Origin of the sequence: Streptomyces cadmiisoli, assembly GCF_003261055.1 — a bacterium.
Lineage (GTDB): Bacteria > Actinomycetota > Actinomycetes > Streptomycetales > Streptomycetaceae > Streptomyces > Streptomyces cadmiisoli.
Genome location: NZ_CP030073.1, coordinates 1,782,701 through 1,898,043 on the forward strand (window position 1 = coordinate 1,782,701; position 115,343 = coordinate 1,898,043).

The following is a 115,343-nucleotide window of genomic DNA, read 5'->3' on the forward strand; positions in this document are numbered from 1 at the left end:
CCCGCAGAGCACGACATGTGGGCCGTCCACCACCTCGCCACCTGGCAGGAGCTGATGGCGCCGCGCGCCTTCGCCCGGCTCGACGCCATTGAACGAGCCCGGCGCGGCGAGGGCCCCGCCTACCTGATCACGCACACCTGATCCTCAACTCCCCCACCCAGGAGGCAACCGTGCCCGCCGAGGACACCAACACCCGGGCCTGGCAGATCTACGGCCAGCGCCAACTGGCCCGCTCCTACACCCCGCCCATCCCCGACCAGCTCGGCTGGACGCCTTGGGAAGGGATCGGACCGGGTGCAGAAGTCCTCGGTGACGTCGCCGGCCGCCGGGTCCTGGACATCGGGTCCGGAGCCGGCCACCACGCCGTCCACCTCGTCCAGGCTCACGGCCCGCGTCACCGGCATCGAGCTGTCCCCGACCCAGCATGAACGCGCCGTCTCCGCCCACGCCGACGTCGACGGTGTGGAGTTCGTCCAAGCAGACGTGACCGAGTACCTGGCCGGAGCCGAGCCGTTCGACGCCGCGTACGCGATCGGGACGCTCGCCTTCATAGACCCGCACCGCTCGCTGCCGGCACTGCGCGACGGCCTGCGTCCGGGCGCCCCCTTGATCCTCTCGCTCCTGCACACCGACCTGCACGGTCGCGGTCCGTCCACGGAAGTGGCGCCGCGCGAGCAGATGATCCTGCTGCGCGACGACCCACCCCTGCCGACGCAGATGTGGGTCCTGGCACCGCAACTGTGGGAGGACCTGCTTACCGAGTACGGCTTCCGCGTCGAGGCCATCGACCTGCTACCGCACCCCGACAACAGCGCCACCGTCATCCAGCAGCTCATCCGCGCCCGGCGCGTCCCCGACCGGCCGGCGCGCGTCTCCAGCCGACCCCGCAGCACCAGAGCGCCGAAAGCGCACGCGGCCGTCGGCGTCGGAGCGATCCTGCTCAGTGAAGAGGGCATCTTGTTGGGCCTGCACCGCCGCGGCACCCTCGAACTGCCTGGCGGCAACGTGGCGGCCGGGGAATCATTCGAGGACGCGGTGAACCGCGAACCCACCGAGGAGACCGGTCTGGTCGCTCGCGCCAAGGACGTGGGGCTCCTGGGCACGCTCGTCGATCACGTCGCTGGTGTCCTGCGGGTCACCGTCGGCGCGCTCGTCCACGACGCCGGCGTGGCTGCGTGCCGACCGCAAGTCGCTCAAGCTGGACTTCACGACATTGCCGACGGCGTTCGTCCCCACCGCCAAGCGCCTGTTCTACGCCCAGCTCACCCTGGACACCCCGCCCGGGGAGCAGCCGATCACCATCGCCAGCATCCGCACTCACTTCAGCTGCGTACGCCACTTACTGCTGTGGGCCGACGCCCGCGGACGCACGCTCGCCCAGATGAGTGGCGCGGAGTTGAACGACTACCACCGTGAGCTGGTCGGCCTGCGTCTGTGCCTTACTTCCACCTACCGCTACCGGCGTGCGGTGCGGCTTCTGTGGGCCTACCGCAGCCGTCTGCCGAATCCCTCGGAGCCGATCCGCTGCGGCGGCCGTCCTGGCAGGCGTGGGCCCGCGCGAACCGGCCCTTGCCGCCGACCTGCCCGCCGCAATTCTTGCCGACCTCCTCGGCCTCCACGTCAACAAGGCCGTCCGCTGGGTCACCTACGGCCGCCGAGACTGGGCCGACTACCTCGCCGCCCGCCTTACACAAGACCACGAGCAGAGTTCAGGCCGGTAACACATGCTCGGCGGCATGAGAGTGCATCGACTTGTCCGCAGAGAGACCAGCGTGTACCTCATCAGGGTGCACTCTCGATACCAGGAGTTTCGAGGTCGTCCTCGACGAAGCGGAGTGCTTCTTCCGCGCGTTCGATCAGATCCAAGTAGGTGAGTACCTGAACTCGGCTCTGGTCCGTGTTGAAGGAACGGATGGTACGGGCGACCATCTGCTGAGTTACTCCAGGTACCTCCACTTGATCAGGATTCCCGATCACAACGGTCCCCCGTGTACGAAGGTAATCGTAGTCAAGGTCAAGTGTGTTGCGGTGGATCGTTTCCAGTGTCGGTCCCGCGTCATCCATTCTCTGAACATAGTTCCTGCATTGACTCACCGCCTCGTGCACCTCGTTCGACATGATCAGGCCGTTGCGGTGCCACCTGACAAGTGCGGCGCCGGGCTTCTTGAGTTCGACGACGTGAACGCTGCGGTCAGCGCGCACGAGAAGAATGTCGTGCTGGTCGAGGGGCAACAGGTCACGTCGTTCCGAGGCTTCCGTGTACTCACCCCCGAAGATCCAGTGATTGCGTCCGATTATCCGTTGAACTGCGGCTTCCGGCGCACTCCTGTCGCTGACGACCTTCCGAAGCTCCTGCAGGAGTTCGCGGCGTTGCCTGATGACCTTTAGCTCGGCCGATCGGTGGTCCTTCTCGGTCGAGTCCAATGCGGGAACAACGCTGCCGTCTTTCCGGTACGTGACGACCTGAATCCGCACATGTTCGTCGGCGCCCGAATCAGGGGGCCCGGATTCTTCGTCGGGTCTCGCCGCCGCAATTACGTCATAGTGACCGCCGCCTGTCCAGTTCACTTCATGTGTGATGCCGCCTGAGTCGTTACCGCTGATCACTTTGTCCAGACGGTCGCGGACGACGTGCGACTCGCTGTCGACAGCGAGCCAGTGGCGGCCAGTTTTGTGCGCGACCGCAGCGGCCGTGCCTGAGTCGCCGAAGTAGTCGAACACGAGGTCACCGGGGTTGGTCGCGATCGTGAGAATCTGTTGCAGCAGTTGTTCCGGCGGCGGAGCCGGCTGGTGCATGTCATCGAGCAGTCCGCGCAGGTGCTGGCGCGCTTGGAAACTTGTCCCCACGTCGGCCGCACTCCATACCGTGGAGGGCGGCTTGTCAGGGGCCTCCGATAGATAGAGCTTCAGCGTCGGACGGCCGCTGGGCGACCATGCGATACGTCCGTCGCGATCGAGTTCCTCGAAACGCTGCTGGGTGAATCGCCAAGAACGGCGGGCAGGTGGCTGTACGGCCGTGCCGAACGGACCTACCACTTCGTAGCGCAGGTTCTCACGAAGAACGGGGGAGGAAAGGTCGGCTGCTCGCCACGGCCCGCGGGGATCGTTGTCAGGGTTGCGGAAACTCGACTCTGATTCGGCTGTACGAGGGAGAGGGTTCGGCTGCCATGTCGAGGCGTCTTTCGCGAAGACAAGTAGGTAGTCGTGGCTGACCGTGAAGTGACGGGAGTTATTCCGTGCAGGCTTTGGAACGACGACTGTAGATACGAAGTTCGATCGGCCGTAGACCTTGTTCATGAGCACATGGCAGTCAGCGAACTGCCGGTCGTCGACGTGCACCCACGCAGAGCCGTCAGGGGCGAGCAGGTCGCGCACCAGACGCAGATGCACCTGCATCATGCCGAGCCAGGACGCGCGGCCGGGAGCTTCGTTGTGCTCGAACCCCCATTGCGTGTCCCACGGCGGTCGCAGATACGCCGACTTGACCCTGCCTCGATACTGGCCGGTGTCCTTCAGGGTGCGAAGTGCGTTCTCGTTGCCGCCATGGATGAGCAGGTTGTCCGCCATCTGATCAGCTTAGGGCTATGGTCCGGTGCGGGGCCGGGGAGCCGAGGCCGTGCACGTACTTCGGCACCATAAGGTTACGCTCGCTCATCGGCACGAGCGGACGTTCGGGGTGGCGTGAGCCCACGGTCTCGACTAGCGCGCTGACACATCCGCCTTGGGCGAGGATTGCGCATGGTCGGAATAACACCCCTGCACCAGTAGTCAAGCACCTGCAACGCGGCTGCTTGAGCGTCCAACGCGATCCGGACGGCCGCGTCTACCGCCACCGGCTGCGTAGTCTCGCTTTCAAGGGCGAAGACGCCCATGGAGTTCCGGCCAGCTGGATCATTACCGCCCCGGTCGCCCGGGCTGTCGCCGTCCTCGAACGCTTCCAACCAGCCGAGCAGCTCGCCGTCCAGAGTGGTGGCATCCGGCAGTTGCACAGCCCCAGCCCCCATCTCCGGGAACGCCGGAAGTATCTCGGTGCCGCGCCTGGAGCGCAGCACCACCCGGCCCATCGCCTCATGAAGGCGTCGGGGGCACGTCGCGGTGGCCGAGACGTGGACAACGGACAGCAACAAATCCTGTCCATATCCCGAAGCCTTGGACGACTTCTTCGCTCGGTTCGAACCGCCTACCGCCGATGAAGACGCAGTCACCTACAACGGTGACGTAGAGGTCATCCGCTCCGTGGTGCGATGACGCCCTCGGCCGTTCCTCCGAGCAGGGGCGCCAGGTGCTCGGCCATCACGAGCAGGGTCCGGTCCGAATAGGCCGGTCCTACGAGCTGCACACCGATCGGGAGGCCATCGGCGCCGTGCGCAATCGGCATGACCAGGCTGGGCAGCCCGACGTGGCTGGTGAGGTTCGCCCAGCCGGTCTGGTCGAAGAAGCTCCGTTCGGCGCCGTCGACCGTGAGGGAACGGCTCCCGGCCGGGATCGCCGCGGTGGGAGCGGCGGGCGTAATGAGGACGTCGTACTGACCGTCGGCGAAGAACAGGTGCCACGTCTGCTGGAGCCGGAGGCGCTCCTCGTTGGCGCGGAGCCAGACGCGGTGTGTCTGCGTGCGGTGGCGGAGGATGGCGGCCCGTGGGCTCGCGTCGTCCGGATGCAGGTCACGGGCGGCGGCGAGTTCGGCCGCGCCTGCGGCGTCGTCGGTGGCGGCCGTCGTGGTGGCGTGGAGAAGCTGCTCGAAGAGGCGGAGGGATTCGGCGAAGCCGACCGGCCCCGCAGTGCGGTGAACACTGGCGCCGGCGGAGGCGAGTGTCCGTTCGAGGGCGGCGACAGCGTCGGCGGTGTTGCGGTCGACAGGGCAGCTCGTGTCGTCGGCCCACACGGCCACGCGGAGCTGGCCGATCGGGCGCTGCGCCGTGGGCAGCGTGACGCTCCAAGGGTTGTTCTCGTCGGGTGACGGTGTCGTCAGTGCGGCGAGGAGCAGGTCAAGGTCTCGGGGGTGGCGGGCCAGGGGGCCAGGGGTGACCATGTCGCTGCTTGTGATCCACCCCGGCGGTCGGGGGATGTGGCCGCGGGCTGGAACGAGTCCGTGGGTGGGGCGCAGGCCGTAGACGCCGCAGTAGTGGGCGGGGAGCCGCAGGGAGCCGGCGAGGTCGCTGCCGAGATCGGCGGGGGTCAGGTGTGCGGCGACTGCTGCGGCGGGGCCGCCGGAGGAGCCGCCGGTGGTGCGCTTGAGGTCGTGCGGGTTGAGCGTGGGGCCGAACAGGGCGTTGTCGGTGTGCAGGTCCTGGCAGTACGCCGGAGTGTTGGTCTTGCCCATGATGACGGCACCTTGGTGGCGGAGCCGGGCGACCGCGTCGGCGTCGCGGGCGGGGACGTGATCGGCGAGGTCTTCGGCACCGCTGGTGGTGCGCAGGCCGGCCGTCTCGAAGCTGTCCTTGATCGTGAGGGGAAGGCCGTCGAGGATGCCCGCGCTCTCGTTGCGAGCGCGGCGTTCGTCGGCCGCGTGCGCGGCGGCTCGGGCCGCGCTGTCGTCGCGGGTGATGACGGCGTTGATCTGGCTGGCGTCTATCTGGGCGAGGTGCAGGTCGAGCAGTTCGCGGCTGGAGATCTCGCCGCGGTCCAGAGCCTGGAGCTGGACGTGGGCGGGCTGTTGGGTGAGGTCGTTCGTCATGCGGAGACTCGCTCAAGGTGGGGGGCTCGTGCGGGCTGGCGGGGCAGGTGGCGCGCGACGTCGAGGAGAGCGTCGATGTCGTCCATGGGCCCGGTGGTCTGGCGTTCGAAGTCGGCGAACTCGGTGAGCTGGTCGGGCTCCGGGCGGGCGCCGGCGGCCCTGGCGGCGATTCCGGCGAGGATCTGATCCGCCGTGACGGCCGCGGACAGATTCTTTCCGTGAAGCCCTCGGGCCCGGTGACGGGCTTCGCTGGCCTCGCGGACGGCGGCGTCGAGGTACTGGCGGATCACGAACCGGCCGTCCCGGATCTCGACGGCTCGGCGGTAGAGCCGGATCGAGATGCGACGGAAGCGGCGCCGCTGGGCCGGGTCGACCCTGTCGATCGGCAGTTCGATCTCGGGTGCCTCGCTGTAGAAGGCCAGCCATAGGGGGCGCAGGCCGTAGTAGCTGCGGTACTGCTTGATCCGGTACCGGACGCTCTGGGCCTGGTCGCTGATCGTGGGCACGAGCCAGCCGATCAGCGTGAGCATGGCGCCGACATCGCCGCAGGTCCAGGCAAAGCTTTCCCATTCCGCGAGGGAGGTGTCGAAGGCGCCGGCGATCACGTTGCCGATGCGGACGGCGCTGTATCCGAGGGTGACGGTCGCGCCGAGGGCGACGATGCGCAGGCCGACGCGGACGGACCCGCGAGTGCTGCGGCGGGCCAGGCGCCAGCAGGCGCGGGCGAGGAAGACTTCGCCGATGGTGTAGGCCGTGACGTACAGGGTGAGGTACGCGGCGTACCAGTCGTCGTGCGCGTAGTAGAGCGTGAAGTCGATCGGGTGCGGCGCGTTGGGCGTCAGCAGGGCGAACAGCACCAGCAGCCCGGCGATCACCGCGAAGCCGGCCCAGAGCCAGCGGCGACTAAGCAGGCTGGCTACCTTGGGCGGGGATCCCCAGTAGGTGAGGACCACCTGTTGGCAGGCCAGGAGCGCGACCACGCAGCCCTGCGCGAGGGGAGCGGATATGTTGACGGTGCCGAGCACGCGGTCGAGGTAGTTCCACATCGGCGTGATGGAGAACAGGAACGAGAGCCCTGACAGCAGGAAGACAGCGGCCAGCGCGGCGGAGGCGGGGTCGCGGCGCCGGGTGGGCACGTCCCGCAGGAGGCAGAGGAAGCCGAGCATCGCGACGACGAGGCTGATCGGGTGGAGCAGGTCCTTCACGGCCGGGCCTCCCGTCGGCGCAGCAGCGTGTGCGTCACCCGATCCTGCACTTCGTCCCCGGAGGGCTCGTCGCTGCGCAACCACCGGTCGATGATCCGGCGCTGGAGCAGCGATGCTAGGAGTTCGGTGTCTCGCTCCTCGTCCTCGTCGTACTTGGTGCGCCCCAACATCATCTGCACGGTGGCCGGGTCCACGCTGGTGATGAAGGCCGGAGCCAGCGCGGAGACCGGTCGGTTCTCGTGGTGGCCGAGCAATAGGTGGCTGAACTCGTGGGCGATGATGTGATCCTGGTGCAGGACACTGGTCCACGGGTCGTAGAAAACGTGGACGGCACTCTCTGTAACGGCACATGCCCCGCACACCGAGGGCGCCTGCTCCCGGGGCTCTAGGACCACCGTCCGTCCCGTGCGGCGAGAGACCTCGTCGCTGAGGTCGCGGATGTTGGTGACGTGCGGGAGCTTCAGCTCGGCCAAGAGGTCAGGCCGGCGCAGCCTACGTGCAGACCACATTGCTTTCCTTGATCATTACTGAACTGCGGACGTTTACGCGCCAGTTGAGGGCGGCAGCCCCTCGGATTTTCGCACGCTCTCAACGATCCCCAGGACGGCATCCTTTCCGTCTGCGGAGACGTCGGATAGGCGAAGAAGAACGTTCTTGATCTTCGCGTCGCGAAGCAGCGCGAGCAACTCAAGTTCCTGAACGGTCTTTTCGGCGACGGCATCGTCGAACCAATAGGCGGGATCCACGCCGAAGAACCCTGCGAGCGCTTCGAGGTGACGCTTCGTCGGGTTATCGCGCTGCCCGGTCCGCAAGAGCCACAGGTACTGCCCCGACAGCTTGCCCAGCCCTCGCTTCTCCATCAGTTCGGCCACTTCAGCGTTGCTGTAAGGGCCGCGATCGGGCGGGTGCACAGTGTCGAACAGGCGGTTTAGACGATCCATGAGCCCCTTGGGGCTCACCTGACCTTCGGCCACTCTTTCATGATCCTTTCCAGGACGGGTTCGTCGTAACTTCAGCCACCCTACCCCGCCATAAACACCAGTTTGACGCGCCGATCACACGTGTGGAAAGTTCTTCTTCACCAGCACGTTTCCGTGTGGCACGTACCGCCTGTTTCAGGTCGACCTGTCCGTTTCTACCGACTGGAGTACGCCGGGCGACGTGGCGCAAGCCACATTCGCCCAGCCACATACGTCACGTCTGGCAGGCCGTATTTGATCTTCGATCGGAAAGCGCGGAGGCGACCGTGGAAACTCCTCATCCACATCGCTTTTCCGCTGCCGGGAATACCAGACTCCCGCTCCAACTCGGGCACAATGGCAGGCTCTTGGCGTACAAGGCAACCGCGGCAACGGTGCACTTCGACGCGAGGACGGACCCCGCCAGGCTCTCTGCGGACGGCTGCGGCACACGACCGTTCGGTGACTCTCTGCAACCAGTACAGAGTTTAAGAACCAAGTCTGGATCTTGACACCGGTCCGTGCGTATGTTCGTCGTCCCCGGGCAGCCCGCCTGCGGCGACGAACGTGAGGAGACCGCGAGCACGGACCGGACCGCGAAGGTCCGCAAACAGCGACGGCGCCCGAGAGCGGTAACTCACGGACGCCGAACGCTAAAGCGGCATACCCGCCCCGGCAAGGGCGGAGAGTGCCCACCATCACCACGCTGAGTCCTTCCGAGGGGCGCGTCAGCGTGGCAACACTGCAAAGAGGAGTATCGCATGCCTCCTGCCCTGCCTAAAAGGCCCTTCCGCCTGGCCTGCGCGGCAGCCACTACCGCCTCGGCGCCTCAGCGCCCCGAGCCGGACCGCACCACCCTGGCCCCGGCGACCAGCCGGACCCGCCCGCTCGTCTGGAGCGGCCGATGAGCAGCGAAGCCCGCGAGTGGGTGTGGGAGCACAGCTCCAGCCGAGGAGCCGCGCGCCTGGTCCTGCTGTCGATCGCCGACCGGGTGGCCGACGAGCAGTGCATCTCCTGGGCCTCGCTGTCCAGCCTGGCCAAGCGCACCCGCGCCTCGGTCTCCACGGTGCGCGAAGCCGTCGAGCGCCTGCTCCTGGCCGGCGAGCTGGAACAGCTCGATGACCTCGTGGGTCCGCAGCGCAGCACGGTTTACCGCATGCCTCTCGCCGCCGAAGTGGTCGCCCAGGCCCAGCGAGAGCAGCAGGAGCAGGAAGACAGCGACACAGCAGCAGACGAGCCCGCGGGCCCCGCGAAGCTTCGGCTCTCGGCTCTGCGGCGGTACGGAATCCGCCCGCGTGAGGTGCCGGAATCCCCCGCGAGGGTCCGGAATCCGGCAGTACCGGAAACCGGCAGGTCGAGGCGGAAACCGGCACAGCGACGTACCGGCCACCGGCACAGCGATGTACCGGCTACCGGCACACAGAACCGTAGTGAACCTGATTTGAACCGGAGGTACAGCAGTAGTGGTGCTGCCGTCCTCCCGGCTGCCGAGTGGCAGGTCGACTCCGCTACCCACACTTGGGCCCGCCAGCAGGGACACCTCGATCGCCTCGGCGAGCAGGGCCTGCGGGCCGCCGACGCGAAGTGGCGTGTACACCGGGCGGGCCATGCTCCGAGGGCGGCGGAAGCCTGGGCTGCCGACTGGCGCGCCTGGGTCGCCCGGGAGCACGCTCCCAGCCGACCGAACCTCTACGCCGTGCCCGGCAAGAACACCGCCGTACCGGGGGGCATGACGCGGACGGAGGCCCACACCGCCGCCCTGCTTGCCGCCCTCGACGAGCCGACCGGAACGGAGGGCTGACCGTGGATCGCCGCGAAATCGCAGCCCTGCTGGCCTACATCGGCCGACTCGACCCCCGCACCATCCGCACCGACCAAGGCGAGGCGCGCGACCAGCTCGCCCAGTGGCACGAGCTGCTCGGCGACGTGCCGATGGCCACCCCGCACGGCTGGGACGTCCGCGTCGCCGCCCGCCAGCACATCCGCACCTCGCCGTACCAGATCCTGCCCGCGGACGTGGCCCGCCCCTGGGAGAGCTACCGGCGCGACCGCCTGGCGAGGCACTCCGATCCCACGCCGTCCGTCGACCCGGACGACCAGGCCGCCTGGACCGCAGAGCTGGCCGGCAACCGCCGCGCCGTCGCCGCCGGCACGGCCCAGCCCGCGCAGGCCCGAGCAATCACCAGCGGTCGCGACGGAGTCGACCCGAAGCTGGAGGCGCGGCTGCGGGAGATCGGCTCCTGCATACCGCCCGCCGCCCGAGCAGCCCTCGCGCCCTACCGACCCGCCCGCGCAGCCCGTGAGGCCGCTGTCGCGCAGGGAATGCCCGATGCCCTGAGCGTGCGGTGCGAGTGGTGCCTGGCCCAGCCCGGCGAACCATGCCGCCGCCGAAGGATCGGCCCCGACGGCGGAGCCCGCGGAACCGCCCCGCGCGCCACCCCGCACCCCGGCCGCCTCGACCTCGCCACCGCCCAGCAGGCCCAGCACACCGAGCAGGCCCAGCAGCCCGCCCTGGCCTGACTGGCGCACCCGGCGCGTGCATCCCGTCCGCTGCACCGCCACCCGACACGTCCCACACCGGCTGCGACGCACGCCCCGCGCCGCAGCCGGCACCCGACGCCGCACCCGCCGAGCACCGCCCTAGCCGGCCGCCGCGGCAGCACATCGGAGACCCGCCTTGCGCCACATCACCACCCACGACGCGCCAGCCACCGGCCTGCGCGGCATCGCAGACACCAGCTGGCACACCCGCGCAGCGTGCCACGGCATGGACGTCGAAGACGCCGACGCCGTGTTCTTCCCCGGGCCCCGGGACCACGAGGAGATCGCGGAGGCGAAGGAGCTGTGCGGCTGGTGCCCCGTACGCCGCGAGTGCCTGGACTTCGCCCTGGAGAACGTCCTCAAGGAGGGCGTCTGGGGCGGCCTCACCGAAGCCGAGCGGCGCCCGCTGCACGACGGACTGCACCAGCGCCTGGACTACCGGCGCGTGACCGCCTTCTTCCAGGGACGCGACGTGCACCTGACCGAGGCCGAGCGGCAGGTCGTCATCGACCACGCCTACGTCCGGGGCTGGCAGCCCGACCGGCTCGCCGCCGCCCTGCAGATCAGCCACAAGCACGCCCGAGACCTGCTCCGGCAAGCCGCCAACAAGGTCCTCGACCGCGACCGTAACTACGGCGTGCCCCGCCCCAAGAAGAAGCGGAAGAGGACCTCCAAGACCAAGGGCGCCCCCGCGCCCGCAGCTCCCGGCACGCAGCAGCCGGCAGGCCGCCCGGCAGCGTCGCCCCCGACGCACGCCCCTCTCGGAAAGGCAGCATGACCCACCCCGTCCTCGCCTTCGGTGCTACTTCGGACCTCCCTCTCCTCCTCGCCGCCGTCGTGCCCGCCACCCTCGCGCTCGTGCTGACCGCCTGGACCATCCGGCGCCGGGGATCTCGCTCGCAGAAACGTCTCGGCGGCCCGGCGGTCAAGGTCGCCGCCGTCGCCGCCCTCGGCTGCACCGCCTACAGCGCCGACACCTCGTGGCGGTTCGCCGCCGACTACCTCGACATGGCCGGCGCCGCCGAGCGCGCCGGCATGTTCGCCGCCGCCGAGCTCGCCCTGTTCGCCACCGCGCTGATGGCACGGCAGAACCTCGCCGTCCAGGGCGCCCCCGGCCTGCCGGGCACGCTGGTCTGGGTGATCACCACGGTGCAGGTGATCCCCGCCTACGCAGAGAGCGGCCCCATCGGCGGCACGGTCCGCGCCTTCGTCGGACCAGTCATGGCGGCGATGCTGTGGCACCTGGCCATGGGCATCGAACTGCGCCTGCGCACACCCGGCGCCGCCTCAAAAGGACTGATCGCCGTCCTGGGCCGGGAGGCACGTGAGCGTCTCCTGTCCCGCCTCGGCATCGCCGCGCGAGACCGCGACGCCGCACAGATCACCCGGGACCGGGCCACCGCCCGTGCGGTCGCCCTCGCCGCCCGCCTCGCCGAGCGCACACCCGAGCAGCAGCGGAACCGTCGAGGCCGGCGGCTGACCCGACGCCTGTCGAAGGCGGTCGGCAGGGCTTCGGTCGGCACCGACCCCCTCCAGCGAGCACAGCTGCTCGACCAGCTCGCCGCCCGGCGACACGCGCTCGCGCTCGCCACGGTCCCGCTCCCTTCTCCCTGGTCCCCGGCGCACAGCAGCGCATCGGCGGCCACGGTCCCCGCACAGCCGACATCGAATGTGCCGGTCCCCGTCCCCGGTCCCGACAGTTCCGACGAGCCGGTCCCGGACCGAGGACCGAGGACTCCTCGGGGACCGGTCCCGGAGGAGGCGGACCCTGAAGCCAAGGTCGGCGCGGGGACCAAGGGCGACGAAACGGGAACGACCGCGGGGACCAAGCCCCCTGAAGACGGCGCGGTCCCGGGGACCGGTCCCGCCGATCAAGCCGCAGCCCGGGTCTCAGCGGCCACGAGGACCGACCGCAACGCGCGAGAAGTAGCAGCTCAGGACCCAGATTCTCATCGGGGACCGAGCCTCGCGAAGTCGGGGACCGAGAGCACCGAGGACCGAGGAATGACCGCCACCGAGTCCGGAACCGAGACCACCCAGGACCGAGGACACAAGGTCCCACTCCGTCGGAAGCCGGCCAGGAAGTCCCGGACGAAGAACAAGGACAACCGTGCCCGGTCCCGCTCTCCGCAGACGGAGCGCCCGGCACGCGAGCTGGGCGAGTCCGAGCGCCAGCTTGTCCACGAGGTACGCCCCCATGTTCCCGCCCTGCTCGAACGGGACGGCAACGGAGCGATCACCCGGGTGCAGCTGCGCGAAATCATCCGCCGCCAGGGCCTGACGGGTGTCGGGAACGACCGACTCGGCCTCGTCCTCCAGGAGCTGCGGAACGAGGACATCACGACGACGAGGAGCACCGCCCGATGAAGACCTGCCACCAGTTCGACACCGTCCGCGCGGAGTACGAGCGAGAGATCGGGTTCATGCTCGCTCACTCCGAGCGGCACGCGGGCAGGCCGGCGGCGAAGTCCAGCGCGAAGCAAGCTGCCTCGGCGAAACAGCGGATGGCTCGCGCGCTCAACAGCCACGTCGGGCGCTGCCCCGAGTGCGGCTGAACCGGCAAAGCCCCAGTTCAAAGCCCGTGCCCGCAAAGGTGGCCCGGCTCCGTGCCGGGCCACCGCCCCGCTTAGGAGGTACGCCGTGATTCCGCGTCCCCCTCGTTCTTCCGAGCCCACCGTCGCCGAGGCCGATGCCTGGGCGGACGTCCTGGTCCGCCGGCAACTCCTACACGCCGTCGTCCTCACGCCGACCGGGCAGTGGCTCGTCCAGGACCGCCCCGACGGGCCGGTCCGCGTCCTTGCCAGCCCAGCCGATGTCCTCGCGCTGGCCGCAACCATCCAGCAGCGCACCCGCTCTACGAGGCCCGAATCCTGATGACGAACGCACGCAAGAACGGCACCACCCCGAAACCTGATCCCGACTCCAACTCGGTCTCGGGGCGAGCAAGTTGGGGCGGAAGCGTAGCTTCCGCCGAACCCGCCCCCTCGGGGGCGGGAGAGGACCTGCACCGGGGGGCGCAGGTCCTTGAGGCTTCGACCGGGGGCGGATCGAAGCCAGGGCAGGAGGAGAAGCAGACTGAACCGCGTGTACGCCGACAGCGCGCTCCTCGCGCCCGCCAGCGTCCGCGCCAGTCGCCCGAGAAGAAGCGCCTCCACCAGCCCAACACACGTTTCAATGATGATGAGTTCGCCATGATCAAGTCCGCCGCCGCCCAGTGCAATCTGTCCGTCGCCGGGTTCCTCGCCCGCTCCGCGCTCGCCGCCGCCCGCGACCTCAACCGCACCAGCGCCGAGATCGCCGACGAACGCGAAGTCATCACAGCCCTGTTCGACAGCCGACGTCGGCTCGGCTGGGCCGGCAGTAATCTCAACCAGGCAGTCAAGGCGCTCAACTCCGGTGCAGACGTTCCTCAACTCGAAGCGGCCGTCGCCGCCGTACGGCGTGCCGCCGACACCGCCCACGAAGCCGCCACACGGCTGATCGGGCACCACGGCTCATGATCCCCAGCGTCAACCCGTCCGGGTCGGACACCAGAGGTCTCCTCTACTACCTCTACGAGACCGGCAAGTACGAGGATCACACCGACCCCCATCTCGTCGCCTCCTTCGACGGCATGTCCCCCGACCCCGGACGCCACCCGAGCGCCACCCTCACAGACCTCCAGCAGCTCCTCGACCAGCCCGTGATGGCCCTCGCCAAGCACGCCCGCCCGGCCAAGCACGTGTGGCACACCTCCGTACGCGCCGACCCCGGCGACCGGATCCTGTCCGACGAGGAGTGGGCCGACATCGCCCGCCGCATCGTCGCCGCCACCGGCATCGACCCCGGCGACGGACAGCCCGGCTGCCGTTGGGCCGCCGTACGCCACGCCGACGACCACATCCACATCGTCGCCACCCTCGTCACCGAGGACGGCCACCGCCCCGACGACTTCCGCTCCGGCGCCCGCGCCCAGGCAGAAGCCCGGCTCATCGAGAAGGAACTCGGCCTCCACCAGGTCGCCCCCGGTGACGGCACCGCAGCCCAACGGCCCACCAGCGCCGAACGCCACAAAGCCGAGCGGCAGGGTCGCGAGCGCACCGCCCGCGAGGAACTGCGCGAAACCGTACGACGGGCGGTGGCCGGCGCGAGGAGCGACGAGGAGTTCTTCGACCGGCTCGCCACCGCCGGCCTCCTGATCCGCAAGCGCGCCGCTCCCTCTGGCGACCTCCTCGGGTACAAGGTCGCCCTGCCCGATGACCTGAACAAGGACGGCGAGCCGGTGTTCTACCCCGGCGCGCGCCTGGCCCCCGACCTGTCGCTGCCCCGCATCCGCGAGCGCTGGGCCGGTGACGCGCAGGACGTTCCGGCTGCCCGGCGGGAGGATGCGATCCGTACGGAGCCGGGCAGTCCGGCCGCCGCACGCCGCGGGGCAGCCTCGGCCGTGTGGCAGGCCGTGCTCGTCGTCGAGCACGGCGAGGACGCGGTCGCCGCCGCCCACATCGCAGCGGCCGGCGAGGTCCTGGATGCCCTCGCGAAGACCTCCGCCGCCCACACCCGCCGCGAACTGCGCGACGCTGCAACGGCTTTCGAACGGGCCTCGCGCTCTCACGTCCGCGCCGTGCGCGGGCACGATCGAGCCCTGCGGCAGGCCGCCCGCGACCTCGTCCATAGCGGCCCGGCCCTCGGCCGCGGCGAGGACGGAGCCACCACGGCCATGGCTATCGACATGCTGTTCTTCCTCATCACCGCCGCCGCGCACTGGCACGCCAGGAAGGGGCACGCCCAGCAGGCCGAGGCCGCTACCCGGGCCGCCGCGCACCTGCGCACCGCCTACCAGGCCGCCGCCGCCCAGCCCCTAGGCGTGCTCTACCAGCGCGGCCGACGCCTGAGCCGACCGATGCTCCAGCGGCAGACCGTGCTGCTGCGCGAGGCACTGCCGGAGCTGGCCGAGCAGATCCTCGCCGAACCCGGCTGGTACGCCCTGGCGGCGACCATCGCGGAAGCCGAAGCCGCCGGACACGACGCGGCCGTCCTTCTGTCCGACGTTGCCGGCCGCCGCGAACTCGGCACCGCGGACTCCGTCAGCGACGTGCTCGTGTGGCGGATGCGGCGGACCGCCGATCTGCCCGCCGACGCCTCCCACCTGCCCGAGACCAGCACCGCAGGGCGCCGGTCCGCAACGCGCGGGACGACCACCAGGCCCTCCGCGCCCGGCAGGCAGCGCAGCGGAGAGGACACATCACGTAAGACCCTGTGAGCCCGCCGGGTGCCTGCACGCGGACTCAGTGCATCACCGAGAGGAGGGACAGCGCCACCGCTTCGCCCGCAATACAGAGCATGGTCGTGCGCCACATCGAACCTCGGTGGCGACCAGGTCCGATGTGGGGGCTGTCGGCATCCGTGCACCCGCAGGACGGAGGGCATGGCGCAGGTGGGGCGAGTCGAGCCAGTAGGCGTCGCGAAGTTGAGCGGTCGAGGGAGACGATGGCGTGTGATCGGGCACACCCTGGCATGGCCACCCTGGCGCATGGAGACACGCATCGTGGCCAACTCATCCTCTGGGCAGCCGAGAAGCCGAATACCTCTGCAGACCTGGCCGGAGGTGACTGTGGACTTTGTGAATTGAAACCACCGGGGGCGTGGGGCACGATCATGAAACGCGCAGGACGAGGTGCTGAGGTAGAGGAGGACGCCGAGGTGTTTCACCGGATACGCCGCAGGGCCAAGGAGCCGAGCGAAGCTCAGAGACAGTTCGCCGAGCTGTACGTGCAGCTGCAGGGCCAAGTCCCGCCCGGCTTCGGAGTGCCGGCGCCTGAGCCGGAGTCCGCCGAGCCAGCCGCCATCGTGGACGACTTCCTCCCGCCGGAACTGCGCGTGCCGAGCCACGACCAGGTCGACGGCAAGATGATGCCGTGGAAGCAGCCCCTCGTTCTCGAAGGCGAGATGGCCGCCTGCACCGAGTGCGGCGCATACCGGGACTGGCTCATCCTCTCCACCCGTGGCGAGATCTGGCTGCGCTGCCGGGCAGGCCACCAGCAGCAGGAGACCCGCATCGACACCGCCTGGTACAACCGGCACTCCGGACCGGCGGACGCGACGCACGCCACGTTCGAGGACTGCCTGCGCCACCTCGGGCACTGACCACCACTCCTACGACCCCACCGGGCCTGCAGGCCCGCACTGACCACCCGTCGCCTAGCACCAAGGGGTCAGTTCCGTCATGCGCGTTCGCGTCGCCACCACCGCACTCGGCATCACCGCCACCCTCCTCGCGCTGCCCGCCTGCGCCACCGACACCACCGGGGCCAAGCACCAGACCCCCTCCTTCCGTACGGGAAAGCCGGCCGACGCCGTCCAGAAGCCGACCGCGCTCTCCTCGGCCGCACTCGAGTCCCGCCTGCTCGACCCGCGCGACCTCGGCAACGGCTACCTTCCCAAGCCGGAGCGTCCGGCCCAGCACGACGACGTCAGCGTCATCGGCTGCCCGGCCCTGAGCGAGCTGGGGGGCGACGCGGCGACTGGCGGCACGCTCGCCTTCCCGCACAAGGCGAAGGCGGACTTCACCTATGGCGGCAGCTCCTCGGAGATCGCCGAGGAGCTGTACAGCGACAGCGTGAAGAAGCTCTCCGACGGCATCGACCGGATCTTCGACGCCATGACCGGCTGCCCGACCTATCAAGTCGTCGCGGGCGGCACCCCAGTCGACGTGACCTCGCAGAAGTTGCCCGCACCCCGCGTCGGCGGTGACGAGCAGTGGAGCCAGCTCCTGACGTTCATCGCCGGGGGACGGAGCACTGTGGTCAAGCAGACCGCGATCCGCGACGGCAACCTGCTGCTGGTCGTCTCCGGCTCCCCGGCCCTGGTCGACCGCCACCTCGACAAGGCTCTCGCCAAGGCCACGGCAACGAGCTGACCTGCGTGCTCGTCACGCTGCTGCCTCCGACCACCGCAGGTCGGGGGCAGCAGTGCGTTACTGGCTGACGCGTTGAGCGGCGCGAGCGGCTTGACCTGGTACCCAGGCTCGGACCTGGCCGGGCTGGACGTAGAGCACGTTCGGGTTATGACTGTGCGGCCCATAGCCGCTGGAGGCGTTCACGAGCAGGTACGCGCCTGCGGGAACGTGCCAGTTCCAGAACCAGGCGTCCTGCTGCCGCCCGGTGTCGCACCAGGTCACGACAGCTTTGGAGCCAGGGCGGCCGTGCTGGTAGACCCGCGTCACCTGGAGGAGTTGCCCCTGCCCGGAGCTTCGGTGCTGCTGAAATGCCTACCACTGCGCCGCGATGGCAGCCGTGCGGTTGCGGCGTGAACGGACCGTCAACGCGATCGTCACGGCGACGATGAGAGCGATGACCATTAGGGCGCCGGGGCTGGGGTGCATTGCCGCATCCTGCTTCGTTCCATCAACAGGCGGCAATTCTTCCTGGCATCGAAGACCGAACGGCCACTTCACCCGCGAAGTAAGAAAGTCCGGCACCCCCAACTGGGAGGGTGCCGGACTGCGATCGTCGAGAGTTGTGCGCGGGACGTTAGATGGCCGGCGCGCGCAGGAGGCGCTCCTGGGTGGCCTCGGGCAGTACCCGCCGCAGGACCGGTGCGGTCGAGCTGAGGGAGGCGGCGAAGGCGGCGACGAGATCGTGCGGGACGCTGGCGGCGAACGATGCCGCCCACAGACACGGTGCGCCGAGCGCGGGCTCGGCCCACGCCTGCCATCCGGCCGGTCCCGTCTCGTCGTCCTCGGCGGACAGGGCCTGCGGGTCGGCGTCCTGGATGAGGGGCGGGACGTCGCCGAGGCTGATGTGCGAGGTGAACGTCGGGTCCGTCGCCGCCGCCTGGGGTTGGTCGATGTCGCGGAACCATCCGTGGGTGGCGACTGCGTCAAGGACCAGCTCGGATCCGGCGAGCGGCACGGCAGGCTGGTCGCTTGCGTCGAGCGCGACGAGGAAGTCGACCACCGCCTCGCCGGGGACGTCACGGGTGAAGTAGGCCGACCACTGGGCGAGCGGGCTGCTCGCCTCGGCTCGGGCGGAGATCTGCCAGGCGATCGGTAGCTCGCCCAGGTGGAACGGCTCGTCCGCCAGGCCCCACTGGGCCCAGCGCAAGGCGTCGGGACTGACGTGCAGGACGGTGCTGCGCAGGACCTGGCGGTCCTCCGGTGCCTCGTCCGGCTCGTGCCGTCCGCGGACGATCGTCAGGCTCGTCCAACCCAGGCCGGCGAGCGCGTCGGCGACGACGTCGTAGAGGCATCCATCGTCACCGGCCAGGTGCCGGGGGCCGACCCAGAACGCGGGCTGGCCGCTGTGCGGGGTGGACGAGTCGGGCGGGAAGTCGGGGTACAGGGGCGCCTCCAAGGGCTCGGTGCGGGTCTAGTTGCCGCCGGCGCGGCGACGGGGGCGGCGCGGGGGCGCCTGGACGGGGCCCTGCCAGGTCAGCTCGATGGCGACCTCCGGCGGAAGGTGGCCGAGCTGTGCGTCCTCGTCACGCCCTTCGGCGAGGTAGACGACGGTCCGGCCGGTCTCGTCGACCGACTGCAGGACCTGCGCCAAGCGGTGCGCCATCGGGAAGAACGGGTTCATGGCCTGGCGGACCGGAGCACTCCGGTCGCAGCCGGACAACAGGTCAATGAGATCGCCGACGGTCATCTCCGGGGACGTCACGAACAGCCTCCTGGGGTGCGGGGAAAACAGGGCAGTGGAACGGGACGGGCCGGCCTTCGGTACGGCCAGCGCTCACAGGGCGGGCACTACGTGTCGGTGTCCGCGCTGTCAGAGGCGGCGTGAGGTCTCCAGCACACTCGCTACGGTGGCGGCGACGATGTCGGCCGGCGTCTCGGTATCGAACGACAGGTGGTAGCCGCGGACCTGGGCGGTTCCGGTGACAGCGATCTTCCATCCCTCGCCATCCGTGCCGGGGCGGCCGAGCGGAAACCAGCCGAGGTAGAACCGGCCGTCCTTGGAGCTGACGTGCACGTCCGCGCGATCATCGACGATCAGGTGAAAGTCCTCGGCGGAGAACTGCTCCATGACCAGGGTCGGCTGACCGGGGCCCAGCTGCCACTCCCGCGGTCGCAGGGCTTCGACGGTGGTAGAGAAACCGGGGCCCGCAGGGGCTACGGTCACGGGCAATCACCTCTCTGACCTGGGGTTTCTTGCAAGGTCGTCTACGTTGACATGCCCTCGCGCCCGTTGGCCAGTCTTTCCGCGATCTTTCCTGTCTGCCCCCGGCGAACTTGTCTTTTGTCATCCAATCAAGGCGTTTGACAGCGAACTCAGTTGTTTCGGCTTCTCTGACAGTGAATCCAGTCGTGAGGAGTGAGCACGCTCTACGCGGTCCGTACGTCGGCCGCGTCCACCGAACCGGGCGAGCACCTGCGCCCGTTGTCAGTGCACCATGCGGCCCTCAGCCTCACCCTCGCGCAGCCGGCGCGCCTGTTGAGATGGAGGACGACGTGAGTGACGGCACACGGACCGCCGCACCTTCCCCGGAGGACGCGCTGCGTTCTGCCCGGCTGCTTGTCCGTGCCGAGGCGGCCGTCATGGCGATCTTCGCCACGCGGGCCTACGAACTGGGCTGGACGGTACGGGCAAGCTGAGCGGCATCTTGGATCACGTGACGCTGTCCTGCGACGCGGGCCTCTCCACTCTCCAGTCCGCCGCCGCGATCCCCGCTGGCCTGGCCGTCGCCAAGGGTGCCGTCGGCACCCTTCTCGGCCGTACCGGGACCGCCTCCTGGCTCCCGGCGAGAACCGACCCCGCATCCACGTCCACGCCCAACTGACCGTAGGAGCCGCGCCATGCCCGACGGAGAGGTCGCCCTTGAACTGGCTGTGCTCCGCCGCGCCCTCGAAGTCGGGCCGGCGCGCATCGACAGCCAACTCGCCCTGATCGCACAGCGATCCGACCAGATCGACAAGGCCGTCGAGGAACTCGGCGACAGGGTCACTGCCCTCGAACGCACCCGCTGGCCCCTGCCGACCGTCGGAGTACTGACCAGCCTCGCAGCTCTCGGACTCGCCGCATGGTCGGCGCTCGGCCACTGATCGCACCGGACCACAGAGACACGCGCCCTGGGTACGTGGCCTTCGTGGTCACCTGGTCGGCGTTCGCAGTGTGGTTCCTGGGACATATCGTGACGTAGCGTCGAGTGTCCGCGAGTTGGCCGCCTTCCGACTCGTCAACTCGTCGATGTGGAGAAGGTCGTGACCGTACGGTAGGTGCGCAGGGTCAGTACAGCGCCGAGCGAGCGTCCAGAGATCAAGGCGGAGCCGCAACAGGGAGATTCATTGACGTCGCCGCCACTTCCCCCCATTCCTCCACCACCGGGATCCCGCACAGGTTCCGTGAAGCACATCCACCACGTGATCGAGAACTTGATGGCTGGGCGGCCGGAGGCGTGCCACCTGGCGAAGGCCCTGGCCAAACAGGCTCGTGCCACGCACCGCCGCATGGCGAGAGCACGTGCCGTTGGGTTCGAGGCTTACGAGACGACCCTCACCGACCTGCTTCTAACGGAGCTTGCGCATGTGGACCCGCGATTCTGGCGGGTGGTTAGGTTCAAGCCGCACGAGGAGCGAGGGAACGGCGCCGACTGGGAGTGGTGGATCCAGCGGAGCGACTTGTCGTGGGTGCGTCTCTGGATTCAGGCCAAGCGCCTCTACCACCCCGGCGAACGCTACGAGGAACTCAAGCGCAAGGTCCGGAGAGGATCAGACGGCAGGATTTGGCAGAGTCGGTTGCTGGTTGAGGCCGCGCGACGGGAAGGCCGGAACGGTAGCGTCCTGCCGGTCCCGCTGTACGCCTTCTACAACTGCCTGCAGGGTAAACGGGCTGAGCCATGGCCGTGTAAGAGACTTGAGCCGTGTCAGCAGCAGCCCCTGCTCGGCATCACGATCGCCCCTGCCCAGCAGATCGACGAGCTGATTGTGAAGGGTAAGAACGGCTACCGCGACGTACTGGCCGAAAGTAAGCCGCTGTCGTGCCTGGTGCACTGCCCGACAGTGTGGTCGGGGCATCCTCAGGACTCGTACGCCTCGACGCTGCTGATGGGCATGGAGTGGCTGCACACCAACGACGTCCTCCCTTCGGCTCCGTCTCTGCCTGGCCGCATCGAAGAAGCGCTTGAGACGGACGACGAGGTGGTCGCCGAGGAGTCGGACCCTCGGATCGCTCTCATCACGGGTCACGCGGCGCTCCCCGGTGCCCGCATGGATGAAGTGCCACCAGGGTTGGCCGACCTGCGGGAGCGGTTCGACCTGCGGGCACTGGAGCAGCAGGGGTGGCGGGAAACGACGTGACAGCGCCCCGGGCAGAGTGCGAGTCAGATCCCGGGGCGCTTTTCCACATTGGCAAGAGGCGGAGAGCCTATGACCCGCGCTCAACTTGAGCAAGCACGAGGCATGTCCCACCGGGTATGGGTTCCGTGTTGCCATAGGCCCGTATTACGTAGCAGCACTGTCACCACCGTTCGGGTCGCCGTGTCGATGACGCAGGCGCAATCTCGACGCTGGTGGACGCGCCGGGCACCTGGGTATTTCGGGTCGCCTCCGTAGGTTTGCTCGGGAGATATGACGCACCGCAGCACTTCACTCTCATCGAAACCGAGCTCCTTCGCCCGGGACAGGGCGTGCCGGCTCAGCGTGACGCCTGCATGCGTGCGAAGTCGGGTCAGCGTGCGCTCTCGACGAGCATCACGTCGGGCGTTGCTCATGAGGCGACATCACCGGACACTAGATCCATGACAGCGCTTCTGCCCCAGTCGCCGCTGCGCTTCCGCGTGGGAATCGCTTCCAGCCTGAGGTGACGAGCGATCTCCTCATACGAGTACCCCGCCTGGCTCCGCAGGCGCTTCGCGACGGCCCTCGCGTGATCGATGGACCGGGTGGTCTCGATCACGGTGTGGCTGTCGTGCATCCGAAGGGCAGCGAACGTCTTGATCACCTCCCGCAGAACTCGCTCTTGTCCGGAACCTTCAACGGTCGACTTCACCGACTTGCCCGCCTCCAGAACCTGGACGCCGAAGTGCTCGACCCACCTGTACGCGACCAGCCGGTCCAATTCGCTGGGAAAGAGGGAAGAGTCGGCTACGTAGAGGGTGCGGACAGGCGCGGGTGTGGTCACGAGGTGGAGAAGGTCTGTGAGCCCGAAGTCCGGAGTGCTCGGGGTGAAGGAGAAGGCGAAGAGGTGGTCGTGCGCCGTCGCGATGTTCTGGACGTCCCTCGATCGCGTGAGGTGATCTCGTTCGTCGTCTGGTCCGTAGACGGCCATCACCTCGAACTCCTGGAGAACTTGATGTGACCTCCCGCTGGTACGGATCCGCTCGCCATCGACCGTCCGGGGGGCATCGTCGTCCCAGCACGCGTCTTGGAGGAGCCGGTGAACGACCTGCTTGTTGAAGTCCTGCTCACCCTGCACGCCATCCCACATGTAGCCCGCTTGGTTGAGGAGGTCCGCAGTCTGCGCCAGCGTCAGTTGAAACCCGACGTGCAACTTGTGTGCGAGCCGCACCACTTCGTTCTTGCTCAGGCCGCGGCCGATGTCCAACTGGCCCTGCTTGCCTCGTTGGCGAGGAAGAAGAGCCCGAAGTGCAGCGCAGGTAGCCTGAACCTGGTTGCGAACACCTTGCTCGGTGTTCCGCAGCGGGTGATCAGGTTCGATGACATCACCGGCCACGGTCAGTGTCGCTCGGTGATCCCGGATCTCGTCGCGGACCATCTCCCGGGTGATCGGATCGCCCAGGTCATCCCACCTGGACACGCGGATGCTATCCACGAGATCGGCACGCAGGCAGAACAGAACCTCCTGGAGCGCTGGACGATCGCCCGCCGCTACCCTGCTGCGTGACTCCGCTTCGGTACGCCATAGCGTCCCGTCCTTCGGCGCCTTGTCTCCATGACGCACCACGCGATACCCGATTTCGGACGCCGACATGCTTCCCTCCAAGGCTCTGGCCAGCAACGGAGCGCCACTCTGTCAGCTCCCTGGGTCCCTGCAAGCGAGCAATTAGTCCGGCGATTTCGACGATGCGGACGTTCAGAACGTCGAGGTCCCGGTCGCTGATCTGGGAGCGCAGCATTCGCGCGGACTCCGTGGCCCACTCCAGATACGTCCACAGCCCCTCGAAGGCAGTGAGATACGGCCGCTGTAGGTTCATCGCGGTGGTGTGGACGACGCTGAGACCTGCCGGATGTTCTTCCGTTCTGCGCCGGGGCGAGGAGTGATAAGCATGTGCCGATCCTGTCAGCGCGGCCCCCAGGTGCGCCTTGGGTTTCCATAAGGGGTGACATAGGGCTTCGACCGGCACCCGGCCCCTCCGGCTCGAAGAGCCTCCTGCCCTAGGTCGACCAAGGAAGTTTCTTGCCAACCAAGTTAGTCCGCCCAGGTCACAGACCGACAGCAGACTAACTTCGCTGTCAACGGACAGAACTGTTGTCCGGTGACAGTTGTAGGGTCTCAGATTTCGTGGCCAAATCTCACGGTCGATGGCCAAGCGATGGCAGATCTGACACGAGTTTGAGATTGGCAGGTCAGGCCCTTTACTCATATGGGTGAGCGGGGTCTGATGCCGCCCCGCTACGGAATCTGCGCCGACGACTGGCCGGACCCGGGGAGGCGTTCAAGGCTCACCGGCGGCTCCGCGCGGTCAACGGCGGCAGCGACGACGAACAGGAGGCGTGATGCAGAGCAGTGCGGAGAACATCGATGTTGTGCTCAGGATCGTGGACACCATGGTCGCCTACCGGAAGGCGCACGGCGGCCTACCTGCCGACACGGACGGCCTTGAGAACATGGCCGTGGCGATCGTCGAGGCCCTGGAGCGCGACGACTTCCGCATCGTGGACGTCTTGAGCGGCAGCCGGACCGAGACGCCCACACCCGAACCGGCCTGACGGCACGGCAGCGGGGCGCCAGCCACTCCGGCCGGCGCCCCGCTTGCGTTCTGCACTCCGTCAGCTGGCGGTTAGCCAGCGAGCTGACGGGCCAGCAAGCCAGCCTCCCCGAGGATTCGGACACGATCGTGAGACTGGACGGCTGGCTAAGCCGTGAGACACGACGACAACTACCAGGTCACGGCACCGCCGCTGGCCATAGGCGGCGAGACCCTACAACAGTGATGTGGGATCTCAGATGGTGTGGCCAAATTTCACGGCCATTGGCCACGGATCTGAGATCCCCGAACCACCTTGCTCGCACTTTTGGGTGCAGCGGCCCCCGCCCGGCCGCGCTGTCCGACCTGCGGGCTACGGTCGGGCCATGAGCACACGCGCGTACGAAGGAACGTCCTGGCCGGAGCGCTCCGGGTCTTACGGCGCAGTCCTGCGGAGAGGAACACGAGCCCTCGCGCCCCCCGTAGCCGCCCCGTCGTCCCCGCTCGATGCGAGTGCTCGTCGTACCGGCCATCCTGCTCGTGGCCCTCCTACGGACCCTCGCGAGCGCATCCACCGCGCGGCCCTCGTCCGCCACGCCCCCTGCCGTCCCTGACTGGTCGACCTGCCCCAGCAGCCGCCCGCCGCCGAACTGGCCTGGACCCGCGCTGGCCCCGTACCGAGGACACCCGGCAGACACCCGGCTCCGCACCCCGCCACCAGGTGGCTCCGCCGTCTTGGTGGCGGCGGTCGCCACCGCCGTACCTCTCACGGCGCTCGCACGCGTCTGAAGGGAAACACCACCATGCCGGACCTCCGCGCCGAAGTGCGTGCGAAGACACTCGACCGCATTACTTCGTACCAGGGGGCCAAAGACCGCTGGAACCTGTTCCGCAGCCTCAAGAACCTCATCGAACAGGCCATCCGCGACTACGAGCACCGCGCCCTGGTGGAGCTCCTGCAGAACGCCCACGACGCTCATGACACGGGCGACTTGGGAGGCCGGGTCCTGATCAGGCTCGACCACGACGAGGGGCCGCACGGCGCGGTGTACGTGGCGAACACCGGGCGGCCCGTCAGCCGCAGCAACTTCGACGCGATCACCGACATCGCCCAGTCGGACAAGCGCCCGGAGGAGGGCATCGGTAACAAGGGGATCGGCTTCAAGAGCGTTCTCCAGCTGACCGGAGCACCTCAGGTCTACTCCGTCTCCGAGGAAGGCGGCCGGGTCTTCGACGGCTACCGCTTCAGCTTCGCCGACGAGACCTCGCTCAAGGACCTCCTGGACGGCGACGCCACTCTCGCGGCGGAGGTGGCCGCCGACGTCTTCCACCTCTGCCTGCCCGTGCCCCTGGACAGCGTTCCCGACACCGTGAACGCTTTCGCAGCTGACGGATACGTGACCGTGCTGCGCCTGCCGCTGAAGAGCGAGGAGGCCCGGGCCGAGGCGGCCGAACAGCTGACCATGCTGTCCGCCGGCCCGCCGGTGCTGCTCTTCCTGCGCCGGATCGGCTCGCTCACTGTCGAGGAGCGGCAGGACGGCATGGTCGACCGGCGCACCCTGGCCCGGACCGAGCGGGCGGACGCCGAACTCGACCGGCTCACGGTCAGTACGGTGACCGTCGGCGACGGCGGGGCCTTCGTCCTGCTCGACCGGCAGGTGGCGGCTGAGGCTTTCGGCGACGCGGTCGAACGCAGCGTGCTCGGCGACCACATCAGCGAGGGATGGCGCGACTGGCAGGGAGACGCCCGGGTCACGCTCGCGATTCCCGTCGAGGAAGGGTTGGCCAAAGGACGCCTCTACACTCACCTGCCTATGGGCGAGCAGGCCGTTGCCCCCCTTCCGGCCCATGTGAACGCGCCCTTCTTCGCGAAGCTAGCCCGCGTGGACCTCGAGAAGACGGTCCCACTCAACGACTTCCTCCTGGACGAGCTGGCTCTCCTCGGGGCCGAGACGCTCCTCGCCTGCTCCGCCGGGACCCTGGAGCTCCCACCGACCCTCTGTGCGGACCTGCTGAGCTGGGACGCATCTATGTCCGACCGGCTGTCCCGGGCCTTCAAGCGCCTCGGACACGAGGTCGGCACCGCCCCGATCATCCCCCTGGCCTCGGGCGCGCGGCCGTGGGCCTCCCTCACGGAGGCCCGGCTCTGGGACGACAAGGACCGGACCCTGTTCACGACCGACCGGCTGAGCCGGGACGCGGACGCCGTACTCGTACACCCGTCCGTCACCGGGCAGCGTGCGGCCCGGCTCGAGAAGGCCGTCGCCACGCTCGTCGGCCGCTCACCCCGGCCGTCGGATGAACTACTGGCGAGGTGGGCCGAGAGCCTGGCGCGCAGCCTCGCCGACGCGCCCTTTCAGCCGGAGTTGTGGGCCCGCTTCTACGACGAGCTCGCCGGCTGCGTCGAGCGGCCCCGCGCACTCCAGGGCCGCCGCATCCTCATGGACGACGACGGAAAGCTCCGGCTGTGCAACGCGGCCGACGGCAGGGTCAGGCGTGCCACGGCCTTCTTCTCGCCCAGAGCGGACGGCGAGGAACAGGCAGGATCCACGGAGCAAGGCCCCCGCCTTCCACGGTCGCTGCGCCACCGGGTCTTCTTCGTGTCGCGGGACATCCCGTGGAAGAACCGGCTCGGCAGCATCACGATCAAGCAGCGGGGCCGCCGGATGCTCGAAGACGGCGGTCTGGTCAACGAGTACCGCGCCGACGAACTGCTGGCACTGGTCGCCCGCTCCCTTCAGGACAAGCCCACGCCGGAGCTCGCGGCGGAGGTCCTCGCCTGGGCCTTCCGGCTCTCCAGGAGCGACACGGCACCGTGGCGGGACATCCAGGCCATGGGGCTGCTCGTCCCCGGCGCCGACGGTGTGTGGATACCCGCCTCGAAGGCCCTGCTCTGTGCCGAGTGGGGCGGAGAACGAGCGAAGCTGCTCGGAGAGCTCATCGACCGCGCGCAGGATGTCTCGGAGGAACTCGCGGTGCTCCGGGGCCGCTTGACCGCACCCCCGGAGCACCAGGCATTCCGGGGCGCGGACCGGGCGGAGTGGCGTGCCTTCCTCGGGCGTCTGGGGGTCGGCGCGGGGCTCTGCCCCGAGCCTGTGCCCCGCTCCACCCTGCGGGCGGACGGCCGTCACTTCACGGACGGCAGGCCCCCGACGATGTCCCTGCCGCAGGCCACCGCGGAAGTCTGGCTGCGCCATGTGGAGAGGGAACCTCCCACGGATCGGCGGCCGTACACCGAGTACGTGGGCCAGACTCCTCTGTATCGGCTGCCCGGCCAGGACGACCACCACCATCTGTCCGACGCCGCGAAGCGGGTGTACGCCCGGCTCGTGGCCGCCGGTTGCTCCGAGTGGGCCGCCGATGCCCTACACGTCACCGTGCGGCGCTACAACGACCGGTGGGACTCCTTCAGCCTTCCCACGCCGGTGACCGCCTTCCTCGCCGAGGCCGAGTGGATGCCCGTCGCGTCCCCACGCGAGCGCGCCGACTGGCGCTTCGTACGGCCTGAGGCCGCCTGGACGCACGGGGACGAGGCCGCCCCGTCGTTCGTCCCCCTGCTGCCCTCGGCGCTGCGCCGTGCGTTCCAGGCGAACGACCGTGCGGTCCGTCGCGCAAGAGGCTGGGGACTTGAGCGGTGGGACTCCCCGGAGACCGCCGCGCGTCGGGTCCGCGAGCTCACCGAGCTCTTCCGCGACGGCGCCGTCCCCGAGACGATGACGGCCGCATTCCGCCGGGCGTACGAGGACGCCTGGGCGGAGTGCGCCCAGACGCGCCAGGACCCCTACCCCCAGGGCTCGGAGGCGGCGGTGGTCGTCAGCCGGGGCGGTCGGCTCGAAGCTGTCACACTCGCCGACGACACGGACTCCCCGAACACCGTGGATCACCTGTACGTGGAGGACACCGACGCACGCCAGCTCGTCCAGCTCCTCGAACAGCGCGGTGCCCCGTTGCTCCGCATGCGCAACATGCACGGGGGCGCGGTGGCCGCGCTCGTCGAACAGTGCTTCGGCTCGCGCGTCCGGAGGATCTCCCGAGCACGAGTCGAAGTCCGGGTGGACGGAGAGGCGTTCCACGCCGGGGCCGCGGGCGACCCGCTGATCACGTCCGAGCGCGACTGGCTCCTCACCCTCGTCGCGGCCGTGATCGACCTGCGCGCCAGCCGCTTCCGCCGCCCTACCGCGGAGTCCGTGCGCCGCGGTTGCGCGATCGCCAAGCGCATCCAGATCGTCCACGCCGGGGTCCTGACCTCCGTCGTGGACGAGATCGCCGAGCGGCCCGGCCACGGCGGCAGACGGTGGCTGGCCGTCCCACACCAGGACACCCCGACTCTCCTGCTTGAGGGGCCCAGCCAGGGCGAGGAGGACCTGCTCCAGCGGTCCGCCGCGGGGATCATGGAACTCCTCCACCACCCCGAACTCGCCGACACCCTCCGCATGGCCCTCCTCGACCTGAACACGGCCGGCTGGGGCCCGGGTCAGAGCCCGGACGCCGACGCGATCGCCGACGTCCTGGGCGAGGACCGGGCCCGGGTGCGCGAGATCACCGCAACCCTGCGACAGCCCCTGGACGCCCTCCTGGACATCCTCGTGCCACTGCTCGCGACACTCGACCTCGAAGCGGCCCACGCCCTTCTGTCCAACGACGAGGCCCTCGCCTCAGAGACCGAACTGGACCGCTGGCTCGCCGCCCGGCTGACGCCGACGGACCACCGGACGCTGCGGGCGGCGGCCCGCCACCCCGACCTGGACACCGCCCGTAGGGCCATGTCGCTGTCGCTGCGCGAGCTCAACGCCGTTATCGCCGCCCTCGGTTCGACCTACCGGCCGCTGCGCAACGCCGAGGGCATCGAGCAGGAGTTCCGGCACTTCGTCGCCGGCCGGCGACGAAGCATCCTGGACGCGCTGCGGGTCGGCTTCCTGGACGCGTTCCGGTCCGGAGCCCCCCTGACCTCGTACGCCGAGAACCGGAATTTGACCGGACTCGTGCCGGACACCGCCTGGGCGGACGAACACCTCCATCTGGAGACCGCCCTAATGCAGGCGCACGTCGACCGCTGGCTCACCGGACTCGGGGCCCCGCCGCTCGGTACGGACGCGGGGCTGACGCCCGTGGACGAACTCCGGCTGACCAACCGGCCCCTCCTCCTGGAACGGCTGAAGCGCGCACGGACCCTGATCCACGCGTGGGAGGCCGCGCACGGCGAGTCCGCCTCCGGCCTCCCGGGGGACCCGGAGAACCTCACGACCGAGGCCACCGCCGCCGGGCTGCTCGACTTTTTCCCGCTCGACGACGCCACGACGCTGCGCTGGCTCCGAACCGGAGACCGCTGGCCCGCCGCCGTCCCGCTTACCCTGACACCCGAAGACCTCGGCCTGACGACTCGTCAGCTGGACGACGCCGAACGGCAGGAGAAGAGGGAGCGGCGGCTGCGGCAGGAGGAGCGGCGGCATATCGTGGTGGACCGCACGAGGATGTCGGCGGAGGAGGACAACTACCACGCGATCGTGGAGGCCGTACGGGGCGGCCTCACCCCCGAGTTCCTCGGCTCCGCGGGCGACGCCCCGCTCGTCGCACTGGGCCGGCAGGCACAGCGGCTCCCCGGCGCCGGGCGCCCCGGATTCTCCGCTGGCCGACGGGGCAAGCTCTCCGACACACAGGCGCTCGCGGTCGGACTCGCGGGGGAGGTCGCCGCCCTCGCCTGGCTCATGAACCGGCACGACGCCGTGGACGAGAGCGCGTGGGTGTCGGGCTACCGCAACAAGGTCCTGGGTGACGGCATGGGCGACGACACGCTCGGATACGACCTCATCGTCGAGAGGAAACGGTCGAGCCTGCTCTTCGAGGTGAAGTCCTCGGCCGGAGGCGAGGGGGAGTTCGTCCTCTCGCCCACCGAGATTGCCCGGGCGCGCTCCCTGAAGAAGCGAGAGACGTACCACATCCTGTACGTCTCCCACGCCCTCGACGCCGACCTGCGGAAGATCCACCTCCTACCCAACCCGCTCCACCCCCGGTCGGCCCACTTCTTCCGCTCCGTCGGCGAGGGCCTGCGCTACAGGTTCCAGCTGTCGCGGACGGGGGAGCGCCGGACGGGGACCTGAGCGAAATAAATGCTTGTCAACCCAATCCAGTCGGGCCAAGTGATTTGCATGATCCCCGCACACGTCCCCCGACGAGCCGCCGCTGACCTACGCCGACAGCTTCGACATACCGGTCCTGTTCCGTAGCGCGCCCGCGAAGAAGCCACGGCGGCAGTGGCGGACGGCCAAGCACAAGGCATGGACCGGATCGGACGGAATCCCGGCCGCCGACGGCTGGTACGCGCCAACCACCACGTGGCGGGAGATCATCAAGGCCGCCACCGAAGTCGGCCGCGACGTCACCCCGCACCTGCAGAACCAGCCGCGCTACGCCCACGGGGAACTCGTCGCCCGCGTCTCCCCGCTGTACGCCTAACTCGGCGCACACCCCGTGACGCCCCGGCATCCCGTGCCGGGGGCCAAGGGCCGGCGCCTGACCTGGAATCCGGTGTACGCGCACGGCACCGAGCGCAGCGCGAAGAATGCCGCTGGCTACCGCTGGGCATGACGATGACCGAGTGGGCCTGCCGCTCGCTGCTGGGCCTCGGCCAGACCGAGCACCTCGAACTCGGCGGACCCGTCCCTGCTCTGTATGACACGTTCAAGGATCCGAAGAAGAAGCTGCCCGCTCCACGAGACGGAGGAGCTTTACTGGCTGATCGAGGCCAAGGGCGGCGACGTGGGACTCAGGAGACTCCGCGAGGGGTGGGCGCAGCTGGCGTCCGGCAGCAAGGCCCTCGGCGCGTACGGGCACCGCACCATCCTGGTCGGGGCGTCCGTACGGCCTGACGATGACCTCTTCCTCACGATCGACCACGACCTGCACCCCGGCCAGGCGCCGCTCGCCCCTGCCGGATCCGATACCGACGACGAGGCAGCGGGCCTAGGCAACCTAGAGGATCGCCTCGGCGACAGCGACGACGCGCTCATCGGTGCCGCCCGCGCCCAGATGCTGGCCTATCTGGCACTGAGTTCGGCTCCCGTCTCGCAACTGCGCACCGTACCCGTTGCCGCCGACCGCGCTTCCCGCCGCCGGCGCTCCGGGCTGACCACGCCCCTGGAAGACGACAGCCTTACTCTCGCCCTGCGGGCCGACGCCCGCGGAGCAGCGACCGGCACAGAACAGCACGCCTTGCGCGTCGGAATCCGTTCCATGGGCCTTGACGATTTCCTGAGCTGCCGCATCCCCGGAACTGAGGTCCACCTCGGCATGTCCCGGAAGTTGTTCGCCGCCTGCGAGCGTCTCCACGAGGAGGACCTTGCCATCGCCCGGCGTACCCCAGGACTGCGCGCCGAGGACCAGCCGCCCGCCGACCTGGAACTCAGCGACGAAGCCCAGGAAGAACAGCGACTCACCCAGCGGCGCATCTTCCGCGAACAGCAAGAGGAAGCCCGCCCACGGCTGCGTCCCCTGCTCCGCGACGCCTACGAGCGAGGTGCAGCGAGCGACTGGAGCGACCTTCTCCGTCGTCCCCAGGAGCCGGAACTCGACCTGGAGGGCGACGAGAGCCTCCACGAAGCAGCGACGCCGGAAACCTACGTGGCCGTCAGCCGCTACGACCTGCCCCCCGCACGCGCCTAGCTTTCCGCGCGCGACGACCGTCGCGAGTCGGCCTTGTCCGTCAGCCGGCGGCTGCTGAGGTCGGTGATGCCTGGCGAGCAGGCGATGGAGCGGCAGCCGGCCATAGGCCGGGGGGATCGCCTCACACGCGAGTACGGCCGCCAGGCCGTGTCCGCGCCATGGGGGGATCCAGCGTCACTCGATCCATGACGAGCAGCGCTGAGCCGACGTACTCCAGTCCTTCACTGACTTCGTCGGTGAAGGAGCCCGTCTCGAGGTCGAGAAGGACCCGGGCGGTCTCGTAGAGTTCTTCGGACTCCTCCTCCATGGCCCAGGAGGCGTTGCGGCCTCGGTCGAGGTGCACCCGGAAGAACGTCATGGACCCGACGGGACGTCCTCGACCGCGCGGGGGCGGGCCGTCGGGGCCGCGTACCCGCTTGGGCCGACCAGTTCGTAACGAGGCCGCGCGCGTTCGTGGACGACAGAGCCCCCGGATTCCAGGCTGTGGAATCCGGGGGCTCTGAGTCGTGGACGGGGAGTGCGGGTCAGCTCTCGGGGGAGTCGTCGGTGAGGCTGTCCGTGCGGCTGCGGCGTGCCAGGAGGAGAGCGCCTCCGCCTGCTGCGATCAGCACGGCCGCGCCACCGACCAGCCACGGTGTGGCGTCGGCTCCGGTGTGGGCGAGGGAGCCCGTCGGCGTTTTCTGCGTGGAGTCCTTGACCGAGGTCGCGGCGACGGGTGAGGAGTCGGGCTCCGGTGTGTCGCTGCCCGAGGCGGAGGGGGTGGCACCTGCGGTACCGCTGTTCGGCTTGCCCGGACTGGACGGGGAGTCGGTGGGCCTGTGCGTCGGCTTGCTGGAGGGGTCAGGCTTCGGGTCGGTGGCCGTCTTGGCGTTGGTGACGGCCACCGTCACCGGGGCGCCGGGACCTGCGGTAAACGTCTTCGTCGGCTTGTAGAGGTCGTAGCCGGCAGGAGCCTTGATCTCCTTGACCCAGAACTGCGTCCTGCGGCTCGACACGGGCAGTTCTCCGGAGGCGGCGCCCTTGGTGCCGGTAGTCAGGGTGAGCAGCGTGGAGGTGCCGGTGCCGATGTTCACGGTCGCGCCGGGCAGGAGGCTTCCGGTCTTGTCGTCCTTGGCCTGCAGGAGGACCTTGGCAGCCTTGAACGGGTCGGTGATCGTCAGCCGTGTGGTCGCGCTCGGGGTAACGATGACGTCCTGATCGCTGACAATTTCGTGGAGCGGGCTGCCGGAAGCCATCTGCTTGAGCCGGTAGACGCCCGGCGCGAGGTCGGGGAAGGTCAGACTCCCCTGGGCGTCGCTCTGTCCGCGTGCGGCTTCCTGGCCGGCGGAGTCCAGCAGCAGGAACGCGGCGCCGGGCAAGGCGTCTCCGGCCGTGTCCTTCGTAGTGATCTCGACGCTGCCCGCGTCCGAAGCCGGTTTCGCGGCGGGAGCGGCGGAGGCCGAGGGGGTCGGTTCGGAGGGCTCGGCACTCGCGGCCGGCGCCCAGCTCAGGGTGCCGGCCGCGACAGCGAGGGCAGCAGCGGATCGGACGAGACATGCGTGCACGGGGAAGAGGACTCCTTGATCGGTCGGGGAGGTCAGCGGGTGCGGCCGACGACTGGGGTAGCCGGCTGGGTGGGAGTGCTGCGCGGGGTGCGGCCAACCGCGAGCCTGGGCCTGGACGCGGCCCAGGCGCCGGGGAACCAGACGGCGGTGTACTGCTCGATGGCGTCGCGCAGCCCGGTGGTGACGGCCCCGTCCCACGGCGGGCGGCCGGGGCGGTGATAGGTGTCGAAGGTGCCGTACTGCTTGGTGTTCGGCCGGGTATTGGTGGCTTCATCGCGGCGGTGGAAGGTCCCGTGGTCCACGAAGCTGAGCGCCACCGCGTCGATCTCGCCGCGTTCCGGATGAACGACGGTGACACGCAGCCCTCCGTAGGTGTCCGCGTGGATGGTGACGGTGAAGTCGATCCGCATCCGCAGCGGTGCATCGGGGATCGGGACAGCGAAGTAGGTGTTGCCAACAACGGTGTGGTCGTGGAAGGGAAGGCACAGCTCGGCGAAGAACTCGGCGGCTTGCAGGGACAAGAGAGGCTCCGGTCGAGGTCTGGCTGGTCCTACCGGCGCGGGCCGGGCAGGGCCGGTGGGCTGGTGGTGCTCCAGCGCGGGACGCTGGCCGCGGGCAGCGCAACCGGACGGCGGGAGGAGACGGCCCGCTGCACGTCGAGCGGAGTGGGAGCCGACGGGCCCGGCGGGAGGATCGGGGTCAGCTGGGCCATCCCCTTGATGTAGCTGAAGGTCACCTCGCGCCACCGGGGCAGGGGAGCCGGATCGGCGACGCACTCGGTGACGGCGGTGAGCAGGGCGACCGGGGTGTCGGTGCTGGCCGTGGCGTACCAGACGGGCCGGTCGATAGACTTGCCCGCCCACAGCTGCCAGCGCGCGTCGCGCGTGGTCAGTTCGGCTTCCGGATCGAGGTCGCCGGTGGTGAACTCCATGCCGGCGAGCCCGTCCGGGGCCTGGACCGCGAAGACGCCCCAGCGCGGACGGTCGATCTCCCAGCCCTGCTTCAGAAGCGGCACGACCGCCAGGAAGGGATCGTGCTCGTCGATGCCGGAGATCGGCCGGGCAAGGTAAGCATCCGGCCCCTGCTCGTACGCCGTGGCCAGCATGGTGGTGAACGCCTGGACAAACTCGGTGGGGACGCGGTCGTTAAAGCAGACGCCCCACGCCGGCGGTCCGAAGGAGTCCTTGTAGGCGTTGATGCGCCAGAGCCCGTCGTCCTCGCCTTCGGGCAGGTAGCCCAGGCGCACGCGCCGGTCGGGAGCGCTCACGTACACGTTGGAGTCCTCGTCGTACCGCAGGTCCCAGCTAAGGTCGAGCAACGGGGCGAGGGCGGGGTCGCCGGTTCCGGTGGTGGAGGCGAGGTGGCGCGGGGAGACGTAGACGTCGCCGTCGATCTCGTGGTGCGAATCGGGCTGTGGGATCATCGGTCTGCCCTCGTGGTGACGGTGATCTCGTCGGCGGCGGTGTCGAGGCGTTCGGTGACCTCGGCGGTGGTGCGGCCGGTGACGATGTAGAACCCGGCCCTGGCGGTGAACAGGTCGCCGTCGGGCGACAGGACGAGCTCGTCGCCGATCTCGCGGATCCAGTGCACTTGGCGCAGCCAGGGGGTGTGGGCGGCGAAGGGCTGGTTGATGTGCCGGGCGGTCAGGGTGCCGGAGGTATCCGGGTAGAGCATGCGGATGCCCGCGGCCCCGCTGCGGGTCGGGGTGAGGTCCGGCGCTCGGCCGCAGGCGAGGTCGGCGGCGGCCCGGGGCAGGTCTATGCCGGTGGCCAGACGGACAAGGTGGCCGATCATGTCGCCGCCGATCCTGGCATTGACCTCGATCAACCGCGGCCGACCGTCCACCAGGCGCAGCTCGACGTGCTGCACACCGTCGGTGATCCCCAGGGCCTTGACCGCGGCAGCGGCGGCCGGGGCGACCTGGGCCAGGAGTGGGTCGGCGGCATCGACGGTGTGCCCGGCCTCGTCGAAGTACGGCGCGGGGCCCAGGTGCTTGCGGGTCACGGCGACCGCCGTGGTCGCTCCGCGGTGGGTGACGCATTCGACCGAGAATTCCGGCCCGTCGAGGTACTCCTCGACCAGGACGCCGGTGTCCTCGCGGCTGCGGCTCGCTCCGGCCGAGGCGAACGCGAACGCGGCGGGCAGTTCTTCGGGCCGGTCGACGCGGATCACGCCGATGCTGCCCGCGAAGGCCGCGGGCTTGATGACCGCCGGCAGGCCGAGGGTCATCGTCGCCAGGCCGGCCTCCAGTAGAGTCCGCGCCCTTATCGAGGCGGCCGAGGGCACGCCATGGCGGGCGAACAGAGCCCGGGCGGTGGCCTTGTTGCGACAGGCCCGCATCACCTCGACGGACGTCGAGGACAGACCGAGCGCGCGGGCGAGACGGGCGGTGGGGACGAGGTGCCACTCGTCCCAGGTGACCACGCCGGCAAGGTCATGGTGCTCGGCCAGCGCCCGGCCGCCGGCGAGCAGCGCTGCAGGGTCGCTCAGATCGACCACGGTGTGGTCGACGATGAACGGCTTCTCCCACGACGGCTCGGTGCCGGTGAGCAGGACGACGTCGTACGCGGCGGCCACCTGCTCCAGGCAGTAGCCGCGGTAGGTCTCGTCGCCAGGAGAAACGACGAGCACGAGAGGACGAGCGGACAAGAAGGGGTTCTCCGTATCGATGGACGGCGGGACGAGGGAAGAGAGGGGCGTCTCAGGCGGCACGGCGGCGGCGCAGTTCGAACGCCGCAGCCCAGTGAGGGTGTTCGCTGATCAGGCGGCGGGCGTAGAGGGCGGTGTAGTTGTTGTTCAGCCCGGCGACCCCATGAGGGAGCTGGCAGCGCAGGTCCTCGAACAGGTCCTTCAAGCTGACTCGGGTTGCGCCGGCGGCCAGGCGGCGAGCGGCCATGCGTTCCAGGGCCCGGTAGACGTGCGGGTTGTGGGCGTCGAAGGCGTGGAACTGCTCGGTGATGGTGCGACCAGCCGTGCGGTGCGATCCAAGGGCGGCAATGGACATGAAGTTCTCCACAGGCTGGGGACGCAACAAGGTCAGGTGCGCAGGGCGGGATCGGTTCGCAGGCGGGCGAAGGCGCAGAACAGACCGAGGGCCTGCAGCGCGGCGCAGACGGTGATGACGTGGCCCAGCGCGTCGGGCGGAGTGAGCGCGGTGAGCACGCCGGCGACGGGGAAGGGCAGCAGGAGGATGAGGATGGTCGCCGACAGGGTGCTGCCGAACTTCTCCGGAGGGATCAGGCGGGAGCGCAGGGTGCGCAGGACGACCGTCATGCCGCCTTCGCCCGCCATGAGGACCGCGACCAGGACCAGGTAGGACCGGTAGTCGGGAGCCTGGGCAGCGGCGAGACAGCCGAGCGAGGCGAGGGCGGCGCAGGCGGCGCCGACCGGCCACAGGCCGAGGCGGTCGAGCGCGAACCGGCAGAGCGCGACGCTGAGGAGCGTCGCTGCGGCAGCGGCGGACCAGACGAGGCCGACTGCGGTGGTGGACTGCCCGAAGTGCTTGACGACGATCACGGGACCGGCCGCTTGAAGAAGGCCGGTCGCCAGGTTGGACAAGGTCAGCCCGGTCACGAGCCAGCCGAGCGCGGACAGCGAGCGGATGGTGCGCCACCCGGTGAGCAGTCCGCCGCCGGACTGCCCCTTCGGCACACGGGCCGGTACCACGGGCGAGGGCGGGGTGCGCAGGGCGAGCAGCGCGGCAAGCAGCGAGAGCATGGTGATCACCGCGAGCATCGACGGCGGCCCGGCAAGCAAGAGCACTCCGGCGAGCGCCGGACCGGCCAGGGTCGCCGTCTGGTCGATGCCGAATAGGACAGCCTGGACACGGTGGGCCCGCCGTCCTGCTCGGCGTCCGGCGGCGGCACCCGCGGTCTCGGCCGCGATATAGCTGAACTCGGTGAGCACGCCGGTCGTCGCCGCCAGCACCATCACGGTCGCGCTCGCCACGGTGCCGGACGGGTGGAGATGGAGCAGGACCGCGCCGGCGGCGAGAGCCAGCGCCCTCCCCAGGGAGGCCAGGTGGAAGACCACCGCGGCACCGCGCCGGTCAACGACCGATCCGGCCCACCCAAACGCAGCAAGCCGCGGGATCCACTCCAGGGCGAAGGCGGCGCCCGTCAGCGCGGCGGATCGCGTCGTGGCCAGGACGAGCAGCGGGATGCCGTAGGTGGACATCGCGAACGCCAACGCGTCCGCCGTGCGCGGCAGGTAGATGCTGCGCATCAGCCCGCCCGTGTGGCGTGCGTGTCGGGGTGTGACTGCTGCGTTCACGCGACCGGCTCAGGCTCAGACACCGTGGCCACCTGGGGGTTGTCGGCCAGCCACTGGATCAGGAGCGTGCGGGGACGAGCCAGCCCCGCCTCGGCTCCGTCGCCGATCAGCGGGGAGGGAGCATCGGCTCGCTCGGCGGTGAGCGATGGTGCCAACAGGTCGAGGACGTGCCGGATACGGCTGCTGAACTCGCAGATGGGGTCCGGGACGGCGTGACGCCGGGCCCAGCGGGCCATCGCGTCGTACAAATCTGCCAACTCCATCCCATCGTCGGTCAGTTGCAGACCGCCGCCGGGCGCGACCCGGACGAGACCGTAGGCGCGGGCCGTGTCGGAAGCACTCCGCAGTTGGTGCGTGGAGAGGTCGGGCAGGATGCCGGCCAGCCGTCGCGGCGGTATGGCGCCGTTGTCGTCGATCTCGGTGACCAGGCGGACCAGGGGGCGCGAGGCGAGGAGTTCGACAGCGCGGTGCACTTCGGCAGAGCTGTAGAGGGTGCTCATCGGCGCGGGCCTCCCGCCGGGATGGCTGTCTTCGGGCGGGCGGTCGTGGCGTGCGAGAAGAGATCGCGGTTGTGCCACGCCGGAGAGGACTGGGGCATCCGAGCGGGTGGGAGCGCCGCGGGGGCCGGCCGTGACTGGCTGCTGACCCACGGCCTTTGCGCGGGCTTCGCCTGCGGGTTCCCCCAGACCGGGTGTTGGGACGCCTGGTCGAGGGGCTGCCCGGCGGACCAGGCGGACAGGGTGCCGAGAACGGGGCTCAGGCCGTCGCCTGCTGCGGAGAGCCGGTAGGGCCGGCCGGTGCCCTTGGTGTCGACGAGACCGTCGGCGACCAGCTGCCGCAGCGGCGGGTAGATGTTGGTCCAGTCGCTGCTGGGCATCACGATCCGGGCCAGGGCCCGCCCGCTGACCTCCTGGCGGGACTTGAGCACCCACAAGATGGCGGCGGCGTGACGCCGGGTGAGCAGGGTGAGGCTGTCCTCGATCTGCTCGATCGCGGGCAGCGAGCGGTCCGCCTTCTCCAGGTGTTCCTCGGCCCAGGTGACGATCACCGGCAGGACCGGCAGTAGGGCAACACCACGGTTGGTGTGGCCGTAGGTCACGTGCCGTGAGGTGTGTTCGGTGCGTACGACGAGTCCGGCGTCGCACAGCGCCTTGAGCTTGGGGTGGAGCTGGCCGCTCTGCAGCCAGGACACCTTGGCCGCCAGCTCGCTGTAGCGCAGCGGCGGGCCGGAGAGGGCCAGGAGGATCCTCACGTTCCAGCGCGGGGTGATCATGGCCAGGGCCTCAGTGACCCGGGCGATGTCGGCGTCGGTGTCAGGGGGCAGAGCGGTGATGGCCAAGGGAGGAACTCCTGGGTGAATGAAAGGGGGTTGGCCTGCGGGTCAGCGGCTGTGCGCCGGGCTCTGCGCCGCAAGAGGCGGAGCTGGAGCAGGCGGCGAGGGAGTCGACGGGGCCGGGATGCGGGCCAGGCTTTGCAGGACGGCGGCGACCGATTTGGCCTGGACCTCGCGGACGGCGACGGCTTCGGCGAGGCGGCGTGCACCGTCGAGGAGGTGGGAGACCTCGCGCGGGCCGATCTGCCGCTCGGGGTGGATGAGCCGGGCGAGGTGGTCGCGGTGGAAGTCGATGCTGCGCTCGACGAGGGCGAGATCGTCGTGCATGCCGAGCAGGGCGGAGAGCATGCCGGGCGGCTGGTCCTGGGCGTGGGCTTCGAGGTCGGCGAGCGGTGCGCCGTACAGGTCCTCGATCCGTCCGGCTATGTCGGTGGACGTGGGATGGGGCAATCGGGGGCTTTCACGGTCGGCGGCCCCGGGCCGCCCCGGCACGCGGGGGTGCCGGGGCGGTGGACGGGGGCAGGGTTGCGGTGACCCTGAGCGGTGCCGTGCGGACGGGCCGGGCCTGCTGCGCAGGCGGCGGCATGGTGCGCAGCAGCTCGCCGAGGGCGGCGCGGTAGCCGTCGCGGGCCTCTAGTGCCGCGTCCAGCCACTGCGCGTCGAAGCGGAGCCTGTCGGCCGACAGTTCGCTCATGTCGCGGTCGGGATCCATGTCGGCGTGTACGCGGTCGCGGACGCGGGCGACCTGCTCCTCGGTGAGCGCCAGGAAGGACCGCAGCTCCAGGGCACGGGCGAACGCGGGCGAGGCATCGTGGCCGGCAGCCGCCTCGTACAGCTCGGGTACCGGCTTCCCGAAGACCTTCTGCAGGTCGCCGTCCATGGTGCTGGCCTTGTCCCGGCTTATCGGGCGGCCCTCGTCGACCGCCACGCCGTCGCCGGTGCGGCTGTACTCGCAGGCCGGTTGGGGGCGCTGGTCTGCACCGCCGGCCCGGTGCGGGGCCGAAGACGGGCGAGGCGCTCTGCGGCGAGGTCCTTCTTCCCTGGGGCGTCCGGGTCGAGGAGCCATCGCACGACCAGGGCCCGACCGTCGCGGGCGGTGACGGCCGCGTTCACCCGGTGAGCGAGGCCCATCGTCGGGTCGTCGACCTCGCTGGGCTGGGTATGCAGTGCAGCAAGGAGGTCGTCCTCCGCGCGCTCCAGCACGGACTGGGCCTCAACGAGAAGGCCGTGCCACTTGACGACGTCGGTGGCGTCAGGGTTCGCGGTCGGCGCGGCGGTGACCGCGGCCTTCAACTGGTCCATGCCCATGTCGAAGCGTGCTTCGATCCGTTCGGTGAGGACGCCCACGACATCCGCAGAATTCTCGGATATGCCGTCGGACAAAAGGATCTCCTGTTCTGGATAGGCCGATGCGTAGGGAATGTGAGGGGCCCCGTACTGGGCGATCAGCCGCTTGCCGGGACGTGCTGAAGTCCGGTTAGTCCAGGCACATACGGACGTCGCGGTAGACGTACGTGCTGGAGACCCAGCCCTTGACGCCGGTCGTCTTGTCCGTGATGTAGACCCAGTTGCCGCTCTTCTTGGAGACGGTGAACTTGTGGCTCTTGTAGAGCACCCCGAGCGCCGTGGACTTCGAGCTGGCCTTGGACCGGATGGTCACGGCCTTGGCGTGCACTGCGTACGGCAGCGGCGGGAGGGACGAGCAGCTGCTCGCAGGGAGAGCGGAGGCGGCGGTCGGTGCCGCGTTGGCGGTGGTGGCGGACAGCACCGGCAGAGCGAGTGCGCCGAGCATCGCGGCGGATATAGCGATTCGGGTGGAGCGCATGCGGAAGGAACCTCCGTGAAGGCGTGGGGAAGGTAGGGAAGGGCGCCGCGGGGTTGTCCTGGCGGCTGTATAAGAGTCCGGAGAATCGCCGGTTTGGCTAACCGGCGATCGTCGGCTATGTTGCGCCGCCCGTGTCGGCTGAGCGCTCAGCGCGAACGGCCGGGTGGGCGCGGAGCAGGGGCCTTCGCCACACCGGCCGGACGGCTGGCGGCGGCTGCCGGGCGGATCGGCGGGAGAGGGCCGGCCTCGCCAGTGAGCCGGTCGTCGCACCACTGCAGGGCCTCGCCCACCGTGTCGAAGCCGCCCTCGCGCAGGGTGTGCGTCCACGTCTCGGTGTCGACCTCTTCGACCACGACGCGGAACGGCAACGGGGCGCGTTCGTCCAGGGCGCGCAGGGCCACGAGCACGACCATGTCGTCGGGGTCGTCGCTGGTGTAGGAGTAGCCCATGGCGTAGTGGTTGCCGTCGCCGGCGAGGCGTCGCTCCAGCGCTCGCGTGGCCTCGTCCGCCGGCGGCGGGCCCAGTTCGGGGTCGAGGCCGATGGCGTCGTGAGGGCAGCCGCGGTGGATGAGCCAGGACTGCGCCATCGCGGGCAGCGGCAGCGGGGCCTGCTCGAAGCTGAACGTCTGCTTCTCGTAGTCCCGTTGCAGATGCACGGCGAGCACCTGGGGCATGCCGGGGTGTCCCCAGGTCGCGGTGCGGTCGAACAGGACGTAGTAGCTGTGCGGACCGTCGTGATGTTCGGCGAGGGGGACGAGCATGTCCTCGTGGACGCCGACCTTGCGGTAGAAGTCGAGGTACCTCTCCTCGTCGGCGTCGAGGTCGTCCAGATCGAAGTCGACTTGAGGGATGGACTTCCGGACCGGCGCCGGTTCGGTGGGAGACAACAAGGGGCCTTTCGGTGGAGTTCAGCGCCGCTGCGCCGGAGTGGACGGCGATGTGCCGGGGCGAGCTGGGACCTTCGGCGTCTGCGTCGTGGGGGCCCGGCGGGCGGCGAACATCGCGGCTCTTCCGGCGTCGGTGAGCGCGACCGGCTGGCCGGCGTGTACGGGGTGGCCGGTGTCCTGGGCGACCAGGTTGGCGTCCTCCAGCCGCCGTAGCTTGGTGTGGGGGATGCGGGTGCCGGAGGCGGCTGTGACGGACATCCGGCCGGTCAGCAGGTGTTCGTAGAGCTTGGCGCCGCCGGCGATGGCGAGCAGCGCCGCCTGGTCGTCAGTCGAGAGCTGCTGCGCGTCGGGCGCGACGAAACCTGCTGCGGCTTCGATGGGCTCCAGGGCGGCGAGCACATCCCGGGCAGCGGCGTCCCGCGCGTCGGCAGCCTCTTCCAACTGGTCCACGGTGGGTCGATACGCGTGAACAGAGCGCCGTCGACGTCGAACTCGCCGCTGGACAGGCGGTTGAGGAGGCGCAGGTGGAAGATGGCGCCAGTCTGGGCATTGGCCAGCTTCCGGTGCCGGTCGACCAGTTGGGCGTGCTGCTCGTCGAGGACGCCGCGGTCGCGGTAGGCCCACAGGGTGTCGATGTCGTGCCCGTGGCGGCTTCGAGGCGCTGGTCGAGCGGGGAGACCGCACGCCGGGAGGGTGTCAGCGCGGGTTCAGGGGGCATAGGCGATGCTCCGTGGGTTCAGCGGGTGGGATGGTGCGCGGGGTTCGGTGCGGGACGGGGCAGACCCGGTGGCGCAGTGGGCGGCGGACCGGGCCGGGGCACGGGCGCGCGGGCGGCCAGTTGCGGGGAACGGGAGCGTGCCGCGTGGGTGCGGGCGCTCAGCGGCCGGCGAGTCATGCCCAGGCGGCGGCCGACCTCGTCGTAGACGTCGTTGCCCGCGCGCGGCCGGATCGCGACGACGTGGATCTCCTTGTGGTGGGCGGACTCCGCGGGCGCCGGCCGGACGGCGTAGACGACGCGCCAGTCCTTGCGGGAGTCCACGAACAGCTTTCGACAGCCTTCCAGGTCACCGTCGAGGCGCAGCCCGAAGCGCTGCGCGTTCACGACTTCCTGCAGGTAGGCAAGGGTGAGGTCGCGTATGTCGCTGGGGGCCTGGAGAAGATCGGTCAGCGCGCGCGGATCGAAGCTCAGTCCGAAGGCGGGCTGTCCCTGTCCCGCGGTCATGACGCCGGCTCGTCCTGGTCAGCGGCTTCCGCCGTGGCCACCGTCTCCGCCCGTACGGACGGCGGCGGACCGGGCAGGAGACGGTGTGCGGGCCGGTCGGGAGAGGTCATGCAGGCCGACAGCGGGCCGCCTGGTGCGCGGATCGCGGCGACGGCGTGGGTGAGGAAGTCTCGGTGCCACACGAACAGGCCGGAGAGCCCGGCTTCGGGGTCCTTGTGCTGCTGGTAGGCGAGCCACAAGGCATGGAGCCAGGCCACGACGTCGTCGTGCTCCTGCCATTGCAGGCACCAGGGCGCCGCGGTGGTGACCTCCGCCCCGTAGACCGGGAGGAAGAAGTCGTCGACCCAGTCGGACAGGGCGTCGAGTTCGTCCTCGCGTTCCTCTCCGTCCAGTTCCAGGATCGGGCGGGGCTCCGGTGGAGCGGCGGCCGGCGGGCCGCCGATTCCCGGCATGCCGAACGCGGCGAACGGTGATCCACTCGGCGACGGGGCGGACGCCAAGTGGTCGAGCTGCTGAGCCTGTTGCGCCGACTGCTCCATGAGCCGCCGCACGCTCGCCTCGATTCCCTCCAGCTGTGGATCCGGAATGCGAATCGGCTCCAACTCTCCATCATTGGCAGGCTTTGCGAATTCGGGCATTGAGAAGTTCGGCCTCCTACGAGACGCGGAATGAGGGAGGTGCGGGGGCGCCCTCGCGCGGTGCCGCCGACGGATTGCACGTTCCTCCGGCGGTATTTCGCCAACGGCTGCGGTGGGAGCTGGTCGCCTTGGCGACGGGCAAGGACGCGGCTCAGGCGGTGAGAACCACGTCGTCCTGCGTGAGGGTTGCGCGGATCGTCTCGGTGAGCCGGTCGGCCGCGATCGACGCGTAGTGCTCGGTCTTCTCCACGCCGATGAAGTCCCGGCCTTCCAACAGGGCGGCCACGCCCGTGGAGCCGGAGCCGGCGCAGAAGTCGAGGACCGTGCCGCCCTCGGGGCTGATCTTGACCAGCTCGCGCATCACCTCGACCGGCTTCTGCGTGATGTGCTGGCGCTTCGCGCCAGAGGGCTGCGAAGCCGAGTACATGCCAGGCAGATAGACGGGGTTGCGGGAGCCGTCGATCGGCCCCTTGCTGGCCCAGACGATGAACTCGCAGTTCTGGGTGAACCGGCCCTTCTGGGGCCTGGCCTGCGGCTTGTGCCAGGCCAGGACACCGCGCCACAGCCATCCGGCCGCCTGGATTGCGTCCGTCGTCGTCGGGAGCTGGCGCCAGTCGGTGAACAGCAGGGCCGTCCCGCCGGTCTTGGTGAGGCGGTGAGCCTCGGTCATGATCTGCGTCAGCCAGAACGAGTAGGACCTCTGGTCCATATTCTCGCCGGTGAAGTCGGCGAGGTCGTTCTTGGCGTCGGCGGAGGTGTACTTCTGCTTCGCGGAGCGCGTGGTGCGCTCCTTCGCGGTCCGCCCTCCGCTGTTGTACGGCGGGTCGGTGATGACGGAGTCGACGCAGCCATCCGGAAGGCCGGAGAGAACGGCCAGAGCGTCGCCCTGGTGAAGGGAAAAAGGCAAAGAAAAACCCCGATTCGGGTGCGGAAACGCGGAGGGAAATAGTCGCCTCGCGCAGGAGTCCTCGCGGGCCGGAAGTGGGCATGCAGAAGCCCAGGGCCACAGACCGAGGAGGGCGAGGGGGAGTCCAAAAACTGTAGAGGCGAAACCGCCGACGACCAAGAAGTGCCCTGTCGAGGTATCGGTTTCCGGCACCTCACGCCGACTTTTTGGTCAACCGCCGATCCGCGCCTACTGTTTTTGAACCGCCCGGCGCACACCGCCGATGGCCACTCCCCTGCCACACCTCTCGGAGGTACCCCTTGCCCCGGCACACCTAGCTCACGGCCCGGCCACGCGGAGCGAGCGGCATCTCGCCCCGCACCGGCCCGTCCCGATCGCCCACCCCGGCTACCGCGCCCTTCCGAGACGCCTCGCGCACGCGGTACGCCGGACACCGCACCCCCAAGGACACGCTCATGACGTCTCGCTACCCACCCATGCCCGAACCCGCTGCCCGGCGAGCGGTCCGCTCGGATTGAAGGGGCTCGCCGCCGGCATCGGCGTCGTCTTCCTGTCCCCGATCCTGATCGCCGGCACCGGCATGATGCTGGCCTCCTCGGCCGACGCCGTGCAGAGCAGCGGCTCCTTCAGCAGCTGCCTGAGCGACATCGACAGCGACAAGGTCGCCGAACAGGTCACCAAGATCCTTGACGGCGCCTCCGGCAAGGACGTGCACGTCGAGGGCCTGGACCTGCCCGCCGAGCAAGTCCCCAACGCCCAGACGATCGTGGCCGCCGGCCTCTCCCTCGACGTCCCCAAGAAGGGACAGATCATCGCGCTCGCCACGGCGATGCAGGAGAGCCGACTGCGCAACCTCGCCCACGGCGACCGCGACTCCCTCGGCCTCTTCCAGCAGCGCCCTTCCCAGGGCTGGGGCAGCGCCGAGCAGATCCGCGACCCCACCTACGCGAGCGAGCAGTTCTACAAGCACTTGCTCAAAGTGAGCGGGTGGCAGCAGATGACCGTCACCCAGGCCGCCCAAGCCGTGCAGAAGTCCGGCCTGCCAGACGCGTACGCGCAGTGGGAAGAGCTCGCCACCGCGCTGCAGGCCGCCATCGCCAAGACCTTCCCCGGCGGCGGTGACGCGGACGGCAAGGAATCGGACCAGGACAAGCAGCCGGCCACGACCGGCTGCGCGCCGGGCCAGGACGGTTCCGGGTTCGGCCGCATCCCCGAGGGGAGCGTCCCGAAGGGTTACTCGATCCCCAAGGACGCCGATCCGAAGGCGCGCAAGGCCATCACCTGGGCGATGCAGCAGCTCGGAACGCTCTACCAGTGGGGCGGATCCTGCACGAACTCGCATGGTCCTGACCCCATGGGCCGCTGCGACTGCAGCTCGCTGATGCAGCAGGCGTACGCCCACGCCGGAATCACGCTCACCCGCACGACGTACACGCAGGTCAACGAAGGCAAGGCGATCTCGCCCGCTCATCTCAAGCCCGGTGACCTGATCTTCAGCCGCGGCACCGCCGCCCGGCCCGAGCACGTCGGCATGTACATGGGCGAGGGCCTCGTGATCGAGGCGCCGCGCACCACTAAGCCGGTCCGGATCACCCCGATCAAGGACTGGACGATTCTCGCCACCCGCCGCGTCCTCTGACGCCGCACCCGCCCGGCTTCGCCCCGGGCGGTCCGGCCTTGCGGCCACTTCCACGCCCTTCCCGCACCTCCCCCTCCGCTTTCGCCTTCCCCGCCGGCCCTCGCTGGGCCCGCGTATGCAAGGAGCCCCACCACCCCTATGTCCGTCCCCCTCGCAGACCGTGTCATCCAGCTCGCTTACGACCCAGGAATTGCGCCCAAGGGCGGTGGCCTGCCCGGCCTGAGCGTGCTGAAGAACGTCGTCAACTCGATCAACATGTTCGGCATCATCGCCGTCGTTGGCGCCCTCGCCGTCTCGCTCGGCGTCTGGGCCTGGGGCCACCACACCGGTGGCCACCAGGCCGAGGCCAACGGGAAGAAGGGCGCCGTGGTCGCCGCTGGCGCCGCCCTCGGTCTGGGCGCCGCGAACGGCATCGTGGCCTTCTTCTCCGGCCTGGGCTCGCAGGTCCACTGATGCGGAAACGATCCCCGTCCCTCTCACTGTCCTCGTACGGCTCGGGGTGGTCGGCCAACCGGCGCATCGCGATCGTCGCCGCCGCCGTCGCCGTCCTGCTCGCCATCGCCGGGGTCGTCGCCCTGTTGACCGGAGGCGGGAATAGCCACCAGGCTCCGGGCACCGCGGCGCCTGCCCCAACTGGCAGCCCGTCCTCCTCCGAGGCCGCCCCGAAGCCTTCCTCCGGATCCGGGTCGGTGCCCAAGCCGCCGCAGATCTCCGAGCCGGTCGCCTACGCCAAGGCAGCAGCCCAGATGCTGTGGTCCTACGACACCCATGACACCAGCCGCGACCAACAGCTCGCCGGCATGCGCGCCTGGATGACCGCCGAGACCAAGTACGCCGACTGGGCCTCGGTCTCAGGCCAGGTGCCCGATCCGGTGCTGTGGTCACGGATGGCCGACCAGGACCAGCACGCCACCGCCCACGTCACCGAGGGCCACTACCCCGGCGCGTTCAAGCAGGCCCTGGCCGAGGACCCGTCCGCGATCACCGAGGCGTACATCTACGTCGTCACCGTCAACGGCAAGCAGACGCTCAGTTGGAAGAAGGGCGGCGGAGGGGCCGAGGAACGGGCCGTGACCCTCGCCGTCCAGTGCCGCCCGAACCACGACTGCACCCTGGCCGCCATCGCTCCGAGCGTCACGCAGTGACCCGCGCCTGACACACGAAAGGAGGAGCAACTCCCCGTGGGCTTCTGTGATTACCCCCTGGCCGACAAGTTGTGCACGGTCGGCGACGCGGTGGATTTCGCCTCGGACCCCGGCAAGGCCATCGGTGACTGGATGGCGAAGTCCGCCGGTGAACTGGCCGCCGCCGCGGCCAACCTGGCCGCCGAGGCGGTCGACACCACCACGAAGGTGGATCTGAACGCCGGATGGTTCCGTGACAACTACGAGATGCTGCTGCCACTGGGCCTGGTCCTGCTGGTCGCCACGTTCTGCGCACAGCTGGTCCGGGCCGCCATCCGGCGCGACGGGCAAGCTCTGACACAAGCGTTCACCGGCACCATGAGCGGCGTCCTGTTCGCCTTCTGCGCCATCGCCCTGACCACGGTGGCCGTCGAAGTCGTCGACGCCGTCAGCGACGGCCTGTTCAAGACCGCGAACCTGGACATCGAGGCGGCCGTGCGCCGCATCGTGAAGGTCAGTCAGATTGCGTCGCTGGCCGGGCTAGGCTGGCTCGTCCCGGTCGTCGCCGGCCTCGGCGCAGCCATCGGCGCCTTCCTCTACTGGTGCGTGATGATGGTCCGCAAGGTCGGCATCCTCGTCATGGTCACGCTGGCCGTCTTCGCCTCCGCCGGCGGCGGCTGGGAGGTCGCCCGGCGCTGGCGCAAGGGCTGGATCGAAGCCACCGCCACCCTCGTGGTCTCCAAACTGCTGATGACCGTGATCTTCGTGATCGGCATCGCCGCCATGGGCAAAACCGAGACCAAGGACGGCATCGCCGCTCTGGCCGACGTCATGTCCGGCATCGTGATCATGATCTTGGTGCTGCTGTGTCCGTACGCGGTCTTCAAGTTCGTGCACTGGGCGGCCGACGGGACCGACGGGGAGTCCATCCACCGTGCCGGCGGCGCCGGTGCGCAGATCGCGAAGGCGCACGCCGAGAAGGCCGCCCGCAAGGCCGCCGCTACTGCGGCCACCGCCGGAACCGGGGGCGCTGCCGCCGGCGCGGGTGCCGCACCGCAGGGCCCCGACGGCGGTGGGTTCCCCGGCGACGTCGCTGCCAACCCGACCGGCGGAGGCGGCGAGGGCAAGGAGGGATCGCAGAGCGGCGGAACGGAGGCCTCGCCCGGCGGCGACGCGGTCAAGTCCGGCCTGGAGAAGCCCGTCCAGCCCGCGCCGACGAGCGTGTCCGACGACACCAGCGGCCAGGTGGGCGGCAGCCCGGGGCCTGGCGGATCCGGCGCGAGCGCCGCGTCTGGGCAAAGCGGCGGATGGCAGTCCACTCCGCCGACCACAACCCCGCCGCCGCAGGGCGCACCCCCGTCCTCCGGCGCGCAGAATGCCCCGTCCAGCGGGGCCAGCGGACCCCCGCCGCCTCCGACCGGCCTCTGATTCCCAGACCGACCCCCGGGGGCGGGATGTGCACGCGCCCTCCCGCCCTCGGGTTCCACCCGCGCCTCCAGGACCCGCCCCTTGACTGATCTCTCCGTCGCCCCGGTCACGGTGAAGTTCCCGCACCGGAGCCGCCGCGGCATCCTCCTCGGCCTCTCCCTGCCCCAACTTGTACTCGTCTCCTGCATGCTGGCCCTGCTGCTGATGACGGTGATCTCCACCGGACTGCTCGGCGCCGTCGCCCTGGCACCGCTGTGGGCGGCATCCGGGGCACTCGTAGCGATCCGCCGGCACGGCCGCTCCCTGATCGACTGGGCGCCGATCGTCACCCGGTATGCGCACCGTCGCCGCACCGGCCAGACCCTCTGGCTCGCTCGGCCCGTCACTCGGCCCCGGCAGGACGGCGTCCTCCATCTGCCCGGCACCGCCGCCTCCCTCAAGGTGGTCACCCCCGGCGACTCCGCCAACGGTGCCGCAGCCGTCCACGACCCGCACCAGCAGACCCTGACCGCCATCGCCCGCGTCACCAGCCGCGCCTTCGCCCTCCTCGACCCCGCCACCCAGAACCACAACGTGAACAGCTGGGGACGCGCACTCGCGGGCATCGCCCGCACCGGGCACATCGCCACCGTGCAGGTGCTGGAACGCACCGTCCCCGACTCGGGCGACACCCTCACCCGCCACTGGACCCACAACGGGCAGTCCCAAACCCCCGTCGCCGGACAGATCTACTCCGAGCTGGTCTCCTCTGCCGGCCCCGCCGCCGCCCCGCACGAGACCTACCTCGCCATCTCTCTCGACCTCAAGGCCGCCCGGCGCCTGATCAACCAGGCCGGCGGAGGGCTGCCCGGGGCGTTCACCGTCATGGAGCAGACCACCGCGTCCATCGCGCAGGCCGCCCGCAACGCAGGTCTCCAGGTCACCGGCTGGCTGAGCGCACGGGAAATCGCCGCCGTCATTCGCACCGCCTACGACCCCAAGGCCCTCGCCGCGCTCCAGCAATGGTCCGAGACCGGCCGCGCCGAAGCCGACCCCGCAGCCGCCGGTCCCGTCGTCCAGTTCGAGGAGTACGACCGCCTCGCCACCGACAGCGCACGGCACGCGACGTACTGGGTGGAGAACTGGCCGAGGACCGAGATGGGGGCCGGGTTCTTGCACGGGCTGATGTTCACGGCCGGCGTGCGCCGCAGCCTCTCCCTTATATACGTGCCGCAGGGGCTCGAGTCGGCACTGCGGGACGTCCAGCGCAAGAAGGCCGCGATCATCGCCGACGCCAACGAACGTGCCCGCCGCGGGCAGGTCGATTCCGAAGAGGACTCCGTCGAGTACGCCGATGTCAAAACCCGCGAACGCCAGCTCATCGCCGGACACGCGGACGTCGCACTGACCGGCCTGGTCACCGTCACGGCCGAGACCGACGCCCTCCTGGACGCCGCCTGCGCACAGATCGAGACCCACGCCGTCACCTCCGGCGTCGACCTCCGACGGCTCAACTACCAGCAGCCCGACGCCTTCGCCCTCACCGCGCTCCCGCTCGCCCGCACCGCCCTGTGAACCAACGGCGCCCGCGCGCACCCCGACCCACCGCACTCCGGATCACCCGCGACGGGGCGCCCCTCACCACCCTGCCTACCGGCAGGAAGGACCACCACCTTTGACCTCTCCTACGCGCCCCGACGACGCGCACCCCTACCTCCGCGCCGCGAGCGCCGGCATCCGCCACCACGCACGGACCCTAGCGCCGTCGGACGCGGACCCGCCCAAGCCCGGAGATCGTCTGCACCTTGACGTGCTGCACGCCCACCTCACCGCTCTGCTCCAGCTTCTGGACCGGCTCGCCGACAACACCCGGCACCCTCACCCGGCCGCCGGACGTCACCTGGCCACTGCCCACACCAGGCTCTGGCAGGCCACGAGCGAAGTCCACGCCGCCTTCCACCTGCTGCCCGGCATACTCCAGGCCGACGCCGAGACAAGCGCCTGCCATCCAGAACGGCTCCCCGAGGGCCCGCCCGTGCTGACGATCTGCCAACGCCACCTCACCGCCGGACACATAGTCCGCCGCAAAACCACCCCCACCGACCTCCGCCCGCACAGCACGGCCTGCGTGCGATGAGCACCACCCGCAGAATCGAGGGCCCCCGATGAGCCACCGGCCGGGCCGTCGCGCCCGCCGCGCGTCCGCCAGCCCGCTGTTCACCCCCCACGGCACCGACCGCGCCAGCCGCAAGGCCGCCCGCCGCCAGCTCGCCGAGGCCACCGCCAAAGCCCGCGCCGAAGCAGGCGCCCACCAAAACGACAGCCCGCCCGCCGAGCACCAGATGCCCGCCGCGCTCTACCCAGCGGGCGGACGCCCCGGGCCCGCCTCCGCGCGCGGGAACCAGCTGCGGCTGCCCGCCCACCGCATGACCACCGCGGTCGCGGCCGGCGCCTATCCCTTCCTCGCCGAAGGCGGCCTGGGCGCCGAGGGCATCTACATCGGCCGCGACGTCCACGCAGAAGCGTCGTTCGTCTTCGACCCGTTCGCTCTGTACGGCAAGGTCGAGGGATTCACCAACCCGAACCTGCTGCTCGCCGGCGTGATCGGCCAGGGCAAGAGCGCCCTCGCGAAGTCCTTCGCGCTACGGTCAGTCGCCTTCGGATACCGCGTCTACGTACCGTGCGACCCGAAGGGCGAGTGGACGCCGGTCGCCGAGGCCCTCGGCGGCCGGTCCGTCGCCCTCGGTCCCGGACTGCCCGGACGCCTGAACCCCCTGGACGCGGCCCCGCGCCCGGAGAGCGTGGCCGAGGCTGACTGGGTCGGCGAGATCCGCAAGCGGCGCCTGCTCCTGCTCAGCTCCCTCGCCCGCACCATCCTGGGCCGGGACCTGATGCCCATGGAGCACACCGCCCTGGACGTCGCCCTCGACGCCGTCGTCACCCGCGCCGCCGACACGCACCGCACCCCGCTCCTCGGCGACGTCGCCGCCGCCCTCAACAACCCCCACGAGCTCGACGAGGCCGCCGGGATGAAGTCGGGCCAACTCGGCGACGCAGCGCGAGACCTGGCCCACGCCATGCGGCGCCTGGTCCACGGCGACCTGGCCGGCATGTTCGACGCCCCCTCCACCGTCGCATTCGATCCGAACGCGCCGATGCTCACCATCGACCTGTCCCGCCTGGGCGGCTCCGGGGACGACACCGCCCTCGTCCTGGCGATGACCTGCGCGAGCGCCTGGATGGAATCCGCCCTCTCCGATCCCAGCGGCGGCCGGCGCTGGATCGTGTACGACGAGGCATGGCGCCTGATGCGGCACGTCGGCCTGCTCCAGCGCATGCAGGCCCAGTGGAAGCTCAGCCGCGGCCTCGGCATCGCCAACCTCATGGTCATCCACCGGCTGTCCGACCTGCTCACCGCTGGCGACGCCGGATCACAAGGCCGGGCCCTGGCCGAGGGACTCCTCGCCGACTGCAGCACCCGGATCATCTACCGCCAGGAGACCGACCAGCTCCACGCCGCGGCATCCCTGCTCGGTCTGACCTCCGTCGAGATGGACGCCATCGCGCACCTCAACCGAGGGCGTGGCCTGTGGAAAGTCGCAGGTCGGAGCTTCATCGTTCAGCACCTCCTGCACAGCCATGAACTGGCGCTCTTCGACACCGACGCCCGTATGCACTGAGGACCAAGAGGCCCGTGAAGCCCGACTTCCAACGCGACTTGATACCGAGCGACGAGGTGTTCCAGCTTATCGGCGCGCTCAATGCGATGAAGGACGAACTGCTCAACGCTGCCCAGCAGTGGGAGCTGCTGGACGAGAACGGACACGCACCGGCCACGCCTTCCTACACCGCGCTGCTCCAGCACGCCACCGACGCACAGGACCTCTCCCGCGATGTCCTCCGGCTCACTGCTAACTTCGCCCGGAGCCCACACCACACCACCCGCGCCGGCGGCACCGTTCTGAAGCATCTCGGCACGGCGGCGACCATGTCGAGCCACGCAGCCCCGCACTTCACCGAGTCTGCGGAGTGTGCCCTTGCCCTGCCCCGGTCTGTCAACCCGACCGACCGGCACTACCTCGCGAATCGCATGGTCATCGACCACGCCTCAGCCCGCGCCTTCCTGCGGCGCACCTCGGAATCCCTTCGTGACGCGGCCAAGGAACTCGACGACCACCTCGGCTTCCAACGCTTCCTCGCGACGCTCACCCGTCAGGAAGGCCCGCCGGCGCCTCCGCCAACTAGGCCGGGCGGTCGCCACCGCTGACCGCGCCTGCCCCGAAGCCCGATCCACCCACATCCCAAGGAATGCTCTGAACCGCCCCGCTCATTTCAGCGACGCCGACTGGGCTGAATACCAGCAGTGCCAGGCCGAGCACGACGACCTCATGGCGCAAGTCGCCGATCGTGCAGCCCAGCTGGAACACGACCTGATCGCCGCCTACGACGAGTACGAACTCGACTCCAGGCCGGTCCCGAAGCCAGAAGCCGACCTCGCTCGCCGAACGCCTCCGTCACACCGACGGGCGTCCCGCAGGGGAATCCGTGGCCGCTGACGAGGCGAACGCTACGGCCGCCCGCGCGACTCCGCTCGCGCCACTTCCCGACCACCGCGACGTGAACATACCGTGGTGGCAGGAGCTGTGGCGTCGCCACGCGCACATCACCACGCCGCTGCGAGCGCGCGGACTGCCCTGCGACATCGAGTTCGGCCTCAGCGCCTACATCGTGCGCGTCTCGCTCCCTGACAACAGCTACCTGATCATCAGTCCGCCGCAGGAACCGTCCTCCGACCACCCGCCCGGAGACCCCGAGGGCTGGATCGCGACCCGCGAGCACCCCGACGACCAGACGCTGTTCGAAGTCCTCTACGACTCCGCCCCCTCCGACAACCCCGGCGCTCGCCAGCACCCCGAAGCCCGCCACGGCGGCAGCGCCCAACCCCTGATCGACGCGATCGACCACCGCCTCGCCCAGCTCGGACTGCTACCGCACCCCGTTCTGCCCCACGAAAGCCCCCACGTGCACCCGCCCCAACTGACGCCACCGCCCCCGTCCCAGGACGCCCCCGGCACACCAGACCGTCGCCCCGCCTACGTCTACGGCGACGCGCTGCGCGAGCTGACCGACCGGCTCAACGGAGCCGAGTCGCACGCGGATGCCGCTGCCCTTTTGCATCAGATCCTGGAACCCACCGACGGCCTGCTGGCACAGCTCGGCGAGTTCTTTGAAGCAGCCGGCGAGAAAGCCAAGGAAGCCAAGGAGGACGACGGCTTCGACCTGTCCTACGACCTCGCCGACGCCGCTGCCGAGATCCGCAGCCTCGGAGAGGTCCTGCACGTGGCCGAGGACCGGATGCGGGCCCTCACCCCGCTCGCGCCCGCACCGCGGCTGCCCTCCACCCCGGCTCGTGCACCGTCCCTTCCGCCGCGAGCCCTCCCGTCAGCTCCGCCGCGGCACACGCGCTGACGGCGCACCGCCGCCTCCCTCCAGGGACACATGACCTCGCCCCGCACCGATCTGTCCGCCTTCGCCACCGGCCTCGCTGACCGCCTGCCGGGCATCTGGGCCAGCGATTATCAGCGCCACGCGCAGTACGCGGACCAGTTTCCCCGTACCGAGCAGCTCTGGGACGCCGGTCACGTCGACTACCGAACCGTCATCTGTCCAGCTCACCGACGCGCGTAACCCTCCCAATCGCCCTACCGTGAGGCATGAGCACTGATCGCCCCCGCCCGAAGCGCGCGACCCAGATCGCCATCGAATTCCTCACGCTCTGGGCAGAACGCGACCGGTCATTCGCGGCAGCCCACATCAGTACCACCCTCGGGCTCGCCGACGTTCCCGAGCCCGCACGGTCCGAAATCACCTCCGCCATCGCCGGCCTTCTCAACCTCAGCATGATGGCCGTCATGGAAGTCGGACAGCGCAGAGCCTTCGAAGCCGCCGAAGCGTCCGGTCGGCACAGGGATGACGTGTCGGTGGAAGAGCGCCTCGCTGCCACATCCGCGTACATCCAGGAGATGTCACTCGGGATGCCTGAAGACCCCGACGCAGTCGACCGCTCCTAGCGGCTACGACCTACAAGGGCTTCTGATAGACCTCAGGCATCGGGTGCCCCGTACCTTTGCTCCACTTGCGCCACTGGTGCCGCTGGGCGTTGTACTCCGTGTCAGCCTTGATGTCGCCGCCACGAGACTGGGCGCCGCACTCGCAACGCCAGTGCCAATTCATCTCGTTCTGGGACCAGTCGTACCCGGAGTCTGAGGCAGTCTCTGACTGCGCCGCAGCATCCTGGAGCGCACGCCGAATGATCAACGCCCCGGCCACGACCACTGCGGCCGCCGCGCGACCGGCCCACCTTGGAATCTCCATGCGCCGAACCGTAACGCCTCGCTGCTCTCTGCACGCAGAAGGCCCCGGAACTGGTCCGAGGCCTCCGCCTAATCACTCTTCGCCTGGCTGCCGGCGTGCGATGCGAGCCCGCCGCCTGCGGTCAACCTCGTCCAGCAAGTCGTAATAGGCCGCCGCCACTTTCCTGCACTCCCGCAACACGATCGGGACTTTCCTCAGCACCAGGACGAGCGCGCCCAGCCCGCAGCCGATCAGCACTGCCCAGTCGTACGTCCTGCACAAGGAGGGCGTCGAGGTGATCAGCCTCCTGCACGAGGACATCGGCCCGATCGTGAGCTGGTCCATCGACCCGCGCACCGCCTTCAACGACCACCCGGCGGCCTGGTCCTCCCTCGACTCCCCGCCCGCCATCCGGGCATCGCGCGGCAGGCAGCCCCAGAGCGCTCCTGCCGCAGCCCTGGCGAAGGCCGGCACCCAGCGCCCCGCCGCCCGACGCTAGTTCCCCCTCGTCTTCCCGGAGCCTTCTCTGCCCCCGTACAACACGCCCCTGATCAGCGTCGTCATCGCAAGCCGCCTGCGCGAAGACCGGCTGGACTACCTGACCGCCATGCACGCCAGCCTCACCCGGCAGTCCGTGCCGTGGGAGGCCGTGATCGCGCTCGACGGTGCTTCGCCCGACCGTCTGCCGACCCCGCTCGCGCAGGACCCGCGCGTTCGCACGCTGGCGGTGCCCCGTCCAGTCGGCGCCGCCTGCGCCAGGAACCTGGCCCTCGCTCACGTACGCACCCCGTACACCAACTGGGCCGACGACGATGACCTGTTCACAGACGATGCGATGGCCGTACGGCTGAACACCCTGGAGTCGACGAGAGTCGGCTGGTGCGCCGGCTGGAGCGAGGACCAGCACCCGGACGGTTCGACCACTCTGTGGCGCTGCCCCACGCCGCCCGGCCGGCACGAGGCCGGTGACGTGTGGACGTACTGGAAGTCGCCGACGGACACCATCCCCATCGGGCCGACCACCATCCTCGCCCGCACCGACCTCGTGCGCGCCGCGCCGATGGGCGGCCTCGTCCAGGGCGAGGACTACTGCGCGGCCCTCGGCGTCACCGCTCTCGCCCCCGGGATCCTGCTGCCCGTCCCCGTATACAGGTACCGCAAGTGGAACGGCCAGATGACGGCCCAGGTCGGATACGACCAGCTGGAGGCGGCGGCCCGCGAGCACGCCTGGGCGTACGGCCGCAGTCTGCGCGCCGTCCTGCGCGGTGGCGAGGACCTGGTCCATGGCTGAAGCGCAGATCATCCTGTCGCACAGCCGGGAGTCCGGGATCGTCGCCATCGCCTCGGGCGAGCAGTATCCGTGGGCGCACACCGCCCTCGCGGAGAGCGGCTTCCAGCGGGACGACGACGGCGTCTGGCACCTGCCCGCGGACGGCACCCAGACCACCGTGGTCGACCTGGTCACGTGCGCGAAGCGGCACCGCACCAGCGTGCACACGAGCAGCCGCCGGTTCATCGGCGACGCCGCCCGCGACCTCGCGCGCCTCCTGCCAGGCCAGTGGCACGCCTCGATCGAGATCTACTCGCACCCCGCCTGGCAGGAAGACCTGGTCCCCTGGATCTGGGACAGCGGCGAACTCGGCCGCGCCGTCCAGAGCGAGCGGATCCCCTACGCCGCGCTCCTCACCGACATGGTGCAGGGCACCACGCTGCTGTTCATCGAGCGTCCCGGCCGTCAACTCGACTACCTGGTGGGGGCCTTCTCACCCGAGGGGCTCGAAGGGGGTTACGGCGATCCCCACGCCCCGCGCAGCATCGTCCTGCCGTCTTTCCCCGGACGGGCTGCCCAGGCCCTCACCGACCGGTACCTCCCCGCCTATGAGCAGGCCGTCCACGCCCGCCAGACGGCGGCCATCGCCGCCGTGCTCGGGGACATCCGCTCCGAGCACGACACCTGGCAGGCCATGAACGCCTCCGGCCGCTACAGCGACGCCACCCCGCTGAGCGCCGCCGCCCTGGGCGCCGCGACGGAGTTGTCCCTCGACCACGCCTGGCGCCGTTTCCTGACCGTCGTCGACCACGCCCCGGCGCTGCTCGACCGGTGCCAACCCGCGAACAGCCCGTGGCCCGACGATGCCGCAGCCCTCTCCCGTCTGGCCGACGCCGTGATCGATGCCGAAGCCCTGCTCGACGAGATCGTCCACGGCGGTTCCGTGCCGGAGCAGGAGCGCCGAGCACGCGCCTGGCCGGCCATCGAGACGTGGCTCACCGACGGCCAACCGTTCTTGCGTCAGGCCCGCATCAGCGCACCCCACCGTCGCCCGGCCCTGCCCGTCACCGCGCCAGCCCGCCCCCTCGCCGCGGCCCGGCCCGCGCACCGCGGGCCCTGACCCTTCCGCCCCACGCCCCGAGGAGAACCCCGCCACCTTGCAACCCGGCACCCACTTCGCCTTCGGCGACCACGAGGAACACGGCTTCGTGGCCTCCTTCACCGCCAACCTGACCGCACACCTCGCCCACTGGTACCTGGAGCGCGAGCAGTTCGAGCCCGTTCCCGGAGAACCCGGCCTGTACCGGCTCAGCGAGCCCGAGCGCGACGGAGTCCGCCGCACCCGCCAAGCCGTCCACGACCTTCGCCGCCACGGCTACACCGTGCAGGCCGACATCCGCCTCGACCCGTCCCTCTCGGCCGGCCCGCCGCGCCCCGTCCGGCCCAACGGACTCCAGGAGCGCCGCAGCCGTCTCGCCCGGGCCGCCGCCGGCCGGACGACGCAGCGCTCCGCACCGCCCACCACCTCCCCGCCGGCGGCCCGGCCGATCCCGCCGAAGCCCTCGTACGCTCCGACCGTCCATTTGACAGCCGCGACCGGCGGGCGGTCTCGATGACACCCGCGAGCAGCCCGGCCCCCGACGGCCCCTTGCCGAGAGGTTCCGAACTGGCCAACGGGGCACGCGACTTCCGCTTGCGGATGGCGGTCATCGACAGCGAGACCGAGGCGACGCTCGACATGACACGCGACCGCTACGGCCGTACCGTCCACGCGGGCGCCGCGGCAGCCGCACGAGCCCACCGCGACAAGGCGGCGGTGGAGGCGTACGCCACTCACCTCGCCCCGCACGCCGAGGCTCTCCTCGATGCCGCCCGCCTCGTGCTCGACGAGCTGCCACCCGCCCGGCACCTGGCCGGGTGGCGGGCCGTCCTGGACGGCCTGGCTGCCTCCGCCGCCGAGATCCACCGGGCCTCGGCCGGCCGGCCGCCCCTGGCTCCCAGGCCGAACGCACTCAGCACGCGGCCTTGTGGCCGCACCTCACCGCTTGGGCGGACCACAGCTCTGTCGCCAGCAACCTCGCCGACCAGCGCGACGGCCAGCACCACAAGGCTTCGCTGACCGACGAGGAGCAGCAGATGTGGACCGAGAGGGCCCAGGCCGCGCAGCGGCGCGGCGAGCTGGAGCTGACCGAGTCGTGGTATGCCGCCGACGGGCAGTCGATCACCCTCGCTTACCTGGTCGAGGGCAACGACTCGACGGTGGTCGCGCTGCGCGGCGATCCGGGGGTACCGGGCTGGCAGGTGATCGGGCACTACGCCCACGAGTACGAGGCGGGCAAGGCCCTGCCCGCTCCGGTCCCGCCCGGCATCCTGCGCGCGGACGTCTCCCGGTTCAACCGGCCGGCACCGGCCCCGGAGGTGTCCCTGCAGGAACTCATCCGCGACGTCGTCGAAGGCCACACCGCCGGTGACGCATCGAACGCTCTCCTCGGAGCCGTCCAACGCGGCTACGTCGCCGGCCCGATGGCCCGCCTGCAGGAACTCCTGGAGACGAGCAGCCAGTTCGCCAGCGCCCTGGAGACCGTGCAGGGCCGCCAGATCGCCGCCCGCCTCGCAGCGCTGAGCCGGCAGATCGAGTTCCTCACCCGCGAAGTAGAAGAGGCGGCCGAAGACCTCGGCGCGACCGTCGCCGTCCTGCCCCCGCACCGCACCCCCGTGCTGCGCGCCCGCCCGCGCCCAGCCGTGGACACCACCCCGCCCACGCCACCACCCCGTGCCAGCACGACCGCCCGCCACCGCTAGACCCCGAGAAAGCACCCGTTGTCCGCGACCGCACCCCCGGCCCCGGCACCGCGCATCACCTACGGCGCGGTACTGGGAAGCCCGTACGTCGCCCGCCTCCTCGGCGGCACTCTCACCGGCCGACTCCCCAACGGCATGGCGCCCGTCGCCATCCTCCTGTGGGCCACCACGAGCGGCAGCAGCATCGCCTTCGGCGGACTGCTCAGCGCCCTGTACGGGCTGTCCTCCTCGGTGGTGCAGCCCGTCAAGGGACGCCTCATGGACCGCCACGGCCAGACGGCAGTGCATCTTCCGGCCGGCGTGCTCAACTCGGCTCTCCTGGTGGCCCTTCCGCTGACGGGACCGTACGGCGGACCGGGCCTCGCCACGGCCATCGTCGTCGCCGCCGGCCTGACCACCCCGTCCCTGGAGGCCGGGCTGCGGGCCCTGTGGCCCAGCGTGCTGCCCGAAGCCCGCCTGCGGCACGCCGCGCCCGCCCTCGACACCGGCACTCAGGGCCTGCTGTACATCGTCGGCCCCCTGCTCGTCGCCGCCCTCGCCTCCGCGCACCACCCCACCGTCGCGCTCACCGTCACCGCCGTCCTCGGCCTGGCCGGCACCACCGTGGTCGTACTCGCTCCGCCATCGCGGCGCTGGCGACCGACGCCGTCAGCCGACACCCGGCACGGTGCCGCTCGCCGGCTGAACAGCCCCGGCCTGGCGCTCCTGTTCGTCTCGCTCACCGGCATCGGGTTCGCGATCGGGGCCATGAACGTGTGGTCGATCGCCATGGCCGAGCACCACGAACACGACATGCTCTCGGGCATCATCCCCGCCGCGTTCTCCACCGGCAGCTTCCTGGGCGGCCTCGTCTACGGGAGCCGCACCTGGAGTCGGACCACCGCCGACCGACAGATCATCGCCAGCGCCGCGTTCCTCGCCGGATGGCTCCGCTGGCAACCCAGCCCGCGCCGTTCGCGGCCACCGCCGCCATCGCAGTGCCCGGAGCGTTCCTGACCGTCGTGGTCGCCCGCGCCTGCGTGACCACCGATGCCCTCGCACCGTCGGGCCGGACCAGCGAGGCGTATGCGTGGCTGATCCTCTCGATCGGCGTCGGGCAGTCCGCCGGTACCGCCCTGGCCGGACGCCTCGCCGAGCAGACGCTCGCCAGCGCGGCGCTCCCCGCCGCCGGCGCGGCCTTCGCCCTCGCCGTCCTTCTCGCCGCGCGCCGACAGCTCCGCCCCGCCGGACACCGGCCGCGCGGCCGACACCGCCGCCCACTCCGAGGCCGGCACAAGACGCCCTGATCTGGGCGCACCCCCACCTTCCAACCCCTTTTGAGGAGAACGAATTATGGCCGTGCGTACGCACTGGACCGTGGAGCACGCCTGCTCCCACAGCGTGGATCATGACCTGTCCAATCGCCCTGCCGACAAGCGGGCAGGCTTTGCCCGTTGGCTCGCGTCGAAGGACTGCACCAACTGCTGGAAGGCGGCGCGCGACGCCGACTCCGAGTCCAAGGACGAGTGGCTCGCGACCAAGCGTGCCGAGGAGCAGGAGGCAGCCGTCGCGTGGGCCAAGCAGTTCGACATGCCGCAGCTGGAGGGCCCGGAGAAGGCCCTGGACTGGGGCGAGCGCTCCCGCCACCAACTGATGACGGCCGCGCACACCGCGCTCGTCGTCGAGGGCACTTGGGACGAGGCGGACTGGGCGGAGCTGGAAGAGAAGGCCCGCTCCATCACCCGTGCCGGATGGTGGATCGACCAGCGCGACGCCGACGGCACTGACCTGCAAGAACTCCTCGACGCGGCCAGTGAGGCGGACCGCGGGACGGAGAACCCCTTCCGCTGACGGCGGGGCAACATAGCCGGGAAACGCCGGTTAGCCAAACCGGCGTTCCTCCGGACTATTGATGCTCCCACCCCGCCATCAATCGCGTGGAAGGAACTCATGTCCCAGCCCCCTCCCACCTCGGCGTTCGCGCCGACGACCGACCCGCTCACCCCCGACCGGGACATCACCCACGCCCACTTCCAGGCCGGTGACACCGTCGTCGTCCTGAAGGGGGTGGCCGGCGGAGAACTGTGGGGCGACGCGATGCGCGTCGTGGCCCCTTCCTGGCACACCCCGACCGACGAGGACGGGTGGCGGCTGCGTGATGCGACCGGCGGCGCCCAGTCCTACGTCACCGCCCACCCCCGCTACCTCGTGCACCTCTCACGCCGCTGCCCTGACTGCCTGATCTATCTGCGGGCCATGGAGGACACCCTCCTCACACGGTTCGCCGACCGCGACGAACTGATCGACTGCGGCTGGTACACCACCACCGCCCTAGGCCAGCTCGTGCACATCGCCGACATCCGGAACGGCCGGTGATCCCCCGCCTGCACGAGCGGACCCACCGGCCCCACGACCCCCTCGAAGAGGCGCTGGGGCGGCCGGTCTCACCGAACGAGGGCCCAACGGAGCACACGATCGTCGCCCACTGGCCCGGCCTGGATTACTTCACCCTGGACGACGAGCAGAGGATCTGGACGTCCGTCCAGTGGGCCGAGCACCTCGAAGACCCCTACCTGGAGCATCCGTTCGCCGCCAGCCCCGACGACGACCGGCGGGCGATCCTCCACCTAGACATCCGCCTTCACCCGGACGACCGGGAACTGACCGGACCGGAGTGGGCCGAGGTCGCTCAACGGCTGGCACGAGCCGCCGGCATCGAGATCCCCGGCAAGGAACATGGCTGCCGATGGATCGCTGTCCAGGCCCAGCCAGGGCGCCTCGATCTGATCGCCAACCTAATCCACCTCGACGGCGCGTGGCACGCTCCCCCCGCGGACAAACTGCGACGCCTGGCACAGGAGGCGCGTCGCATCGAACAGGACCTCCACCTGATCCCTGTCCGATCCGACCCCCCTTCGCGGCCTGCCGTCCGCGCGGCGCTCACGGCGTCGGCCCAGCTCGCGACCATCCTCAGGCAGCTCGCCGACGAACAGGCCGGCCCTCTGGCCGCGGTACGCGGACTCGTCGAGCACGCCTCGCACCGGATCGCCCGCCAGCCGGGAGCAGCCGGCACCGATACGGCACACCGCCTGGAGCTGATCGCCCGCCGCCTCTACGCCATCCAGCAGGACCTGGACACCACCGCAAACCGCCTGGTCCAGCCCCGCGCCGTCCCGGCACCGGACGCCGTCCGGCACAACGCCCACCGATCGCCGTAGGAGAAACGTCTCCTTGCCCCGCACCGACCGCTTCCTGGACATCCGCCGCGACCCGCACTCCGACGAACTCCTTGCCCGCGGCGGCGACTCCGAGGCACACAGCATCCTCCAGCGCGCGGGCTTCGTCGCCGTCGTCCGAGTCCATGAGACGTACCACCGCGCCCCGACCGGCCTAGCGGAGGACGACGAGTCCCGTCTCGCCACCGACGCCGTGGCCCGCCTGCGGGCGACCGGATACCACGTCGACTGCGACGCGGACTTCGACACCGACTCGCGTCCGGCCAGCTACCTGCCGCTGGGGCCCTCCGTTGCCCACGTCGCCGAGCGCCTTCGCGAGGCCGCCACTACGGACGAGGCGGCCGATGCACTGACTGAGCTGACCGCCGCCCACGACGGCGTCCTCTCCGCGCTCGAGGAAGTCCTCACCGCCACCGCCGACTTCCACGACGGGCTCGGCCAGGCGGCCGACCCCTACATCGCGCGGCGGCTGCGCTACCTCGCCGACGAGCACCTTCGCGTCATCCGTACCGACCTCTCCGAGACCCGCAACCAGCTCGCCGACCGGCATGCCCCGCACCCCGGCCGCAGCACCTGCACCGGGGAAGTCCCGTCAACCGAGCAAGAGCGCTCTGCCGTGTGCGCCTGCCCGCCACCGCCGCGCACCCTCCCGGCCCCGCCGCCCCCGATGGCCACCGGGCTGCGCCGCTGACCCCCACCTCGCCCAAGGACACCATGCACGACCACGACACCTCCGAGCGCCTCGCCTCGTACGCCGACGTTCTCGCCGGCGAACTCCCCGACAGTTGGACCAGCTCCCACCTGCCGGCCGACGCCAAGGACGACCTCGCCGAACTCGCCAACCGCATCTGGGACCTGGACCTGGTCGCCGCCTCTCTCGCCGAGCACCCCCTGCAGCAGGCCGCCGTCCTGAGCCGACAGGACGGTGCGCAGCTCGTCCTTCTGGACCGGCACGACGAGCGCGACGGCTTCCTCATCGCCGCCGTCGCCCCGCACGCCCTGCCCGACGAGGCGTTCCGCGCCGTTCCCGAGCCCAACGGCATCGCCCTGGCCGATGACCCGTTCCTGAGCGCCGAGCAGGTCGCCGACGACCTGCTCGCCCGATACGACAGCGCCCTCGCCCAGGTCCGCCGCAACGCCCTGTGCGGCATCCAGCCCTCCCAGCCGGACCGGGTCGTCCTGACCTGGCAGCCGGACGGCAGCATCGCTACTGCCCCCGCCAACGACCGCGCCAGCGCTGTCCTCATGGCCCACGGCTTCGTCCAGGACCCGCAGAGTGGCATCTACCTCCTGAGTTGTGACGACACCCAGACCCAGGCCCGCGCCCTGCGCGAGATCGGCCCGCGCCTCGACGCTCTCGGCATCGGCACCGCTCTGCGGCATTCCGCAGGCCGGACCGCGCCCACCGCCGCCATCGCTTCCGTACCGCCCGTCCCGGCCGGTCCTCGCACGCCGGCCACCCGGTCTCGGTGAAACAGACGGAGCCCGACTTCTGGGTGCTCGAGTACGTCACCATCACTAAGGACCCCCGAACTGACCTGGTCGTAGCCATCGGCGGCACCGACAAGGCCGCGGACATCCTCCAGCGAACCGGCGGCTTCCTCTCCGCTCCCGGACCGCGCGGGGACTATCACCGGCTTCCGCACGGCCTGCCCGTCGAGCAGCAGCGCCTGAAGGCGACTGCAGCCTCGCATGCCCTGCTCGGCGCCGGGCACAGCGTCCACCTCGACCCCACGCTGAACATGCTGGTCGCACCAGACGGTGAACGTGAGGCCGCCCTGCGCTACCTGGCGGGGCTCGCTGAGCAAGCCGCAGCCGCCACAACCAGCAGCGAGGTGGCCGAGGTCCTGACCGAAGTCGCTGCCCCCGTCCACGGGCTGCTGCCCCTCGCCAGAGAGGTCGTCGTCCGCGCCTGGATCGCCGCCCGCGACTTCCCAGGGGCCGCGCCCGCCGGGGAACCCGATCCCATCGCACGGCTCGGAAGCACCGCCACCTCCATGAGCGAGGCCGCGCGCGCCATCCTCCACGCCCGCAACCACGCCGCACGCCCTGCGCAGCGGCCGGCCACTACCTCACCACCGCCGAGCCGCGCGCAACCCGTGGAATCCCGCCGCCGCTGACCCCGGAGAACCACATGGCCAACCTGGCCGACGAGTACGGCACGGACGTCTGGATCTACATCAAGGCCCTGACGACCACCACCTGCTGGAACACCTCGGCCTGGAGCGCCACGCCCTCCCCACGGACGCGCCGCTCTACATCAGGCACACCGTGCCCGAACACCTCGACGCCGACGAACAGAACTGGCTGGCAACCCGCGCCATCCCCGCCCGGCTCCTGGCCGGGTACGAGGTCAACTGCACGCCCGACGTCTTCGACGAATCCGCCTACCGGCAGGCCGTACACGACCTGCGCTCCCGAGCGGGCCACCCTGCCGCACGGCAGCAGGCACCGGCCGGCTCCCCCTCGCCTGCAACCCCGGCCCGCCGCACCCCGTGAGGCGCCTGGGCGGTCCCGGCACCGCGCCGGGACCGTCCACCTCACTACCCGAGACCCGGAGAAACCCGTAGCAACCCACACACCCCCACCGATCAGCAACCGGCTCAAGCCCCGACTCGCCACGGCCCTCTTCCGCCGCTATCTGCGCGCCTGCATTCCGACCGGCCCCGACCACACCTCCCCGGTGGCTGGCGCCCGCCCGGAGGCCGCCCTCGCCGAGACACAGCGCGTCGGGCACCGCCACCACCACTGACCGTCCGCCGCCCCGGAGGAGCATGTCCCACCCCACCCCCTACCCGGTGAGACTGGCCGACGAGATCACCCGCCAGCTCGGCCAGCTCGCCGACCACCTCTCTCAGCTTCCCCCGCCCCAGGCCGCTCAGGTCATCGCCCGCGTGCTCGACCCGGATACCGGAGTCCTCGGCGGCGTCACCCACCTCGTCGCCACCGGCAGCGTGTTCGCTAAGGACCAGGCAGAGCGAGGCGCGCTCCCCGCAGAGGTGTGGCTCGCCCTGGGCCGTGCCTCGAACGAACTCGGCGACATCACCCTCGCCCTGGACGAACACAAAGACACCCTCCAGCGCGTCGGCGCCCAGCCCGCCACTACGGCGGCGAAGCCCCCGGCACCCGCACCGCTCGTCGTCCGGCGCCGCCGATGAAGAAGAAGCAGTGGCAGGGCTGGGGACCCGACGAGCAGGCCGAACAGCACTACCTCATCCAGCCCCGCGCCCTGGCCGGCGGCGGCGACGTCCGGCACGTCTCTGAGTTCCTGCGCGCCTCCGGCTGGCGGGACAAGTCCAAGACGGGCGGCCCCCTGCACATGGAGAGCCCGGATCGCACCGTCCGCATCGCCTACGACCCCTACGTCCTCCCCGGCGGGTGGACCATCCACGGCAGAGCCGACGGAGCGAACGGCGAGTGGTCCGCCCACCTGGGCCAGCAAACGCCAGTGGAGATCGTCGCCGGCCTGACCGATGCCCTCACCCGCCCCCGTTCCGCCCATGCCCCTAACGTCTGGGCCCCTCTGCAGGAGCAGAGATGGCACACGCGCTTCGAGGGCCAGGACTACATGGCGACGAGCCCCGACTGCACCGCGTGGGTGCAGTACCGGCAAAGCCCCGACGGGGCGGCGATGTGGTGGACCGGAGCGCAGGACAAGCAGGGCAACGGCTGGACGGCCAACTTCACGCCGAACACCCCGATGCACCTGGTGCAAGCCTTCTCCACGGAACTCGCCAGCCCAGACCCCGTGATGCGCCCACGCGGACGCGTGCCGATGAGCACGCAGATCCGTACCTGGTCGGTGTCCGTGAAGCCCTCCCAGCTCAGTGCGTGGCAGCAGGCCCGCATCACGGCCGCCCGCGCCGCCACCTGGGCCCGCAACAGCGCCCGCAGCACCAGGCCGCGCACCAGCGCCCGCCCCTACACCCCGGCCGGCGGCACACGCACCCGCCGCTGACCGCAATAGCCCGCCCCGAGGAGCCCGATGCCCGCACTCACCCCGGACACCATCCGCACCCTGACCGAAACGCTCGCGGACCTCACCGACTACCTGCGCGAGAACCCCGACCCCGCAGAAGCCCTCGCCCTCGTCGAGCCCCTCCTCGACGAGTACACGGGCCTACCCGTCCAGTTCGCCGACACGCTGCGCGCCCTCGCCCGCGCCGTTCAGGAGAGCCCTAACGCGCCGCGCACGGCGCAGGGCGACCTGCTGATCGCCGAGCTGCGCACGGCCGCGTGGGAACTGGCCGACCAGCACACCCTCCACTACGTGCTGGACGATCTCCGTGACCTGTACGGCAGTTCGCCGACGAGCGAGCAGGGGTGCTGCTGGTGCCGCTGAGCGAACGGCAGCTCGCCGCCTTCGCCGACAAGCACGCCGTGCAGATCCCTTACGACACCAGCCCCCGCCACCTCGCCGGCCCCGGAGACGCCCGCCACGTCACCCACGGCCTGGCCGCCGCCGGATGGAACGCCGTCTCCGACCCCCTGAGCGCCGAAATCATCCTGGCAAGCCCTGACCTTCGCCACCGGCTCCAGTTCGACCCGCAGTCCCGCACCTCGGCGTGGTGGCGGCTACGGGCGGAGCCCGTCGGCACCGAGCCCGGCTGGTACGCCGAGTTCGGCGAACTCGTGCCCGCCGAGGTCCTCGCCGCCTTCACCGACGCCGTCACCGCCCCGCCGCCACAGCAGCCGGACCCGTGGCAGCAGGTGACCTCGGCAGGATGGCACCACGAGCCAGACGGCGCGCGCTCGCCGGACTCCATGTGCCACATCGAACTGCGGCCGTTGAGCGAATTCCACGACCGGTCGTCCTGGCACATCGAGGCCCGCGAGCCCGGCCACGGGGAGTTTTCCGGCCCGCGCATCTGGCACGCCTACCTCGACGAGCACACCCCCGCTCACCTGGTCAGCGCGTTCCTCACCGCGCTGACCGACCGCAGCCCGCTCCAGCGCGGCATGTTCGAACGCACCGGCCACTACAGCGCCGTACAGGAGCCCAGCCCGCTGCGCCCGCAGCAGGTGGTCGACGCCCACGCCACGCGCATCAAGCATCTGCGCGCCCAGGCACGCTCAGCCCGCCGCCAGCAGACGAAACCCGCGACGATCCCGGCGCACGCCAGTACCGCGCAGCCGACCGCTCGCCGCTGACCTGACAGGACCCCTCCCCATCTCCCGAGACCACCACGCACACCGCGACTTCCTGCGCCACCTTGACCACTACGTGCGGGACAGCCAGAAGATCCTCGACGCCTGGGACGCCTACTCCGACGAGCACACCGGCCTCGACGGCTGGCCCTACGACGACCACGCCTACGGCATGCGCAAGAGCCAGCGCGATGCCGACACCGCCGAGGCGTTCGAGCCGCTCCGCTACGGCGCCCGGCACCTGCTGGCGAGCGCCGACACACAGCTGGCCCAACTGCCGGAGAACACGGTGATGAGCCGCTGGGTATACCAGCTGGGCGTCCTGCACACGGCCCTCGACCGTCTTGACGAACTGCACGAGCAATGGCTGCTCACCCGCGACGCCCTGCCCGCCACCGCCAAGCCCGGCACCGCCGAATTCGACGACGCCCTCGCCGAACATCACGCCGAATCCTGGAGCTACCTCGACGACTGGGCCACCCACGGCAAAGCGCTCCGGGAGATCAACACCGCAGCCCGCAAGGCCCCCTCATCCCTGGTTCCCATGCCTGCCCTCGCACCCGTGCGACGAACCGCGGCACGGAAGTGACTAGGGCCCCGACTCCCGAGACCGTCGAGGTCGACTTCATCACGCCGCGCCGCCTCGCCGGCGGTGGTGACCCCGCCTGGATCACTGTTCCCTCCACCGTGCCTGCGGATGGAGCCACGGCAACGACCCCCTGATGCCACGCGTCCTGCTCTCCAGCCCCGACCAGAAGGCCCTCCTGCGCCTGGAGCCCGACCCCGACGACCAGTGGTGACCCTGCACCACGTCGCCGAGCCGGACCGGCCCGCCTGGTACGCCAGCTTCGGCGCCCGCACGGCCGTCAAACTGATCGCCGCCTTCACCGACGCCCTCACCGACCCGGCCCCAGCCGCTGACGCGCCTTGCGACCACCCGTACGGAGCGCTCCGGGCAGGCCGGCTGGTCACCGTACGGTGACAACGGCCTTGCTTCCCCCGACAAGACGGCGTACGTCGAGCGGCTGCGAACACCGGCTGATCCGGAAGCCTGGTTCGTCACGGTCACCCTCGGCATGCACCAGACGGTCTGGCAGGCCCGCTTCGGTGCGCACACTCCGCCACACCTTGTCGCCGCGCTCGGCGATCCGAAGCCCGTGCACCGCACCGACAGCGGGCGCAGTCTGCCGACCCTCGACCCGAACGTCGTCATCCGCCGGACGACCGACGTGCTCGCCGTGTACGTCGCCGGCGCGCTGGAAGACCGCGTTCACTCGCTCCCGCCCGACACACCACCACGCCGACGGCCTCGATCCCCTCACGGCCAGCGCCGCCCAGGCACGGCCGCAGCCGCTACCCCTCCCTCCCCGCCCGGAAGCACATAGCCCTTGCCCCCTTCCTCCTCCAGCAGCAACACCGACGGATACGACCTCTTCCTGCGCCTCCTCCTTGGGGTGCTCGCCGTCGTCGTCCCCCTGTCCCACCTGGCCTGGCTGTCCGGCAACATCACCGCCTACCTCACCGGCACCAGCTGGGCCCCCTACCAGCCGACCAACGCCCTGCTCCGCCCCGAGCAGGTCTGGTCCGACGCAGGAGAAACGTCCCTGCTGATCGGTGCCCGCATCGTCCCCGTTCTCCTGCTCCTCGCTCTCGGGGCAGGGGCTGGCGTCCTGTGGGCCCGGCACAACAACCGAAGCGGCAGCCGGAAGAAGATCACCGACATGGCCAAGGCCCGGGACATCGAGCCGCTGATGGCCAAGGCGATCACCGACAAAGCCCGCTCCCTGCGCCCCAGCCTGAAGGACAGCAAGCACATCGACGCGAAGGACACCGGCATCCTTCTCGGCAACCTGCAGGGCAGCCGCCACGAGGTACGGATGGGGTTCGAGGACGTCGCCGTCGCGATCATGGCGCCCCGGTCCGGCAAGACCACCTCGCTCGCCATCCCGTCCATGCTCGGCGCACCCGGCCCGGTCCTGCTGACGTCGAACAAGGCTGCCGGCGACGCCTTCACCACCGCCTACGAGGCAAGGGCCCGGGTGGGGGCGGTGTGGACCATGGATCCACAGCAGATCGCGCATGCCGCCCGCGAGATGTGGTGGAACCCTCTCGCCAGCGCGACCACCTTGGACGGGGCGAACCGTCTGGCCGGACACTTCCTCGCGGCCTCGGTGGACGCCTCCCAGCAGGGCGACTTCTGGTCGAAGGCCGGCAGCAACATCTTGTCCCAGCTGCTCTTGGCCGCGGCACTCGACGAGCGGCCCATCACCGACATCATGCAGTGGCTCGCCTTCCCCGCCGACCGCACTCCGCTGGACATCCTGCGCGACCACGACTTCGCCGCCGTCGCCGCTCAGCTCAAGGGCACCATCGAAGGCCCCCCGGAAACGAGGGACGGTATCTACGAGACAGCCCGGCAATACGCCTCCGCGCTCCTGAACGCGGAAATCGCTGGGTGGGTGACGCCGCAGAAGGACGTCCCGGAATTCCGGCCGGAGCAGTTCGTCACGTCCACCGACACGCTGTTCCTACTCAGCAAGGACGGTGGCGGCGGAGCCTCGGCGCTGATCGCCGCGTGCGCGGACTCGGTGATGCGGGCCGCGACCGCGCAGGCCGAACGTGCCGGCGGACGCCTGGATCCGCCCATGCTGGCGATCCTCGACGAGGCCGCCAACGTGTGCAAGATCAGCGACTTGCCAGACCTGTACTCCCACCTCGGCAGCCGCGGGATCATCCCGATCACGATCCTGCAGTCCTACCGCCAGGGCCAGAAGGTCTGGGGAGACGCGGGCATGGACGCCATGTGGTCCGCCTCGACTGTCAAGGTGATCGGCAGCGGTATTGACGACCCGGACTTCGCGGACAAGCTCAGCCGCCTGATCGGTGACCACGACGTGGAGACCACGTCCACCTCGCACTCAGAGTCCGGAAAGAGCACGTCGGTGTCGATGCGGCAGGAGCGGATCTTGCCCGCCGACGCGATCCGAGCCCTGCCCAAGGGAACCGCGCTCTGCTTCGCCACCGGCATGCGCGCCGCCATGCTCGACCTTCGGCCGTGGTACCGGGAGCCCGGCGCGGAGGAGCTGTCCGCGGCGTCCGCCCGCGCCTCGCAGGCGATCACCGCCCGCGCCGTGGCGAAGCACGCGCCGACACAGTCCGACTTGGGGCTGGCCACGTGATACTCGACCTCTTCGCGGGGCCGGGCGGCTGGAGCAGGGCACTGCACGTCCTCGGCGTGCGCGACATCGGGCTGGAATGGGACGAGTGGGCGTGCAAGACCCGGGCTGCGGCTGGGCAGTTGACGATCCGCACCGACGTGGCAATGTATCCGACCTGGCCCTTCATCGGCCGCACCCGCGGAATGATCGCTTCCCCTCCGTGCCAGGCGTGGAGCATGGCCGGCAAACGCCTCGGCCTGCTCGACCAGCCGCTGGTGCACGCGGCGGTCGAGGACCTGGCCGCCGGACGCGACTCCCGCGAACGCCTCCTCGCCGCATGCCGTGACGAGCGCTCCCTGCTCGCAGCCGAGCCGATGCGCTATCTGTACGCCCTGAACACGGTCGGCGAGCCCGACTGGGTCGCCATGGAGGAAGTGCCGCACGTCCTGCCCTTGTGGAAGCAGTACGCGGCCGTCCTGCGCGGGTGGGGGTTCTCCGTCTGGTACGGGATCCTCAACGCGGCCGACTTCGGCGTCCCGCAGACCAGGAAGCGGGCGATACTCCTGGCCTCCCGCGTCCGTACGGCGCAGCCTCCTACCCCCACGCACTCCCAATTCGCCGAACCGGAGTCGCTGTTCGGTCCGGGCCGCGCCCGCTGGGTCAGCATGGCCGAGGCCCTGGGATGGGGCGCAACCGACCGGCCCGTCCCCACCGTCTGCGCGGGCGGTGGACCCGGCGGCGGACCCGAACCGTTCCCCTCGGGCTCCCGCAAGACGCTGTCCGACGCCCGTGAGCGCGGCACCTGGATGCCCCGGCCGGACGGAGTGGTCCTGCAGTCCCGTCGTGAAGGCGCCGGATGGGCGGCCCGGCACGGCACCCGCGAGAACCGGGCCGCCGACGCTCCGACGCCGACGTTCACCGCTGAGGCCCACCGCTGGTCCTGGTCCCTGCGCAGCAACAACCAGGCAAACGCCACCGTCCGTCCACTGTCCGAGCCGGCCGGCACGCTGTTCTTCGGGCACCGCGCGAACGAGTGCACTTGGATCGCCGAGCCCGCCTCACCGCCGGCCATGGATGTCGACGCGCCAGCGGTTCCCGAGCCGATCCGGATCACCGCCCGCGAGGCAGGCATCCTGCAGACCTTCCCCGCCGACTATCCCTGGGCCGGCAACAAGGGCCAGCAGTTCTCCCAGATCGGCAACGCCGTGCCCCCGCTGCTCGCCGGCCACCTCCTCGCCCCACACCTCGGCGTCACCCTCCACCCCGACGACTTCACCCTCGCCGTCTGATGCCCCACGCCCCCGAACCCGACGAAGACGACCTCGACGCCATCGCACCGCCCCAGCCGGTGTTCCACGTGGAGCAGGCCCTGCTCGGGGCCCTCCTCCTCGATCCGCACCGTCTCAGCAACGTGACCGGCATCGCCGCCGACTCGTTCTCCACCGCCGCGCACGCCACCTTGTACGCCGCGATCACCTCCCTGCCGCCGCCCGACCCCGCCGAGCACGCGAAGAACACCAAGTGGCTCGACCGCGTGCTCGCCACAGGCCGGGAGCAGGCGCGCGGACTCACCGCCTCCTACCTGCACACCCTCGTCCAGGTCTGCCCCTGGCCCAGCCACGCCCCCGCCTACGCCCGGATGGTCGAGGCCGAGCACGCCCGCCGCCGCCTGCTGACGGCCGCCGAACGCCTCGTCCACACCGTCCACGACGTCTCCCTCCCGCACCCCGTCCAGACGGTTCTCGCCGAGGCCGATGCGCTCGCCGCGGTAGTGGACGACATCGCCAACCGCTTCCCGCCACGCGCAGGCGTACTGCCCCGCACCACGGCACCGCCGCCGCCCGCCGCCCCCGACCCCGCAGAGGCCGTCGAGGAGGAGCAGATACTGCTCGCCACCGCCACGGCCTACCCCTCCGACATCGAAGCCATCCGGTGGCTGCTCCCCGACGACCTCACCCTGCCACTGCACGCCGGCCTGTGGCAGTGCCTGACCGCCCTGGCCCGCCGCCGCGAGCCCGTCGACCCCGTCACGGTTCTGTGGGAAGCCCAGCAGCGCGGCCTGCTGGACGACGGCAGTGAACCAGGCGAGATCCTCCGCCTGCTGGCCGAACCGGCCGGTTCCGTCGAGCACTGGGGCGAGCGCGCCCTGCAGCGCTCTCTCCTAGCCACGGCTGAGCGCACTGGTCGGCTGATCGAGGCGTACGCAGGTGACCCGGCGAACACCCCGTTCCAGCTCGTCGTCGGCGCCCGCCGTGCCCTCGCCGACATCGCCGCCGTCCGCACCCGCTGGCAGCACGCCACCGGAGCCACCCCGACACAGCGGCGGCGACCGGCGCCCACCACCCGCGCCGGCCCGCCGACCACCACGGTCGCGCACGTCACCCGGTCCACACGAGCAACCCGATAGCCCCCCGCGTACACCGGTGGCCGGACCCCAAGGCCCGGGCACCGGCAGAAGAGACGAGACCCCCACATGACTCCCGCCATCGACGCCCACGTCCGCCTCGACACCCACCCCACTCACCCGAGCGCCGTGCAGGCCGTCCTAACCGGCAGCCAGGCCCACGTCGCTCTCATGGCTCTGGAGGCTGCCGACTGGAGCGCCGCCGCCGACAACATCCTGGTCCTGGCCCGCATCGATCACGAGGAGCCCTACTGGGCCGCTGACGCCGCCAAGCACCTGATCGCCGAAGGCATCACCGTCGAGATCACCCCTCGGCTCCAGGAGGCCATCGACGAGGAATGGACCTGGGCGAACTACCCGATGCCCTGGTGCACCCGGAGCGAAATCCGCGAGGTCTCCAACCAGGCGCAGAAGATCCACGACGACATCCGCCACGGCCAGCTCCTCATCCACGCCCACGCCCACGACGGCCACACCACCGTCGCGGTCGGCACATACCTCCACCCAGGCGGCAAGTGCGTTTACCTGCACGGCGAGGACCACCTGCGCCAGGTCGCCGACACCTTCGACTCACCCGCCCAGGCCCTCCTCGCCTTCGAGAAGGCCCACGCAGCCGAGATGCGCCCCGGCCCAGCACCCCTGACCGACACCGAACGCGCCGCCATCGAAGCCCGTTCCGTCTTCGACGTCACCACAACCAAGCCCGAACCCTCACGTCCGGAGCCGGAGACCGTCCCCGTCTACCTGGCCGATGCCGGCGACCACGACGCCCTCCTCGACACCTTCCTCGACACACACGGCGAGTTCGGGAAGTGGCGGACCTGGTCGGATGACACGACGCACGCCATCCACGAGTCGCAGACCCTGCGTATCGAGCGCGTCCACGAAACCCCCGCCCACGAGACCGCATGGACCGTAGCCGCCTACGAGACACCCGTCTCCGACCGCATGTGGGTCCTCACCGCGACCGGCGCCACCCCCGCCCCGGTGCTGCAGGATCTGCTGATCCACCTCGCCAACGGCGACGGCTGGGACACGGTCATCGGCGCCCCGGTGGACGAGAAGATGGTCACCTCGGCCACCCAGCCGCTCTCCGACGCCGGATGGAAGCACACCGTGGACAGGCGATGGATCCGCTGGACGGCCCCCGACGGGGACGCGGGCGTCCAGTTCGACGCCTTCGCCGCACAACACGCGAGTCGGCCACCTGGACCATCTGGGCCGGCCCTGGTCCGGACCGGCCCACCTGGGCCATCAGCGCGTCCCCGTACACCCCGAGTTCACTGCTGGCGGGTCTCTCTGGGTCCCTCGCCCATGAGACCGGCACGCGCCAGGCCCAGCTGGGCCCCGAGCACAGGACCCGCCTCGCCGCCAGTGCGCCGGCGGCTCCGGCGGTCACGGCCGGCCGATCCGCCAGCCGTTCACGCTGATCATCGGCCCACACGAGGCGGGGCAACATTGCGCGGGATCGCCGGTTGGCCAAACCGGCGATCCCGCGCACCATAGATAGTCCACCGCCACTCCCTGCCCGGACGTCGAAAGGCCCTCGCCCACGACCGCAGACACGACACGAAGCGCAGCCCGCCAGGAAGCAGGCGGTGGCCTCCGATCATGCCGCCGCGTAGCTTGCCCGGAACAGATCCTGCGCCCGCTCCACGTCCCTCGGCGTACGGAGCTGCACCTCCAGATCACCCGTCCCGTGGTGACCGAGACCGGACACGTCCCGGGTGAAGCCCGGAACAAGGTCGACCTCCTTCGGGTCGACCTTCAGGTAGACCAGCAGCTTGCTGCGCTGCGGCGGGCACAGGCAGGCGAAGTTCCGCAGCCGCTGATACGCCCGGTAGGTCTTGCGCTCAACCCGGTTCACGCCGTCCCCGAGCCCGAGCAGGACCTCGTCGACTGCGCCCGCCAACTCCACCATCGCCGCGCCCTGGACATCGGCCGCCGCCCGAGCAACCGCCCCGCGCTGTGCCCGGCGGGCCACCTCCCCGCTGCCGCTCACGGAGGCCACGGTCTCAAGCCCGAGCAGGTCCCTGCCGAAGAGTCGGTAGCGGACCAGGTCGATCGACCTCCGGTGCTCACGCACGGCATGCGCGTCGTAGCGGGTGAAGTCGCCGGCGATGCAGATCAGGCGCGGGCCGCTCCACAGGACCTGGGACGCGGCCGTCACCCCGAGCCGGTCGCGGACCAGGTGCTCGAACTCCGCCCGGTGGTCCATCAGCCACGAGAGGTAGAACAACCCCTGGTTGATGACGCCGGCGTCGACACCGCGCTTGTACTCCACGATGACCGGCGATCCGTTCTCGTCCAGCCCGAGCGAGTCGATCCGGCCCCCGTGCACCGGCCCGGTGCCGTACTCGCTCGCCAGGAACCGGACGCCCAGCAGCGTCTCCATGTGCGCCTCGACGAGACCCTGCACATCGGCCTCGATCTCAGCAAGACGCGGCATGACCTCGGTCATGCCGCTATTCGTCGTGTCCGTGCGGAACAGCTTCAGGCCCGACACCTTCCCCTCCTCGGCTCGGAGAGCACCAACGCCGATGAGGCGCGCGTTTGTTTCCGCGAGAGGCTTCGGGGGCGTGAAGATAGCGTGAGACCCTACGTACGGTCCGATCGGGGACCCTCGCGTCCCCCGGTCACCGGGAAGCGTTTCCCCATGCAACCCCCGCGACCCGGGAGACAGCGCCCGGAAGCCGGGTTTACGCAGGTCAGCCCCCACAGCTCAGCGGATAGAGCACGCACCTTCCAAGGACTTTCCGGATCTCACACAGTGCCGCAAATGATCACTGTTGTCGAATTTTGCAAGGGCGACCCATGCGTTCAATAGCTGAGCGCGAGGAGAATCGCGACTTTGTAGCAGATCGACCGGAACGTGAATTCGGCAGGCAATCCCCCTTGATCAAATCAAAGCGAGACAAAGCTCTAGGCGCTGCGGTCAGAGCGCGGTGATTAAACGCCCGCCCCGGCCAGGACGAAGCAGGCAGCGATTTCATCGCGAAGCTTCCGAACCATCTCGACGCTCGGGTTCTGACCTCCTTTAGGCCGAGTGGTTCTCATGTTCAAGCAAGTCCGCACTGCGGGGCCGAACGCCACGGTCGCGCCATGCGCCTGGGCGCAAGTCGCATCGTCTGCGAGATGCACTGAGCCAGCCCCTCCTCTGACCTGCGAGGGACCTCGCTCGACACTCAGCAGGTGCCGATCCGCTCCTCGTTGACCGGTTCAAGCAAGCGAGGGGCTCAAGGCCGCCAGCCTTACGGGGCGGTGTATCGGTTTCGGGTCTCCTGATCATGCCGCCAACGGAGACAACAGCCGAAATTAATCGTCCATACGTTCGCCTCCGAAGCATTGTCAGTGCCGTGTCCTAGCGTGAATTTCCGGTCGAGCAAATGGTGTTGGGAGGCTCTCAGTGTTCTTTGGCGAGTCAGCTGCGGCGTACGAGAGCATCACGTCGCGGATGAAGGCGCTGGCCGTGGTGCGGCCACTATTGGCGCTCGACGACAGTCCGGCGAAGCGGGAGCGGGGCTGGGAGGGGTACCGGCTGGCCGAACTCGCCCTGGCAACCATTGACTTCGTGACGTTACGGATAGGGGCGCGGACGGCAGTTCGACAGGAAGCCGTCGTGGAACAGGTAGCTGAGTCTGCGGCGCTCCAAGTTCCGGGGCGGGCGGGTACCGAGTATCAGGAAGTCGCGCGCTGGCTGGTGGAGCGGATGATCAACACCGAGAGACACGACCGGTGCTTTCGACACGAGATCGGCAGCGTGACAGGCGACGGCTTCGTCGTCAGGGAGTTTCCGTTCCAAATCCTCAAAGACGTGCCGGACGAAGCCGGGCAGGCTGCGCTGACAGTTACTGATGCGGCCATCACCGTGCTCGTCCATGCGGTCGATGTGGACATCGCGTCCGAGCAGATCGCGGCGGAGGCCAAGTTGGCCGCGTTGCTAAAGCGCGCGCGGATCGGTGAGGCGTGGCAGGCCGCCCGCACCGCCCATGTGCAGAGCATCCGGTACGCGAAGGAACTACTGGACCGCACGGAGGAGATGAAACGCAACGTACGGGCCATCGACTGGGAGGCGGATCTCGACGGCCCGTTGAAGGAGGCGCAGGAGCACGTTGAGGAGAGGTCTCGGGCGGAGACTCAGCTGAAGGCGCAGGTGGCACAGCTGCTCGAGGTCACGGAAGAGGAACACAAGCGGCAGCAGCTGGAGGCTCTGGATGCGCTGATCCAGGATTGTCTGCAGCGGCACTTGATGCTCGTCGACATGCTGCTCAGAGTGGTTCCTGAGTTCCGGCACCAGCAGGACCGGCAGATCTTCGTACCTCCCGTGGTCCATGTACGGGTACACCTGCGCAGCCAGCTCCTGGAGCCGGCGCTCGAGCTGAGTATCGAGGACAGCGAGCGGCCCCTGGAGGCGTTCGTGCGCGGGGTGCTGGGTCCGGTCCGTCCGCGGGTGATGTACCTGCCGGACTACTTCGAGGTCCTCACACGGATGCCGGATCAGGCCGAGGTTGAGCGGGTCGCGGTGGGCGCACCGGACGACTGGGAAGTCACGTCCGATCCACCGAGGTTCGACGACGCGCAGCATGCATGGGTGGACAGGCTGCTTTCGGCTGTCCCCGGGGAGGGCGTGCGACTGTCTCGGTTGCTCGAGCGTGCCCGCGAGTGGGGCGAGGGCAGAGGGCCTGGTGACGACACCGACCATCTGCTGGCTATGGAGACCGCGCATCGGTTTCGGCATGTCCCGGTCGCCGAGCTGGCGCGAAGTGAGGAAGCCGTCGTTGTCGTGGACGACGGGACTGAGTTGGACGACCCGGTTTTCGGTGGCAGCGACTTCCTGCTGTTGCCGGCCATGGGCGAACCGACCTCCGAAACGCAACCGCCCCTTTCACCAGAGTTTGTTCCCCGCGCCACGAATGACGATCTGGAGCCGAGCGCATGACGCAGTACGACGATGTTGCCGCAGCAGCCCGGATGGTGGCTCTGGCTATGACACGCGGCAAGTCCCCAGCGCGTTCTGGAGAGAATGCCCGCCTCGTGCGGCGGTTCGATACGGAACCGGACTTCGCCCAGCTGGTGCGGAAGGTCGCGCAGGGTTTTGACCTCACGGTCCAGGAGGTGCACCCGCAGGCGGGGCTGGTCCTGGCAACCACGACCGAGACGGACTTCGCCGTCTCGGTCACCGACCTCGTGCCGAATGCAGAGAACCGGCCGCTGTACCTGCTCGCCCACCTGGCCATCGCGTCGCGGGCCTTCCCTCGTCCGGAGGACTTGGACGACGACGAGCACGTCGCCCGGGTCTCGGTGCAGAAGGTCGACGAAGACGTTAGGGCCTATGCGACCGTCCTTGAGCGCCGTGCCGCAGCCGCCGACGAGGACACCGACCCGCCGGCCGGCAGCCCCGGACTGGAGGGATTGTGGCGGGCCTACCTGCGCCGCAACCCCACCGGTCGTACGGACAAGGACAGGACTCCGCGGTCGGCGACCTACGCGCTGGTGAAGAGGGCGTTCACGCATCTCGAGCAGCGCGGATTCGTCCGCGCGACCAGTGACGAAGAGGGCGGCACGTACGCCACCAACGTCCTGTACAGGCTGCACATCCGTGCCCAGGCAGCCCGGGAAATGCTCCAGGAACTGGCCGCCCTGGGAGTGGCGGCCTTGCCGCACCACGATGCGCCACTCCCATCCGAGACTCCGGAGCAGCCTGAGGCTACGGGCCACGGCATGCTCCCGGACTCCGCCCCAGCCACCTGACGCCATCGCGATGTAAGGACCCCTCTCCATGTACGAGTTGAACCGCATCCTGATGCGCAACTTCGGGCCGCTCGACGCCCGCTACGAAGACGTGAACCTGGACTTCTCTGGCGTGGGCCCCCTGGTTGAGACAGCATCCCTGATGCCGACCCCCGGACACGTCACGCAGCGGCCCTCGCCGGCCAGTCTGGTCATGCTCCAGAACGGCGGCGGCAAGGGTGTGCTGCTGACCGGCATCACCTGCACCACGATCCCGCTGCGTCACCATGACCCGGAGGAGCTGCTGAGCTTCGTCGTTTCTCCGGCTCAGCCCTCCCATATCGTCCTGGAGTGGGCTGATGCCCGGACTGGCAGGCTCTTGGTCACCGCGCAGCTCCTCGCGCCCGAGGGCGATGGCAAGCTCAAGCGCCGCTTCTACAGCTTCCACCCGGGTGCCGCCCTGTCCGCGGACGATCTACCTTTCCACCGCGACGGTCACTGGCTGCCGTTCGACCACTACTACAACGAGCTGTGCGAACTGCAGGCCACGGTCGAGGCGTTGGAACTACAGATCGTGGACGGGCAGGAGAAGTGGGAGAAACATCAGGCCGGTCTGGGTCTCGAACCTGGCCTCTTCGATGTCCAGCGCAAGATGAACGCCACCGAGAGCGGGGCTGCCGAGGCGTTCACCACCTCCAGTGCGGCAGCGTTCGTCCAGTGGCTGCTGGAGAAGGCCAACGACGACGACAAGTACACCAGCCTCGGCGGTGCCTTCGAGACCTATGCCGGCGCCCACGACCAGCGCGAGAAGCTGGTCAAGGAGCGGGAGTTCGCGCTGGCCATGGAGGACATCTGCGCCCGTGTGGCCGATCGGTACCAGGAGCACACCGACCAGCAGCGCGAGGCTGGCCAGGCCAAGGACGGCCTTGTCGCCCTTGCCGCAGGGCTGATGCGTCGGCATCAGATCCTCACCGCCGCGGCACAGGCCACCACAGACACGGTCAATACCGCCTACCGGGCACATGAAGCATCCAAGCAGGGACTGGACGTCGCCAATGCACGTGTGGCGTACGTTCGTTGGGCTGCCTGCGGTATCGAGTTGGGCAAATCAGCCGAGGAACAGAAGCGAGTCGCCGCGACGACGCAACGACTGGAAGACCGCCTTGCGGGCTGGCGCAGTGTCCCGGTCGCCGTGCGACACGCGGCTGCCCAGGAGCGCCACGGCCGTATGCAGCGGGCCCTCTCCGAAGCCGAGGAAACAGCCGCCCCTTATGTGCAAGCGTGCGATATCGCCGCGGCGGCGCTCCGGGCGGGCTACGCGGCGGCTGAAACGCAGGCACGCGCCGAGGCCGGCAATCTGGAGAGGGAGATCTCCGAGTCTCGCAGAGAGATCCAGCAGTGGCGCGAGCAAAGCAACTCGCTCCATAAGGATGCCGGTACGGCTGAGGGAGAACAGCACCAGTTGCGCCGTCAGGTGCAGGGTTTCGAGGAGCAGCTGCGCACCGCGCGGGAAGAGGGAAAGGTGCAGCCCGGCGAAAGCGCGGCAGACGCCGCCTCCAGGATGGACGGCGAAGCTGATCACCACGGCCAGCGCTGTGTAGAGGCCAAGAAGGCACAGGATGAGGCCCGCAGCCGCCGGGCACAGGCATATCAACAGCTGCCTGCACTGCAGGAGCGGGCTCTCGATGATCGCTGCGCAGCAGAAGCGGCCGAAGCGGAGACCGACCGCTTCCGCGCCCGCGCCGAGTCCGTGCGCCGCCACCCTGTGACTGCGGAACTGCTTGAGCTCGGCCTCGAAGACCTGCAAGACGGCGACGCCCTGACCTGGCTCGCCGACCACTACGCTGCCCTGCAGAACTTGATCGAGCGGAAGATCACCGCTCTGGACGGTGCCCTCAGGCGGACACAGCTCCAGCACAGCGCGGATGAAGAACTCCTCGCCGCCCTGGACACCAGCGACGGCCTCCTGCCCGCCACCAAGGAAGTCCGCTCCCTGTGTGCCGACCTCTGTGCCCAGGGCATCGACGCAGTCCCCGGCTGGCAGTGGATGCGCGACAACGTGCCCGCGGACGATCACCAGCGCCTCATCCACGACCACCCGGACCTGGTCGGCGGCATCATCGTAAGCGGCGGCCCCGCAGCGCTGGATCAGGCCCAACGTCATCTGGAGCGCACCCGTCCCCTGCCCACGGCGGCCGTCGCGGTAGGAACCGGGGAACGGATGCTGACGCCGGTACCCGACACAAACGGCCGGATGGTGCCCGACCCGACCCCGGCCCTGCATGACGAACAGGCCGCGGCACTCGAACGAGCCGAGGTCGAAGCACGCCTGGCAGCCTCCGCGCAGGCACTGGACGAGCTCGAGGAACGCATCAGTCTCACCCGCGACCTGGGCAACAAGATCAAGTACTGGCTGGACGAGATCGGCTCCGTGAGCGTAGGGGTCCGGCTCGAACAGCTCCAGGAACTCCGGACTGCAGCGCAGGCATCCCAGGCCAGCCTTAAGGTCGCGCGCACCAGTGCCGAACAGCACGACGACGCCGTCACCGCCGCCGAGGAGGTCTACACACAACAGGAAAACGCTCACCGCGAGGCCACCGAGGTCGCGCAGGCGATGCGTCGCCTCGCGGAAGCCGAGGCGAAAGCCAGCCGGGCACGCGACCGGATCACCGCGCTCGTGGAAGAAGCTCAGCAGCGTCAGCGCGAACTCGAAGAACTGGGCGAGAAAGAGGAGACAGCCCACGGCGACATCGCACGCATGACCCAGGCGGTGGAAGCCGCCGTCCAACAGGCCCAGAGCCATGCCCAGGCGCGAAAGAAGGTCACCGCCACGCCCGAGGCCGAGCAGGCTCAGCACGCCAAGGGAGCGCCCTGCGAAGCGCTCACCGTCCTCCAGCACCGCTACGAGCAGGCAGTCGAGGACCTGCGCAGTGTGGACATCGAAGAAGACCAGCGCCAGCGTGCCAAGGAAGCAGAAGACGCCTTGCGCGCCTGCCAGGACGAGTGGGCGCAGGTCCCTGACCAGGTCAAGCCCTTCGCCCAGGAGTACAGCCGTTCTCCCGCAGCGGTAGATGACGTCCAGCGCGACGCCGTGCAACGCGATCTAGGCCAGCAGATCGACAGTCTCCACGACCAGCTACGGCGCCTTCGGGACAAGGAGAGCCGTCTCAAGGAACGACACCGCACGCTCGCCACTGCAGCAGAAGACACCAGCACTCAAGACGTCGCGCAGTGGACCCCACACTCCCTCGAAGAGGCTTACGACCTGACCGCCCGTGCCGAACACGCCCAGGCGGAGGCGCAGCAGGCTGAACGCAGTGCCGGCGAGCAGTACAACGCGGCACGTAGGCAGCAGAGCCAGCACACTCGCGAACTCGACGCCTTCGGTCATGTCCTGGCGCGCTTGGAGACCACGATCGAACAGCTCGGCATTCAACCCGCGGCGGCCCCATACGAAGGCACCGCCGATGCGGCCGAACCCGCCGTACGGCAAGCCACAGCCCGCTACGAGGACGCCCGGCGCAAGCTCACCAGCACCGAGCGCCGCGTCGAAGACAGCGTTTCCTTGCTCAAGGACCAGGCCGCCGACGTCCGCTTCGAGCAACTCGACATCCCCTTGCGCAACCAGATCTCGGCTCTTGACCGGCGGCACATCCCAGCCGCCTCCCGTGAATGGACTACGGCGCTGCACCGCGCTGCCGCAGCCCTGACGACCCAGCTTGAGGGCATGAGCAAGGCGCGTGAGGCCCTTGTGTCCCAGCTCAGCGGCTTCGTCACCGAACTTCTCCAACAAGTCGACCAAGCAAGCCGGTTCTCCGTCTTCCCCGACGGCCCCACGCCCTGGGCAGGGAAGCGCTTCCTCACCATCCGCTACAGGAAGCCTGAACCCTCCGTGCTCACCGCCCATATGCGCGAAACCATCGACAACCTCGCCGCCAACCCGCGCACCCGCAAACTCAAAGGCACCGATGTGGTCATGCGCTGCCTGCACGCAGCCGTTCCCCGCTTCACCGCCGAGGTCATGAAACCCAACGCCACCCAACGGATCGAACGCGTGCCCGTGGAGAAGATGGGCAAGATCTTCTCCGGTGGCCAGGAACTGACCGGCGCCATCCTGCTCTACTGCGCCCTCGCCGCCCTGCGCACCTCCCCCGGCCCCCGCAGCCGCACCCGCCACGGCGGACTGCTCCTCCTGGACAACCCCATCGGCCGCGCCAACGCCCCCTACCTCGTAGACATCCAGACGCAGATGGCGGCAGCCCTCGGCATTCAGCTCATCTACACCACCGGCCTGAGCGACGAAGCCGTAACGGCCCGATTCCCCGCCACCATCCAGCTGCGCAACGACGCCGAAGCCCGCACCGGCCTCTCCCGCATTCGCCTCGACGACCACGTCCGCAACGCCCTCATCCCCACCCCTCGGACCGCCCCGGACACCCACGAGCCTGAAGCAAACGGCTACCTCAGCTCCGCACGCCTTTACACCAAGGGGGAAGCGAACCGATGACGGCGCCCACCCCCGAGCAGCTTCCTCGCCTCTCACCAGGCGCCGTCCGCCTCAGCGCCGCACTGCACGCTCGCGCCGAGAAGGCCACCGTGCCGCGCGCCACCGTGATGGAAGCCTTCACCGCAGCCCTCCCCGGCACCGCCCGCGGTGAGGATTCCCGCACCGCACTGGCCACCCTGCTCGAAGAACTCTCCGACGCCGGCACCCTGCGACTCCCCCACGGCCAGAGAAAGAAATGGGACGCAGGCCACCCAGCCCTGCCCGAGCAGATCCGGTTGCCCGCAGCCACCCCGCGCAAGCCTGCGCCTGTCACCGCACGGCGCTCCTACCGACCTGAACTCGACTGGGGCCACACCGCGTACCTCACCTCCGCCCATCACGAAGACCTGGCCCTCATCAACCGATGGTTCCGCGACACCAGCAATCGTCCCGACGTTCGCGTACCGATCCCCCTGCGCGAACGCTCGTACGAGATCTTCCAGGACGAAAAGCGCCTCGATGGCCTCATCTCCGGTGCGCTCTTCGCCCCCGGCCGCCTTACCCTTGAACAGCTCGGCACCTTTCGCGAACCACCGCCCCTCGCCTACCGACTGCTCGGCGACGGAGACACCCTCCTGGTCGCCGAGAACAGCGACACCTACGCCACACTCCGAGACCTGCTCACCCCGAATCCCGGGCGCACCAGAGGCGTTGCCTTCGGCTCCGGACGAGCCTTCGAAGCCTCCATCGAAACCGTCAAAGAGATCCATGGAATCCAACGGATCGTCTACTACGGCGACCTCGACCCTGAAGGTCTGTCGATTCCCGCCCGCGCCTCAGTAACAGCCACCCAGTGCGGGCTGCCCTCGGTCGAACCCGCCTCCGCGTTGTACGACCTCCTCCTGAGCCACGCCTCCACCCCGGGTCAGATGGTTTCCGATGAGCGCGCCCACACGCTTACGGCCTGGCTGCCGCCCAGACTGCGAAAGAGGACTCATGAGGTCCTGCTGTCAGGCCGGCGTATTGCGCAGGAAGCCACCAACCGTAACCAGCTGGCCGGCGACGCTACCTGGTGCCCTTGAGTTCGTCGGGAGACCGTGAGCACCTCCAGGCCCCACGGCATGACCGCCGCATCACGAGTTGCTACGTGGACTGAGTGCCAGCGTCCCACGTCACGAACGTCAGCCTCGGGCCGGAGCGGCGCCCTCGGCGAGGTGTGCAACTCCGGCCCTGAAAGCCCGAGATCAGTTGTAGACGTTGAATTCTGCGACTGACCACCAGCTACGCGCAACACTGCCAGTATTGCCCTTCGTCACCGGTTCGAGGATGGCAACGCACTCAACGTGATGCGTCATCGGGAAGGCATGGAAGTCACACTGCCTGGACGTTGCGCCTCAGAAAGGTAAGACCGCTCGCAAGATGCAGATACGCGAGCGCCGCACCGAGCTCTGCCGATCACCATTACTGCCTGTATGGTCGCGGAAGGTTGATCACCATGGGGCGAACGTGAATTGCGCCCGCCTGTGAGAGGCTCGCCGCTTGGTCCTGCAGATCGACGCGGAGCGTGTCAAGCTGGAGTTTTTTCGCCTGGGTCTTACGGCTGTCACCCGTGGCATTCCAGAGCTCGATCGGATACCAGCCGACGATGTAGATGCCCGCATCCGTTCCTGCTTCCGGCAGATACCGGCCCGCCAACTGTTCCGCTTGAGCCGTCGGAACTTCGTCGTTCCAGGAGCCCTTGACCTCAATGACCAGCTTTACGGACCCGCTTGAGGCGATGTTGGGGTCGTCACCCGGTGAGGGCATCGCTTCGACGAGAAGGTCAGTGCGGTCGCCCGCCCCGTATGGATCGGTGGGATGGATCAGCACCTCCCGGTTGACCGCGACACGGTGGCCGGCCAGCCGCAGAGTCAGCTCGTGTGTGAGGTACGCACACAAGGCTGCTTCGGGTTTGGGGCGCCAGACATCAGGGATGACTGGGTTTTCTGCGGACGGCTTTCGAGGGCTCTTGCCCGGTGTACGGTCCCAGAGCAGTTCGCAGTGCGAGGGAAGCGCCCGGCTCACCTCCTCAAGGGCCTCCTGCACCACGTCCAAGAGGTCTGTGCTGGTGCGGATGACGCGCCGCTTTGGGTCCTGCAGGAGCCGTATCACGTCCTCTGTGCGCACCTGACTCCAACTCGCAGCGGCATGTTGCTTGGTCGCCGCGCCGAGTGCTGCGGCAATAGCCAGTCGACTGGGGTACAGGGTCGCAAGTTGGCGCAGTTGATGAACTGCCTCTGCGGTGGCTCGCCGGCTTAGCTCAGGAAGTAGGCGATCTCTCCATTCTCGGGCTTGTTCATCATCAGTGATCCAGCGAGCGCCGCGAAGAGGCTGGTCCTCCTCAGGGTCGTACAAGTCACTGAGCCACAGGTACAAGTCGGCAACGAGAGCCTCGCTCAGGGAGCTTTGGATACGCTCCGTCTCGGTCCTGGCGCATGCTTCGGCCAGTCTGCGGCCGAGCTCAGGGTCGGTTGCCGCGAACCTCTTGGCTCGTGGCCAGTGCGCCTCGGCGTCCGCGGTCAGTAGGGCCTGGGCGGCGAGGACAGCAGCTCGTGCGGCAAGCGGAGTTTCCCGGGGCCCGTCGATACTGGCGTCAATGATGCCGTGCACCATTTGGCTGTCGGTGGTGAGAAGAGTGGCCAGGATTCTGTGCCAGGTCCGCAGCGCGGCCTCACGTGCCTCATCACTGTCGGGCAAGCGTGCGGGGTGGTCTTCGCTCGCTGCTGAGCCTGCCAGGGCCTTATCTGCCGCCTCGGGCACGAGCCCGAGACAGGTGGACAGTTCAGTGGCGAGGTGCTCCAAGCACGTACGCAGTTCCGCAGCCCAGCGCGGATCAACCGCATTGAGCTCGATGGGCTGTTGGCCTGCCGTCAGCGCTGCTCGGGCTGCCTGGGTAACGCGATGGGCCACGGACTCAGGTGCATGACGGGCTGCCAAGCGCAGCAGGTCCACCCGAACGGGTTCCGTGTAGCTCGTCGACATGCCCAGATACTCGGTGAGTATCGCGGCTGCCCAAAAGCTCCACACCCGCGCGGGAAGTTCGAGCAGGCGGCCTGTTCGGTGCAACTCTGTGAGAAGGGCATATCCGGCCCAGGAGCACTTGTTGCGACGGGCGTGCGGGAGCCAGGAATCCGCACGGTCATGCTCGGTGGTGAGATAGCGGAGAGCGAGCTCAGGCAAGTCCGACAGATCGTCGCCGAGAGCTACGGCAGTTGGCCAGGTTGAGATGGCGCCCGCCGCATCCTGCACGAACCTCCCCGTCTGCGGGTCCACGCGCAGACCCCACAGGAATTGCCACAGACTGTCGTTGTCGCCGGCCCTGGCTTCAGCGAGGCGCCGCGCCGTCTCGGCCAAGAACTCCGCTGCTTCCGGCCAATGCGAGTTCTCAGCGCTGTAGTTGCGGCGCAACGCCCGAGCAAGGTGACTGTCGATAGGGATGGCCGCGTAGAAGGAGCGCAGATACGGCCAGGCCGGGTGCGTATTGTCGTAAGCCAGTTCGAACGCATGGAGGTCGTCCGAGGGGAACGTGCAGGAGGCCAGCTCGCCGTACACCTGGAGGGCCGCCCCATCACCGGACGCCGCCGCCTCGACAGTCTGCTCCAAGAGCCACGGGAAGTCGTCCCTATCGACAAGCTGATGACGGATCGCTGGCTCGGGCGCCGAAGATGCGTCGAGCCGCACCGACGGGCGTCGTTCCCAGTCGTACGCGATCTGGCAGGCCGCCATGCGCGCATTGAGCCCTGTCCGGACAGCCTCTGTGACAAAAGCTTGGGTCAGAAGCCTCCGTAGTGACCGGGTCTCGGGCGTCTCGTGCCCGTGCTCATCAGGTTGCAAGCAGTCAGGCATCTGGACCTTGTGGTGGTCGTGGAGGAGGCTGAAAATGATCTTCGCCAAGGTGTCCGCGTGCTGAGCCGCGTCCGGAGTCTCGAGCGCTCGGCCGATCACCCCGTTGATCAGTGAGATCTCGAAGCGATCGTGCGAGAAGACATAGCCACTATCCGGTCGGCAGACTATTTCGGACACCCAAGCGAGAAGATCGGGCAGATCCTCGTCCCTGCACTCCGCTGGCATGTTCCTCAAGAAGTGGGCGTAGTTGCCGTACAGGTCCGGGGACGGCGGGCGAAGGGCGCCCAGCATCGTCGCCGCGTCCAAACGGTGCGGCCATAGCAGGCTCAGTAGCGTGCCCCGAAGCTCATGGTCGGGATCCACCCGCTCGACATAGGACAGATCGGATAGGGAGTCGAGCACCTCGACGAAAACTGGCACGGCACGGCCCAGGTCGCAGGCGAACGCGGCGCGCGCCGCCAAACGACGCTCCGTTTGATGCCACGTGTCGTTCCTCACCAACGCCAGCAGCGCATCGGCCAACCTGGGGTGAGCGGTGCCGGCCTCCTGCGCCAGCTGGATCGCCAGGCGGGTTCGCGCCGTGGACTGCCAGTTGGCCGCACCTTCGGCAGGGTTGGTCTCCAGGACGTCGGCGAGCTGGTCAGCGAGCGAAGGATGGCGCAGGTCCCAACGGGACAGCTGCCATCGCGTGTCTCCCAGTTCGACCTGCGCCGCACGTTCCAGCAGCCTGCTTACGGTGAGCCGGCGGACCTCGTCGGAACGCACAAGTGCGCTGTGCACCGCCAGGCTTTCGGGATCGGCGGTAGCCAGCCAGCCGCTGGCAGAGTGGTTCATGGCCACCAGCCAGGCCGCGGTCTCCCGCAGCGGTGCTGGAATGGTCGCCGTCTCTCCGTCCGGTGCGCCTATCAGGAACAGATTCTCCAACTGTCGCTGCGTGGTCTTCCGATCCGTCAGGTACCGGGCTGCGAGGTAGGCCGCTACGGAAGAGTGGCGGAATGCCGCCCTGCCGTTGTCCGGCGCTGTGAACAGCGCGGTTGCCAAGCATTCTTCGACCACTTGGGGCGTAACCTCGAACGGTCCAGCGGCGGTCCGCTCCCTTCCCCCCGCCAGTACGTCGCCCGGCAGATCGTAGGTTCCAGCCTCAAACGTGGCCCCACGCCACACGGTCCGATGGCCTGACAGCAGCATCCACGCGGCGATGCGTCCCGCCACCGTCAGGCGCTGAAGGACCGTGGCGATCAGCGCTTTCTTGAGTCGGTGAGGGTCGGGGTCTTCAGCGAGCCGTGCCACTCCGCGTGCAAACAACTCTTCTGGCCGCCCGTGCAGCTGGCCGTCAGCCCGATAGGTCAGGACCAGCAATTCCAATGTCAGCGGTACGCCGGCCAGCACAGCGGCGCCGGCCGCCTCAGCTGCCTCCACCAGCTCTTTTCCCGGCACGCCGGCGCTGTCAGCCAACGTCACAGCCTCCGTGCGACTCAACGGGGCCAGATCGACGCATCGGCACGCACCGAAAGCCTCGGCCAGCACAGACGTCAGCACCGCCGGATAGTCGGCCGTGCGGCAGGCCATGAGGAACCGAATCCGGCTGGTATCCCGGCCGCTCAGCGACCTTCTCAACCACCTCGACAGACGCGGCAGAAGTGGGCTCTCGTCAGCCTGGTCCAGGACTACCGTCAGCACTCCAGCACCCCCGGCAGCGTCTCCTTCCGAAGGCAAGGAGACAAGATGGCATCCAAGCTCCTCCTGATAGGAGTGCTCGGTGAGATCCCCACCTATCACCCAAAGGCATGCATCGGAGTCTCCGCTCCAGGTGTCGAAGACACGGGGCAACCCATTGGTGAGCTGCTTCAGCACGGAAGTCTTCCCAGCGCCCGGCTCTCCCAACACGACTATGGCCCCTGCCGCTGCGACGACAGCGGGAAGCGCCAAGGCTCCCTGACGAAGTCGCCCTGCATCCATGACCACGTCATCATCGTCCGCTCGGAACGCTTCGGCGGCCTGCACGATCAGATCTTCAGCGGCGACACGCTCACCCCGCACCCTGCACACCCGAGGGACATGAAAGCCGAACACATAACCTGCCACTCCCTCATTCTCTCAGCGCACACTGACAGGCGCCCCCGTCGCCCCTTCGCTCACCAAGCGCGACCAAGCGCTGAGCCGCGACGACGGAGGCAGTGCACAAAATCATCGTCGGGCTGTGCACGGCGAACAGCGCCTTGCGATCAACCTCTCCACAGGCGGAGTCCCTCCAGCCGCCCGTCGGCAGCCGACGGAAACAACACCCCAGCAATGATCGCCCAGCGGCGGTGACCTAGGCGCAGCCGCGAGCGCGGCCAGACCACGCCGAACGTCTCCGCCACGGAGGAAGACCCCGGACACGGGTCGACCATCTAGGGAGGCGCGCATGCATGTACTGCGTCATTTGGGCGAGTGGCCCAGCCCACATCCCGCACACGGACGGTGCCTCCGTCGGGCGCCCAGCAAGGCAGACAACCGACGGCGCATCTGCTTTTAGGCCGCTTCCCAGAGACCGGCGTCCAGGATTCGAGCAGCCTTGGTAATGCTCCCCGGCATCAGATGCCGGTAGGTGCGGTACGTCTCCTCAATGGATTTGTGCCCCATCCATTCCGCTACGTCGGTGATGGGTATGCCGTTTCCAAGAGCGTTCGATGCAAAGTAGTGCCGGAAGCCGTACATGCCGACACCGTCCGCCGCAGGAAGTTTCTCGAAGAGCCGCTGCACACGTCGGCGTTCCATTGGCTCCGTGTAGTACCCGCTGGGGCCACGCAGCAAGTAGCCATCCTTCGTGGTTCCGTGCTGCTCCGCGTAGCGCTCCATCGCCTCCCGCACCGAGCGCGGCAGCGGAACCTCCCTGAACTCGCCTGCCTTGCGATGCTTCAGCTTTGCTGGCTTGTGCGTGTTCGAGTGGATCTGCTCGTGCACGCGGTATACGTCGTTCGCGACGACGTTGTTTACGTTCACCGCCCGAGCCTCGCCATTACGCAGGCCGCAGCCCGCCATCATGATGATCTCGAGCGCAAGATCCTCATCGGCGACCGTCAGCGCCTTCTTCACGTAGTCGAGAGAGGGGATGACAACCAACTCACGTATGTACTCCGGCTCCTGAACCCCCCTGACAGGATCATCCGCCATGGCGCCCTTTCCGTAAGCGTCACGGAGAATGGCCTTGAGGGTGCGGAATATGTTGACCTGATTTCCGCGGCCGACGCCGTCGGATTCCAGCTCGTCCAAAAAGCGCTCGACCACGATCGGCGTAACGGAGTTCACCTTGCGCGATCCGAGGCGAGGAACGATGTGCACATTGATCGAGCTGTCGATGTGCTCGCCTGTCGAGTACTCCGTCATTTTGCGCTGTCGGGGTCGCCACTGCTTCGCGTATTCCTCGACCGTCAGCTGCCCTAGCTCCCGCCGCGCCTCGGCGACTGATGGCGCTGTATTCTTCTTCTCGGCGTAGAGCTGCGTGAGGCGCTCGATAGCGTCGTCCTGCGTGCCGTATCCGGACTCCTCGCGCTGCTTGCCCAGCGCGTCCCTGAACCGAATCGTGTACGGGTGCAGGCAACGGGTTGGCTTGGCGCAGTCGCAGTCCTTGAAGAAGGACCCCATGCCGCGGGCGAGCTGTCGGGCCACGTCGAACCTTCCGAACGGGAGCGAGAACCATGCACAGGCGCTGCGCAGAGGGCGGAAGGTCAGCAAGCGGAGACAGAGCTGCGCCGCATGCTGACCTGAGGGGCTTCCATCATGCCCTTGACCTGCGCGAACGTCCAAATGCTAGATCTTGGACTTGATCAAAGTTCGCAGCACTTTGGACTCCTAGAAGACGGCTCCCCGCCAGCTTTCTGCAGGTCAGGGGCGTCGTTCACTGTACATGGGCATGCCTTCAACTCGAAGACCCGCGTGCGCCGTGGCGAGCGAGCTTCTCACCTGCGCGATATGCGCGAAACAAGCTGCCGCGAAGCCGTCGAACAGGAGCATGTACGCCAGACTGTCCCGGCCTAATGCTGACTGGATGCTGACTTACCTGATGATTTGTCAGGTAAGTCGAGAGGTCCAGGTCAAGTGGCGAATTGGGGTCAGCGGCGGCGAGGTAGTGGACCAGGGCCGACCAGCATGCTCCTCCACTACACGACCGAGCGCTTCCGTGTCATTTCGCCTCTTCGCCATGCCCAAGGCGCATGACAAAGTCTCGGATGACGACGGTTGCAGGCACCCGTTCGGCCAGGACTTCCAGCAGATCGGGGCGGATCACGACGGCACAGCCGGTCATCCGCGGCCAGGCGAGGTGGTAGGAGCTCCTCTCGTACTCGGTGCGCCAACAGATAAGCCCGAGGGCCAGCCCGTGGTCGTCCTCTAGGGTCAAGGGGGCCCCGGGCCGCAGGTGCAGCGCGGCAGGGAGCCACCAGCCTGGTGTGAGCGTGAGGTCGGGTAGTCCCAGACCATGAGCGGCATCCCCGGCCGCAACCATGTCGCGGTCGACACCGAGCAGCGGGAAGGTGACCTGTGGAAGTCCCAGAGGTAGCTGCGCCGGCCCTTCGGTCCATTCAGTGAGGTCACCGTCCGAGAACGGCGGGGCGTCCGGGGTCTCATGGCCCCCGCGCGCAGTTACTTCCGGGCCCGAGAGCCTGAAGCTGACCGCGTCGGTCGTCCGTCTGTGCAATGACAGGAACCTGCGCTTCTCCACGGAAGCGAGGATGTACCAGCCATGGAGTGGCTGGCCGCTCAGGACGTCAGCTTCCGCCAAAGGCCGCATGGAGATGGTCTCCGCGGTTATGCCAGCCATTGAATTGCCGGGATCGTCCGGACCTGGCGGAGCCGGGAGGCCGGGGCGCGGCCAGCGCGCCGCCTCGAAGGCCAGGGGAACAATCGGGCTGTCCGCCAGTGCGGTGGCCAGTTGGTCTTCCCAGGTTCGCGGATCGGACACGCCCAGACCGTTCGAGAGCCGGTGGGCGCGGCTACCTGCTGCCGTTCTCTGGACCGCTTCTTCGACCGCCTCCTCAGTGGCGAGGTAGGCGTCCGGCGGTAGTTGTTCGTCGGCGCTTCGGTAGGCGCGGAGCTGAGTCCTGTACCTGTCTTTCGTATGCTCACTGCCCAGCCTGCGGCGGGCATCGGCCAGGACCGCTCGGATCAGCCCCGGCTGCAGCTGCTCAGCTTCGTACAGCCGTGCGCTGGCCACTTCTTGTACCAGCCCTTCCAGCGCCTGATCGTTTCGGTCGCCTTCCTGCCCGGAGGACGTCCACAGGCGGACTGGGGGCTGCAACACGTCCGGATCGGAAGGCGCCATGGGGACGTTCGCCGCCTTGATGAGCAGCCGACGGGCAAGGGCCCGGACAGTGAGCAGAGGTCCTTGGGCCAGCGCTCCGAGCGCGTCCTGGCAGTGCTCCAAGACGGCCCGGCTGGCTGGCCCTTGCTCCTCGAGGAGACACAGCAGCCAGGTCAGCGTCGCGGGATCAGACGCATGCTCAAGTGCCAGCGCCACGGCGGGTGCTGCTGTCTGCGGGCGCAGTGAGACGAGAGCCCGAGCGGCGATCATCGATCGCCGCTTGGCCTCGCGTCCCGCATGGGCCAGTCCCGCCAGTGCCGCGGTCGCGAAGGCGCCGTCCAGATCTCCGTGTACGGCCGCGCCGGTGTCCCGGTCGGGGGCGTTGTAGGGGTAATCGGGCTCGTCGCTGACGTGGACCCGAGGCGCCCGGCTCTCAATGACCGCCGCCGCTTCGTCCCAAAGCGCGAACCCTAGATCAAGGGAGCTGTGCCCGGGCAGGCCGACGGCCTGGCGGGCGAAGGCATAGATCAGCGCCTGTGTGACACCGTGTGTGCCGTATCGGCCGGTGCTCACGATGGCTTCTGCCTCTTCGGCGACGACGCGGAAGGTGAGGGCCGGATCGATCTGCGCGGCTCTGCTCAGGGCGTCGATGGACGTCTCCCCGCCGAAGTTCAGCCACCCGCCCCACCCGCGCGTCCGCACCCAGGTCAGCGCGTACGCTTCGGCGGCCAGGCCGTCCTGGCCGTTCCGTTCGAGTCCCTGCGCGAGCTGGCGCAGGAGGAGGGGCCCGTCACGGAAGTCGAACGGTCCAGCGACGGCCCTCAGGACTTGTAGAGCTTCGTCGGCACGTCCTTCGTCGGCGAGGCTGAGCAGCCGATAACCAACGAGGTTTGTCATGCGGTCGAGGGCCTGCTGCGGTGTACCTGCCTCGTAAGATCGCTGGCGCCATTCCCTCAGTGCTCGGATCAGACCGACAGGGCCAGGGGGCAGGGGTAGCAGCACCATACCGGCCAGCAAGTCCCCGGCCGTGGGTGGCCGCGCCGGTTGCGGTGAGCCGCTCCGACTTCGGGATTCCTCTGCGACCTGTAGACCGGGAAGGGGCTCGATGCTCGGCGCACCGGCACTTTCGGTCACAGCGTTGAGCGCAGCGACCCGTCGCTCATCTGACGCCTTCGTCTCGCCACCGTCGGACGAGTCGTAGCGCGCAGGCCGCTCGTCCGCCCGGCTCAGTGCACAGCGGAGCAGCTGCGATACGCCGTCCGAGATCGAAGGACGGAACGTCTGGACCAGCCGGTCCAGCACCGCCGCGTCCCCTTCCAGGAGCGGACTATCCAGGGTGAGGCGGAGTGCCGTTGCCGCGACCGGATCCGCCTCTTCCTTCCAGCTGTCCCAGAGATTCTCCCGCGCGCCTTGGAGGAGATCATTGGGAGCGTTGCAGTCGCCGAGAAGCCCGGTGGCAGCCAGTCGGGCGAGGGCCGCAGGATCTGCCCCGGCCAGTGTCCTCCACCACTCCCGCCGTGCGGCGAAGGTCTCTTTGCCGTCGGTGTGCAGGGGCAGGCGTTCGCACAGTGGCTGGAGCTGCGCCACCCGCGCCCTGCCCCGCGCCGGATCGGCGGCGACGAGAGCGAGCAGCGGGTCCAGGACCTCGTAGACCGTGATGTCCTTGTGCCAGCCGTAGGACACTAGGAAGCGGCAGGCTTCCAGCCAGCGTGCCTCCGCACCGGCAAGTTCACCTGCGGCGAGGGCGAGCCGCGCGCGGGTGAGGAGGTACCTGGCCAGGTCGCTGTAGTAGCGTCCGCCGGCCTGCTGCTCGAACTCGCTGTGGACGGCTTCGTCCACACTGGCCCGCCGGGCAGGCGTCGCCTGCTCGACGGCGATCGAGAGCAGTAGGTCGGCGGGCAGCGGACCGCCCAGTTCACCGCGCAGAGTGGTGCTGATCCCCCGGCTGACGTGGGTGAGCTTCTCCCATGCCTGCGGCCAATCATCGTCGGACACGTGCACGACCGCCCGGCGCACCGTCCCCTCGATGAGCGGGTGTATCGCGTAGAGGTCGCACGCACGCGGTTTTCCGGCGAAGGGCCTGAGGTCTCCGGTCAGGAGTCCGATGGCTTCCACCGCCAGGCCGGACCGGAGGTCCACACTGGCGGATTCTGCGCGTACGAGGGCGATCGCGAACCGCAGCCAGCAGGGATACCAGCCCGGCCCCTGGACGTGCGCCTCCGCCGCGTCCAGCACCAAGGGATCGGCTACTGCCGCGACCGCCAGCGCGTCGAGCCACCGGGCGACGGCCTCCGGATCCCAGCGGACGCTTTTCTGCTGTACCTCGCGGGTGAGGGAGAGCAGCACGTCGCGCCGGGCCTGGGGACTGTCCCCCGCCAGGTCTCCGCACAGGTCGTCCGCAGCGACCCCCAGCGCCAGCAGCCGGTGCACCGTTCCCGGCAGTTGTCCCGAGGCGACGGCCTTCCGGGCCCAGTGCGCTGCGCTGCCGGGCTGTCCGGGGACCGCACCGGCAGCAATGTGCTCGGCGAGGGAGAGACACACCGGGCCGCCTGCTGTGAGTCGCGGTAGTAGGCCGGTGACGGCATGGGTTTCCACGGTGTCGAGCAGTGCCTTCACAACGGCGTCGGCCGCTGGCTGGTCACCGTGCTCATCGAGCCACTGGGCGATGGTGTCCAGCGACACCGGTGCGCTGAGTTTGTCCTGCCCGGGCACCTCCTCCTCTGTCCCCCGGTATGCCGCGGACAGTCGCAGCCGGCCGCGCAGCCAGGCCAGACTGACGACCCGGTCGGAGTCTTCTCCGTAGGAGGTGTTGTCGGATTCGTCCTCGTGCTGAAATGCCGTCATGTATTCGCGCCAGGGCGCCACGGCACCTGCGGCATCAAGAGCCGCGCACATTTGCAGGCCCACCCGGGCGGGCATTACGGTCCGTCCGTCGTACAGGAGCCGGTCCGCCATGGTCTGAGCCCCGAGCAACGCGATGGGCACGTCGGCGAAGTCCAGCAGCACCGAGTCGAAGCGCTCACCCTCGTAAGTCTGCGCAGCCCGGGCCAGCTCGACGCAGCGCACGACGAGCGGCCAGTTTCCCGATCGGGCGGCGCAGCGCAGCCCGGTGGCCAGGTTGTCCCTGATCGCCGAGGCCGGGAATGCGGCAGAGACGGCGCGGGCGACGAAGTCCCGCCCGATGTGGCTGAGCACCTCGGTGTCGCGCCCGGCCTCGGCGAGGATCCGCAGAAGCCGTCGGAAGGCCCTCGGGTCCTCGAACAGTCCCCTGCCGGACAGCCATGTAGCGATCAGCGCCAGCGTCGACTGCAGGGCATCAGGATGGTCCTCGTATCCGAGGCGTAGGTAGCGGGCGAACGACTCGTGGTACACCCGTACCTCACCCTGTCCGGTCCGCTCGGAGAGCACCGGGGCCAGGACCTTCAGCGCACGATCGATTCGGTGTCCCCGGTCCGGGACGATCTGCCCGAGTTCCTCGCGAGTGACCGGCATGCCGAGCAGGGCGATGATGTCCGCGACGACATCGGCTTCGGCACCGAGGGTCTCGTAGAGGTGGGCGTAGTAGTCCTCCAGTGAATCGCGGTACGAGGGAAGCGCCCGCACGGTTGCCGCAGCGTCCGCAATCGTCTCTGGGCGCAGGGCAACCTCACGGCAGAGGTACGTCGTGTACAGGGCGTTTCCACCTGAGCGTTCCTGTAGCGCGTCGAGGAAGTCCGTGACTTCCCGGCCGTCGGTCAGCAGCGCCTCGGCCTGGCCGCCTCCTTTCGACAGGACGAGCCCGAGCCGCTCGGCTATGCCACGTAGTTCTTCCTGCGCGAGCGGCGGTACGGCGACGGTGGCAGCCCCTGCCTGTCTGAGGGGGTCGAGGTGAGTCCCGGGCTGGCTGAGTACGATGAGTACGCTGCCAGCCGGGAGCGGCAGCGAGCTGAGTACCTCGGCAAGGGTCAGGGACGGGTCCACTCTCCTGGTCCTCCCGCCGTGTACGCGGGTGACGTGATCTAGTCCGTCCACGACGAGCGCCACTCTCCGGACGGGATTCTTGCGCAGGGCCGTCGCCACCGCGTTCGCCAGGGCCTCCTCATCGGCGGCGAAGCGCGGGCGCTGGTCGTGGACGAGACTCGGCTCCGCCTCGGCCAGCCGGCTGAGCAGGCTACCGAAGACCGACTCGGTCATCACCCGGGTCAGCTGATCACCGTCTGCGTCACCCAGGTAGCAATAGTGTTCGGCGACCAGCCATCCGTCACGCGTGAGCTGTTCGACCAGTTGCTGGCACGCCCAGGACTTCCCTTGCCCCGGCGGGCCAGTAACCAGCAACACGTTCCCGTCGGATGCGGCGGTCCCGGCGGCTTCCACCAGGGCACCGACCACGCCCGGCCGAGCCACTTCCATGGTCCGGTCAACGGGATGCGCACGTAGGACAGCGCCGAAGTCCTGGCGCAGCTGTGCCCGGCGCAGCAGCTCCTGCGAAGTGACCTTGATGCCCCGCTGACGGGCCGCCCGGACCGTGCGGATCAGCGCCTCGGCCACGTCAACTGCCGAGCGCCCTTCGTTGGGGTGGATCCCCGCACCGAGTTCACCGCGCACACGCTGGAGGAGGAGTTGCTCAGCTGGCCCCGGCCGCTGGAGATCCATCGTCATAGGCGGCGCAGCGAGCTCCACAACAAGGTGCTCGCATAGCCATTCCAGATCCTCCTTGGAGACGGCCATGTCACCTTCAGCCAGGAACCCGAAGACGTTCCCTGCCTTGCGCCTGCCCCGCGCTGGCAGCTCGACCCCCTGCCAGATGGCCTCGGCGTCGAACCGTAGGAGAGTGGTGTTCATGCCCGCCAGGAACGGCACGTCAGACGCGCGTGCTGGCACCATGACCGCGCGTAGTACGGCATCGTCCGGTGGTGCGTCCCGCATCACGATGCGCAACCGGATCATACGAGCGGATGCCCCCGGGCCGTCGCGGTCGGCGACGGCGGCTGCCACGAGGCGATCCAGCCTCAGCCCACGGCCGTCCGAAGTGAACGTCTCGTAAGCGAGGGGGTGATCGTCGTTGTCCGAGTGCTTGAACTGGGTCCGCTCGCGGCATCCGTCCGCCCCGATGACCGTGAGATCGTCGAAACGGTCGTCCGGCACCAGTTTCTCGTCAACGTGCACGGCGACGATCCCGCCCAGCGGCAGATCCACCACACGACACGCTTCTAGTGTCGTGTGCTTGAAGTCTATTTACGATTGATCTTCGTGAGGATCTGGTCGGCGGTTTTGGTCCAGGTGAACGGCTCGCAGCGGGTGTTGTAGCCGTCGATGAAGGCGCGGATGGCGGCCTTCAGGTCGGGAACCGACTCGAAGGTGCCGCGCCGTATGGCTTGCCGGGTGATGATCCCGAAGAAGATCTCGACCATGTTGAGCCAGGAGCAGGAGGTGGGGGTGAAGTGCAGGGTCACCCGCGGGTGCTTCGCCAGCCACGCCTTCACGTTCGGGTGCTTGTGGGTGGCGTAGTTGTCGACCACGACGTGCAGTTTCACCCTGGGGTGCGCCTTGGCGACCTGCTTGAGGAAGTGCAGGAACTCTTTGTTGGTGTGCCGCTCGTAGCAGGCATCTGCGCTGATCCTGCCGGTGGCGACCTCCAAGGCGGCGAACAGCGAGGTGGTGCCGTTGCGCCTGTAGTCGTGGGTCTGGCGTTCCGGCAAGCCAGGCCGCAGGGGCAGGATTGGGGCGGTGCGGTCCAGTGCCTGGATCTGGGTCTTCTCGTCGACGCACACCACGACCGCCTTCTCCGGCGGGGCCAAGTACAGGCCGACCACGTCGCGGATCTTCGGCTCCAGCTCCGGATCGGTGGAGAACTTGAAGGTCTCCACCCGGTGCGGCTGGATGCCCCACTTCCGCCAGATCTTCGCGATCACGGAGAACGAAAGCCCGAGCTCCTTGCCCAGCAGTCGCGACGACCAGTGCGTCACCCCCAGCCTCGCCGGCGGCCTGCCGTCCTCGGCCAGCGTCGCGACCAGCACAGCCACCTCGTCCACCGTCCCCGGCCGACCCGGGCGCGGCAAATCCCCCAGCGACTCGATTCCCGAAGCCCCGTACCGGTCACGCCACTTCAAAACGGTCGGCCGGGACGTCCCCAACCGGGAAGCGATCTGCGCATTGGACACACCGTCGGCGGCCAGCAACACGATCCGCGCACGCTGAACCAGGCCCGCCGGCGCCGTCGACATGCGCGTCAGCGCCTCCAGACGAGACCGGTCACCCTCGCGGAGCTGCAGCGCAGCGGCCGTATGCATGACGCCATTGTCCCGAACCGACGACCGTAAAGCTACTTCAAACACACGACACTAGCAGGTCCTGGTACTCATACCCGCGATGCGCGGCAGTCAGATCACCCATGTCCTGTGCATTGTCTCGGGTTGGGCGCCTATAGGAGGGAAAGCGAGAGTGATACTCCCCTCTGAACAAGCGACGAGGCGCAGGTATGGCGCATGGAGTGCGGCAGGTGGTGTGGGGCGGGCTGCGGCTCGCCGTCGCTGCCGAAGTAGCAGGCGCCGTCGAGGGCCAGCCACCAGCCAGCCTGTCAGCGCCAGTTGCCGTCGTTGAGGCGGCGGCCGGCCCGGCCCTTGGTGATGGTGGTGAAGATCAGCGCATCACCGTCGGGCCGGTGGAAGTGGCGTTCGAACGCCCTTGGTCGTGGGCTCGACGCGTTCCACATGATGCGTCATCGGAAGCAGATCGAATTTGGGGGCAGTCGATCAGACTGCCAGCTCGGTGACCTCCTACGCCTCCCCGCCGCACTCCACCCGAGAGCTCAGCTGGTCGAGACCTGCCCCTGCCGTCCTTGATGCATCCAGGCGATGACGTCGAACACACGCAGGACGCCGATGTCCTCACCGATCCCCGCCTTGTCGCGGAGACAGGCCAACTGATCGTAGAAGGCACCGTTGTCCGCCTGCAGGGCCGCAGCCAGCGCTGCCCAGAAGGAGTGGTCTGTCTTCGGTCGCTCAAAGAGCTGCTTGATGCGGATGTCGTAGATGGGGATGAGGTGGGGACGCTTGCGGGCCAGCACTTTGCCTGCGACAACCGGTCCACTGCCGTCGGGCTTGCCGGGGTACTGCTTGGTGCCGGCCAGGCGTTCCCACAATTCCCACGCCGGTCCGCCCTCCGCTATGAGCGCATCGCTTCGAGGATCCTCCAGACATGCGTCACGGGGGATGAGCGACAGCAGGCGCGCCCAGTGCCCGTCGGGGTCGGTCAGCAAGTTGATCGCCCCATGTGGCTCCAGGGACACACTGAGCGTGGTGATGGCCACCAGGTCGTTGCCGTCGAAACGGTCCGCGACGTGCTCGGCGTCCCCGCCCCCGCCCAGGCGCTCGAAGCACGCGCCGGAATAAAACAGGTCGCCGCATGAGCGTCGTCGGGTGAAGTACTCACCCAGCAGGCTCACAGCCTTCTCGTCGTCCCAGTAGATCTCCGGAATCTTCAACTCGATCACCCGAAGCCCCCAACTCCCACGCCACCAGTGATGTGTCGGTGGACGGTACACCAGCTGAGACCCTGCGGTGGCTCGAGCGGAAACCGCGGCCAACACTCGCGCCTGTGCTCCACCGCATTTCGGGTTAGCTTCTGGCACCTGGTCCAGGCGTGGGCTCTGGTCCTGTTGGCGTCTGAGAGCTGGCAGGAAATGCCGTTCGCCGATGTTCCGGTCATGAGTACCCTCTGACCCTCTGTCACCAGCCTCCGCGTCTCGGGAGCACCTCAGTCCCTTCAGGTCGGGCCCCGAGGCCCGATCTAAGACGATAGATTTGGGCTCCTTGTTCGACGCCGTGCCACGGTCGCCGGTGACGCTGACGAAGAGTGAAGGGAACGTGGGCCGAGTGCACCAAGTGGCTGTCGAGGAAGCCCTGGAGGGGCTGGCCGCCGCTTCCGCGAACTTCGGCTTTCTGCTGCCGCTGGAGCCCCTCCTACTGGTGTATGGCGCGGGTGCTGAGGCCGACGCGCATGCCCGCCCGAAACGGTCCCTCGCCCAGGCCCGGCAGTTTGCGGAGGTCCTAACCGCGGAGTCCGTCCGGCTGCTCGGTCCGGATTCCACCGATGGCCCGGTGCTCCGTGCGCTGGCCGAACTGCGCCGCTCCGGCGCCCCCACACCAAACGGGGAGGCCGGACCGGACCACCGGTCCCGTGCCCAACGTCTCGTACGCCACTGCTTCGACCTGGGCGTCTGGTACTTCCGGCTGCGGACCGGAGTGCGTGACGCCCTCTCCTTCGTCCCGCCGGCCGAATGGGACGACACCCCGACGAGTTCACCGCGCCGCCACGTGGCCATATGGGAACCGGTGACCGACCTGGCCACCCGGGTCGCCCTGCTCGACGAGTACGTCCCCGTGCTGCGGCGGACCTTCGACCGGCGTACGCCCGCCGAGACGGCCACCCGCGCGTCCCTGGAGGCACGTTCGGCCCTCCTGGAGGCGGAGTGGCGCGTCGCGGACCTGCTGACCGAGGCGGGATGGGACGTACGGGATGATTCTGACGCGCCGCATGAGCTACTGGTGCGGGGGGTTGCGGTGCGGGGCGCGGCGCAACCGGACCAGGCAGCGGGACCAGACTACGTGCTCCGCGTCGACGGCCGACCGGTGGGCACCGTTGAGGTGCGGCCGCGCGGCAAGGATCTAGGGGCTGCGCTGGCCCGGCGCGGTGAGGCTGCCACCCCGTCGACGGCGTCCACGGAGCGGCGGATGCCCTACACCTACGCCACCGACGGCGTCCGGGTGCTGTTTCAGAACGGGGATGACCCCGAGCCGCGCTTCCGGGAGATCTTCAGCTTCCACCAACCGGATACCGTGGCCCGCTGGCTGCGGGAGGCCGTGGCCGATCCCCAGGCGCCAACGTTTCGGGGCCGCGTGCGCCGCCGTCTTCCGGACCTCGATGATGATGGCTATGCCCAGAGTGTTCTACGGTCGTGGCAGTACGACGCGGTGCGGGCGTTCGAGAGCTCGCTGCGCCGGGGCGAGCGCCGGGCGATTGTCCAGATCGCCGTGGGGGGCGGCCGAGCGGTCACGGCCGTCACCGTGGCCTACCGCCTGCTGCGGCACGCCCGGGCCCGCCGAATTCTCTTCCTAGTTGACCGGGTGGACCTCGAAAGGCAGGCACTGGCGACCTTCGCGGCGTACTCGGGTCCTGGCGAAGACGGCCGGAAGTTCACCGAGTCGTATCGGGTAGAGCGGCTGAGCTCGGACGTCGTGCCATCCCAGGAGGTCGTTGTGAGCACCGTGCAGCGGCTTCACAACGTCCTGTCCGGGGGCAAACCGGCGTCCGGCGTCCGCTACCGCCCCGATCTACCCCCCGAGTTCTTCGACCTCATTATCGCCGACGACTGTCACCGGTCCGTCTCCTCCCGATGGCGCGCGCTGTTCGATTACTTCGACGCGCCGGTGCTCGGCCTGACGGCTACCCCGACGGACCAGGCGCTGAAGGTCTTCCAGGGCAATCTGGTCAGCTCCTACACCTTCGCGGACGCCGTCGCCGACGGCCGAGCCGTGGACATCACCATCTACCGCATTGGCCGCCTCGACACGCGACCGGAGTGGGCGGCCGACACCCTGGAGGAGTTGGACCTCGACGCGAAGGAGACCCTCGGTCACCGTCGCTCCGTGGTGAGCGGCCAAGCGCTCCACGCCGCGCTCACGGCGTTCAAAGAGGGGTTGCCGTCGATGTTCCCCGAGCGGGAGTGGCTCGGTTCCGAGAATGTGGCGCTGCCCAAGACCGTGGTCTACGCGGCCGACGACCGGCATGCAGACGAGGTGGTCGACGCGCTGCGCACGGTGTTCGGGCAGGGGCCTGGCTTTTGCCAGAAGGTGAGACTCAACGGCGGGTCACCGCACCTGTGGCTCTCGCAGTTCCGTAACACAGTCGAACTGCGGGTCATCGTCGTGGTGGGCTCGCTCACCGGTGCGGACATCGCGCCCGTCGAATGCCTCTTGTTCCTGCAGGACGTCAAGTCCTCAAATCGGTACTTCCAGATGCTTGCTGTCGGGACGCGCCCTATCGCGCCGGCGGAACTGCGGGCGGTCACCCCTGGCGCGTCGGCCAAAACCCACTGCGTGGTCGTAGATCCGGTCGACGTCACACGGCACCATGCTGGTCAATCTTCCACAGTGAGGAAGCGAGGGCGAGAGAAGGACGCGTACGAGGCGCCGACCGCAGCCACAACGGTCGACGACGCCGAGGTCTTGGAGCGTTGGCGGTCTTTCCTTCGGGCGGACAACGGCCCGGCGCGGGAGCTGATCACCGGGACAAGGGCCCTGACAGAGGGGGACGTCCAGATGCTTCGCTCATGGGCCGAGTCTCTGGCGCGACCGCCGCGTAGGCTGACAGCGGAGCGGATCTGGAGCGCGTACGAACGCGTCGGTGTCACTGCGTCGGATGCCCGTCGGCCGCGGGCACCGAAGGGGCCCATGGACTTGCTTGCCCTCGTGCGGTACGAAGCGGGCCTGGAGCCGCGCCCGCGCCCCTACCGCGACCAGGTCTTCGAACGGCTCGACGCGTGGATCGACCACCAGGAGCGCCAGGGACGGTCCTTCGACTCCGATCAGGTCTGGTGGATGGAGCGCATCGCGGACGGCACGGCGGTCGGCGGACACTTCGCCGCCGCATCACTCGACGCCGTTCCCTTCACCCTCAAGGGTGGCACGTCGGGCTTCTTGCGCGCGTTCGGCGAGCATGGTGCGGTCCGCCTGCTGGACGAGCTGCGGAGTGTGCTGGCGTGAGGGCGGGACTGCCGTCCGGCTGGACCGAGGTTCCGCTGGGCGAGCTGTTGCGCGAGCCGCTGGCGGGGGGCCGGTCCGGTCAGGCCGTGCCGGGAGGGGTGCCCGTCCTGCGCCTGCCCGCGCTGCGGTCGGCGACGGCCGACCTCGCCGAGTCCCGAGAAGGTCCGTGGGCCTCGGCAGCGGAAGCGGAAGCGGCCGGCCATCTGATCCGGCCGGGCGACATCCTGATGAGCCGCAATGGCGGGCCGGGGGCGCAGATCGGGCGGGCCGCCCTGGTCCGCGAGACCACCGGGCCCACCACGTACCCCGGCACCATGGTGCGGGTGAGGATCGACGAGCGGCTGATCGATCCCGAGTACCTGGTGTTGGCGTGGGCGTCCCGTGCCGTACGGCGCCAGATCGAGTCGTCCGTGCGTCAGGGCGCCGGCATGGGGCACATCGCGGCACGGGATCTGGAACGGGTTCGGCTGCCGCTGCCCCCACGGTCAGAGCAGGAGCGGATTAAGACCTCTCTCGCCTTCTGGTTCGCCCGGGTCGACGATGAGGAAGCCGCCGTCCGCGACATCCTGCGGCGGGTGGAAGACCTCCGCGCCCTCGTGATCGACCGGGGCGTCCTCGGCCACACCACGAACGGGCCGCACGCGGACCCGGAGTCTTCCGCAGGCGCCCACCACGCTCCCCTGCCCGCCGTCCCCGAGGGATGGCGATGGGCCACCCTCGGCGAGCTGGCCGAAGTTGTACGCGGGCCCGTGGCGAACAGCCGGCGTGCCGACGACCCGCACGAGGTCGAGGTGGGCTCCCTGCGCCCGGCCGAACTCCGGGGCGAACGCTGGGCACACGAGCGGATACCGACGGTGCGGCTGGACGCCCGTAGAGCGGAGGCGACCCGGTTGAGCCCCGGGGACGTCCTTTTTGTGCTGAGCGGACAGCCCGACAGCCTCGGCTTCGCCCGGGTGTGGGAACAGGACTCCTCACATCGCACGTACGTACCGAACCACCACGTGGCACGGGTCCGTATGACCGGGGACGCCCTGCACCCCCGGCTGCTCGCCCTGTACGCGAACGGGCCCGGCCGAAGCTGGCTACGGGGCGCCGCACGGAGCACAGTCGGCCTAGCCTCCCTGGGCCTCGACCAGCTGCGGCAGACCCCCGTACCCGTGCCTCCACTCGCCGAACAAGGCACGCTCCTGGCCTCCTTGGAGGCGTGGAACAGCGGACTCACCTCCGTTACGGCCTCGACCGAGGAAGCCTTGGCAATGGCGGACCGGCTGCGCGACGGCTGCCGGGAGCAGGCCCTCGCGGGCAGGCTGCCCCGCGGCGCAGCGCCGAGTAGCGAGAACGACGTACGACTCAAGGGAGCAGTGACCGTGCCGCCGACTACGCCCGCCCGACGGCCTGTCAACCGACCTGAGGTGGAACGCCAGGCCCAGCACCTTTGGACCTCCTTCCCGCCATTGACCGACGACGGCCTAACAGCCTTGGAGTACGGCGAGCAGGTGACATACCTACTCTTCCTCAAGACGGCGCAGGAGTTGCGGCGCCGACCTCTCAACCGCGTCGACGTCCTGGGGCGCGACGCCTGGGACGAGCTTGCGCTGCACGAGGGCACGGAACTGATCCAGCACTATGGCGACCTGCTGGCGGAGCTTGGCGAGCGCGGCGGCGTAGTCGGCCGCATCTTCCACAAGGCCCAGAACCGCCTCCGCCGCCCGCTGCACCTCCAGAACCTGATTCAACAGGTCGGGGAGGGGCTCCCCTGGTGGGACGAGCGGCCGGAGTGGCGCGCCCCGGTCTTCGACGCATTCCTCGCCCGGTGCGCTCAAGACCACCGGACCGCCGCAGGCCAGTACTTCACCCACCGGGAGCTGATCGACGCCATCGTCGCGTGCTGCCGTCCGACCGTCGAGGACACGATCGTGGACCCGGCCGCAGGCACCGGGGGATTTCTGGTGCGGTCCTTCGAGCACATTGCCCGGCACCTCCCGCCGGGCGTCCCGCCCGACCAGCGCGAGCAGCTGGCCCACGGCGCGATCCGCGGGACGGAACTGGTGGACGCGACGGCGCGCCTCGCCACCATGAACCTGTTCTTGCACGGCGTCGAGCGCATCGACGGCAACCGGGCGGCCATCGAGGTGCGGGACTCCCTCGCGGTAAGCCCCCGCCGCCGGGCCACCCTCGTCCTCACTGATCCGCCCATGGGGCAGCGACGCTCAGTGACCTCGTCCACCGGCACGTCCGACCTCCATGGCGCCGAGGAGCTCGCCCTCGCCCGGCCGGACTTCTGGGAGGCCACCAGCCATCAGCAGCTCAACTTCATCCAGCACGTCTACACCCTGCTGGAGATCGGCGGCCGGGCCGCCGTCGTCGTACCGGACGGCGTCCTTTTCATGAAGGGCGCCGGGGAACGGGTACGGAGACAGTTGCTGAAACAGTGCGACGTGCACACCCTGCTCCGCCTCCCCATCGGGTTCTCCGCAGGCTTCTCAGGGGTAAAGCTCAACGTCCTGTTCTTCGAGAAGGCCGCGGCCCGCCCCGACGGATCGCCGGCCACCCGCCAGCTCTGGGTCTACGACGCGCGGACCGGACACACGGCCGTCGCCGATTCCCCGGGCTCCGGTCTCGACGCGTTCGTCGCCGCCTACCGGCCCGGGCACCCGCCCGAGACCCGCGCCGCGTCAAGGGTGTTCAAGCCCTACTCCGTCGACGCGCTCCTCGCTACGCCCGGAGCCAACCTCGATCTCTACGCCGACCTGCGCGAGGAGGAGCTGGGAGCGGTTTCAGAGCCGCACCTGATCGCCCAGCAGATCTCCGAGCGGCTGGAGGACGCCTGGCGACGGTTCGCCAGGCTTGCGAAGGAACTCACGCCGCCGCGCGATGCCCGCACGTTCCGGTCCGGCTGAGGGGGATCCGATGCAGCTGCTGCAGCTGAGGCTGCCCGACTACCGCGGCCTGCGGGACTTCACCCTCGACCTGGAGAGCGCCGTCGACAAGGGGCAGGCCATCGCCGTACTGATTGGCCCCAACGGAGGCGGGAAGTCCCGGATCCTGCACGCGCTCGCGGAGCTTTTCGGGGCCCTCTACCGCTGCACCCTCGGCCATTCGGGCCGTACGGACTTCGGATACGAGGTGCGCTACCGGCTCCGCGACACGACCGTCGAGATCGTGCAGCCGTCCGCCGAGGCGGATCCAGTCATGTGGGTGACGGACGCCGCCGGGTCGCGCGACGAGACACCGCGTCACCACTGGCTCGGCCACCTTCCCGACCACGTCTTCGGGTATCAGGTGCACGGCCGGGTCCCTTGGGGCTCCGAGTTCGAGCGCCACGTGCACTTCGCCGAGGCGGAGCTGGCGACGTGGCGCGAGCAGTGGACGGAGTCCTGGTTTGCCTGGCAGGACCGGCCGGAGAACGAGGAGGGGGTGTGGTCAGAACAGCTGGAGCTGCCGATCACGTGCCCGCTGTACGCCCCGGGATTCCTGTGCACGCCCGACTGGCTCCCCCTGGTCCTGCTCTCCCTGGCCGGCCAGTGGGCGGACGTCTTCGGCGACTACCTCAGGGAGCAGGCCAGGGTGGACGGGGTTGTGTCCGCCACGCTACACCTGCGCGCCCCCGCGTCGGTAGGGGAGGATCTGTCGGCCCTGCCGTACTGGGGGCTGGGCGGGCCGCCGCGCGCCCTGTTCGCCGAGGCGGCAGCATCCGGCCGCTTCGGACCGGTGCCGGAATCGGACCCGCTGTACAGCGCAGGCACCCCCGACGACGGGTTCGCCCTCATCATGAGCAGCCCCGAGGACGTGCTCGCCTTCCGTAACCTCTTCGACAGCGACCTGTCGATGTTCGGGCTCCTTTCCACTCTTCAGATGGCCAGCTACCTGACGGTCGATGTGCGCGTCCGCAAAGCGGATGGCGCCGTCGTCCGGGCGGACCAACTGAGCTCCGGCGAACAGCAGATCCTTACCGTTCTCGGTCTTCTGCGACTCCAGCGAGGCCAGGAGTCACTCTTCCTCCTCGACGAACCCGACGCGCACTTCCATCCCGAGTGGAGCCGACGCTGGTATTCGTCAGTCCAGAGCATGCTCGGCGATGGACAGCGCTCACAGTTCATCGCCGCCACCCACGAGCCCCTCCTCGTCTCGAACATGCTGCGGCAGCAGATCCGGGTACTCGACACGGACGCCGACGGACGGACTAAGGCGCTCGTCCCGGACACCAGCCCACGAGGCCAAGGAGCCGGCGGGCTGCTCACCTCGGACCTGTTCCGCCTCCGGAGCCAACTCGACGAACACACCCAGGACCTGATCGACACCCAGTACCGCCTCATTCCTGTAGCTGAGGACGACCCCAGGGCGCGCCGAAAACTCCAGGAGGTCACCGACCAGCTCGACGGACTAGGGTTCGCCACTGGGCGCCGCGATAAGGTGCTTTCCTCCTTCCTGGCGGAACTGCACCGGCGACGCACGGAACTCATCGAACGGGCCCGAAACGGAACTGTGACGGGCGAGGAGCTGGAAGCGACCGCACGCGTCCTCTTCGACGAGCGCTTCTCCCGGGGGGTCTGATCCCGGTGCGTCACGTAGACAACACCGGACTCACCGCTCCACGCCAGTGGGCGGACAGAGCCGCCAAGGAACTCGAGAAGCTCCACGATGACGCGAAGGATGCAGACAAGGAGCTCTCCTTCCGCGAGATGTGGCGGGAGGACGCGATCCGCGACCGGCTGATCGCCCTCATGGACAAATGCTGGTACTGCGAGACCAGGGACAATCGGTCGCCTTACCACGTCGACCACTACCGGCCGAAGTCCGCCGTCGCCGGCGAGGCCAAGCACCGGGGGTACTGGTGGCTCGCCTATGACCCCGCCAATTACCGCCTCGCCTGCCACCATTGCAACAGCGGCGGTGCCCGCTACGGCAATCAAAGCGCCGGGCAGGGCAAGGGAGCCCGCTTCCCTCTACTCGGGCAACGCGCGTCGGTGGGCGAAAGCCTGGCGGGCGAACTGCCGGTGCTCCTTGATCCCGTGCTGGCCGAGGACGCCGATCTCGTCGGATTCGATAGCCAGGGCTACGCCCGGCGCAGGCCCGAAAAGCCCTACTCCGACGACGAGGTGGCCTGGGATCTCTGCCGGGTGGACGAGACCATACGGATACTCGCTCTCAATGCCGACCGGCTCATTGAGACAAGGTCCACCTTGATCGAGAAGGTGGACCGACTCGTCGAGCTATACCTCGTCCGCAGAGACGACGCCGTTGTGGCGCGGTACGCCCGCAAGGAGATCGACGACCTCACCCGGACGACCGCGGAGTGGAGCGCCGCGGCAGCGGCAGCGGAACGCTTGGCGCTCCTCGCCTACGGCCGCTCGGGAGATGAGGTGACCCCTCAGGGAGGGGCGGGGGGCGATGTCGCCGAACGCGCGAGCGACGGAACCGAGCCTGCGGCGGCCACGGCGACGGCTCATCGCGTCGACCTACGGACCCTAGTGGCCGCCTTGCCCCCCGAGGCGTTCTCCACAGGTGGGATCGCGCTGACAGGCCGGGGGAAACGGGGCCCGGCCAGGGCGACGCTGCGAAAGGACGGCATCATCGAGTGCTTCCAGCAGCCCTTGGCCACGCCCACGTCCGCGGCACGGATGGCGACCGGCGACGAGAAGGTGGATGGATGGACCTTCTGGTCGTTGACGGTGGACGGCACGACCAGGACGCTATCCGACCTGCGCGACTTCCTGATCACCCAAGACGGCTGACGGGCACCGCCCGCCACCACGCTCTTCCACACAGCTTGACCAGCCCAACACCGTCAAACGAACCTCACCCATCGGAAACAGATCGACCATCACGGCGCCCACTCCCACTCAAACTGACTCAACGGCCCCCAAGTCGCTGTCTGGCAACGTCCGCGTCCATCGCACCGCCTCCTCCCTCAGTCGTTGTCAGAGGTATGGGACAAGATCAGCCCACTAGACAACGCCGCACGACGACGAGGAAGCGCCTTGGACGACGAAGTCATCCTGCGAGGATCGCTCGGGGAAATGGCCACAGCTGAAGCCGCCCCAGCAGGGTTGAACCCGGCAGACCTCTATGCGGGCGCGATCAGCTGGTGGTCCGCAGCCGTCTCCCCCGCGGTCTCGATCGTCTCCTGGCCCAGTGCCCCACTGACGGTCTGGATGTCACACGTACATGACGACGCGTCCTACGGGTCCCGGCTCGTCGATGCCCTTCGCCGTCTCCTCGGAGGCTCTGCTCCGCTGGCGACCCACCATGATGTGACGAACGGACGGATGTATAGCGCAGCAGTGCATTCCACCCGCCGGGCAGAGCACGCCGGTACGGGCACCTCAGCGCTTCTCCTGACCGGTTCTCCGTTCACGGCTGGCCCCGGCAGTACGTGGAGAAGTCCTCTCCTGGAGAGCCATGCGCGCATGGCGTGGGACGGTCGGCACATTGTCGGCGTCGGCTGAATCGTGACCCACTTTGGGCGGTGGAAATCTGACCCGGTTGGTGTCGATGGGTGGTTCAGTCGTTGTCGGGTGTGTCGGTGGGGACGCGTCCGAGTTCGCGTCCTCGCATGCGGTAGGAGTCGCCTTTGAGGGAGTGGACCTCGGCGTGGTGGACCAGTCGGTCGATCATGGCGGCGGCCACGGTCTCGTCGCCGAAGACCTCTCCCCAGCGCCCGAAGGGCTTGTTGCTGGTGACGATCACGGACGCGCGTTCGTATCTGTTTGATATGAGCTGGAAGAACAGGTTCGCGGCCTCCGCTTCGAAGGGGATGTAGCCGACCTCGTCGACCACGATCAGCGGATAGCGGCCGAGCCTGGTGAGCTCGGCCGACAGGCGGCCGGTCTCGTGGGCGGCGGCGAGCTTGTCGACCCATTCGGCGGCGGTGGCGAAAGCGACGCGGTGTCCGGCCTGGCAGGCCCGCACTGCCAGGCCGATCGCCAGGTGGGTCTTCCCGGTGCCGGGCGGGCCCAGGAAGACGACGTTTTCCTTGCCCGCGATGAAGTCCAACGTGCCCAGATGCGCCAGCTGTTGGCGCGTCATGCCGCGCAGATGGGTGACGTCGAGCTCCTCCACCGTCTTGATCGCGGGGAAACGGGCGGCGCGTACTCGTGCCTCGCCGCCATGCGATTCGCGGGCGGAGACCTCGCGCTGGAGGCAGGCGACCAGGTATTCGGCGTGGGTCCAGGACTCCTTGCGGGCCCGTTCGGCGAGCCGGTCGGCGGCGGCAAGGAGAGCCGGGGCCTTCATGGCCCGGGCCAGGAATGCCAGGTCGGAGGCGGTCTGCTGACCGGTCCTGCGACCTGTGGCCGTGCCGGCGGCGGGTGCTTGTGCGTCGGTGGTGGTGGAGGTGCGGGCCATCAGCCGGCCTCCTTGCCTTCGCCGCCGTCGATGACGGTGAACAACCGGTCGTAAGAGCCCAGCTCGCGCTGTTCGACCTCGATGAGCGGGCTGGAGGCGGAGCCGACGGCGTGGATGTGACCGGTGGGCCGGCGCCGTGCTTCCTGGCGCATCGCCCGTCCGGCCTCGGCGTGCTCGGGATCGGTGAGGGTCTGGTGGCGGGCCCAGCAGCGAGCATGCTGGGCGACGATCTCGCCGCCGGAGGTGAGCACGATGACCTGCTCGTTGTCGGTCAGCACGGTGACCTGGTGGCCGATCGCGGCGGGGTCGACGGAGTAGTCGCAGGTGTCGACCCGGACATAGTGGTCCCGGCCCAGCCGGGCCGAGAACCGCCACCAGGTGGGCGGGTCGACCGCGGGCAGGGTGAGCATCTGGGCCCGGTCCGCTGCCCACCGGTCGGCCGGACGGGCCCCGAGAGTGCGGTGGACACGGCGGTTGGCGACCTTCAGCCAGGTCTGCAGCTGGGTGTTGAAGTCGTCCGGTCCGCTGAAGTGCCGTCCGGGCAGGAACGAGGTCTCCAGATAGCCGTTGGCCCGTTCCACCAGCCCTTTCGCCTCCGGATCCCTCGGCCGGCACAAGTAGATCTTCGTGGCGAGCAGGCCCGCGAACGCGGCGAACTCGCTTGTCGGGCGGCCGCGGCCGACGCCGGCCTCGTTGTCCCAGACCAGCGTCCTGGGAACGGCACCCCACTCGGTCAGCAGCCGCCAGTGCCCGTCGATCAGATCGCCGGTCCTGCGGGATGGCAGCATCCGGGCGGCGATCACGCGGGAGTAGCCGGACACCATCACCAGGACCGGCGGGCGTCCGCTCTGCCCATAACCAAGGGGGATGTCCGCGTCGGGGAACCATAGATCGCACTGGGCCAGCTCACCTGGCCGATAGACAGTGCGCGAGACCGGATCAACCGGAACATAGGCCGGCCGCAGTTCCCGGATCCGGTCTTTGAGGATGGTCATGCCCCTCTCCCAGCCGATCCGCTCGGCGATCACCGTCGCGGGCATCGTCGGAGTCTCCCGCAGCAGTTCCCGGATCTGCACCTCCACCGCGTCGACGGCCGAGCCCCTGGCCGGCCGCTGGTACTGCGGCGGCCGGTCGCTGGCCAGGGCCCGCTTGACGGTGTTCTTCGAGATGCCCAGATGCCGAGCGATCGCCCTGATCGGCATCTGCTCAGCCCGGTGCAGCCGGCGGATCTCTGCCCAGTCCTCCACGAGGATCACCTTCCCTCCTGACCTTGATCACCAAGGCCAGAGTCAGACGAAGATCACCAAGTGGGTCACTTTTGATCCGCCATCAGAGGGTCAGCGTTCGGCCGTCGCCGAGACACATCATTCCCACGCGGGGCTTCAGACGCCACCGATCCGCCGAGAGATCCGCTCCGCCACACGTCGGCGCCCTGTGGACTCCCTCCCTCAAGGCGTGGCGCGGCTTTCTGTCCACGGATGCAGCCACCTAGTCGCGTGTCCTGCATTGCCCAGCGCAGCGCACCTGCCCCGCTGGCAAGAGCGTCGTCGGACCGTTGGCAGCACGACCTGGCAGAGGCATACCGGTGGGCCTTCCACACCCGGCCGTGCCTGACCTACACCCCTCGCGCAGGAGAACTGCTGGACGCGGTCTGTGAGGCGGAGGACAGGTGGGACACGGCTCTACCCGAAAAGCACGGCGGTTTCTTCCTCCGGGTTGGCGATCATGTCTCCCGCATGGCCGGCGCACTCGCTGCGGCCGAACGCACCGCCATCCACGGAACCCACATCAAGGCCGCATGGTCACTCGCCCGCCGCGCTGTGAAGGACACCTGCCGTCTTGTCTCCATGGACTGCGACATGGTGCATCAGATCGTCGAGTACGTGGATGACGCCATGCGCCACGTATCGACGTCAGAAGGCCAAGTCTCTCCCGTCCTCTCGAACACCCCCGAAGGGCAAACTTATGGCGAATACGCCCACGGAAATCGTTCGCCAAGCGGCATCAATGCCGTCCGCAAGCTCAAGCAGTGGTACCAGGACTCCTGCCAGATATGCGCTACCACCCTGGTCCTGCCCTCACCCCGCCACCGCTACAGCGAAGCGGCTCACATCCGGGCCAAAGAGGACGGCGGACCCGACCTCACCGAGAACTTGCTGTGCCTCTGCCCGAACTGCCACGTCCGCTTTGACGGCGGAGCACTCGTCCTGACCAACGACCTCACGGTCGTCGACACAGTCAAGGACCGCCTCGGAGCCAAGCTCAAGCGCCATCAGTGGCACTACATCAATCCCGACCACGTTCGCCACCACCGCCACCACTGGATCAGCCGCAATCCCGCACCCCTCACGGCTCTGCCCTCGGAACGGCAGAGCAACTGAGCCCGCGGTCAGGCCCCCAAGATCCGGACCATATCTGGGCCAACGATTGCCCGTCTCCCTTCACACAGCACATCGGCACTGGTCAGAAACATCCAGACGGTCAGCGCCGTCTGTTCCACGAACTGCTCACAGCGGCGCAGGGGCAGCGCTCCCCTCGCCCGGGCCCCCGAACACACTCTGATCCGCCCCGTCCTACATCTGTGTTGATCAATGGGGCCTTGCCGATTCCGGCGGGCTCGCTGACAGCGATCGGTGGCACCACGCGGCTACCGCGGAGTGGCGTGACTTCCCGGTCCGTCGCGAGGTGCTGCTGATCCCGGCGCTGTTGCGGGACCCGGATGCTCAGCGCACCCGGTACTGATGGCGGCGATGCGCCCTGGAGGCCACAAAGCGGCCACGGTGGAGTCGCCGGTGCTGCCCGGCGACGCTCGGCACGGGACTGACTTCCGCCGACTCTGCTCGACCCCACATCCAGCGACTGACCAGCGCACGGTGCGCTGAGCGTACGGTGGGTGGACGCTGGCATGAGGCACACGACTGGAGTCGGTTCACTCATGTCGGCCAACAGGTCTCGGTGCTGCTGCGGGTAGCCCTCCCGGTAGTCACTGGCGCTCAATTTTCCTCGGCGCTGCGGCGTGCATGTCTCTAGCGTGGGTCCATGAATGAGCACGAACCGGTACGGGGTGTTCTGCAGGCGTGGCTGGACGATCTCCGTCAGCAGCCGCCCCAAGAGTGGTCCGTCACAGAGCTGAGCAAACGTCCAGCTTGGGACCAGGTCCGTACGGTGGTGGCTGGCCTCGCGCCGGTCTCCCGGCGCCCGGACCTGTACGGCAAGGACGGGTCAGCGCTCGACGATGAGGTCCTGATCACCATGACCGGCCTGGAGCAGGTGGCCGAGGCCGCTGCCACCGGGACCCTCGTGAGCCTGGACGACCTGACGGCGGACTTCACAGCCTTCTGCACGGCTGCGGCGCCCGAGGCACAGACCTGGATCCTGCTGGACATCGACCTTCCACGAGGGACAGACCTGACGCTGGGGGAATATCGGCTGCAGATCGTTAGCGCCACGAGTCTCGCTCAGCTGATGCCCCTGCCGTCCATGCACCGCTTCATCCGCAACCCGGACCTCGATCCCGACACGCTCGGCGGATCGGCCTTCCTGCAGCAGAGCCTGCCCGGCCAGGCCCTCGCGCGTGGTCGCTCCTGGCTGCCGGACCTTGATCAGCGCCCCGAGCGTCGGCACCTTGACCCGCTGCTGGTCCTGCAGCTGTGGAACCCCGAGGAGAGTGTGCACCCCGAGGCGTACTTCCGCGTCGAGCCCGGACGCCACAGCGAGCTCCGTGCTGGCTCGCCACACATCGAGCCGTACTTCGACCACACCGGCGAGGAAGTGGGCGAGATGCACCGCGCGTTCGGTTATCACGTTCCACCATCTGCGGCGCCCGGCTTCACCGCATTTCTGCACGAAGTCCACGGCATGATCAGCACGGTGCGGTCCCGCACCGTCAAGGACGGACGGTCTGCCCCGACTGCCAGAGCACTGGCCAGCGCGGCCAACCGCCTGGTGCGGGCCGCGCAGCGCACCATGGGAGGCACCTACGTCGATGAGTCTGAAGCAGATGACGTGCTGCTCGACTACGTGATCGCCATGGAGGCCGTCGCGGCCGCCGACGGCAGCGGCGACAGTCGGCGCCGGACCAGCCAGCGGTCGGCCGCGCTGTGGACCCGGGACGAGGACCGCCTAGCCGTGTACAAAACGATCAAGCGCGCCTACGCGCGTCGCTCCCGGTACGCCCATGGAGAAGATCAGACGCCCATCACTGACGAGGAGCTGTTCACCGTCCGGTGCACGGCCTTCGGCGTGTTCCTGCGCTGGCTCGTCCTTACCTCCGCTTTGGGCGAGGAAGTACTGCAACACCTCGACGCATCGCTGCTCTCGCACCAAGAGCGCTGCCGCATCACGAGAGTGCTGGACGCCTTCTTCACAGCGACCCCGCCAGCCACGACACCCGGAGCATGATTGCGAAGCCCATCGCTCCTGACGGCAGGTGGGCGACGTCGGCGAGCTTGGCACCTACCCCGAGGAGCAGGCCCGGTTCCTGGCTGTGGACAGAAACCTGAGGGCGGAACATCTCGCTGGTCGCAGTCCTCAACGAGTGGCTGTGACCAGCACCTTCACACGTCCTTGCAGATCACCCAGCCCTGGACGAGCCGGCCGAGCCGATGTTGCGGATCTTCGCAAGGCTGGGATCAAGCCGCCTCCCAAAGGCCGGCATCCAAAATGCGAGCCGCCTTCGCAATGCTCCCAGGCATCAGATGCCGGTAGGTCCGATACGTCTCCTCAATGGACTTGTGCCCCATCCATTCCGCCACATCGGTGATCGGTATCCCGTGGCCGAGCGCGTTCGAGGCAAAGTAGTGCCGGAAGCTGTACATGCCGACACCGTCCTCCACGGGGAGGT

Annotated in this window: 104 protein-coding genes and 3 pseudogenes (2 of these 107 running past the window's edge); 68 read left to right on the top strand and 39 right to left on the bottom strand. The window is 69.1% G+C overall.

Annotated elements, in window-relative coordinates:
* The 4 genes from DN051_RS07305 to DN051_RS44950 form a co-directional block, all read left to right on the top strand.
* Nucleotides 1-141, top strand: the 3' portion of a protein-coding gene (locus DN051_RS07305; RefSeq protein WP_246040950.1) for an NUDIX domain-containing protein. It extends 762 nt beyond the left edge of the window; the window shows 141 of its 903 coding nt (coding positions 763-903); its start codon lies beyond the left edge, outside the window; it ends in the stop codon at nucleotides 139-141.
* Nucleotides 142-170: 29 nt separating this feature from the next.
* The gene (locus DN051_RS46395) at nucleotides 171-428 is read left to right on the top strand and encodes a hypothetical protein (RefSeq protein WP_246040952.1); all 258 of its coding nucleotides are present in this window, start codon (nucleotides 171-173) and stop codon (nucleotides 426-428) included.
* Nucleotides 310-1,416 carry a bifunctional class I SAM-dependent methyltransferase/NUDIX hydrolase gene (locus tag DN051_RS07310; RefSeq protein WP_246040955.1) on the top strand — a complete coding sequence of 369 codons (1,107 nt, stop codon included), beginning with the start codon at nucleotides 310-312 and terminating at the stop codon, nucleotides 1,414-1,416. The genes DN051_RS46395 and DN051_RS07310 overlap by 119 nt, the downstream gene beginning before the upstream one ends.
* Nucleotides 1,417-1,547: 131 nt before the next feature.
* On the top strand, nucleotides 1,548-1,721 hold the full coding sequence (locus DN051_RS44950) for a hypothetical protein (protein ID WP_162624710.1): 174 nt from the start codon (nucleotides 1,548-1,550) through the stop codon (nucleotides 1,719-1,721).
* Nucleotides 1,722-1,782: 61 nt separating this feature from the next.
* Here the strand turns inward: DN051_RS44950 and DN051_RS07315 are convergent, their stop codons facing one another.
* The 5 genes from DN051_RS07315 to DN051_RS07345 form a co-directional block, all read right to left on the bottom strand.
* On the bottom strand, nucleotides 1,783-3,567 hold the full coding sequence (locus DN051_RS07315; RefSeq protein ID WP_112438298.1) for a Shedu anti-phage system protein SduA domain-containing protein: 1,785 nt from the start codon (nucleotides 3,565-3,567) through the stop codon (nucleotides 1,783-1,785).
* 658 nt (nucleotides 3,568-4,225) lie between these two features.
* On the bottom strand, nucleotides 4,226-5,674 hold the full coding sequence (locus tag DN051_RS07330; protein WP_112438299.1) for an amidase family protein: 1,449 nt from the start codon (nucleotides 5,672-5,674) through the stop codon (nucleotides 4,226-4,228).
* Complete coding sequence (locus tag DN051_RS07335; protein WP_112438300.1) at nucleotides 5,671-6,879, bottom strand: MAB_1171c family putative transporter; 1,209 nt, start codon at nucleotides 6,877-6,879, stop codon at nucleotides 5,671-5,673. Before DN051_RS07335 ends, DN051_RS07330 begins: the two co-directional genes overlap by 4 nt.
* Nucleotides 6,876-7,388 (bottom strand): hypothetical protein, encoded by a 513-nt coding sequence (locus DN051_RS07340; protein WP_246040957.1) that lies wholly within the window; start codon nucleotides 7,386-7,388, stop codon nucleotides 6,876-6,878. Before DN051_RS07340 ends, DN051_RS07335 begins: the two co-directional genes overlap by 4 nt.
* Nucleotides 7,389-7,421: 33 nt before the next feature.
* Entirely contained in the window at nucleotides 7,422-7,853 is a 432-nt protein-coding gene (locus DN051_RS07345) for an XRE family transcriptional regulator (RefSeq protein ID WP_245237322.1), read from the bottom strand.
* 889 nt (nucleotides 7,854-8,742) lie between these two features.
* Between DN051_RS07345 and DN051_RS07350 the strand changes: the two genes are divergently transcribed.
* From DN051_RS07350 to DN051_RS07395, 10 genes are all read left to right on the top strand, one after another.
* Nucleotides 8,743-9,639 carry a helix-turn-helix domain-containing protein gene (locus DN051_RS07350; protein WP_112438301.1) on the top strand — a complete coding sequence of 299 codons (897 nt, stop codon included), beginning with the start codon at nucleotides 8,743-8,745 and terminating at the stop codon, nucleotides 9,637-9,639.
* A gap of 2 nt (nucleotides 9,640-9,641) precedes the next feature.
* Nucleotides 9,642-10,358 carry a zinc finger domain-containing protein gene (locus DN051_RS07355; RefSeq protein ID WP_112438302.1) on the top strand — a complete coding sequence of 239 codons (717 nt, stop codon included), beginning with the start codon at nucleotides 9,642-9,644 and terminating at the stop codon, nucleotides 10,356-10,358.
* Between the two features lie 157 nt (nucleotides 10,359-10,515).
* On the top strand, nucleotides 10,516-11,157 hold the full coding sequence (locus DN051_RS07360) for a WhiB family transcriptional regulator (RefSeq protein WP_112438303.1): 642 nt from the start codon (nucleotides 10,516-10,518) through the stop codon (nucleotides 11,155-11,157).
* Complete coding sequence (locus DN051_RS07365) at nucleotides 11,154-12,746, top strand: hypothetical protein (RefSeq protein WP_112438304.1); 1,593 nt, start codon at nucleotides 11,154-11,156, stop codon at nucleotides 12,744-12,746. The genes DN051_RS07360 and DN051_RS07365 overlap by 4 nt, the downstream gene beginning before the upstream one ends.
* Complete coding sequence (locus DN051_RS07370) at nucleotides 12,743-12,934, top strand: hypothetical protein (protein ID WP_057608355.1); 192 nt, start codon at nucleotides 12,743-12,745, stop codon at nucleotides 12,932-12,934. The genes DN051_RS07365 and DN051_RS07370 overlap by 4 nt, the downstream gene beginning before the upstream one ends.
* A gap of 85 nt (nucleotides 12,935-13,019) precedes the next feature.
* Nucleotides 13,020-13,253: a hypothetical protein gene (locus tag DN051_RS07375; RefSeq protein ID WP_112438305.1), complete on the top strand. Its 234-nt coding sequence runs from the start codon at nucleotides 13,020-13,022 to the stop codon at nucleotides 13,251-13,253.
* A 317-nt stretch (nucleotides 13,254-13,570) separates the two neighbouring features.
* On the top strand, nucleotides 13,571-13,879 hold the full coding sequence (locus tag DN051_RS47535) for a mobilization protein (protein ID WP_112438306.1): 309 nt from the start codon (nucleotides 13,571-13,573) through the stop codon (nucleotides 13,877-13,879).
* Nucleotides 13,876-15,618 carry a relaxase/mobilization nuclease domain-containing protein gene (locus DN051_RS07385; RefSeq protein ID WP_112438307.1) on the top strand — a complete coding sequence of 581 codons (1,743 nt, stop codon included), beginning with the start codon at nucleotides 13,876-13,878 and terminating at the stop codon, nucleotides 15,616-15,618. The genes DN051_RS47535 and DN051_RS07385 overlap by 4 nt, the downstream gene beginning before the upstream one ends.
* A gap of 395 nt (nucleotides 15,619-16,013) precedes the next feature.
* Entirely contained in the window at nucleotides 16,014-16,502 is a 489-nt protein-coding gene (locus DN051_RS07390) for a hypothetical protein (protein ID WP_112438308.1), read from the top strand.
* Nucleotides 16,503-16,581: 79 nt separating this feature from the next.
* Nucleotides 16,582-17,274 carry a hypothetical protein gene (locus DN051_RS07395; RefSeq protein WP_112438309.1) on the top strand — a complete coding sequence of 231 codons (693 nt, stop codon included), beginning with the start codon at nucleotides 16,582-16,584 and terminating at the stop codon, nucleotides 17,272-17,274.
* A 613-nt stretch (nucleotides 17,275-17,887) separates the two neighbouring features.
* On the opposite strand, the gene DN051_RS07400 is transcribed toward DN051_RS07395, so the two are convergent.
* The 3 genes from DN051_RS07400 to DN051_RS07410 all read right to left on the bottom strand — a co-directional run bounded on the left by DN051_RS07400 (nucleotide 17,888) and on the right by DN051_RS07410 (nucleotide 19,477).
* Nucleotides 17,888-18,709, bottom strand: a complete 822-nt coding sequence (locus DN051_RS07400; protein ID WP_112438310.1) for an SPDY domain-containing protein — start codon at nucleotides 18,707-18,709, stop codon at nucleotides 17,888-17,890.
* A gap of 15 nt (nucleotides 18,710-18,724) precedes the next feature.
* The gene (locus DN051_RS07405) at nucleotides 18,725-19,015 is read right to left on the bottom strand and encodes a hypothetical protein (protein WP_112438311.1); all 291 of its coding nucleotides are present in this window, start codon (nucleotides 19,013-19,015) and stop codon (nucleotides 18,725-18,727) included.
* Between the two features lie 108 nt (nucleotides 19,016-19,123).
* A complete protein-coding gene (locus tag DN051_RS07410) occupies nucleotides 19,124-19,477 on the bottom strand; it encodes an SPDY domain-containing protein (RefSeq protein WP_112438312.1) in 354 nt (117 codons plus the stop codon).
* Nucleotides 19,478-19,806: 329 nt separating this feature from the next.
* On the opposite strand from DN051_RS07410, the gene DN051_RS44955 reads away from it, so the two are divergent.
* The 4 genes from DN051_RS44955 (at nucleotide 19,807) to DN051_RS07420 (ending at nucleotide 21,651) form a co-directional block, all read left to right on the top strand.
* Complete coding sequence (locus DN051_RS44955) at nucleotides 19,807-19,950, top strand: hypothetical protein (RefSeq protein WP_159064554.1); 144 nt, start codon at nucleotides 19,807-19,809, stop codon at nucleotides 19,948-19,950.
* A gap of 17 nt (nucleotides 19,951-19,967) precedes the next feature.
* Entirely contained in the window at nucleotides 19,968-20,135 is a 168-nt protein-coding gene (locus DN051_RS44960) for a hypothetical protein (protein ID WP_162624877.1), read from the top strand.
* A 16-nt stretch (nucleotides 20,136-20,151) separates the two neighbouring features.
* On the top strand, nucleotides 20,152-20,397 hold the full coding sequence (locus DN051_RS07415) for a hypothetical protein (protein WP_067382380.1): 246 nt from the start codon (nucleotides 20,152-20,154) through the stop codon (nucleotides 20,395-20,397).
* A 300-nt stretch (nucleotides 20,398-20,697) separates the two neighbouring features.
* The gene (locus tag DN051_RS07420; protein ID WP_112438313.1) at nucleotides 20,698-21,651 is read left to right on the top strand and encodes a DUF6615 family protein; all 954 of its coding nucleotides are present in this window, start codon (nucleotides 20,698-20,700) and stop codon (nucleotides 21,649-21,651) included.
* Between the two features lie 409 nt (nucleotides 21,652-22,060).
* Here the strand turns inward: DN051_RS07420 and DN051_RS07425 are convergent, their stop codons facing one another.
* Entirely contained in the window at nucleotides 22,061-22,768 is a 708-nt protein-coding gene (locus DN051_RS07425; RefSeq protein WP_162624878.1) for a hypothetical protein, read from the bottom strand.
* On the opposite strand from DN051_RS07425, the gene DN051_RS44965 reads away from it, so the two are divergent.
* The 4 genes from DN051_RS44965 (at nucleotide 22,730) to DN051_RS07445 (ending at nucleotide 31,880) form a co-directional block, all read left to right on the top strand.
* Complete coding sequence (locus tag DN051_RS44965; RefSeq protein ID WP_162624879.1) at nucleotides 22,730-23,197, top strand: hypothetical protein; 468 nt, start codon at nucleotides 22,730-22,732, stop codon at nucleotides 23,195-23,197. The genes DN051_RS07425 and DN051_RS44965 overlap by 39 nt on opposite strands.
* A gap of 833 nt (nucleotides 23,198-24,030) precedes the next feature.
* The gene (locus DN051_RS07435; protein WP_112438315.1) at nucleotides 24,031-24,243 is read left to right on the top strand and encodes a hypothetical protein; all 213 of its coding nucleotides are present in this window, start codon (nucleotides 24,031-24,033) and stop codon (nucleotides 24,241-24,243) included.
* A gap of 781 nt (nucleotides 24,244-25,024) precedes the next feature.
* On the top strand, nucleotides 25,025-30,319 hold the full coding sequence (locus DN051_RS47245) for a sacsin N-terminal ATP-binding-like domain-containing protein (RefSeq protein ID WP_112438316.1): 5,295 nt from the start codon (nucleotides 25,025-25,027) through the stop codon (nucleotides 30,317-30,319).
* Between the two features lie 571 nt (nucleotides 30,320-30,890).
* Nucleotides 30,891-31,880 (top strand): hypothetical protein, encoded by a 990-nt coding sequence (locus DN051_RS07445; protein ID WP_246040959.1) that lies wholly within the window; start codon nucleotides 30,891-30,893, stop codon nucleotides 31,878-31,880.
* A 121-nt stretch (nucleotides 31,881-32,001) separates the two neighbouring features.
* On the opposite strand, the gene DN051_RS07450 is transcribed toward DN051_RS07445, so the two are convergent.
* From DN051_RS07450 to DN051_RS07535, 18 genes and pseudogenes are all read right to left on the bottom strand, one after another.
* Complete coding sequence (locus DN051_RS07450; RefSeq protein WP_112438317.1) at nucleotides 32,002-32,238, bottom strand: hypothetical protein; 237 nt, start codon at nucleotides 32,236-32,238, stop codon at nucleotides 32,002-32,004.
* A gap of 166 nt (nucleotides 32,239-32,404) precedes the next feature.
* Nucleotides 32,405-33,424 carry a SpaA isopeptide-forming pilin-related protein gene (locus DN051_RS07455; protein ID WP_112438318.1) on the bottom strand — a complete coding sequence of 340 codons (1,020 nt, stop codon included), beginning with the start codon at nucleotides 33,422-33,424 and terminating at the stop codon, nucleotides 32,405-32,407.
* Between the two features lie 32 nt (nucleotides 33,425-33,456).
* Nucleotides 33,457-33,945, bottom strand: coding sequence for a hypothetical protein (locus tag DN051_RS07460; RefSeq protein WP_112438319.1), 489 nt, complete (start codon nucleotides 33,943-33,945; stop codon nucleotides 33,457-33,459).
* 29 nt (nucleotides 33,946-33,974) lie between these two features.
* Nucleotides 33,975-34,847, bottom strand: a complete 873-nt coding sequence (locus tag DN051_RS07465) for an SPDY domain-containing protein (RefSeq protein ID WP_112438320.1) — start codon at nucleotides 34,845-34,847, stop codon at nucleotides 33,975-33,977.
* Nucleotides 34,844-36,073: an ATP-grasp domain-containing protein gene (locus DN051_RS07470; protein WP_246040960.1), complete on the bottom strand. Its 1,230-nt coding sequence runs from the start codon at nucleotides 36,071-36,073 to the stop codon at nucleotides 34,844-34,846. Before DN051_RS07470 ends, DN051_RS07465 begins: the two co-directional genes overlap by 4 nt.
* Before the next feature lie 52 nt (nucleotides 36,074-36,125).
* Nucleotides 36,126-36,428, bottom strand: a complete 303-nt coding sequence (locus DN051_RS07475; RefSeq protein WP_112438321.1) for a hypothetical protein — start codon at nucleotides 36,426-36,428, stop codon at nucleotides 36,126-36,128.
* A gap of 32 nt (nucleotides 36,429-36,460) precedes the next feature.
* On the bottom strand, nucleotides 36,461-37,696 hold the full coding sequence (locus DN051_RS07480) for an MFS transporter (protein WP_112438322.1): 1,236 nt from the start codon (nucleotides 37,694-37,696) through the stop codon (nucleotides 36,461-36,463).
* Nucleotides 37,693-38,196 (bottom strand): regulator, encoded by a 504-nt coding sequence (locus tag DN051_RS07485; protein ID WP_112438323.1) that lies wholly within the window; start codon nucleotides 38,194-38,196, stop codon nucleotides 37,693-37,695. Before DN051_RS07485 ends, DN051_RS07480 begins: the two co-directional genes overlap by 4 nt.
* Nucleotides 38,193-39,035, bottom strand: coding sequence for a winged helix-turn-helix transcriptional regulator (locus tag DN051_RS07490; protein ID WP_112438324.1), 843 nt, complete (start codon nucleotides 39,033-39,035; stop codon nucleotides 38,193-38,195). The genes DN051_RS07485 and DN051_RS07490 overlap by 4 nt, the downstream gene beginning before the upstream one ends.
* Nucleotides 39,036-39,077: 42 nt before the next feature.
* Entirely contained in the window at nucleotides 39,078-39,479 is a 402-nt protein-coding gene (locus DN051_RS07495; protein WP_162624880.1) for a hypothetical protein, read from the bottom strand.
* Nucleotides 39,480-39,489: 10 nt separating this feature from the next.
* A complete protein-coding gene (locus tag DN051_RS07500; RefSeq protein ID WP_112442143.1) occupies nucleotides 39,490-39,933 on the bottom strand; it encodes a hypothetical protein in 444 nt (147 codons plus the stop codon).
* On the bottom strand, nucleotides 39,930-40,412 hold the full coding sequence (locus tag DN051_RS07505; RefSeq protein WP_112442139.1) for a hypothetical protein: 483 nt from the start codon (nucleotides 40,410-40,412) through the stop codon (nucleotides 39,930-39,932). Before DN051_RS07505 ends, DN051_RS07500 begins: the two co-directional genes overlap by 4 nt.
* A gap of 94 nt (nucleotides 40,413-40,506) precedes the next feature.
* Nucleotides 40,507-40,854, bottom strand: coding sequence for an SH3 domain-containing protein (locus DN051_RS07510; RefSeq protein ID WP_246040962.1), 348 nt, complete (start codon nucleotides 40,852-40,854; stop codon nucleotides 40,507-40,509).
* A 146-nt stretch (nucleotides 40,855-41,000) separates the two neighbouring features.
* The gene (locus tag DN051_RS07515; RefSeq protein ID WP_112438325.1) at nucleotides 41,001-41,744 is read right to left on the bottom strand and encodes a hypothetical protein; all 744 of its coding nucleotides are present in this window, start codon (nucleotides 41,742-41,744) and stop codon (nucleotides 41,001-41,003) included.
* An 18-nt stretch (nucleotides 41,745-41,762) separates the two neighbouring features.
* Nucleotides 41,763-42,459 (bottom strand): annotated as a pseudogene (locus tag DN051_RS07520) (hypothetical protein).
* Between the two features lie 18 nt (nucleotides 42,460-42,477).
* The gene (locus tag DN051_RS07525; RefSeq protein ID WP_020271124.1) at nucleotides 42,478-42,963 is read right to left on the bottom strand and encodes a hypothetical protein; all 486 of its coding nucleotides are present in this window, start codon (nucleotides 42,961-42,963) and stop codon (nucleotides 42,478-42,480) included.
* Nucleotides 42,960-43,502 carry a DUF4913 domain-containing protein gene (locus DN051_RS07530; protein ID WP_162625130.1) on the bottom strand — a complete coding sequence of 181 codons (543 nt, stop codon included), beginning with the start codon at nucleotides 43,500-43,502 and terminating at the stop codon, nucleotides 42,960-42,962. The genes DN051_RS07525 and DN051_RS07530 overlap by 4 nt, the downstream gene beginning before the upstream one ends.
* A gap of 250 nt (nucleotides 43,503-43,752) precedes the next feature.
* Complete coding sequence (locus tag DN051_RS07535; RefSeq protein WP_112438327.1) at nucleotides 43,753-44,508, bottom strand: DNA-methyltransferase; 756 nt, start codon at nucleotides 44,506-44,508, stop codon at nucleotides 43,753-43,755.
* 514 nt (nucleotides 44,509-45,022) lie between these two features.
* Between DN051_RS07535 and DN051_RS07540 the strand changes: the two genes are divergently transcribed.
* The 8 genes from DN051_RS07540 to DN051_RS07575 all read left to right on the top strand — a co-directional run bounded on the left by DN051_RS07540 (nucleotide 45,023) and on the right by DN051_RS07575 (nucleotide 52,945).
* Nucleotides 45,023-46,147 carry a C40 family peptidase gene (locus DN051_RS07540; RefSeq protein WP_112438328.1) on the top strand — a complete coding sequence of 375 codons (1,125 nt, stop codon included), beginning with the start codon at nucleotides 45,023-45,025 and terminating at the stop codon, nucleotides 46,145-46,147.
* A 138-nt stretch (nucleotides 46,148-46,285) separates the two neighbouring features.
* The gene (locus DN051_RS07545) at nucleotides 46,286-46,600 is read left to right on the top strand and encodes a DUF6112 family protein (protein WP_112438329.1); all 315 of its coding nucleotides are present in this window, start codon (nucleotides 46,286-46,288) and stop codon (nucleotides 46,598-46,600) included.
* Nucleotides 46,600-47,292, top strand: a complete 693-nt coding sequence (locus DN051_RS07550; protein WP_112438330.1) for a hypothetical protein — start codon at nucleotides 46,600-46,602, stop codon at nucleotides 47,290-47,292. Before DN051_RS07545 ends, DN051_RS07550 begins: the two co-directional genes overlap by 1 nt.
* A gap of 36 nt (nucleotides 47,293-47,328) precedes the next feature.
* Nucleotides 47,329-48,699: an SCO6881 family protein gene (locus DN051_RS07555; protein WP_112438331.1), complete on the top strand. Its 1,371-nt coding sequence runs from the start codon at nucleotides 47,329-47,331 to the stop codon at nucleotides 48,697-48,699.
* Nucleotides 48,700-48,780: 81 nt separating this feature from the next.
* Nucleotides 48,781-50,253 (top strand): SCO6880 family protein, encoded by a 1,473-nt coding sequence (locus DN051_RS07560; protein ID WP_162624881.1) that lies wholly within the window; start codon nucleotides 48,781-48,783, stop codon nucleotides 50,251-50,253.
* 100 nt (nucleotides 50,254-50,353) lie between these two features.
* Nucleotides 50,354-50,815, top strand: coding sequence for a DUF6238 family protein (locus DN051_RS07565; protein ID WP_112438332.1), 462 nt, complete (start codon nucleotides 50,354-50,356; stop codon nucleotides 50,813-50,815).
* Between the two features lie 28 nt (nucleotides 50,816-50,843).
* Nucleotides 50,844-52,358 (top strand): VirB4 family type IV secretion system protein, encoded by a 1,515-nt coding sequence (locus DN051_RS07570; protein WP_112438333.1) that lies wholly within the window; start codon nucleotides 50,844-50,846, stop codon nucleotides 52,356-52,358.
* 14 nt (nucleotides 52,359-52,372) lie between these two features.
* Nucleotides 52,373-52,945, top strand: coding sequence for a hypothetical protein (locus tag DN051_RS07575; protein ID WP_199314900.1), 573 nt, complete (start codon nucleotides 52,373-52,375; stop codon nucleotides 52,943-52,945).
* Here the strand turns inward: DN051_RS07575 and DN051_RS07580 are convergent.
* Complete coding sequence (locus DN051_RS07580) at nucleotides 52,920-53,105, bottom strand: hypothetical protein (protein WP_112438334.1); 186 nt, start codon at nucleotides 53,103-53,105, stop codon at nucleotides 52,920-52,922. The genes DN051_RS07575 and DN051_RS07580 overlap by 26 nt on opposite strands.
* Nucleotides 53,106-53,295: 190 nt before the next feature.
* Between DN051_RS07580 and DN051_RS07585 the strand changes: the two genes are divergently transcribed.
* Genes DN051_RS07585 through DN051_RS07595 form a run of 3 tightly spaced genes read left to right on the top strand, consistent with a single transcriptional unit; the run spans nucleotide 53,296 to nucleotide 54,749 of the window.
* Complete coding sequence (locus DN051_RS07585; protein WP_425471740.1) at nucleotides 53,296-54,147, top strand: hypothetical protein; 852 nt, start codon at nucleotides 53,296-53,298, stop codon at nucleotides 54,145-54,147.
* A 30-nt stretch (nucleotides 54,148-54,177) separates the two neighbouring features.
* A complete protein-coding gene (locus DN051_RS07590; RefSeq protein ID WP_112438336.1) occupies nucleotides 54,178-54,366 on the top strand; it encodes a hypothetical protein in 189 nt (62 codons plus the stop codon).
* Nucleotides 54,367-54,392: 26 nt separating this feature from the next.
* Nucleotides 54,393-54,749 carry a hypothetical protein gene (locus DN051_RS07595; protein WP_112438337.1) on the top strand — a complete coding sequence of 119 codons (357 nt, stop codon included), beginning with the start codon at nucleotides 54,393-54,395 and terminating at the stop codon, nucleotides 54,747-54,749.
* Between the two features lie 376 nt (nucleotides 54,750-55,125).
* Here the strand turns inward: DN051_RS07595 and DN051_RS44970 are convergent, their stop codons facing one another.
* The gene (locus DN051_RS44970) at nucleotides 55,126-55,290 is read right to left on the bottom strand and encodes a hypothetical protein (protein ID WP_162624882.1); all 165 of its coding nucleotides are present in this window, start codon (nucleotides 55,288-55,290) and stop codon (nucleotides 55,126-55,128) included.
* 37 nt (nucleotides 55,291-55,327) lie between these two features.
* Between DN051_RS44970 and DN051_RS07605 the strand changes: the two genes are divergently transcribed.
* From DN051_RS07605 to DN051_RS47770, 25 genes and pseudogenes are all read left to right on the top strand, one after another.
* Entirely contained in the window at nucleotides 55,328-55,531 is a 204-nt protein-coding gene (locus tag DN051_RS07605; protein ID WP_246040964.1) for a hypothetical protein, read from the top strand.
* A gap of 108 nt (nucleotides 55,532-55,639) precedes the next feature.
* Nucleotides 55,640-56,323, top strand: coding sequence for a glycosyltransferase family 2 protein (locus DN051_RS07610; protein ID WP_246040967.1), 684 nt, complete (start codon nucleotides 55,640-55,642; stop codon nucleotides 56,321-56,323).
* Complete coding sequence (locus DN051_RS07615) at nucleotides 56,316-57,422, top strand: hypothetical protein (RefSeq protein WP_112438340.1); 1,107 nt, start codon at nucleotides 56,316-56,318, stop codon at nucleotides 57,420-57,422. The genes DN051_RS07610 and DN051_RS07615 overlap by 8 nt, the downstream gene beginning before the upstream one ends.
* 37 nt (nucleotides 57,423-57,459) lie before the next feature.
* On the top strand, nucleotides 57,460-57,918 hold the full coding sequence (locus tag DN051_RS07620; RefSeq protein ID WP_112438341.1) for a hypothetical protein: 459 nt from the start codon (nucleotides 57,460-57,462) through the stop codon (nucleotides 57,916-57,918).
* Nucleotides 57,915-59,104 (top strand): annotated as a pseudogene (locus DN051_RS07625) (hypothetical protein). Before DN051_RS07620 ends, DN051_RS07625 begins: the two are co-directional and overlap by 4 nt.
* Before the next feature lie 18 nt (nucleotides 59,105-59,122).
* The gene (locus DN051_RS07630) at nucleotides 59,123-60,100 is read left to right on the top strand and encodes an MFS transporter (protein ID WP_112438342.1); all 978 of its coding nucleotides are present in this window, start codon (nucleotides 59,123-59,125) and stop codon (nucleotides 60,098-60,100) included.
* Nucleotides 60,082-60,390, top strand: coding sequence for a hypothetical protein (locus DN051_RS07635; RefSeq protein WP_162624883.1), 309 nt, complete (start codon nucleotides 60,082-60,084; stop codon nucleotides 60,388-60,390). Before DN051_RS07630 ends, DN051_RS07635 begins: the two co-directional genes overlap by 19 nt.
* Before the next feature lie 46 nt (nucleotides 60,391-60,436).
* Nucleotides 60,437-60,934 (top strand): hypothetical protein, encoded by a 498-nt coding sequence (locus DN051_RS07640; protein WP_199314901.1) that lies wholly within the window; start codon nucleotides 60,437-60,439, stop codon nucleotides 60,932-60,934.
* A 99-nt stretch (nucleotides 60,935-61,033) separates the two neighbouring features.
* Nucleotides 61,034-61,459, top strand: coding sequence for a hypothetical protein (locus DN051_RS07645; protein ID WP_112438344.1), 426 nt, complete (start codon nucleotides 61,034-61,036; stop codon nucleotides 61,457-61,459).
* Nucleotides 61,456-62,301 carry a relaxase/mobilization nuclease gene (locus DN051_RS07650; protein ID WP_112438345.1) on the top strand — a complete coding sequence of 282 codons (846 nt, stop codon included), beginning with the start codon at nucleotides 61,456-61,458 and terminating at the stop codon, nucleotides 62,299-62,301. Before DN051_RS07645 ends, DN051_RS07650 begins: the two co-directional genes overlap by 4 nt.
* A 13-nt stretch (nucleotides 62,302-62,314) precedes the next feature.
* The gene (locus DN051_RS07655) at nucleotides 62,315-63,010 is read left to right on the top strand and encodes a hypothetical protein (protein ID WP_162624884.1); all 696 of its coding nucleotides are present in this window, start codon (nucleotides 62,315-62,317) and stop codon (nucleotides 63,008-63,010) included.
* Nucleotides 63,011-63,033: 23 nt separating this feature from the next.
* Nucleotides 63,034-63,792, top strand: coding sequence for a hypothetical protein (locus DN051_RS07660; RefSeq protein WP_112442150.1), 759 nt, complete (start codon nucleotides 63,034-63,036; stop codon nucleotides 63,790-63,792).
* Entirely contained in the window at nucleotides 63,789-64,439 is a 651-nt protein-coding gene (locus tag DN051_RS07665) for a hypothetical protein (RefSeq protein ID WP_112438346.1), read from the top strand. Before DN051_RS07660 ends, DN051_RS07665 begins: the two co-directional genes overlap by 4 nt.
* A gap of 151 nt (nucleotides 64,440-64,590) precedes the next feature.
* Nucleotides 64,591-64,818, top strand: a complete 228-nt coding sequence (locus DN051_RS46415; protein ID WP_246040969.1) for a hypothetical protein — start codon at nucleotides 64,591-64,593, stop codon at nucleotides 64,816-64,818.
* Between the two features lie 275 nt (nucleotides 64,819-65,093).
* Entirely contained in the window at nucleotides 65,094-65,477 is a 384-nt protein-coding gene (locus DN051_RS07675) for a hypothetical protein (protein ID WP_112438347.1), read from the top strand.
* On the top strand, nucleotides 65,474-66,277 hold the full coding sequence (locus DN051_RS07680; protein WP_112438348.1) for an SPDY domain-containing protein: 804 nt from the start codon (nucleotides 65,474-65,476) through the stop codon (nucleotides 66,275-66,277). The genes DN051_RS07675 and DN051_RS07680 overlap by 4 nt, the downstream gene beginning before the upstream one ends.
* 27 nt (nucleotides 66,278-66,304) lie before the next feature.
* Nucleotides 66,305-66,661 (top strand): hypothetical protein, encoded by a 357-nt coding sequence (locus DN051_RS07685; RefSeq protein ID WP_112438349.1) that lies wholly within the window; start codon nucleotides 66,305-66,307, stop codon nucleotides 66,659-66,661.
* Complete coding sequence (locus DN051_RS07690; RefSeq protein ID WP_112442154.1) at nucleotides 66,652-67,470, top strand: SPDY domain-containing protein; 819 nt, start codon at nucleotides 66,652-66,654, stop codon at nucleotides 67,468-67,470. The genes DN051_RS07685 and DN051_RS07690 overlap by 10 nt, the downstream gene beginning before the upstream one ends.
* A gap of 73 nt (nucleotides 67,471-67,543) precedes the next feature.
* The gene (locus DN051_RS07695; RefSeq protein WP_199314902.1) at nucleotides 67,544-68,056 is read left to right on the top strand and encodes a hypothetical protein; all 513 of its coding nucleotides are present in this window, start codon (nucleotides 67,544-67,546) and stop codon (nucleotides 68,054-68,056) included.
* 207 nt (nucleotides 68,057-68,263) lie between these two features.
* Nucleotides 68,264-68,449: an SPDY domain-containing protein gene (locus DN051_RS46420; protein WP_246040973.1), complete on the top strand. Its 186-nt coding sequence runs from the start codon at nucleotides 68,264-68,266 to the stop codon at nucleotides 68,447-68,449.
* A gap of 43 nt (nucleotides 68,450-68,492) precedes the next feature.
* On the top strand, nucleotides 68,493-68,852 hold the full coding sequence (locus tag DN051_RS46425) for an SPDY domain-containing protein (RefSeq protein WP_246041197.1): 360 nt from the start codon (nucleotides 68,493-68,495) through the stop codon (nucleotides 68,850-68,852).
* 3 nt (nucleotides 68,853-68,855) lie between these two features.
* Entirely contained in the window at nucleotides 68,856-70,646 is a 1,791-nt protein-coding gene (locus tag DN051_RS07705; protein ID WP_112438351.1) for a type IV secretory system conjugative DNA transfer family protein, read from the top strand.
* Nucleotides 70,643-71,914, top strand: a complete 1,272-nt coding sequence (locus DN051_RS07710; RefSeq protein ID WP_112438352.1) for a DNA cytosine methyltransferase — start codon at nucleotides 70,643-70,645, stop codon at nucleotides 71,912-71,914. Before DN051_RS07705 ends, DN051_RS07710 begins: the two co-directional genes overlap by 4 nt.
* Complete coding sequence (locus DN051_RS07715; protein ID WP_112438353.1) at nucleotides 71,914-73,032, top strand: DnaB-like helicase N-terminal domain-containing protein; 1,119 nt, start codon at nucleotides 71,914-71,916, stop codon at nucleotides 73,030-73,032. The genes DN051_RS07710 and DN051_RS07715 overlap by 1 nt, the downstream gene beginning before the upstream one ends.
* 66 nt (nucleotides 73,033-73,098) lie before the next feature.
* A pseudogene (locus DN051_RS47770) lies at nucleotides 73,099-74,459 on the top strand (SPDY domain-containing protein).
* Between the two features lie 179 nt (nucleotides 74,460-74,638).
* On the opposite strand, the gene DN051_RS07725 reads toward DN051_RS47770, so the two are convergent.
* Nucleotides 74,639-75,535 carry a DUF5655 domain-containing protein gene (locus DN051_RS07725; RefSeq protein WP_162624885.1) on the bottom strand — a complete coding sequence of 299 codons (897 nt, stop codon included), beginning with the start codon at nucleotides 75,533-75,535 and terminating at the stop codon, nucleotides 74,639-74,641.
* A 900-nt stretch (nucleotides 75,536-76,435) separates the two neighbouring features.
* Between DN051_RS07725 and DN051_RS07730 the strand changes: the two genes are divergently transcribed.
* From DN051_RS07730 to DN051_RS07745, 4 genes are read left to right on the top strand one after another with little or no spacing between them, the layout of a single operon-like run.
* Complete coding sequence (locus DN051_RS07730) at nucleotides 76,436-77,968, top strand: CBS domain-containing protein (RefSeq protein WP_112438354.1); 1,533 nt, start codon at nucleotides 76,436-76,438, stop codon at nucleotides 77,966-77,968.
* Nucleotides 77,965-78,780, top strand: a complete 816-nt coding sequence (locus DN051_RS07735; protein WP_162624886.1) for a hypothetical protein — start codon at nucleotides 77,965-77,967, stop codon at nucleotides 78,778-78,780. Before DN051_RS07730 ends, DN051_RS07735 begins: the two co-directional genes overlap by 4 nt.
* Before the next feature lie 28 nt (nucleotides 78,781-78,808).
* On the top strand, nucleotides 78,809-83,266 hold the full coding sequence (locus DN051_RS07740; protein WP_112438356.1) for a hypothetical protein: 4,458 nt from the start codon (nucleotides 78,809-78,811) through the stop codon (nucleotides 83,264-83,266).
* A complete protein-coding gene (locus tag DN051_RS07745) occupies nucleotides 83,263-84,327 on the top strand; it encodes a Wadjet anti-phage system protein JetD domain-containing protein (RefSeq protein WP_246040975.1) in 1,065 nt (354 codons plus the stop codon). Before DN051_RS07740 ends, DN051_RS07745 begins: the two co-directional genes overlap by 4 nt.
* Nucleotides 84,328-84,706: 379 nt before the next feature.
* On the opposite strand, the gene DN051_RS07750 is transcribed toward DN051_RS07745, so the two are convergent.
* The 6 genes from DN051_RS07750 to DN051_RS07770 all read right to left on the bottom strand — a co-directional run bounded on the left by DN051_RS07750 (nucleotide 84,707) and on the right by DN051_RS07770 (nucleotide 99,882).
* Complete coding sequence (locus tag DN051_RS07750; RefSeq protein ID WP_162624887.1) at nucleotides 84,707-89,215, bottom strand: hypothetical protein; 4,509 nt, start codon at nucleotides 89,213-89,215, stop codon at nucleotides 84,707-84,709.
* Between the two features lie 429 nt (nucleotides 89,216-89,644).
* Nucleotides 89,645-90,757, bottom strand: a complete 1,113-nt coding sequence (locus tag DN051_RS07755; RefSeq protein ID WP_112442160.1) for a tyrosine-type recombinase/integrase — start codon at nucleotides 90,755-90,757, stop codon at nucleotides 89,645-89,647.
* A gap of 538 nt (nucleotides 90,758-91,295) precedes the next feature.
* Complete coding sequence (locus DN051_RS07760; RefSeq protein WP_112438358.1) at nucleotides 91,296-97,589, bottom strand: ATP-binding protein; 6,294 nt, start codon at nucleotides 97,587-97,589, stop codon at nucleotides 91,296-91,298.
* A gap of 32 nt (nucleotides 97,590-97,621) precedes the next feature.
* Nucleotides 97,622-98,680 (bottom strand): IS630 family transposase, encoded by a 1,059-nt coding sequence (locus DN051_RS07765; protein ID WP_112438359.1) that lies wholly within the window; start codon nucleotides 98,678-98,680, stop codon nucleotides 97,622-97,624.
* A gap of 287 nt (nucleotides 98,681-98,967) precedes the next feature.
* The gene (locus DN051_RS47250) at nucleotides 98,968-99,102 is read right to left on the bottom strand and encodes a hypothetical protein (RefSeq protein WP_268248925.1); all 135 of its coding nucleotides are present in this window, start codon (nucleotides 99,100-99,102) and stop codon (nucleotides 98,968-98,970) included.
* A gap of 96 nt (nucleotides 99,103-99,198) precedes the next feature.
* Complete coding sequence (locus DN051_RS07770; protein WP_112438360.1) at nucleotides 99,199-99,882, bottom strand: DUF6308 family protein; 684 nt, start codon at nucleotides 99,880-99,882, stop codon at nucleotides 99,199-99,201.
* 841 nt (nucleotides 99,883-100,723) lie between these two features.
* Between DN051_RS07770 and DN051_RS07775 the strand changes: the two genes are divergently transcribed.
* Genes DN051_RS07775 through DN051_RS07790 form a run of 4 tightly spaced genes read left to right on the top strand, consistent with a single transcriptional unit; the run spans nucleotide 100,724 to nucleotide 108,888 of the window.
* Complete coding sequence (locus DN051_RS07775; RefSeq protein ID WP_162624888.1) at nucleotides 100,724-103,153, top strand: type I restriction endonuclease subunit R; 2,430 nt, start codon at nucleotides 100,724-100,726, stop codon at nucleotides 103,151-103,153.
* Nucleotides 103,150-106,053: an N-6 DNA methylase gene (locus tag DN051_RS07780; protein WP_112438362.1), complete on the top strand. Its 2,904-nt coding sequence runs from the start codon at nucleotides 103,150-103,152 to the stop codon at nucleotides 106,051-106,053. The genes DN051_RS07775 and DN051_RS07780 overlap by 4 nt, the downstream gene beginning before the upstream one ends.
* Nucleotides 106,054-106,063: 10 nt before the next feature.
* Nucleotides 106,064-107,707 (top strand): AAA family ATPase, encoded by a 1,644-nt coding sequence (locus DN051_RS07785; RefSeq protein ID WP_162624889.1) that lies wholly within the window; start codon nucleotides 106,064-106,066, stop codon nucleotides 107,705-107,707.
* Between the two features lie 5 nt (nucleotides 107,708-107,712).
* Nucleotides 107,713-108,888, top strand: coding sequence for an HNH endonuclease (locus DN051_RS07790; protein ID WP_112438364.1), 1,176 nt, complete (start codon nucleotides 107,713-107,715; stop codon nucleotides 108,886-108,888).
* 769 nt (nucleotides 108,889-109,657) lie between these two features.
* Here the strand turns inward: DN051_RS07790 and istB are convergent.
* Both istB and istA read right to left on the bottom strand, forming a co-directional pair.
* On the bottom strand, nucleotides 109,658-110,500 hold the full coding sequence (gene istB / locus DN051_RS07795; RefSeq protein ID WP_112438365.1) for an IS21-like element helper ATPase IstB: 843 nt from the start codon (nucleotides 110,498-110,500) through the stop codon (nucleotides 109,658-109,660).
* On the bottom strand, nucleotides 110,500-111,756 hold the full coding sequence (gene istA, locus DN051_RS07800; RefSeq protein WP_112438366.1) for an IS21 family transposase: 1,257 nt from the start codon (nucleotides 111,754-111,756) through the stop codon (nucleotides 110,500-110,502). The genes istB and istA overlap by 1 nt, the downstream gene beginning before the upstream one ends.
* 480 nt (nucleotides 111,757-112,236) lie before the next feature.
* Here istA and DN051_RS07805 point away from each other — a divergent pair, with 480 nt between their 5' ends.
* Nucleotides 112,237-112,881, top strand: coding sequence for an HNH endonuclease (locus tag DN051_RS07805; RefSeq protein WP_162624890.1), 645 nt, complete (start codon nucleotides 112,237-112,239; stop codon nucleotides 112,879-112,881).
* An 871-nt stretch (nucleotides 112,882-113,752) separates the two neighbouring features.
* Nucleotides 113,753-114,901 (top strand): HEPN domain-containing protein, encoded by a 1,149-nt coding sequence (locus DN051_RS07810; RefSeq protein ID WP_162624891.1) that lies wholly within the window; start codon nucleotides 113,753-113,755, stop codon nucleotides 114,899-114,901.
* A gap of 230 nt (nucleotides 114,902-115,131) precedes the next feature.
* Here DN051_RS07810 and DN051_RS07815 read toward each other — a convergent pair whose 3' ends face one another.
* Nucleotides 115,132-115,343, bottom strand: partial view of a tyrosine-type recombinase/integrase gene (locus DN051_RS07815; protein ID WP_112438369.1) — the 3' portion only. Its footprint extends 901 nt past the window's final position; only the last 212 of its 1,113 coding nucleotides appear in the window; its start codon lies off the right edge, out of view; its stop codon occupies nucleotides 115,132-115,134.

Excerpts from the sequence above, each read along its gene's own strand:
- DN051_RS07685 (WP_112438349.1), top strand. The coding sequence starts at position 66,305 with ATGCCCGCACTCACCCCGGACACCATCCGCACCCTGACCGAAACGCTC.
- DN051_RS07385 (WP_112438307.1), top strand. The coding sequence starts at position 13,876 with ATGATCCCCAGCGTCAACCCGTCCGGGTCGGACACCAGAGGTCTCCTC.
- DN051_RS07590 (WP_112438336.1), top strand. The coding sequence starts at position 54,178 with ATGACCTCGCCCCGCACCGATCTGTCCGCCTTCGCCACCGGCCTCGCT.
- DN051_RS07765 (WP_112438359.1), bottom strand. The coding sequence starts at position 98,680 with ATGCATACGGCCGCTGCGCTGCAGCTCCGCGAGGGTGACCGGTCTCGT.
- DN051_RS07435 (WP_112438315.1), top strand. The coding sequence starts at position 24,031 with ATGCAGAGCAGTGCGGAGAACATCGATGTTGTGCTCAGGATCGTGGAC.
- DN051_RS07340 (WP_246040957.1), bottom strand. The coding sequence starts at position 7,388 with ATGTGGTCTGCACGTAGGCTGCGCCGGCCTGACCTCTTGGCCGAGCTG.
- DN051_RS07615 (WP_112438340.1), top strand. The coding sequence starts at position 56,316 with ATGGCTGAAGCGCAGATCATCCTGTCGCACAGCCGGGAGTCCGGGATC.
- istB (WP_112438365.1), bottom strand. The coding sequence starts at position 110,500 with ATGGCCCGCACCTCCACCACCACCGACGCACAAGCACCCGCCGCCGGC.
- DN051_RS07315 (WP_112438298.1), bottom strand. The coding sequence starts at position 3,567 with ATGGCGGACAACCTGCTCATCCATGGCGGCAACGAGAACGCACTTCGC.
- DN051_RS07755 (WP_112442160.1), bottom strand. The coding sequence starts at position 90,757 with ATGGGGTCCTTCTTCAAGGACTGCGACTGCGCCAAGCCAACCCGTTGC.
- DN051_RS07445 (WP_246040959.1), top strand. The coding sequence starts at position 30,891 with ATGACACGTTCAAGGATCCGAAGAAGAAGCTGCCCGCTCCACGAGACG.
- DN051_RS07595 (WP_112438337.1), top strand. The coding sequence starts at position 54,393 with ATGAGCACTGATCGCCCCCGCCCGAAGCGCGCGACCCAGATCGCCATC.
- DN051_RS07805 (WP_162624890.1), top strand. The coding sequence starts at position 112,237 with ATGGCCGGCGCACTCGCTGCGGCCGAACGCACCGCCATCCACGGAACC.
- DN051_RS07745 (WP_246040975.1), top strand. The coding sequence starts at position 83,263 with ATGACGGCGCCCACCCCCGAGCAGCTTCCTCGCCTCTCACCAGGCGCC.
- DN051_RS07640 (WP_199314901.1), top strand. The coding sequence starts at position 60,437 with ATGGCCGTGCGTACGCACTGGACCGTGGAGCACGCCTGCTCCCACAGC.
- DN051_RS07810 (WP_162624891.1), top strand. The coding sequence starts at position 113,753 with ATGACCGGCCTGGAGCAGGTGGCCGAGGCCGCTGCCACCGGGACCCTC.
- DN051_RS07740 (WP_112438356.1), top strand. The coding sequence starts at position 78,809 with ATGTACGAGTTGAACCGCATCCTGATGCGCAACTTCGGGCCGCTCGAC.
- DN051_RS07680 (WP_112438348.1), top strand. The coding sequence starts at position 65,474 with ATGAAGAAGAAGCAGTGGCAGGGCTGGGGACCCGACGAGCAGGCCGAA.
- DN051_RS07475 (WP_112438321.1), bottom strand. The coding sequence starts at position 36,428 with ATGTCCATTGCCGCCCTTGGATCGCACCGCACGGCTGGTCGCACCATC.
- DN051_RS07370 (WP_057608355.1), top strand. The coding sequence starts at position 12,743 with ATGAAGACCTGCCACCAGTTCGACACCGTCCGCGCGGAGTACGAGCGA.
- DN051_RS07715 (WP_112438353.1), top strand. The coding sequence starts at position 71,914 with ATGCCCCACGCCCCCGAACCCGACGAAGACGACCTCGACGCCATCGCA.
- DN051_RS07350 (WP_112438301.1), top strand. The coding sequence starts at position 8,743 with ATGAGCAGCGAAGCCCGCGAGTGGGTGTGGGAGCACAGCTCCAGCCGA.
- DN051_RS07330 (WP_112438299.1), bottom strand. The coding sequence starts at position 5,674 with ATGACGAACGACCTCACCCAACAGCCCGCCCACGTCCAGCTCCAGGCT.
- DN051_RS47535 (WP_112438306.1), top strand. The coding sequence starts at position 13,571 with ATGATCAAGTCCGCCGCCGCCCAGTGCAATCTGTCCGTCGCCGGGTTC.
- DN051_RS07450 (WP_112438317.1), bottom strand. The coding sequence starts at position 32,238 with ATGACGTTCTTCCGGGTGCACCTCGACCGAGGCCGCAACGCCTCCTGG.
- DN051_RS07415 (WP_067382380.1), top strand. The coding sequence starts at position 20,152 with ATGCCCGACGGAGAGGTCGCCCTTGAACTGGCTGTGCTCCGCCGCGCC.
- DN051_RS07485 (WP_112438323.1), bottom strand. The coding sequence starts at position 38,196 with ATGAGCACCCTCTACAGCTCTGCCGAAGTGCACCGCGCTGTCGAACTC.
- DN051_RS07510 (WP_246040962.1), bottom strand. The coding sequence starts at position 40,854 with ATGCGCTCCACCCGAATCGCTATATCCGCCGCGATGCTCGGCGCACTC.
- DN051_RS47245 (WP_112438316.1), top strand. The coding sequence starts at position 25,025 with ATGCCGGACCTCCGCGCCGAAGTGCGTGCGAAGACACTCGACCGCATT.
- DN051_RS07785 (WP_162624889.1), top strand. The coding sequence starts at position 106,064 with ATGCAGCTGCTGCAGCTGAGGCTGCCCGACTACCGCGGCCTGCGGGAC.
- DN051_RS07735 (WP_162624886.1), top strand. The coding sequence starts at position 77,965 with ATGACGCAGTACGACGATGTTGCCGCAGCAGCCCGGATGGTGGCTCTG.
- DN051_RS07660 (WP_112442150.1), top strand. The coding sequence starts at position 63,034 with ATGCACGACCACGACACCTCCGAGCGCCTCGCCTCGTACGCCGACGTT.
- DN051_RS07365 (WP_112438304.1), top strand. The coding sequence starts at position 11,154 with ATGACCCACCCCGTCCTCGCCTTCGGTGCTACTTCGGACCTCCCTCTC.
- DN051_RS07395 (WP_112438309.1), top strand. The coding sequence starts at position 16,582 with ATGCGCGTTCGCGTCGCCACCACCGCACTCGGCATCACCGCCACCCTC.
- DN051_RS07390 (WP_112438308.1), top strand. The coding sequence starts at position 16,014 with ATGAAACGCGCAGGACGAGGTGCTGAGGTAGAGGAGGACGCCGAGGTG.
- DN051_RS07530 (WP_162625130.1), bottom strand. The coding sequence starts at position 43,502 with ATGGAGCAGTCGGCGCAACAGGCTCAGCAGCTCGACCACTTGGCGTCC.
- DN051_RS07570 (WP_112438333.1), top strand. The coding sequence starts at position 50,844 with ATGAGCCACCGGCCGGGCCGTCGCGCCCGCCGCGCGTCCGCCAGCCCG.
- DN051_RS07550 (WP_112438330.1), top strand. The coding sequence starts at position 46,600 with ATGCGGAAACGATCCCCGTCCCTCTCACTGTCCTCGTACGGCTCGGGG.
- DN051_RS07465 (WP_112438320.1), bottom strand. The coding sequence starts at position 34,847 with ATGATCCCACAGCCCGATTCGCACCACGAGATCGACGGCGACGTCTAC.
- DN051_RS07545 (WP_112438329.1), top strand. The coding sequence starts at position 46,286 with ATGTCCGTCCCCCTCGCAGACCGTGTCATCCAGCTCGCTTACGACCCA.
- DN051_RS07610 (WP_246040967.1), top strand. The coding sequence starts at position 55,640 with ATGCACGCCAGCCTCACCCGGCAGTCCGTGCCGTGGGAGGCCGTGATC.
- DN051_RS47250 (WP_268248925.1), bottom strand. The coding sequence starts at position 99,102 with ATGTGGAACGCGTCGAGCCCACGACCAAGGGCGTTCGAACGCCACTTC.
- DN051_RS07525 (WP_020271124.1), bottom strand. The coding sequence starts at position 42,963 with ATGACCGCGGGACAGGGACAGCCCGCCTTCGGACTGAGCTTCGATCCG.
- DN051_RS07645 (WP_112438344.1), top strand. The coding sequence starts at position 61,034 with ATGTCCCAGCCCCCTCCCACCTCGGCGTTCGCGCCGACGACCGACCCG.
- DN051_RS07675 (WP_112438347.1), top strand. The coding sequence starts at position 65,094 with ATGTCCCACCCCACCCCCTACCCGGTGAGACTGGCCGACGAGATCACC.